Origin of the sequence: Pseudomonas sp. NFR16 (genome assembly GCF_900108875.1) — a bacterium.
In the GTDB taxonomy this organism is placed as follows: Bacteria; Pseudomonadota; Gammaproteobacteria; order Pseudomonadales; family Pseudomonadaceae; genus Aquipseudomonas.
Map to the genome: position 1 here is coordinate 56,621 of NZ_FNYJ01000001.1, position 112,729 is coordinate 169,349.

Here is a 112,729-nt window from a genome sequence, read left to right on the forward strand (position 1 = left end):
GTCGAGAAAATGACCGGCGTAGATCGAGATCACGCTGGAGAAGTTTTCCTCCGGCACGGTCCAGCGCAGCGCGTTCGGGCGCAGGGCCTGGAAGTAATTCATGCTCACGTGAATACGCACCGAACGCACTTTGCCGACGTAGCCTTGCTGCAGAAGATCCTGCAGATATCGGTTGTGGGGTGCATGGCGGCGCTGCAGGCCGACGATGGTGCGCACACCGGCCTGTTTCGCAAGGCAGGCCAGCTCTTGAGAGACAGCGGTGCTGGTCGTCAGTGGCCACTCGCAGTAGACGTTCTTGCCCGCCGCGATGGCGGCTCGAACGGCTTCTTCATGTTGAGGTGCTGTGGTCAACACCACCACAAGATCAACTTCAGGGTGATTGACCAGTTCTTCCAGCGATTCGGCCACGTGCGCAATGTTCAGCTGCGCGGCCGCAACTTGCGCACTCTCCAGACGCTGGCTGTAGACGGCGCTGATGTCGTACTGAGGCAATAGCGAGAGCACGCGAACATGCCCGTGCATGGCCCAGTTGCCAATGCCGACCAGGCCGACGCGGATGGGATTAGGGCTTTGCATGGCTGACTCCGATGATTCAGGGACTGGCATCGAAGTCTAGGGACAGAGGATGGGGTAAAAAACGGGCCGTAGATCCAGACATTCCGGACAAAATGGCGTCAATGGCTAAAGAGTGTGCTCCTCACAGGATCTGATACGGGCGACCCGGAGCGTGGGTCGATTAAAGCCTTTTCGTCCACTGTGTCTGGAGCGGTGGCCGGTTTATCCGGGTACGTCGATGACATACGTTGCGAACCCCCAAAACATCTCGGAGCCCAGGTCAGAATGTTTATCTCACGATCGCCTATTGACGAGTCGAGGGCCCGGTAATGGACCTGTTGTTTGCCATGAAAGTCTTTACTCGCGTCGTGGAGTCCAACAGCTTCACGCGCGCAGCAGACACGCTCCAGATTCCCAAGGCCTCAGCCACCGTCATCATTCAGCAGCTTGAAGCGCACCTGAAGATCAGGCTCTTGCAGCGCACCACCCGACGCCTGGGGCTCACACCCGACGGCGCGACGTACTACGAACGGTGTGTCCGTATTCTGGCCGACATCGAAGACGCGGAGCACACGTTGGTGGCGAACGCCGGCACGCCTCGCGGCACGTTGCGCGTCGACATGCCGACTTCGCTAGGCAAATTGTTGGTCTTGCCCGACCTGTATGAGTTTCACCAGCGGTATCCCGATATCGAGTTGCTGGCAGGCTTCGGCGACAGGCCGGTGGATCTTATTCAGGACAGCGTCGATTGCGTGATCCGTGTTGGAGAGCTTCCAACGTCCAACATGGTGGCGCGGCGAATCGGTCTGTATCGGCCCGTCACGGTTGCAAGCCCCGACTACCTGGCGCGACATGGCATGCCCACGACGGTGGGCGAACTCAAGGCGCACTTTGCCATCAATTATTTCTGGGGACGCCATGGTCGGTTGATGAATTTCAGTTTCACCGTCGACGGGCAAAGCGTCGAGACCCTGATGCATGGCAATCTTGCCGTCAACGACACGGAAGTATGGATGCAGTCCTGCCTGAAGGGGTTAGGGATCATCCAGGCCCCGAGGTTCATGGCAGCGCCTTATCTGGCGTCGGGAGAGCTGGTGGAAGTGCTGATCGCTCACGTTCCACCGCCCATGCCCATATCAGTTGTCTATCCGCAGAACAGACACCTTTCGCCGACCGTCAGGGTGTTCGTCGACTGGATAGCCCAGCTGTTCGAGCACCATCCTTTGCTGGCTGAATGAGGCTCAGCCCAACTCGATCACATCGCTGATCTGATAAACCGGAGCAGCATTAGTGAAGTTGGCGATATCGTTAGTCAATTCTTCTCCATGCAGCGCGATACCCGACCGAAACGTTTCGATCGATTCGCAGTACAGATGACCGATGCAGACGTACAAGGGCGAACTGTCCGGTTCGAACCCCGACAGCCCCTTGTCGATGCTGTAGGAGAGCAGACAGTTTTCCAGCCGCCGTTTTACCAGCGGCATATGCACGTCGCAGTAATACCGATGGTTGAAATGAACGTCGCGCCCGACGGGATACATCACACTGATCTTGATCACGTCGACATCCTGGCGTTAGCGGCTTTTGTAAATGGCAGCGAAGCGCTTGGCGAATGCCTCGATGGACGTGCCACCGAACGGCGCTTTCGTTTCGAAGAAGTGGTCGAACAACAGGCCCTTGTCCAGAGTCTCGAACATTTCAACGTAATCGTTGGCCGCACCCTTGGCAAAGCCGTAGCCGAGCAAGACCTGCCGGAAATCCTCCTTCTCGAACTTTTCCCATTTCAGATCCGGGATGCCGATCTCCTTGCCAATCAGCGAAGCGATCTCATCGGTGCCGGTGAGGTCGCTGACGACGTATTGATATACGTGACCCTTGAAGTTTTGGGTTGTCAGTGCAGCGGCAGCGATCCGGGCGATGTCTTGCGGGTCGACGACCGTAAATCGGCCTTGAGGGATCGCGAACATGTTGCCCATGTGACCGGCTTTCTTGATCAGATCGATGGACAACAGCAGGTTGGTATAGAAGTAGCCCGTGCGCAGGCTGAGCACGTTCACGTTGTCTCCCGCGCTATTGAGCACGTCCTCCGCCAGCCCCATGCCGCTGATGGGGCCGGCGTCGGAATGCCGGTCAGCACCGTAGCTGCTCAGGAACACCACATTCTCCACACCGGTTGCCTGGATGGCCGCCTTGAAGTTGTGCGCATATTCGATGCTTTCCTTCTTCTGGTCTTGCGAGTTCCACATCGGCGGCAGCATCAGGTAGACGCCATCGGCAGCTGCAAACGTTTCCTTCAAAAACGCCACGTCTTGCATATCGCCTATGGCGGCGTGAGCGCCCTGTCTGACCAGCGCTGCGACATTATCGGCGTTGCGGCTTATCACGCTCACCTGATGCCCGGCCGCCAGAAGGTATTCGGTCAAGGGTTTGGAGACATTGCCGGCACTGCCAGTTACGACGAATTTCATATCGAGTATCCCTGAGTGATGGAAAAATATTTGCCGAGCATTCATTCGAGATCCCGGCAAAGGTGCGGCGACAATACGAGGCAGATGAATCGGGATAAATCGAGGAGGGCGGCAAACAGAATTCATTCGGGCTGAACAATGCCTGCAAATGGACGCGGGCAGGGCGGCCAGCGAATAGCAGACAAAAACGCCGAAGTGACCGGACCCGACAGCCGTTTATTGCGAGTCGTGCGTGGATCATTCTGCTGACTATCACCTTCTGATCGAAGAGGCAGACATGAACGGTCTTTTTTCAGCGTTAACAGTGCGCGGTCTCACGTTGCCGAACCGCATCGTGGTGTCCCCGATGTGCCAATATGTTGCGGTCGATGGCCTTGCCAATTCATGGCATGTCGCCCATCTCACGCAGTTGGCGGTGTCCGGCGCGGGCATGTTGACCATCGAGTCCACAGCCGTTGAACCCGCAGGGCGGATCACGCCCGGCGACCTGGGACTTTGGAGTGATGACACGGAGGCAGCGCTCGGTAAGGTCATTCAAGCGATCCGGGACAACTCCCGAATCCCCGTCGCCTTGCAACTGGCCCACGCCGGTCGCAAGGCGTCCAGCTACGAACCTTGGCATGGCGGGCAGTTAATCCCGGTTTCAGAAGGCGGCTGGGAGACCGTTGCCCCTTCTGCGGTTGCGCAAAAAGAGGGTGAAGCTGCGCCTCAGGCGCTGAGCAAGGCCAGCATTGCCCGCATCCGCGATGCATTTGTCGCCGCGACGCTTCGTGCCGCTCGCCTGGAAGTGGACGCTCTGGAATTGCACGGGGGCCACGGCTACCTGATTCATCAGTTTCTGTCGCCAATCTCCAACCGGCGCAACGATGAATACGGTGGCTCGTTGGAGAACCGGATGCGATTTCTCCTGGAAGTCTTCGATGCTGTGCGTGACGCGTGGCCGGATGAGCGTCCGCTGGGGGTGAAGCTGTCAGCATCCGACTGGATCGAAGGTGGCCTTGACGTCACCGCGACGGTAGCTATCGCCCGTGCGTTGAAAGCCCACGGTGCAGATTGGGTGGTGTCATCGTCGGGCGGGATATCCCCACAGCAAAAAATAGCGCCTGCTCCCGGTTATCAGGTGCCGTTTGCTGCGCAAGTGAAGCAGCAAACCGGGCTCATCTCCACAGCCGTGGGCCTGATCACCGACCCACAACAGGCTGATCGGATCATCCGCTCGGGCGATGCGGATCTGGTCGCCGTTGCCCGCGCGATGCTCAATGACCCGCGTTGGCCATGGCGGGCAGCGGCCGAACTTGGCGCCAGGATCGATGTACCGCCGCAGTACTGGAGAGCCCTGCCGCAAGGGCACGCCGACATTTTCGAAAACCTGGTTTTTGGTGCGCGTTGAACGAGCGCAGACGTCTCACTTCAGGAGAGAGAAGGTGAATCACTCAACGAGCGACAATGACGAAACGCCAGTGGCGCTGATAACCGGCGCACTCGCCGGGATTGGTCGGGCCACGGCGATCGCTTTTGGGCGAGCGGGGTTCAGGGTGGTGATCTCAGGACGCCGCGAGCAAACCGGGCAAGCGCTGCTTGAGGAATTGCAGGCTCAAGGGGTGCAAGCTTTGTTTCAGCGAGCCGATGTGCGACATGAGCACGAGGTCGAACGCCTCGTCGACGTGACTATTGCCGAGTTTGGCCGCCTGGATGCTGCTGTGAACAATGCCGGGGTGGACGGTACGTTCGCCCCGATTCTGGAGGTGACGCCAGCCGGGTATGAGCAGGTCTTTGCGGCCAATGTCCTTGGAACGCTTCTCTCGATGAAGCACGAAATGCGCGTGATGAGAGCGCAGGGTTTTGGCAGCATCATCAATCTGTCGTCGAGCATGGGCGTCAAAGGCGCACCCAATGCGTCCCTCTACGCCGGCAGCAAACATGCGGTGGAGGGGATCACCAAGTCGGTCGCTCTGGAAGCAGCGGCGTTTGGTATTCGAGTCAACGCCGTGGCGCCCGGCCCGGTACAGACCGACATGTTCGACCGGATCACGGCTGATCCGGCAGCTCGAGAGCGCATGATCGAGGGCGTGCCCATGAAACGGATCGGCACACCTGAGGAAATCGCCCGGATGATTGTATTCATGGCCTCAGCCGCCGTGCCTTTCATGACGGGTGAAATCGTGCGAGTGAATGGCGGCAAGACGGCGTGACGGACGAGGCCAGTTGACGAGGTACGCAACCATTGGCGGATAGAGAGTGGGTCGTATTGGATAGCATCGAAAATGACGAGCGCAATCGGTGCGTCGACATCTTCGTCCGCGCCGATGGCTCTTATGGTTTCGAAGAGTTCCGGTTCGACCCCGAAGACGGTGGCTGGGTGAAAACCCGTTACTACGCCGATCAACGTTATGCTTCTGTGGAGGAGGTCAATCTGGCCGCAGGACAGCGGATCGCTTGGTTCAGGCCATAGAGCGGTGCTGAGTGCGAAGGCGGCGTGTGACTGTTTGCTATTGGCCGTTGACTGTCAGTAGGTGCCATGCGGGGGTAGGATGACGGCTATCCCATCGGTCCAGACCTTTTTCCCTTATGGCTCGATCCGTGCGGACAATCGCGAAGTGCCAAGATCCAGGTGATGGTAGCGGAGACGTCATCATCGATCTCCCGCCAGATGCCCTTGCAGCAATGAACGTCGATTTGAGTGATTGCTTGAGCATCGGATGGGTTGACGGGGCGATAGTGCTCAGACCGACTCGTGATGCGAATACCCAGTCCTGAGGCAGCTATCGACCCAGGCCGTGTGAAAACGCGCTAAACACCTCGAAAACTGAGAGTCGCGAGGAATGCCTATGGAATCCGCTGGCGGAAGCGCGAATTAGCTTAATCAGTGACATAGACGTTCGTAATGCCGTTTGGGCCGCGTCAGCGGCCCAAACGGCTTCTAACTGGCGGGCCAAGCGGCTGGGTTCACGCCCTGATCGCCTCAAGCAGTCCTGCGATGCCGAAGATGCTCATCATTCGTTTGAGGTTGTAGGCGAGTACATGAAGGCTCATCTCGGTGCTCACCCTCGGCAGGGTTTTGGTCAGGAAGTGGGTACTTCCCATCCAATACTTTAGCGTTCCGAAAGGATGTTCAACAGTCTGTCGACGAACCCTCATCATCGCTGGATCATGTTCTAGCCGAACCTGCATCGCGTCGAGTAAAGCCTCATGTTCCCAGCGCTTCACACGGCGCTCCTTACCCGTCGTACATTGCTTTTGCATTGAGCAGGACTGGCAGCCTGAGAAGTAGTAACAATGCAATAACATGCCGTCTTCCATCGACGAATGCCGCCTGGTTAGTAGCTGCCCGGCAGGGCATCGATACTCGTCCGACGCCGTAAGATAGATGAAGTCCTGCTTACCAAATCGGCCTTCGGGTTTGCTGCCTGATGTCAGAGGTTTTGGTACAAAGGTGGTGATGCCGGCTTGCTCGCAAGCAAGGACTTCCAGACCTTTGCAATAGCCTCGGTCGGCCACCACCGTTAGCGATTCAGCCTCGATTTCTTCACGCGCTTGGTTCGCCATATTGCTCAGTTGCCCACGATCATTACCAACGTTGGTCACCTCATGGGCAACGATCAGATGGTGTTTGTCGTCGACAGCGGTTTGTACGTTGTAGCCCACCGTTCCGGTGCCTCGGCCGCTCGTAGCCATTGAGCGTGCATCTGGGTCTGTGAGGGAGATCTGCTGGTCTGGACTTTCGTGGACCTGCGTCTCGATGTCCTTGAGTTTCTGCATCTGCTTTTTCAGTGTTTCTATCTTTTCTTTAAGCCGCTCTGCTTTGGCCTCGGCCACTTCGGGCGTCGCCCGATCCGCCGAATCCATCGCCGCCAGATATCGATCGATACTTTGCTCGATCTGCTGCATGCGTGCCTTCACTTTGCCTTGGGTGAAGTTGCGGTCGCGATTATTGACGGCTTTGAATTTGCTGCCATCGATGGCGATGATCGATTGAGAGAAGAGATTGAGGTTACGGCAAATCAGCACGAACTGGCGGCATACGCTGCGAATGGCTTTGCCGTTGTCCTTGCGAAAGTCGGCAATGGTTTTGAAATCCGGAGCCAAACGCCCCGTTAGCCACATCAACTCGACGTTGCGCTCGGCCTCACGCTCAAGCCGGCGACTGGACTGAATACGATTGAGGTAGCCGTAGATATAGATCTTCAACAATGTCGCTGGGTGATAGGCCGGACGACCAGTTGCGGCAGGATCGACGCCCTCAAAACCCAGTGCGCCCAAGTCGAGTTCATCGACGAAAACATCGACCACGCGCACTGGATTTTCTTCTGCTACATAATCGTCCAAGCACTCCGGCAGCAACGTCACCTGCGTCCGAGTTTCGCCCTCAATGAATCGTTTCATGATCGCCCCCGATACGATCTAGACGAACAAAAGCTTAGATCATCCTCGGCGTATTCCGGCTTTTGGCGCTAAAGCAAAGCTCGCTTTTCATCTGGATCTGAGGATATTGCTGGAGGGGATTGGTCAGATATTGGCCAGCTGGGGAACAATGGATTTACCCATGCAATTGACTGCCGCAAAGTATCTACGGCCGCTTGAATGGGACAACCTTGCGTGGCATTCGCAACAATACTCGTCACGGTATTGGCCATCAGGTTTGAAAAATAGCTTGGCCTCGTTGAGATCGGTTATTAAAAATCCTTCAGATTTCAAAATCTGTTCAAAACGATCACGTAGTGAAGAGAGGGCGGTGGGAAGGTGGGGATGACCGCGAAGCTCCTTCGGGTATGGGGTCGCACTCAGTAGATCCACCGTCGCGATCGATTCCCCGGTCGCTTTGAGTGCTTGCAACAGATGTGGGTGTACGTACGACAGACTGCTCGCAGCGTGGTGCGCAATACTTTGACAGACACTACTGAGGCGGCGACGGGAAGGCATTCATTCTTCCTGATTTGGTTTGCGAACTGCGTCGAGCTGCTGGATTTCTAGAGACCATATGGTGCCTCAAAACCTGGTCGAATGCCTCCATGGCCGAATCGTTCTAAAAATGTGTTTTCACACAGCCTGGACCCAAAGCGGACGCCCGGCCTTAAGGCCCGTGCTGCCAATTGGCAGTGTCTAACGCAATATCCGTTAATTGCTCCCCTGACTTTCTGGCCGTGCGACGTCCTTTTTTATGCGCGCAGCGCCGGGTGCTGGAAGACGTCCAGCGACTTTTCGTATCTCGTGAACGTCATGGTTGGGGGAGGCGATGCTCGGGTCTTACGTAACAGCGGGCTGTCGCACCTTACGACTTGATCCTGGTGTCTTGCCAGTGGTGCGCTTGAACGCTCGACTGAACGCGGCTTGAGAGGTGTAACCCAAGCGTTGTGCCACCTCTTCAATCGGCAGCCCTTCGAGTGTCAGCCACTGGCTCGCCAGCCGCATTCGCAGTCCAGTGACGTAGCGCAGCGGCGTCATGCCAATCGTCACCTGGAAGCGGTCCGCGAAGACCGAGCGTGAGGTATTGCAGTGCTCTGCCAACTGCGCGACGGTCCACTCGCGCCCCGGTTGTTGATGAACCGCCAGCAGGGCACGCGCCAGGCGTGGATCGCGCAAGGCGGCGACGAGGCCAGAGGCGTTTCCGCAGGCACACTCCACCCAGCCGCGAACGACCATGGCAGCCACCACGTCGGCCAAACGCGCGAGGATACCGGCGAAGCCGACACGTGCGGCGCTCACCTCGCGCTCCATGGTCGTCAGGATCGGTACCAACCCGGGGTAACGCTGGCCGCCGGCATCAATCAGCATCAGGCCCGGCATCAGCCTGCCAAGGCCATGGATACTGCCCAGTTCAAACTCCATGCAACCACTGAACCAAACGGTACTCGGCGTGGGGCTGGCATCGGTTCCGGTATCCACTGCACTGACGGTATCACCCAAGGGCGCGCCATCCAGACGATCAATGTCCTGCACAGGTGCCTGCGCATGGGAAAACAGCTGATGGGCAGCACCATGGGAGATGAACACGGCGTTGCCGGCAGAAAGCGCGTAGGTGCTGCCGTCCTCCAATTGCAGCACGGCATTACCTACTGCCATGAAGTGGAACCAGGCGTGCCCGGGCTTTTCCGTGAAACCCAGACCGAAGACAGGGCCCGTCTGGATACGCCGGTATTCGACACCGCGCAGGCGCATGCCGCGCAACAGCTCGTTGATGAGGTCCGAGGAAAGAGCAAACTGATTAGCAGTCATCGTTCAGGTGTTTCGGTCAAAAACTAGAGATGTTCGATCATAGATCATCCAGATTCCGGCGCCTAGACTTCGGTTCGTCATGAAAATTGGGAGATCCGTACGATGACCAACTGCATATGTAATGCAGTATCCAACCGCCATCCTGGTGTCGGCTCGGATGTAGAGCCTGCGACCCCCGCGTGGATGGCCGTCTTTTCGTTGGCAATGGGGGTGTTCGGGTTACTGACCGCTGAGTACCTTCCGGCCAGTTTGTTGACACTGATGGCTACTGAACTGGGAGTGTCCGAGGCGCTGGCTGGCCAGGCGGTCACGGTGACAGCAGTAGTCGCGCTGTTCGCCGGCTTGTTGGTGCCAGGCCTGACCCGTGGCATCGACCGACGTTGGGTGTTGCTGGGATTTTCCACGTTGATGGTCGCTTCCAACCTGTTGGTCGCCGTTTCTTCCAGCTTCGCGGTGCTGTTGTTGATGCGCATCTTGCTGGGTATCGCCCTTGGTGGGTTCTGGAGCATGGCGGCGGCGGTCGCGATGCGATTGGTGCCGAGTGCTCTACTGCCCCGGGCGCTATCCATCATTTTCAGCGGCATTGCCGTTGGGACGGTCGTTGCTGTGCCGCTGGGCAGCTATCTGGGCGGGCTGTATGGCTGGCGCAGCGCTTTCTATGCAGCGGCGGCAGTAGGCATGGTGACCCTGGCTTTTCAGTCTTTCACTCTGCCGAGCCTCGCGCCGCGTCGGCCGGCAAGACTGCGTACTGTTTTTGAAGTGTTGCAGCGCCCAGGCATACCCATGGGGATGTTCGGTTGCGTGCTGGTGCACAGCGGGCACTTCGCAATGTTCACCTATGTTCGGCCATTCCTTGAAGGAACCACCGGTATTGGCTCGCAAGGGCTGTCGCTGATGCTGCTGGGGTTCGGTGTGGCGAACTTCTTTGGCACGCTGTTGGCCGGGAAGCTGCTGGAGCGCTACCCGCTGGCCACTCTTGCTTTGATGCCCGCACTGGTCGGCGTTGCAGCGCTGGCGTTAGTGCTGTTGTCGGCCTCGCTGCCGGGGCAGGCGATACTCATGGCGATCTGGGGCCTGGCATTTGGTGGAGTGCCGGTCGCGTGGTCGAACTGGGTCGCCAGCTCGGTACCTGATCAGGCGGAGAGCGCCGGAGGCATGGTGGTGGCATCTGTGCAGTCCGCCATCGCAACAGGTGCCGCCGCTGGCGGTGCAGTGTTCAGCCTCGGTGGCAGCGCCGGCGTATTCGTAGCAGCGGCCGTGCTGATGCTGCTGGCCGCGTTGCTGATTGCGCTGCGGGTCCGCGTCCCTTCTGTCCAAGGCGATCGCCAGCCCAAGCCCCCGTTGCACCTGTGAATCGGTTTGCCAAACCGCCTTGATCTCGTTCCTTACCAGGAGTTACCTCATGAACAATACGACGTCTCACCAAGGACGCCTCAAATCGTTGCGCGCGGCAGGCATCGGCAATGCGCTTGAATGGTTCGACTGGACTTTGTACGCAACCTTTTCGGTGTACCTGGCCAGCCACCTGTTCGACAAGACCGATGCGCGCTCGGCGATGCTCGCGACCCTTGCTGTGTTTGCGGTTGGCTTTGTCGCACGCCCTGTCGGCGGATGGTTGTTTGGCCGACTGAGTGACCGGCTGGGGCGCCGGACCATCATGGTGCTTACCATGCTGCTGCTTGCGATCAGCAGCCTGGGCATTGCGCTTATCCCCGATTACCAGAGCATTGGCCTTTATGCCTCTGTCGCGTTGCTGTTTTTCCGCCTGATGCAGGGGCTCGCCCATGGTGGCGAAACAGGGGTTTCCTACACCTATGTCGCCGAGATAGCCCCAAGCAAGCACCGTGGCTTATGGTCGAGTTCGGTCTATGTGGGGGTGACGCTGGGAGTGATGGCGGCAACCGCCGTGGCGGTAGTGCTGACCTGGCTGCTGGGTGCGCAGGCCATGGGTGACTACGGCTGGAGGATTGGCTTCGCCATTGGTGGAGTGCTCGGTATCTACGCGCTGTTTTTACGCCGCGGAGCGCAGGAATCCCATGTGTTCGTAGAACAGCAGGGACAAGCGCGACCGCCGCGCAAGTTGTCCACGGGTGAGATGCTGCGCGTCGCACGTAACATCGTCATGCTTGCGGCGGCTGCCAATGTCACTTACTACGCCTGGGTCACGTTCGGCGCTTCCACGGCGATTGCCCAAGGCATGGACGCCACGGGTGCCTATGTAGCCAGCCTTCTCGCGCAGATCCTCTGTGTGTGCTGGTTGCCGGTCTGCGGGATGCTGTCGGATCGGGTAGGCCGCCGCCCCATGGTCATCTCCTGGGGGCTGGGCGTGATCGCACTGACCTATCCCATCTCGATAATGGTGACCACTGAGCCCTACACGCTGTTCCTGGCCCAAGTGCTGGGGCTCGGCGCCTGGTCGTTGATCGCTGCCATTTTCCCCGCGGTGCTATCCGAGCAGGTACCCACCCAGGCACGGGCCCAAGGCGTCGGTTTGGTCTCATCCGTGTCAGTGGCGATCTTTGGCGGTACTGCCCCCTATCTGCACAACTATCTTAGCGGCGCCGACCTTGCCTATCTATACGTCAGCTATGTCATTGGGTTGGGCGTAGTCACCGTCGTCGCAGGGTTTCTGATCGATGAAACTGCGGGCATTGATCTCGCGCACATCCAGGCGCCTGGCGATCGAGTCAGCGCCAATACCGTGACTGGTCGATCCGCTGAATCAGTTGAATAAAGGAGTATAAATCCATGAATTCCACAGACCTCAAAAACCCCGCAGCGCGAGGTGAACGACCGGGCGCCAACGTGACTGTCAGCCAGACTTCGGGGCCACGTCAGGCCGCACGCGAGACCTGGGTTGAAATCCCTTCAGAGTTGGGCCCGGCGGCCGCCTGGTGTTACTCGGATCGCCGCGCCTACAACCCGGGTGATTCGGTCCACCTGTATCTGTCGTCGAACTGCCCGCAAGTGAAGCTCAGGATCTATCGCGACGGAGCCATCGCCCGCACGCTGCATAACACCGACAGCCTTGATGCTCAATTCCACCTCATACCTGAACGTGCCTATGAGCAAGGCTGCCAATGGCCAATCTTCATGCAATGGTCAATCCCGGCTGATGCCGAGCAGGGGGGCTATATAGTGGAAGTACGGGACGGCGCTGGCAGCGTCCTCGGGCATCATCTGTTTATCGTCAAGGCGCTGCGCAAGCGTGCCGATGCCTTGGTGCTCGTCGCGGCCACATCGACGTGGGCCGCTTATAACGACTGGGGTGGTGCCAATCATTACTTTGGCCTTCATCCCGGAACGCCGCGCGGCCGCTCACCGTTGCTGTCGGCACAGCGCCCATGGGCGCGAGGGCAGGTGTGGCTGCCGAAGGATGCGCCACGTTGCGTCAACGCGAGCCGGCCCCGCCAGCCAGGCCCGGCGCGGTATGAGTTCATCGAATGGGCTGGGCTTAACGGCTACGCCAAGTACTACGCGCTGGCGGGGTGGGCTTCTTACGAGCGGCCCTTTGTGGTCTGGGCCGAACAGCAAGGTTATACGGTGCATATCCTGACCCAGGACGATTTGCATCACGACCCGCACGCACTTGAGGGCTACGCCTGCGCCGTCTTCGCCGGGCACGACGAGTACTGGACGTGGGAAATGCGCGACCATGTCGACGCCTTTGTCGAAGAGGGTGGCAAGATCGCGCGCTTCGCTGGCAATTTCATGTGGCAGATTCGCCTGGAAGATGAAGGTCGGCGGCAGGTGGCCTACAAGTACGATGCCGCTGCGCTCGATCCTGTGGCGGCTACCGAGCCTCATCGGCTCACCGGGGCCTGGGAAGATCCGCGAGTGAATTGCCCTGGGGCGTTGACGTTCGGGGTGAATGCGCTGCGCGGGATATACGGTAGCTTTGGGGGCATGGCACCTCGCAACCCGCGTGGGTACACAGTCTTCAGGCCTGAGCACTGGGCTTTTATGGGAACGGGTCTCGGCTACGCGGACATGTTCGGAGATGAGTCCAACATCTTTGGCTATGAAGTAGACGGCCTGGAGTATACGTTCGTCGACGGCCTCCCAGAACCGCTTGGCACAGACAGGGCACCCTGCGGATTGCAAATTCTCGCAATGGGCTGGGCGACCAATGCCGAACACGGCCGGTCCGAGGATGCCTATTCATTCATGCTCGGGGATGGCGACGCCCGGTTTCGTGCTTCTATCTTGGCGCCCGACCTCAGCGACGCCAGCATCGATCTGCATAGCCGTGGGGCCGGTATGGTGGTGCATTTCCACAAAGGTCGAGGTGAGGTCTTTACCGCCGCCACGTGCGAATGGGTTCATGGGCTCATGCAGGCAGACATTTACACTGTAATGATCACAAAAAATGTGCTGGATCGGTTCTTGCGCAATGCACAGGAGGTTCGCTGATCGCATAAAAAAGGGAGATACAGCTTTGGCATTTCGAAAGTGCGTAGATCTTCGAATTGCTCCGGTAGAGAACGCGGCAGGTTCTCACTGCACGATTTGCAGGCGCTTACTCGGCAACCCAGCAGATCCGTCAGCAGGCAAGTGCGGCGGGGATTGCTGGGGATGCATAGGCGCTATCGAGGTGGAAATGGGATGTGAAGAGTCGCTTGTCTACGAATGCAAAAAAAGAAGGGTCTGGGCTTCGGCTAGGCTGGATTGACCCATTACGCCTTGATCTGGAAGCTGCGTTACGACCGCTTCTGGCCGACAGCTGCCTCTCTCTTAAGCGCCTACTGATCCTGAACATAGTCATTTCTGCCTAGCGCCGGAATTGCGCACGTCCACGATTTCCCTGAGGCGTATTTCTTCCCGTATCTGGCCCACAAGATTGGCAATGGATCGGCTCGACGCTACCTCCACCCGAGATATCCCAGCAACCGTCAGCAGCAGCTTCCCGGAGCGTTGATCATAGATTTGGACAGTGATCGAACCATATGGATCCAGGCTGCAAGCACACCTATCCGGCAAAAATGCCGTTTCCAGTACGTGTTTGATTTCCAGGTCTGAGATCACGGCCTTCCTCTCCTTGTGATCAGTGGAGTGAAAGTGTAGGGCAAAATTTTAGGTCTCTGAGTTCCTTCCGCATGAAAAGGGAAATGTAAGGCACTCGTTCATCGAGCGGCTGTTTACGACCCAAAGCGGACGGCGGTGTAGGCAACCCGATAGTGCTTTCTGCTACGCTGGTCCGTGTGTCAAGCGTGTCCGTTGTCGTGTCTGCATGTCTCGGAAAAGGAAGTCATTGGGGCAGCATGAAAAAACTTATCATAGGTGCACTCTTGGTCTTGCTGCTCGGGGCGTGGTACGTCGGCACCGATGATCACCAAGTGTTGCAAGTTTCAAATCGGTCATGTCCCTGCGATCTTGAAACGTTCACCGATAAGGCATGGGATTCTGTTTGCATCGTGCCCCCCTACATTCCTTCTGACAAATACAGTGAACTAGCCGGAAATCGCCAGCCCGTAACATTGGATCAGGACAATGAGTGGGCGCTTGCTTACTACCTTGGCGATAAGCTTGTCGATCTGCATTATGCGAATGCCGCTCAAATACCATTGGAGAGCGAGTTATTGACCTGTCAGCCTCGAAGCAGCGTCAGATATGCATTTGCCGGGAAAGGTTTTTTGCTCATGGAGAAGGAGTGACTGTTCCGGCATGGAATTTCTTGAGGGAGTAGGGCTGGAGATCGCCATCTGGTATTGACCACCTTCGACTGCCGTCATGCGGAGAGTCTGCGCTGATGCCATTAATATCGACGGTGCTGACTGTCTGCTTCTGGCCAACTCGTGCCTGATGCGACCGGATCTGAACAGCCAGAAGCGCCCGGTTATGCTCGAGCGTTTTGGACCCATAGCATCCCTTCACGTCGAATGGAGAAGGTCAAAACCTGCAGCGTTACGATCTGCATCCAACACGCCGGTTATAACCGTTCGTCGAATGCGGCCCATTGCTATTAACTCAACAGTGTTATTGGCGTTACACCGGACCCGCGCTGGACCAACCGCAGATAAGGAGCACGCATGACCCAAGCTTTCAACACGAGCGATCTCACCAAGCACAAAGCGCCTGAAGATTTGCAGGTCCCGAGCGCCACTGGCCGAGCCAGCAAGAACCCGATCGAACTCATCGTGCAGGGCACCTCCGACAGTGATTCCATACACGGTGGGCTGGCCAACGAGCTATTGATGGGCGGGGCCGGTAACGACCAGATAGTCAGCGGGGGTGGCAATGACGTGATGGTCCCCGGTGCCGGATTCGATATCTTGTACGGAGGCACGGGCAACGACGTATTTCGCTTCGACCGCATCGGTGACAGCTATATCAAGGCCGGATCTGAATTCACCGATGGCATCAACTATTTTGACCCCGCTCACGATATCCTCGACGTGTCGGCTCTGGGCTTTAGCCATTTAGGCGACGGCTATGGCGATACCCTGCAAATACGTAGTGAGCCCCTGCGCGGCATTTACATTTTAGAAAACTATGAGCAAGACCATAATGGCCGGCATTTTGCCGTGCAGTTCCTGTCCAGCAGCGGCCTTATTACCGATGCCAACCTGCAACCGCTGGTTAGCGGGACCTCGCAACACGACCTGCTGGTGGGAACCGACGATGGCGAAACCATCAAGGCCGGCGCTGGCCGTGACACGGTCGAAGCGGGTGCGGGCAATGACCGGCTATTTGGAGGCACTGGCGGCGACACCCTGAGCGGCGGCCTGGGTGCCGACACCTTTGTGTATACCCAGCTCAGCGACAGCTATCGGAACGATGCCAGTGGCAGCTACGCCGGCCGCGACCTGATCACCGACTTCAATGGCGACGGCCATGACATGATCGACGTGTCCGCGTTGGGCTTCACCGGACTGGGTAATGGCTACAACGGTACGCTGAAGGTGGTCCTCAACCTGGCTGGCGATGCCACCGCGCTTAAATCACTGGAGCCCGATGCCAACGGTAACCGCTTCGAAATTCTGCTCAGTGGGAACCACGTCAGTGAACTCAATGCCAGCAGCGTGCTGTTCGCCCCGCCCAGTAATGCGACAACTGTGACCACCCCGCAGCCGATCACCCCGGTGAATCTGGCCGGCGACGGTAAGGCCAATATTCTGTACGGCTACTGGGGCAACGATACTCTGGCCGGCGGTGCCGGAAACGACATCCTTGAGGGTAACGCGGGCAACGACGTGCTGACCGGTGGGTTGGGTGCGGACAAGCTCACCGGCGGCACAGGCAACGACCGTTTTGTGTTCACGAGCAGCGGCGACAGCTATGCAGGCAGCAGCGACCTGATCACTGATTTCATCTGGGGGGAAGACAAACTCGACGTCGCCGCGCTCGGCGTGACGGGTTTGGGGGACGGTTATCACGGCACCTTGCGCATGACCTACGATGAAATCAACGACCGCACCTACCTGCGCAGTAGCGAGGCAGGTGCCGATGGGCACGCCTTTCAGGTCACGCTAGCCGGATACGATTACACACATTTGATCACCAATGCCGACTTGGTGGTCGCCGATACGGCAGAGGTAGGGCTCATTGGGCACGTCGCTGCTGATTACTTGAGCTAACAGATAAGAAATTTCTCCGGGTGATCCTGTGGATCCCGAAAGGAGTCATGCACTGCTTATCGCCGCTAGCCCTCGGTTGCTATCGTCCGCTTCTGGCCGATAGCTGACATGGTCAGAGGTTTGTGAGCTGCATGATGTGCGTCGCCTGCGCGTCTTCGGTTCGTGCGAAGCCGCAGCACAGGTAAAAAGCGCTTCCCTCCGCAGTGTCGGTGTAAAGCCGCACAGTTTCAAAACGCAAAGCGGCGTGGGCGAGCAAGGCGCTAACCAGTTTTTTGCCAATCTGTTGCCCCCGTGACGCAGGAGTCACATAAACACGCCGCAGCCTTCCTGTACGAGCGTGTGTGAATGGATCAACGGATAGGCCGCCAATGCCCACCAGTTCGCGATCTAGATACGCTGCCATGAGGCATTCGCCTGGCGCGTCGAAGCGATTGGCTCCCGAGTGCCATTCCTAGGTCAGTCGAGTGATGAGCCTAAAGCCTTCTGCCACGGCCCGTTCTCAAGGGCGGGAATCTGTGACGGCAGGCGCGTGACCTTTTGGATCTCCATTTGCGTTCAACCCTTCACTGATTGGGTACGAAACCCTTTTGAGTTGCAAAGGGATCTTGATGTGCGGAGTGTGGGTAAGTAAAGGGCAGCTATCGACCCAAAGCGGACGTTGAACACCAGAAGATGTCCCACGTCGCTCGACCTTGAGCAGGCTTGGCAAAAGAGAGATGAAAGCCTTAATGCTCGCATCTCTCTGTTCGCTGAATGCCTACTGCTTGTGCAAGTCGCCAGGTTTCCAGGCCTTGTCGAAGAAAGCCTTGGTCGGGCCATAAAGGCGCAGGATCACGAAAAATCCTTTGTCGGGCAACGTACGAATCCAGTTCTTGCCGGTGCCCGGTGAGTCTGGACCAAAGTGCACGTCAATCGAACCATCTGCATTGGCAACCGGCTTGTCCATGGTGTTCAACGATGGAAACGGCTGCCCGTTATCCAGGCCGGACGCGGTCACTGAGTCATAGGCTGTCACCGACCAGAACAAGGCCGCCGGAATACCCTTGGGCAAGTTGAGGGTGTAATGGTTGCTGCCGGAGAGGAAGTCCCCTTTGGCATCGACGAAGGTGGCCGGGTACTTGGCGCCTACGTTTTCCATGCTTACCGCCATGCCTGGGCTGGTCGAGTAGGCATTAGTGAAGAAGCCGGTGCGCGGGTCGATGAAATTGAAGGTGTCGGCTGTAAAGGTCGCGTTGCCGGGGAATACATTCAGCCATCTGCGATCCGGATACCATGTGCCGTCAGCCACGATGGTCTGCGGGGTATAAGAGATAGCATGGCCCATCTTGCTCGCTGTCCTGGCCGCTTTATCAAGCAAATCGCGTGTGGCTGCATCCGGTTTGAAGGGTCTGCCTTTGATAATACCCAGCGCCGCGAGCATGCCGCGCATTTCCATGTCCTGCGGGTCGACGTACTCGTGATCGATGAACCGTGACAGCATATCGAACGCGCTGCCGTCAGTGGGGTAGAGCATGTTGGCTGGGGTCTTCGAAGCGTTGGGGAATTCCATTGGCTTAGCCTCCGCCTGTTTACCCAGCGGATAGATCCGTGTCTGCTCCATGATCTTCACAGGCTGTTCGAGCTGTTTCGGATCCTTGAAGAAACCCCGCCAAAACACGAACACGCCGTAGGTGCGCGAACGAAACGTGAGATAGCCCGGGGGGACCTCGCCCTTGAAGTCCGGCGGCAGTACCAAATATTTGCCGCCCTTGCCCTTGTCCGGCCCTGGCAACCCGACGTCACCGCACCATTGCCGGCCTTCAATCTGGCCTTCCGAACAGATCGGCCGCTGGAAGAAATCATCGAGAATACCCTGCAAGCCCGGCGGCACTTCGATGACCATCGGGCCGTCCTGATTCAAGTCCAGATAACCCATGGCGTAAATCACGTCCGAGTTCGGCGTCGTGACGAGGGTCTTGGCGTTAAGGCGATCTTTCCAGATCGGCAGTACGTTGTACCCCGCACCAAAGGTCTTCTCCGAGCCCTCTTTCATGCCATACATATTCAGCGCGGGCAGGGCCCAGATGTACGACTGCACGGCGCGTTGAAACAGCAGTTCGTTCTTTAGCTGCGCCACGCCGTCCAGAGTCGGGTAACCACCGTCGAACGGGATGTCGGCCAACTGCTCGTAGTGATTGGCTGCCTGCGCGATGGCGCTGAGCGAGAGGCTAACGGTTAGTGCTGTCAGCACGAGGTTCAAAGCCTTCATGATCGACGTCCTTATTCAATCGGTTTGTATTTGGCCGAAACGCTGCCGACAGTCGTCGTGGATTGTTCGATCATGGGCGACTTCCATTTGCCTTCCAGTAACTCGGTTTTAGGCCAGTAGTAACGCATCGTGACCATGAATGGCCCGTCGGGTGCCGGTAGCCAGTTAGCCTCTTTTTCCTTGCCAGGAGACTCATGCTGGATATACAGAGTGAGCCCGCCATCAGCATCTTTCTTCAGCTCGGGCAGCATGGGTGAGTTGATCAGATAGCGATTGATGGGGTTATCCACGAGCAGCTGTTTCGGCAGGTCGTACATGGTGATCGACCAGAACGCCTGCACTGGGGGTTGCTGGCCCTTGGCAAATCTCAGAGTGTATTTATGTTTGCTGGCGTCCAGTGGTTGCCCGGAAGCGTCCTTGTCATAGATGGGATACATCGCTTCTTCACGTGAGTTCGCGCCAATACCCATTTGTGCACCCGTAGCGCGGGCGACGTAGTCGTTGTTCAGGAACGCTCGGGTGCCGAAGAGGGTGTCGGTTTTTCCCTTCAACGAGCTACGAAGCTGATCAATTTCTTTCTGGCCATTCTGCATGCCTGCCACTAGCGCCGCTTGTTGACCGGCCGTCAGTTTCGACGCGTCGAAGGGTTTGCCCGGTTCGATACCAATCTCGGTGAAACGCCTGCGCAGCGCGGTTTCACTGGGATGCACCGGTGCGAATTGCAGAAGGAATGCTAACTGGTTGAAGAACTCGGGAGAGGTTCGTTCTATGGCAGGCGATATCGGCTTGATCCAGTTCACCTCGGCCGGTGCCTCTGGTGACGGACTTTTCTGGAATGCAGAGAGGGTCTCAACCTTGTATTTTGCCTGGATGTTTTTAACGTTCTGCAAGTCGTCAGGATTGAACAGCTGTGTGCGGCCAACAACTGAAACCATGTCGGTTTCAGCCTGAATCACCTTGTCCACATTCTTGGGTTTTTCCCCCTTCCAGTTCGGCCCTGCGATCATATACGTGCCGCCCTGATTTCCCGTGCTCCGACTGCCGATGTAGGCAAAGTTGAAGCTGTAAAGGTCCATCAGCTGGAAAACGAAATAACGGTTTTTTTCCATGGGTGGAACGCTGATCACGACCGGTTCTGCCCGCAGGTCCAGTCCGCTGAACGAGTAGGGAGTATCGGAATTGGGCGTGACAAATGCTGTGTCAGCGGGAGTGAATACCCTCGACACATTGAGAATATTATTGAACGGGCCTTTGTATTGAGGATTGGTCTTGTCGATGGAAAACGCATACATGACTCGATACGTATCGACCATCGGCGTACCGAAAACATAGGCCTCTCTGGCGATGTCACGAGTATCTTTCTCGCTTAACGCCGCACTGGCTTGCAGCGGGACGGCGGTCAACAAAGTGGCGACTAGTGACGAGGCAAAAAAAGCATTTTTCAGCATTTATAAAGCTCCTTTCATCATTGGTGGCACGTGCATCGTTCGGTGTTAACCCCTAGCATTTCAGGTCTGAAGGATTGGGACTTCTAACGCTTACACGTGCCACCGAATGGTAAGTCCCCACCGATTTAGCATGGCCGTTGCTACCAGGCCCCCATTGGTTCGGGCTGGCCCAAAGTGGCCGCGTACACACCAATAGCTTTCAGTCATTCTTGGGGGAGTAATTCCATTGCGTGTGCGTTTTCGGCAGACCGCGTATGGCTGGCTTAGGTACCGCTTATGTCGGACAGCGTTGAGATCATCAGCAAACGCGGGCCTGAGGTTTTCCAACTTCATCGCGGTGCCACCACAACAATGTATTGCAGGCTGGTGCCCACATATTGCGGCTGGTACCAGGTGTTTCCACACTGCTGGTAGCTAACACCGTTGACCAGCACTGGCACGCAGCTAGCCGGCACGGATGCGACGGCCGTGCCGATAGCGATTGCTGTGGCCGTGGTCGCGCCAATGACCGCTGCTGTAGCCCATGGGTGATACCAGTCATCCGGGTGATAGTCGGGAGGAGGTGGAGGCGGCGGTGGGGGCGGCATCGGATGCGGTCCAGGCGGGCCTGGCGGATGGGGCCCTGGCTGAGGGCTTGGCGGATGTGGGCCCGGTCCTGGAGGGTGAGGTGCCGGGTGTGGATGAGGTTCAGGCATTGGGTGAGGAGGTGGCCCGCCGGAAAAATCGTGCGCCGGGTTACCCTCGAAGCGATGCGTCGTAGCGCCACCGAAATTATGAGTCGGGACGACGAACGTCCGTGCGCCGCCACCCGGTCTCGTATGCCAGGCCTGCGCATGGCCTGGGCAAAGCAGAGCGACAAGCACGACCCCCGCAGCGCACTGTTGAAAGCGACAGGCTGTTGGTTTCACGGCTGGACCTCCCGTTCGGTCGGCGCGAGTTCGCGCAACGGCACCGCCTGTACGCCGGCAGGCGGCACGAATTCATACGCGCTTGCGGGGGCTGCCTTGTCCTCCATCCAGTGGTAACGCACGCTGTGTCGGGGCATCGCTTCAAGGTCCTGGCGCACAATCACCAGTTGGCAAGGCAGCGGCCGAGGTCCCAGATGAACCCACAGCTGCCAATCGACGCCTGGCTGGCGGTACGCGTAGTGGGCACAGAGCTTGCCATCGATCTCCTGATCATTGATGTACAGGGCGCTGTCGATGCCGACTTCGTTGGCCGTCTCGGCGTTCCAGCGGAACAGGTCGGCCAGAGGCAGCACGATTCCGTACCGTTGGTTCATGTCAGCCAGCAGCCCGTCAATGTTCGAGGGCGCGCTGCCGCTGGCGTAGTAACGCTGACCCTGATCGAACAGTACGAAACGCCTGCCGTTGTAAAACAGGGTTTTGCGATAAGGGCCGTCCACCACGTTTACCCACAATTTATTCGGTAGTGTGGCGATCAGCTCAGTGTGGTAGCTGAACTGAACCACCTGGCCGTTATCCAGCACCTGATCGGTGTCACTGTCGGCAATCAGATGAAGGTTTTTCAGCCCGCGCAGGAACGTCCCCATCTCCTGCAAAACTTTCAACGCGCGAGGGTCCTTTTCCATGGGGGCTGGGGCTGGCTGATCGCCGGGCAGGGCGTGGACATATCCAGCTGCCAGCGTCAGCAGGCCGACTGCCACGTACATTTTGAATAGCGCTGATCGTCCGTCGAACATCGTCGTCGTTCCTGCCAAAGGATCATCTGTATGTGCTGCTGCCGGGTAGATACAGACTACCTACCCGTCAGGAACCTTTCGTAAGTCAGGCGCATGTCGCCAGCCCACCCGTCAAGCACGGGCTTGACGTCGTCGAGTGTCAATCGGGTCTGAGCGTTCTCCAAAGGCTTACCGCTACCTTTACGAACCACCTGGGCGAGCACATGGTTCGTGTCCGCATCCAGGAATGCGGCTTCGTTGCAATTTCGACGCTTTGATCGCGCCCCCCTGCCGCTGTATTTACGGCTGCGGCAACCAAAGCGATCGGAATCACCTCATAAGGCTTCAGGCGCTCGGTGCTGGTCGATACAGCAGTAATGGCGGTCTCATAACGTGACATCCCGTCAGATGGGGTTTAGCCCGGATGGCCTACCAGGCGTATTGGAGTCGTAGCGTCCATGTATTCACATCCGGAGAGCCTGTACGTTCAGACACCGTGTCCGAATAGGCGATAAGCCCGCCGAACTGGGGTGAAAGCATGAAGCCGACGCTTGCACCCAGCAGAGCGTTCTCCTGCTTGTTGTCCTGCCAGTCCCCATCAATCCGCGTTTCGCCACCCCGATTGTAAGTCGCGTCCAGAGAAGCCCAGAGCGCGCGGTTGAAGGTGTAACTGAAATGTCCCTCCACTCCGTACAACGGCTTCTGTTCGAGTTTCCGGTCGCCTTGATAGTCATTGTTGTCGCCGTAGAGCGAGACATAACTGTTGAATTCAAGCCATGTCGGCCCGATGGGCGTGCCGAAGGCGATTTCCGGTTTGAAGGCCCAACGGTTCGACCCGATGTTGATGATTCGGTCCTTGTCGTAATCACCGGTAGGCGCGGTGATCCAGAGCGCGCCCGTCAGGAAGGTTTCCGGTGTCCAGTTGGCGAACTCTTCCTTGGTCAATGCCGGGCCGCCGAACAGGTTGTGCACCAGCACGACTTGCGTGTCCGCCATTCCGCCATTGTGTTTCGTGCCATCGAAGAACCGAGCGTTATCGAAAGAAGCGGAGATATCCGCGTAGGGCTGCAAGATCTGGATAGCACTGTTGCGCCCGTCGATAGCGAAAGAGCGGGCATAACGAGCGATGTAGAGATTCGCGTTAAGCGAAAGCCCGTCAATCGGCAGCGAGGTGTCGATCGGTGTGTTCGTGTCGATACGGTTGTAATACCCGAAGACCATGTTTAGATCGGTCGGCAAGTTCTGCCAGTCCCTGGCGTTGTCAGCCAAGGTCAACATAGGCGTAAGTGCCAGTGTTGTGGCACCTAAAGTGGCCAGTCTGTGAAATGCGAGCATCGTGTGGTTCCTTATCGCGGCGGCCCAGTCATGTCAGCGATTCAAGTGAGTCCAAATCGGCGGCTCTCATTGCCCTTACGCCACTCTGGCGTTGCTAGGCTGACAGGCGCCTGGCGCATGGACCGGCTGATCTTCACTGATCGCCTCATTGGATGGGCTGACCGCCATCTCCTGTTCAGTTCACGGGTGTTATGTCATCCAGCTTCCAGCTCTTGTCGAAATACGCCTCGGTCGGCGCGTACAGACGGAAGTAGCTGAACCAGTGTTTCCCAGGCACCGTTTGAACCCAGTTTTTCTCGAAACCGTCAGGGGCTTTAGGTCCGAAATACAGATCAACCGAGCCGTCCGGATTCTTCTTCAGGTCCTGACGAGACGACAGGTCAGCTTTCCGTTGGGGGTTGTCGATCAGGCAGCGAGTGTCGATGTCGTAGACGGTCATCGACCAGAACTGCTTGGCTGGCGGGGTAGGCCCTACATGCAACCGATAGCTTTTGCCGCCATCGAGCCACTGTCCGTCCTTGTCCGTGTACGCACCCAGATAGGTCTGACCCAGACCAGGCGTTTTTGAAACCATGCCTTTGGTATTTGTCACGGCCTCATAAAACCATGCACTGCGTTCCCAAAGCTGATCGTAGAAAGCAACCCGCTGTGAGGGCTCGGCAATGTTCAACACCGTGTCCCATTGGCGATCAGGCCAGAACTGGGCGCCGGGAAATCGCTTGGCAAAGGTGTTGGCCTTGGCGATCAGCTCCCCCATCTGGACACCGTCTTCCAGCGCCTTTTTCTGAGCCGGTGTCGGCTGGAAGGGCTTGTCCTTCTCGATTCCCAGACTGGCCAGCATGGCCATGTAGAAGCGGTCTCTTTCGTTTACCGGCTCTTTCTGGATGATCTGATGCAGCCGCTCCCAGTACGCCATACCACGAGGTTGCGTGCCCGACCAGGCTTTGCCACCCGGAGAAAGCAGCTTGGTTTTACTTGGCTCCGTACGTTTGCTGTACGGGTACATCTTGAACTGCTCAACCAAAGCCTTGCCTTTGGCAGGGTCAGGATCGAGCACACGGAATCCCACCAGAACGTTCATGGTTTCCGACTTGGCAATGTAATACTTGCCTGCATCCGCAGGAGTCTGGGCACCGGGGGGCAATACCAGATACTTCCCTCCTTTGCCCTTGTCGGGGCCGGTCTCGCCCATGTCGATGATCGCGCGTTGCCAGAAATCGCCGACGCCTCCGGCGGTCGGCCCCGGCGGCAGTTCGATGACCAGCGGTCCCGTTTCGTTCAGATCCACGAATCCGAGAATGTAGGGGGTCGTCGCATTGGCGGTGATGACGCCCAATTTATCCTCGTAACTGTTGAGCACCATCAAGTCGCCACTTTTCGCGCCCAGTTTGTTTTGAAATTCCTCCTGCCATTGCGCGTAGGAAACCAGCGGCAATGCCCAGAGGTAGCTCTGGGTGGCTTGCTGGAAATCCAGCTCCGAGTAGAGTTTGGCAACGGACTCATGGGCCGGAAGTTCGCCCTCCATTGACACAGGCCCTATACGGGTTTCCAGCGTCTGAGCCTGCGCAGCGATGCTGCAACTGACGGCCAGGGTGAGAAGCGTGCGGCCAGCCAGGCGAGAAAAGTGATCCATAAACAGCTACCTATTTTCCAAAGGTGACATTGATACCCGCAAACAGGGTGAACTGCGGCAAACCATCACCTTTGCGTTCGACCGTCCACTGAGGTTCAACAAATGCGTTGAGGATATTGATCCCGGATTTCCATGCCTTACCCACCCCCAGTCCAATCGGGATGTAGTGCGTGTCGTTTTTCAGGTCGAACGTCCAGGTCCCAGTCGAGCGCAGGTACCAGCCCTTCGGAAGGTTATGGATGACGAAGGGCTGGAAGGTTGCGGTTTCCACGTGCTGACGATCACTGTCGCCTGCAAACGAACTCTGGTACTGAACCAGTCCGCCCAGTAAGCCGCTAGGTGAGGAATCAATTGCAACGGCTGCAAGACCAGCCTGCCATTTACCCGTACCAAGTTCATCCTGAGCGGCAGTGGGCGCCGTTATTTGCGGCCCGATGCCGAGCTGGACGCCCTCGGTCTTGAGCAAAAATATGTCGAACAGGTTGAGATCGCCGATGCCAGTACTGTAGCCGCCGTGCGGATCGGGACGTGTACTTATTGGAAGTGTTGCGCGGAGGATTTGAGGTACGCCAATAAAGTTGCTTGGGGCGAGGGGGAGTGTCCCGCGTAGCAAGGCGTCATTAGTATGCACATTTGTGTCATAAAGTTTCGGGGAGTAGTAGTCCTGAAGGTTGGCCCCCGGTGCCAGGTTCAACGGGTTATTACTTTTATTGGCGGTGTCAGCGTTGTCCGCATTAGCGCACACCGAGATCGGAGCAAGAGCTGTCAGGAGGACGGCTCTACCAAAGCGAAGCCTGCTCATGATGTTTGTCCTTAATTATCAACCCAGGCGTAGAGCCCGTTCGCAAACCCTCATGGGCCATTGGAAGTTAGCAGAGGTTGTCAAAACTGCCAGTGGACTAACACAACATTTGACAGGGCCCATGTTTTATTTGGTGCAGCGGCTGAGGGGGCATTCGGGGGCGTGTGACCCTGAACCCAACTGATAACCTGAAATATTTTGGTGGTTCTAATTAGCCATTACCTGAGCGTTCAGGTACCGCTGCGATGTGCTCCGAAAAGGTTCGTCCGAGGATGTCAAACAGTTCTTTCCTGTCTATGCTCCTCATTCTGTTCCTGCCTATACATCTTTATTGGCCTGAACAAGGACGTTGCCTGCATGAACTAAAGCTCTTTCAAGACAGGCCCACGTTGTTCGGAAAAACAGCAGCAACCTCCATCTCACGCTGTAGGTGAATCGCCAACATTCGGGCAAGCATTTCATGATTCCCACCCAATTGCGCCTGTCTGCCCTACTAAGTGGTCCTCACTAACCACATGTACATCCCGCTGCATCACACAGGAGTGTTTTAGATGAAGTTCAGCCATCCGTTACTGGCCTTGGCGATAGGCCTCAACAGTGGTCTTGCGTTGGCGCAGGTCGAGCCCAAAGATGCGAGTGAGCAAACCCGACAGGCCAACGCAGCTGTACTCAAGGAGTTGCCGTTTACCGATAAGCAGGACTTCGAAGATGCCAAAAAAGGCTTCATCGAAACCCTGGTGCCGATGACGATCAAGGATGCCAAAGGTGAGACGTCCTGGGATCTCACCAGCTATGACTTCATCAAGGGCGAAGCGCCCGATACGGTCAATCCCAGCTTGTGGCGCATCGCCGAGCTGAACCTGAACAATGGCCTGTTTAAAGTGACCGACAGGGTCTACCAGATTCGCGGTTTCGACCTGTCCAACATGACCATCGTCGAAACCGATAATGGCCTGATTGTCATCGACCCGCTGGTGACGACCGAGGTCGCCAAGGCCGGCCTCGATCTGTACTACAAGAATCGTCCGAAGAAACCCGTGGTGGCCGTGATCTACACCCACAGTCATGCGGATCACTACGGTGGCGTCAAAGGGGTCGTCAGCGAAGAGGACGTGAAGTCCGGCAAGGTCAAGGTCATTGCGCCTGAAGGCTTCCTCGAAGAGGCCGTGAGCGAAAACGTGCTGGCTGGCAATGCCATGAGTCGACGCACGCTCTACCAGTACGGCGCCCTGCTGCCACGTAGCGCTCGTGGCCAGCTCGATGCAGGTCTGGGCAAGACGACCTCGTTCGGTACCTTCACGCTGATACCGCCGACGGACACCATCACCAAGACTGGCGAGACGCGCAACATCGACGGCGTCGATCTGGAATTTCAGATGGCGCCAGGCACCGAAGCGCCTTCGGAAATGCTCATCTGGTTCCCGCAATTCAAGATGCTCAACACCGCTGAAGACGCCACTCACACGCTGCACAACCTCTACACCTTGCGCGGCGCACAGGTGCGTAACGCGGCGAATTGGTGGAAGACGTTGAACCAGGCCATCAACACCCATGGCGATCAGGTTGAGGTCGTCATCGCCCAACATCACTGGCCGATGTGGGGGCAGCAACGCATCGTCAATTTCATTGCCGATCAGCGCGACATGTTCAAGTACATCCACGACCAGTCGCTGAACCTGGCGAACAAAGGCTTCACCATGACCGAGATCGCCGAGCAACTGCAATTGCCGGACAGCACAGGCAAGCAGTGGCACAACCGCGGTTACTACGGCTCGGTCAATCACGATGCCAAGGCTATCTACCAGCGCTATCTGGGCTGGTACGATAGCAACCCCGCCAACCTGCACCCGCTGCCTCCGGCTGAGGCAGGCAAGAAATATGTCGAGTTCATGGGCGGCGCCGACGCGATCATCACCAAGGCCAAGGCCTCGATTGCACAAGGTGATTATCGTTGGGCCGCAGAGGTGCTCAAGCATGTCGTGTTCGCGGACCCGGGCAACCAGGAGGCGCGCAATCTGCAAGCCGATGCGTTCGAACAGCTGGGTTATCAGACCGAGAACCCGACCTGGCGTAACGAATATCTGATGGGCGCGTATGAACTGCGCAATGGCGTACCAAAGGTACCGGGCATCAGCACGTCCAGTGCCGACATGGTGGCGGCAATGAGCCCCGATCTGCTGCTCGATTATCTGGGCGTTCGCATCAACGGTCCCAAGGCAATAGGCAAACATCTGCTGCTGAACTGGAAGCAGCCGGACGGTGCGAACTACGCGGTCGAACTGCGCAACGGTGTGGTCATTTACAGCGCTGGAAAGGTTTTCGACAAACCTGACGCGACCTTGACAGTCGACAAGCTGGGTTTTGCCGGTCTGATGATGGGCGGACTTACGCTGGATAAGGAAGTCGACGCTGGCAAGGCCAAGGTCGAGGGCGATGCAGGCAAGGTCAACGAACTGCTGGCGTTACTCGATACGTTCCCGACCATGTTCGACATCGTCACTCCATGAGGGTTGCGCCCCGGCCCCTGACGCCGGGGCGCTGATCATCGATGAACAGCAGGCGCTGGCCGTGCTCGATCTATCCGATGCGGGGCGGAGGGCTCTGCTACATCGCGATACGTTGCGGATCAATGACCACTGTGTTGGAACGTCCTTCTTGGTTACCCGGAAAATGCCCACTTGAAATTGAATTCTTTCCTATGACCAGAGGCTTCCTGACAAAGATTTCGCTTAGCTGCGCAAATAAGGCACTTTTAACAGTCAGTAAGCAGGGAGTCTGGAAGGGCCGACTTTTAGAACACAATCGACCCAAAGTGGGCGTAACACCCGCTTGCAGCCATAAACACTGGGACGTTATTCAGCGTTCGGGTGAGATATCTAGCCGTAATGTGATCACATCAAGGTCGTCCCATGGTCTGCATTCGTGTCTTGGATAGAAAATTTGGGCGAATGCTGAAACGGCGCTGCCCACTCGATTTCCCGCTGTCGAACCGAGCAGGATTTGCAAGAAACAACGCTTCTTGAGATTTTCCAGCGGCTATTCCATTCGACTAGGTCTTCGACTGCTGTCACAAGTCACCACACTACAAATTCCTCTCTCATGGCAAAGATGGACGTTGCGCAAAGGAGTTTCATCGTTCGGAGGGATTTACGTTGGCCCACTTAGTGCCAGGAAATAGGATGAGAGAAATGTCTGCTTTTGGCCGAAAGCTGCCTGTCTTCATACTCGGCCAGTCATCTCGGCCTTTGGCGTGAGTCCTGTTTCACTGCGATTCTGCTGATGCGTGCGAGAGTGTGTGGCTACGACGGCATTAATCATTCCCCTTGGGCATGATTAGGGTTTCTTATTTATCGCTTTTTATCCCCTTCTGGAATGTCGAACATGGCCGCTCCAATAAGCATAAAAACAGGAGGCCCCATGACTTCTATCGCCACCACCCATACCACTGCTCAAGCGGCACGATCCAGATATCGATGGGTGGTCCTCTCGGTCATCGTGGTCGTGTACATGCTGGCTGCCGCGGATCGGGCCAATATCGGTATCGCTCTGCCGTACATCCAGAAAGAGTTCGGCGCGACCAACGCACAGGCTGGTCTTCTCGTCAGTGCGTTTTTTCTCTTCTACTCCCTGGGTCAGATTCCAGCTGGTTTCCTACTAAGTAGGGTCAGTGTGCGCGTGGTTGCACCGGTCTCGATCACGCTGACTTCTTTGGTCACCTTGCTCATCGGAACGGCTCACAACTTTGGTCTGCTGAAAATCTATCGATCCGCGCTCGGGGTTGCCGAAGCGGCACTCCCACTTGCGATGCTCAGTACGATCAATCGCTGGTTTCCCGCGCGTGAGAAAGGGCTTGCAACAGGCGCATTTCTGTCGGCTGCGAAAATGGGCGCAGTCATTGCACCGCCCATCGGTGCTGCACTGATCATGCTCGATGGCTGGCGCACGATGTTCTTCGCCTTCGCCATTCCCGGTCTGTTGCTCGCACTTATCTGGTGGTGGTTGGTGCCCAACGAACCCCGTGCCAGTCAACGCGTCAACGAGGCCGAGGCGAGTCACATCGAGGACCAAAGCAAGGCGGGGAGTGAATCTGGGCATACTCACAAGAGTTTCGGAGCGCTGGACACGTTCCTGCGATACAAGCGCGCCACACCATTGTCGAACTCGCGTTCGGTGTTCACCTCGTGGAACGTATGGGGATGCGGTCTGGGTTATCTGCTGATGACCGGTGTGGTCAACGTGCTGCTTGCTTGGTTGCCTAAATACCTGGGCGAGGTGAAGCATTTCGAACTGATGCAAATCGGCTTCGTCGCGTCATTGCCGTTCGCTGGCGGCGTACTGGGCAATATCGTAGGTGGCTGGCTGTCGGACACCGTCCTTGATCGTCGTAGAAAACCAACCATGATGATCAGTGCGGTAGCCACGTGTCTGATGATGGTCGCTCTGGTCTATGCACCGAATGACCTGCTCTCCGTCAGCCTGTTGCTGTTTGGCACCGGGTTTTTGCTGAACATCGGCTACTCGTCGTTCTCGGTCTACTCAATGGGCCTGACCACGCGGACCACCTATCCGGTCGCGGCTTCGCTGGTAAACAGTGCTGGCCAGGCAGGCGGAGCGATGGCCCCACTGATCACTGGCATGTTGTTGGACAGCTACAGCTGGACGGCCGTTTTCGTCTTCCTCGGAGTTTGCTCCCTGGCTGCGCTGGTTTTCATATTGTCCATCCATGAGCCCGCGGACCTGAGCGCACAGAACACGACGAACTGAAATCTCAGCCAATTGGCGTTACACCAGCCATTCTTTCCGACGGGGCAAACCAGGAGCACTGAACGCACCCAGTGCTCCTCTTCAGCTTTGGAGTTGGCGGGTGAAATCGCACAATTGCGTGGCTCGGGAAACGACCTCGGTCACGAAGGCTGACGGCCGATCATTTCGGTACATTGCCATGTAAGGAACGGTAGGCAGTTCAGGATTGGTTTTGATGATTACCAACTTCCCTTCATCGACCAGCGGGCGGAAGCACTCAAGGGGCAAGTAGGTCACACCTAACCCGGCGGCAGTCAGCCCAAGCATAGCGGTGAGACTGTCTGAGGAAAGCGTCTTGGGCAGCTCAATGCCCAATGCTCCCAGCCACTTGTTCACAAACAATCCGGATCCGGAACGTTTCCCCTGCACCAGTACCGGGTACTTGGCGAGTTCGGCCAACTCCATCACTCCTGAATATCCGATCAGGCCTGGCGCGGCCATCCAAGCATTTTCCACGATAGCCAATTGGACCGCCGTTACTTCCGGTGCTGTAAACGTGTCGGGAATGATGATGAGGTCGACCAGATCGTCCATGAGCTTTTCATGAAGGTTGCGGCTCATATCGACTTCCGGCTCAACCGTGAGCCCTGGAAAATCCTTCACGAGCCTTGCGATCAGGCGGGGCAGCCACGTGAGTGCAGTGAGCTCCGTCACGCCCAGCCTTAAGCGGCGGGTCATGACATGCGTGCCGTCTTTCAATGAAGTTATCCGCTCGGCCAGGCTGAGCATCTCACGTGCAATAACCAGCAACTCTTCGCCGGTTGCAGTGAGCCGCGCGCCGCGCTGTGTGCGGTCGAAAATCTGAAGGCCCGTGGTCGATTCCAGTTCCTGCACCCGTTTGGAGATGGCGGATTGGGTGGTATGAAGGTGCTCCGCAGCGCGCTCAAATGTACCGAGTCGCTCAATCCAGTGGAGCGCGGTAAGTTGACGAAGTGTGATCACTACCATTCCTTTAGTGCATGTGTGGTCATAGAATAATATCGCTTTTTCTATTCAGCAGGCGCTTTATCCTCGGAGGTATCAGACACCCGAGGAGTTCACATGAACGCTATCGCTCCATCGTCCGACATCTGCACCTTGGTGGCGGCCTACACCCGCACCTCCACTTCGATCATCAGTGATTGTCTGGATCGTTTACCTGGTGCGCGACTCAAGCCTTTTCATCGAATTGAGGGCACCATGGCGGGCGTCGCGCTGACGGTTAAAGTTCCTTGCGGAGATAACCGTGCGATCCATCAAGCACTGGAAATTCTGAGCCCCGGCCAAGTGTTGGTCGTCGACGGTGGTGGCGATATCAGCCGGGCGTTGATGGGTGACATCATGGCGGCCATCGCCGAAAAGCGCGGTGCGGCTGGTGTCGTAGTCGACGGTGCCATTCGGGACTTGGCGACGATAGGCAAGGGGACATTTCCGATGTTCGCCCGCGAGGGTTTCCATCGTGGCCCCTACAAGAACGGTCCCGGTGAAATCAACGTGCCGGTTAGCATCGGGGGCATGCTCGTATCGCCGGGCGATATCGTTGTCGGGGATCACGATGGCATCGTGGCGTTCCCGGCCTCGGAGGCTGAAAGTCTGCTGCAACGCTGCCTGGCAACCGAGAAAAAAGAGGCAGAAATGCTGGCGCAAATTGCCGCTGGTACTTACAAAGGCGCCTACGCGGCGCACTGAATCGGATAGTAGAATAATGAAAATCGGAATTATCGGAGCGGGCGAAGTCGGCCTCACTTACGCGCGTCCTTGGTCAAGCGCAGGCCACGATATCGTCCTGTGTGATTTGAAGCCGTCTCCCCGTGCCCAAGAGTTTGCAGCGCAATTGGGGCTGGATATCTCAACGTCCATCTCCGACGTCGTGTCCGAATGCGATGTCGTGGTGTCGTGCGTGTTCGGTACTGTTTCTCTCTCAGTCGCTCAGCAGGCGCTTGGCAGCATGCACAGGAGTGCTCTGTTCGTGGACATGACGACCGCCGATCCGGCCCAGATCAGAATCGCTGCGGCGCATGCTATGGAGTTGGGTATTGCCTATGTTGACGTCGCTATCCTCGGAGCAATTGCTCTGACCCACGAAAAAACCAACCTGCTCGGCGCAGGGGTGGGGCTGGACCAAGCCATCACATTGTTCGCTTCTGCCGGAGCACCACTCAAGCCTGTGGAAGATGGTGTCGCAGGAGACGCTGCGGCGCTGAAAATCCTGCGTAGCGTCTTTACCAAAGGCCTGGAAGCTCTGACGATTGAATGCTTCATGGCGGCTGAAAAACAGGGCGTAACTGGCAAGCTGCATGACGCGTTGAGCGACATCGATCAAGCGAGCCTGCCTGACTTCCTAGGTGCCTTGATTCGTACGCACGTAGTCCATGCTCCGCGTCGCTTGAAAGAGGTCGAAGAAGCCGAGCGTCAGTTGCGTGCTGCCGACATGCCGGTAGCAGTGCTTCCCGGTGTGAAAGGTCTGTTTCAGCGCACCGCCAGTCAGATCGAGTCGAGCCCGCCCGCGACGACGGCGCCAACTGTGCAGCAGGCATTGGACTGGCTCTTTGAGGCAAATGGTATCAGCAAATAATTGCAATCACCGATGCAATAAGGGATAGATTGAGGCTCACTTCATGTGGTGGTTTAGCCGGGCAGCTAAGCCATCATGTCGCCTGCTAATCAGAGTCCGCTTTTGACCCATTGCGGATACACTTGACCAAGGAGGCAGTCCCCTGACGCCGCCAAATCAAAGCTCAGATGCGGCTTTCACAGCGCGCACATAGGGTGCTGAGCTGAATATAAATGGGCCGACGTCGGCGATTATCCGGGGTTCTTCATATCCATTTTCGTAAGCAAATCCCTCCCATATGATCCCGCCACTGAAACTGCGAATTTGCACTGAGTAGGCTCCGCATCCTATGTCTCCGCACTCGGGGCAGATGTAAATGACCACCCGCCAGTGCTCTGCCTGTGGCTGGCAGCATCGAATCAGGTTGTCGGCAAATCGCAGACTCTGCTCTGGATAACCTGACACGAAACCACTCATGTAGTCAGAGTGCCCACCGTCAGCCGTCACCAGAATTTCCAGTAACGAACGCCCGTCGATTTGGATATCAGCAAAGCTACGCTCAACACTGGTACAGCCGTTCGATGAGCTTCCAGGGCGAATCGCATCCTGAAAAGTCATGATGTTGTGCGGCATACCTTGCTCCTTGCTTCAAGATAATCCCGATTACACACGTTAGCTTGAGTGCGGCAAGACCAAAGGGAACTCGCGGATGTCCGCTTCTTGCCGCTGGCCGCCATTGCACGTTGCCCCTTCAACCCAGCATTAACAAACAAGGTTTCAGGGCCCGCCAAAAGCCCCGAAGCCTTGAACACAGGTGAATTCGACGGACACATTGGTAAACGTAAGCCTCTATCGATGTCAGCCTACAGCCTCAAGCGCCTCGGTTTCCTGAGCAAGGGTGGTGACCCGTGCAAAGGTCTTGAGGATGGTCGTCGCATGCTGCTGCAACGTCGCCTCAGACAGCCCGTCGGCAGCCAGTGCCGCTGTGGCGTCCTTGACCAAGGCAAAACGGTAACCCCGATGGTAGCCATCTACGATGGTCGAAAGGCAGCACATCGTGGTGCCGTAACCGATCACTACGAATTCGTGATCGGCATGTTCTTTCGCGAACTGCACGAAGGCAGGAGACGAAAAAGACGAATAATTGCCTTTCACGGCGTGGGATTCACCGACTTGCGGTGTGAACCCGTCGATGAAGTCCGCGGCGTCCGAATCGCGATTAAACAGGTCGCCGTCTTGCAGATGCTGAACATGGATGATCGGCCAGCTGGCTTCGCGCGCAAACTGCAGCATTGAATAAGCGTTTTGCAGCGAGGGGCCTATGGACTCGATATGAAACTTGCGGCCTGCCGCGATATATTCGCGTTGAATATCTATTACGATCAATGCTTTCACGGGTTGATCCTCGTTGCTGGGTTTAGTTTTCTGATAAGCGCCGTGGCAAAAATCAAACGCTCTTGATAGGACGATAACTGCATGAATTCCTTCTCCGAATGCATGCCACCCCCGTAAGGGCCCAATCCGACCAATATCTGAATATTCGGACTGGCTCTATTATTGCCGTCGCTGCCATAGCCAACGGCGCGGGCCTTGAACGTCTGCCCGAGAGACTTCGCCACCTCACTGCCCAAGTTGACCAGTTCGCGGCTGCCGGTGGCTGGCAGCACAGGCATTTCAGCGAGCTTGACCCATTCGCTATGGGTACCTTGCTTCAACTTTCGATTGTAGATATCGACATGGCCGCTGATCTCGTCCAACGCGGTGACGGTATGGTCCCAGTCCTTCAGTTGCTGGAAGCGCACATCGATCGTCACGCTGGCCTTGTCGCAGACTACGTTGGGCTTAGTGCCGCCTTCGATGACCCCTGGGTTGATCAGCAGATGTTCATCCGGCCGAGCCAGTGCGGCAATTTTCTGCACCTTGATCGCAAGGTCGAGGCAGGCGTCGATGCCGTTTTCAGGTTCGAGCCCTGCATGCGAGGCCTTACCTGTGGTCGTTAATTTCACCCAGCGAATACCCGACTGACTGCTGACGTAGGCGCCATCCTCCAGGCCCGGCTCAAACACCAGCCCGTACGTCACTCCCTGCGACAGCTGTTGCAAGACCGGTTTGGAGCGGACAGAGCCGATTTCTTCATCGTCGTTCAGCACGACTCTTACATTGTCCAGATGCCCGGATTGTTTGAGTTGCGCCAGAGTGTCCAGTAGCACGATGACTCCGCCCTTCATATCGATCACTCCTGGGCCGATCAGGCGATCTTCCTGACGGCTCAAGTGTTGAAAGGAACTCGACGCCGGGAAAACCGTATCCAGGTGTCCGATCAGCAGGATGGTTGGTCGAGCAGTAGCGGTTTCGAAGCTAAGCGTTTCGTGGCCATCGGCCAGTGGGTGATGGCTGACTATCAGGCCCAGCGCTTCGAATTGTGGAATAAGCACGCTCCTGACCCGGGTCAGTCCATCGACATTGTTCGAGTCAGTGTTGATATCGACCACTTCCTCAAGCAATTGCAGGTACTGTGGGGAGATTGACTCGTGTGCCCGCGCGCTTTGCGCCAGGCCCGCGAAGATGGCCAGCCCTGCCAGAATCCAGGGCTTCATGCGACGGCCCCGGCCCAGATCAGTTGCTGGAGCAAGTTGCCGGGGCGGTGCTCCAATGGACCTGCGGTGTGGAAATTGTTTTCCGGTCGGTTGAGTAACATCGGTTGAAAGCCGATGTGGGCCGAGGGCTGTACCACCGGGGCGTCCTCTTCCATGACCATTTCGGTGTAGCCGTGGTCCGAGAACGCGAAGTGTGTACCCGCTTTGCGAAACCCATAACTGCTGTAAAACGACTCGAGCTGAACCTGAGCGTGCAGGTAAAAACGCGAGAAACCTTTTTGCCTGCAGATATGCAGCAAGAATGTCAAAAGGTGTCGGGCGTAGCCTCTGCCGCGGTATTCGATACGAATTGCCAGGCGCTCCAGTTTAGCGAAACCATTGAAATAACGAATCCTGGCGGTCAGCACCGGTTCTCCGGCGATCAGGCCCACCACTTGCGTGGCCGTATGATCGTTAAGGTCGAATTCTTCATCGAAGGGACACTTTTGTTCATGCATGTAGACGATGGCGCGTATCAACATGGCCTTGAGTCGTTCTTCTTCGCTTTCGACGATCTTGATGATCAAACCGGCCGGTGTAGATGATCTGACGTCAGGCTGCGCGTTGTGGATTGAACTGGGCATCGTGAGTTCTCAATGGCTCTGAAGGGAAGTGTTATCGCGAAGCGATTCGATCATGGTCTGGACGGTTTGGGTGGTCTGGCCCAAGGCGCCGTTACGAATAGCAGTAGCTGACACCTTGTCGCGCCTGACGACCGGATAGGGATAGAGCCAGCCCGACTCGTCGTAAATACCGCGCACCCACATACCGCCCAGATCACTGCCGTGTATGCCATGTATCGGCTTGCCCCATGCGAGGCTTTTGACGTGTTTGAGTACCGCGTAGAACCCGCCTTCACCGTAAGCCGCTGGAAGCGATAGCACTTCGACTTTTCCCTGCAGGCCGGCTTCGTCGATGGCTGCCCGCATCATCGCTTCGCGGGTTTCGTATTCGTAGAACCGCGCGCCGGTTGGGAAGTAGTTCTGATGGACGTCGGCGCGTCGGGTCTTTTCATAGACCCGCATGCCATGTTCGTAACGGGCGATTCGAATTTCTCCGCGCTCCAGCGCCTGGGCGTGGAGCTTGGGGACGATGGTGCTGTGCAGATACACCTTCTCCAGCCCTCTGGCCTCAATGGCATCGCGAATCAGTGCCAAATGGGTCCGATGGATGGGATTGAACGTGCCGAAGAACACGCCGACGCCACCGCGTCTGGGCAGTTTCCCTCGCAGATCGGAGAGCAGCCCGATCATGAACAGTACAACGCCAAACACCAGGCCGAAGGCCATGAACGCCGTCTTGATCCAAGGTAAGCCAAGGGTTGCAAGTGAGGTCACGATGATGTTGGTGGAAAGGGCGATCAGAACGTTACGGTTTCTGTCACCGATCTCCCGATTCGCCAACGCCAGAGCACCGTATTGCATACCCTGGGACGCGCAGGTTGTCAGCAGGGCGATACCCGGTATGCCGCCCAAATCGGACAGGTTGTCTGGCGGGAACACTCCGCCTTTCACCAGCGCTACGAATACACCAACGTTGAAGGCCAACTGAGGAACGAACCGGCCCAGACGCCCGAGGCTGACCAAAGCGGTGCGCAGATTGATGATCTCCTCCAGCTTATTACTCAACTTTGAGTAGTACGGAATGAACAGGCCGACAAAGGCACTGAGTAAGGCAAGCACCGGATTGGCAAAAGCGGCATGCGCCAGGCCGTAACTGCAATACATCAGTACGCCGATACTCAGTCCTAACTGGACTGAAGGGCTGGTCAAGTGGCTCGTTAGTTTCACGACTGGCGTCCCTTTCTTTCGTTAACCCGGATGCGGTTGTGGGTGAGCCGTACTAATGACTGCGCTCTGGCCGACTGGAACCTGCGGATTTGCTGAACGTTCAAGTTGTCACTCCTGTGCCTGACTCGCGGCGAGAGGGGGATAGTGATCCGCGGCCTCGAAGGGCTCAAACGACTATTTGGCAGGTATTGGATGCGGTCCGGGAATACGTGAAACGCGGCGAGGCATGCGAGGCGATTTTGAGGGGGGTAAGAAGAATGTAGCGGTGTGGAAGATATTCTCAGGATCGGTTGGCCCCTGAGTTTTGGAAGGTGCATAATAAATTTGTTTCAAGAAGTATCTGCATGGTGCTTCCCGTGCGACTCGACCCGCCCGGTGGGTGCAGTGCTTCGACCTGTGCAGTACGGATATTGGCATTGGCCCTGCGTCAGCCTCGGAACCACACGTCACGACGTTTGCCCAACCCATCCGCCAGGCGCAGTGCGCGCTGGTGTAATGAGATGATGATCAAAGGAAGATTATGATTCGCTACGCTTTCAACGCGGGCGTCCGGAACTTGGGAAAAGTGATCCGTGCCCTGCAGCAGTGCCATGAACAACTGAATGGGTGGACGACCCGGGTCGAAGAGCAGAGGCTGGCGAATGCGTAGGCCACTACCGCCCCTTGATCTATTGATCGGCTTCGAGGCAGCCGCTCGGCAGCTGAGTTTTTCAAAGGCAGGCGACGAAGTCTTCGTGACACAGTCCGCTATCAGTCGACAGGTAAAGAAACTCGAAGATTTCCTGGGCATCGCACTCTTCGAGCGTCGGCATCGTTCGCTGGAGTTGACACAAGCAGGTCGCGAGCTATTCGATGTCGTCAACGTCACGCTCGCACAGCTGACGCAGACCGTGGACGGCCTGCGCAAGGACCCCGCCCAGTTGAGCGTCAAGATTTCCACCACCACCTCTTTCGCGTCACTTTGGTTAGTGCCGCGTCTGGCGCATTTTCGAGATATGCACCCCGAAATCGCCATTCACCTCGAAGCAGATAACCGGATCATCGACCTCAAGCAGGGGGTTGCCGATCTCGCCATCCGTTACTGCGCACCCGACCAGATAGACCCGACGACTGATGTTCGGCTGGCGGTCGAGAAGGTTTTCCCGGTATGCAGCCCTTCGTTGTTACGCCGAGAGGGGCGGGCCCTGGAGTGCATTCAGGATTTGTCTCGACACACGCTGCTACATCTGAGCGATTCGCAGAACGCCTGGCCTTGGTTGCAGTGGGGGCACTGGTTGACGGCTTGCCATGCTGTCGCCCCCGTCCACCAGGTGGGGCTACGGTTCAGTCATTTCGATCAGATGATGAACGCCGCCACGATGGGGCATGGCGTTGCTCTGGGGAGCTCACCGTTGGTCAATCATCTGCTTGAAACAGGCTCGCTGGTAGCGCCTTTGGGAATCGGTGTCGAAAGTCCCCGTGCTTTCTATATCTGCCGCGGTCCTGGTCACAATGAAGCTGTGGAGGTCTTCATACAGTGGCTGTTGACAAGCATGACCAGCCCTCTGAGCGAGTCGCCGACTCCGGTCGAAGGCTTGCCCTATCGGATCGGGGCCAGCCTGCAGATCAGTTCTATGGCGATATAACGGAAGTTATCGGCTCAACCTAAACGGGGGCGCTCCGGTAACCCTGCGCTGCGAGACGCAATGCCAGACGCTCGCCGACCGTGGCGATTGAGGCCATCCGGGAAGGATTCATGTGGGCGCGAAGGTCGGTCTCCAGATGGACCCACCCATCTGTCGAGTAACTTGCACAAACATCGAAGGCTTCAGCAAGCTCTCGCTCATTGCCGATGCCCTTGAACACCCACTCTGGCATGACCACCCCCTCACCCGGATCGTGCGGAACGACAAGCACCTTGATCTGCGGCCAGCCGATCGTTTTCAGTAAAGCGTGTACTTCGGGGGCGTTAATGTCGGGAGGCACCCGGCCCTTGTCGAAGCGTGTCGGCGTATCGGTCACATATTCGACACATTCGAAGCCGGTTTCACGGTCGACAAACGCCAGCAGTTCGGCGTTTCGAGCGCCTGGAAACAAAGCTTGAGATGGACGATACGTGCCCTCACTGGACACCGCGCGGGCCACTCCGGTGGCATCACAAGCGCGCCTGGCTTTCTCGAGCGCCGCTTCGAAAGCCGTGCCCGGCCGTCGCACATCACCTGAAAACGTCCCTAGCGCATCCGTGTCGTAGCCGATCGGGAGCATTACCTGAAAACCCAATGCGGCCAGTGTCGGACCCAGGACCGCTTCTTTACCGTGCATTGTCGCGATCAGAACAGGGAGACCGGTTTCGCTACCGGCAACCTTTTGCACCAGAACGGCAGGGGATTGAGCAGGATCGAGAGCGCTTGATGCCGACGCGCTTGAAAAGGCAGATGTCATGGCTGAGTCCAGTGGGCTAGGGGTTCGCGGTAAGGAGCCTAGGCGCCGAGGATATTCCGGCGCAAATGACATTTGAGTCACGCTGGCATGCCTGGCTGGAATGCAACTTTCATATCGGCACTCGTAAACACTCGACGCAGCACGCTTTGGACCAAGGTCGCCGGTCATGAAAGGCTCCATACAACTCAAAGCAGCCACATCCAGCTACCGATGTTCAACAATCAACGGTTACGCACAAACTCTCTACGCAGTACGTTAACCGACTGGTCAACGGATGGCCCTTGTACGGCCGGTGGGCCAGGGCGCTCACCAAACTCACGTCATACAAAAAGGATCAACTCTGCACCGTCTGTTTGAGGCACGGCGTAGGGGCGTGAGGCAAAAGCCTGGAGCTAGCTGTTTCTCTCATCTCTTCAGAAAAGATCTTCGATCCACGGGTAGATCGAGATGAAATGAAAATGGATGGAGTATCCGGCGTCATGACCAAACCGACCGATGTACAGGCGTCGTGGGTACAGATGCATTTCGATGGCGAGTTGGATCTCTGCCTGCAATCCCCCAAGCTCGGCCAAAACATCCGTAAAGTTCAGGCTGATAGAGAATTGTGACGGTGCATCGGGTGGGCCCACTGGCGAGATAGCCGTTCGCACCGGCTGGTCCTGCAGATTACAAAGGCAGGCGCAGTTGAGTGTCGTGCGCGGGCCTTAAGGCACCAGCCTCACTGCACCTATGCCTGGGGCGGGCCCAGCGCATCGACGACCTCGTCTATGAAATGTCTGAGTTTTGCCGAAGGGCGACGGTCGGCTGCGTAGATCAGGTTCACGGGATACGTGGGGCCTTCGAAATCCTCGAATAGCACGACCAGTTCACCTCGCCGCACGTAAGGTGCCAATACGTCCTCGACGCAGAGCGTGATGCCGAAGTCCGACAATGCAGCGTTCACTTTCGCCATGGTGTTGTTGACTTTCAGGCGACTCGCAATGGGGATCGTGAACGTTTGCATGCCTTTGCTGAAACGCCAGAGCTTGTCCGTCATACGATCGGAAAACAGATAGCCCAGACAATCATGGTCCACCAGTTGCTCGGGATGAAACGGAGTGCCTTTGCGGGCGAGATACGCTGGGGAGGCGCAGGCAAACATCCTGAAGGGGCTCAGGCCGCGCTGAACTAGCGCCGCGCTTTCCCCCAGTTGAGTTTTCCCGAGCCGGAAAACGACTTCATATCCTTCCTCCACAATGTTCACGAACCTGTCTGTCAGCTCCAACTCGATTTCCGTTTCCGGGTAGCGGGTCAGGTATTGAGTGATGAACGGAATAAGCCGATAAGAGCCGTAGTTATAAGGCGCGCTGATCCTGATTTTTCCGCGTGGCGTTGAGTTCGCTGCCAATGCCAGGTCGTCGGCCGCTTCGACGTCACTCAGGATGGCTTTGCATCGAGAATAGTACTGCTCCCCCACGGCGGTCAGGCTTTGACGGCGAGTGGTTCGGGTAATCAGCTTAAGACCTAGCTGGGCTTCCAGATTGCCAACGTGTTTAGCGATCAGTTGCGGGGTGACGCCTAGCAGGGCAGCTGCTGCTGAAAAGGAATTCGATTCGGCGGCCGCCACGAACGCCGCCATGCTTTTAAGCTTGTCCATATCTACAACCTTTAGTTGTCAATGTAGCGCGATACCGAGCATTTATCTAAATAGTCATCTTGTCTAGCATGGCTTCGGTCAATCAGAGCCGCGTTTGCGCTTCGAGCCGTGGAGAGAAAAGGAAATGGTAAACATATCCAATGAAACAGCGGCCGTTACTGAGCGTCGGTTGTTGCGCGTGACCACTCAGGCGCGGGTCCGATTCTTTGCCGGCACCTACGCGTTTCTGGAATTCCCTCTTTCGTCATTTCCTGGTGCGGCGCATCCCGACGCACTGGCTCTCGTTCGGGATGACAAGGTGTGGAGTCAACTCGTCCCATGCGAAGACGCCGGGCAAGAGCTTTTTGGCGTATTCCGTTTCCACTTCCCTGAACATGCTGACAACAGCGGGTTCGTCGGCTGGTTGGCAATGCGGTTGAAGCAGCGTTTCGGAACCGGCGTCTTCGTCACCTGCGGCCAAAACCGGGATGAGGGTGGAATCTTTGATTATTGGGGTGTCCCGGCCAGCCTGGCTTCGGACGTCTTTGCAGATATCCAGGCGTTGGTTGATGGCCGGATGCTGGGGAAGATCCAGGACGGCTGATAAAAGATCTGGTGGCGCGGGCCAGATATCTGCTTCTGGGCGGAAGCTGACATGGCGGTCTAGATACGCTGCCATGAGACATTCGCCTGGCGTGTCGAAGCGATTGGGTCCCTGAATGCCATTTCGAGGTCGGCCGGGCAATGAACCTGAAGTCTTCTGCCATTGCCTCTTTCTCAAGGGCGGGAATTTGTGAAGGCAGGTGCGTGACCTTTTGGATCTCCATTCGTGGTCACTTTTGTGCCCTGATTTGAGGGGCTTCGGAATGTCCAGCAAGCGTGTAAATCCACCGGATCCATGGGGAGAGATAATGATCGGAAGTTTCAAGCCGCAAGAGGGCAGAATGGCCGTGGCGATATGCGTCATTCCCGGCTCAATAAGCTTTAGACGAGAGAAGCTGGGCGCAACGAGCATTCCTCGTGGGCATATTAACTATGCTGGTGAGCTCTCTACTGAACGGGGAGGAGGGTCGCGATCATGAGTCTTACACATCACGACCGAGATAACACTCATGACTCTTCAAGCCAAACTGGATGCGTTCAAGGCCGACTTCGTTGCTGGCAAACCTCCTTTCAACGCTCCAGCTCCCGTGCACGCTGTGATGCACCGGGCCACTGCCGAGCTGATCGCCAGCGGCCAGGCCGAACGCGCGCTCAAGGCCGGAGACTTGGCACCGGTATTCAGCCTGCCTGACGCGCAGGGCAACCTGGTTTCGTCAGTAGAACTGCTAGCGCGCGGACCGCTGGTGATCAGCTTCTACCGTGGCGTGTGGTGTCCGTATTGCAACATGGAGCTGCAAGCCTTGGAGCAGGCTTTGCCGGCCTTCAAAGAACACGGTGCTAGCCTGGTAGCGATCTCGCCGCAGAGCCAAGCCAATAGCCGCAAATCGCAACGTGAAAATGGTTTGGGATTTGCGATTCTCAGCGACAGCGGCAATGAAGTAGCGGCGGCTTTCGGGCTGCGTTTCAAGCTGCCGGATTACTTGGCTGAACTCTATCTGAAGCTGGGCAACAACCTGCCGGTCATCAATGGTGATCAGAGCTGGACGTTGCCGATGCCAGGTCGTTTCGTCATCGGTCAGGACGGCATCATTCTGTACGCCGAGGTCAATCCCGACTACACGCTGCGGCCAGAGCCCACTGAATTGCTGCCTGCACTCCACGGCTGATACCCAGTCCCTCAAGGCCGCTGCAACGCGGCCTCGTTTATTTACCGGGTCATCAAATCCGCAACGAAGTCAACGAATGCCCGCGCCTTGGCGCTGGCAAGGCGTCCGGTTGGAAATACCGCCCAAAGATCCAATGGCGGTAACTGCCAATCCTGCAACAGGGGTACCACGTCGCCCCTGGCCAGTTCATCGGCGAACATCCACTGGGATGTCAATGCCACGCCCAGCCCGCCTAATACCGCCGCACGCACGCCTTCGGCCGCACTGACGCGTACCCGCCCGCTGACTGTCACCGATTGCACCTTACTGCCCTGTTTGAAGGCCCAGTGCTCACCGCCGCCTGCCTGAGCGTAAATGACCGCCAGGTGCTGCGCCAGATCAGTAGGATTGCAAGGTTCGCCATGGGCTAGCACGTAAGCAGGCGTAGCCAGCACCAGGCGCTGGCATTCACCGATCTTGCGAGCAATAAGGTTGGAGTCGGCCAAATTCCCCATGCGCAAGGCTACATCGATGCCTTCTTCAACGAGATTGACGGTGCGGTCATCCAGAACGATATCGATGCTTAGCTCAGGATGTGCTTCCAGAAATTTTCCCAAGTGCGGCAGCACATGCAAGCGCGCAAAAGTTACTGCAGCACAGACCCGCAAGGTACCCTGAAGGCCACTGCCCGCACCGCGTGCGGCGAGCTCAGCTTCATGGGCTTCTTCGATGGCACGCTTTGCGCGCTCGTAGTAGGCCGTGCCGGCTTCGGTCGGTGTAAGTCCACGAGTGGAGCGCAGCAAGAGCCTTACCCCGAGGCGCTCTTCCAGTTGTGCGATGGTTTTCGATACTGCGGGCTGACCGAGATTTAAACGCCGGGCTGCTGCGGAAAACGATCCCGATTCAAGTACGCTGACAAAGGTTTCCATTGCCGCTAATCGATCCATTGTCGTGCCACCTGAAGCAATTAAAAATCCCATGACAAAAAGCGAGCGAAGCAGGGCTTCGCTCGCCATTGTGCGGTTTTATCTCAACAACGCATTTACAAAGCAACTCTACCTAGAAGGCTGCCTTGCCGATGGAGGCTCCGCCGTCGACGAACAGTGTTTGACCGGTAATGAAGCCGCTGCTTTCCGACAATAGAAAGGCAATGGCCGCTGCGATCTCTTCAGGCTGACCGAAGCGGCCTGCAGGAACTCCCGAGAGATAACGGGTTTCACCCTCGCTCCCAGGGGGATTATTCGCGCGGAATAGCTCCGTTTCGGTCGGCCCAGGGGCAACGGCATTGACGGTGATACCCGCTGTGGCCAATTCCAGTGCCCATGAGCGGGTAAAGCTAATGAGCGCCGCCTTGGCAGCAGCGTAGGCTGTGCGGTGAGTGATACCCAGCACGGTCAAGCTGGAGATGTTCACGATGCGGCCCCAGTGACGATCGCGCATACCGGGCAGCAATGCCTGTGTTGCCAGAAGCGCCGAATGCAGGTTCACGTGCATCACCGCGTCGAAGTCGTCCAGATCCACCTCGCCCAAAAGCTGCGGGCGTACTAGTCCAACATTGTTTACCAGCCCGTCGAAAGCGTATTGCCGGGTCAATGTAGTCAATGCTTGTTCTGTCGCCTTACGGTCACCCAGATCAACTGCTACCAATGTTCCCGGGAATTCGACACCTTCAACGTGCCTGGCGATGCCCACGATGTGATGACCTGTGTTTGCCAACGCTTGTGCGAGTGCAAGGCCGATGCCCTTGCTTGCGCCGGTAATCAAGAAAGTCCGCTTGTCCATGAGTGCTCCTGGAGCCAGCCCTTTGCGGGCTGGTTGGGTGATGGTCTGGGCGGGTTCAAGCCGGCTTGGTCCATTCATTGCCTTTCATGAATGGGTCCAGTTGAGTGTGCACCAGGTGATTGGTGTAGTTGCTCATCACTTTGGTAGCGACTCCCAGGACCACCTCCAGCACGTTGCGACGTGTGAACCCCGCAGCGAGTAAAGCCTCAACGCCGGCGTCATTGACGAAGCCGCGATCTCGCACAACCGCCGTGGTGAAGACATGCAACGCTTCCAGACGCGCATCCGGAAGCGCGCGGCCGGCGCGCAGCGCAGCAATGACCTCGGGTGCCATCTCGATCATCTTGGCCAAGGTCGTATGACCGGCCATGCAGTAGTGACAGTTGTTCTCGAAGTTTGAGGTGAGGTAGACCACTTGCTGCTCGTGCGGTGTCAGTGTGCTTTTGCCAAACAGATCCCAGAGCTGGCTGTAGCCGGCTAGCAGTTCGGGCGACTCCGCCATGTTGCCTTGCAGGTTGGGTACAAAGCTGAAGGCTTTCTGCACGGCTTCCAGAACGGGCCTGGAGGCGGCGGGAGCAGTTTCGACGGTGTAACGGGTGAAAGTGGTCATCGCATTTATCCTTGGTTGGGTGAGCAAGAGCGCCGGGTCTATCTTGCTGTTCTTGGCAGTTCTGCGGAACGCAGGAGCCAGGCATAGGATTCATGCGATACGGGAATAAAGCAGCGGCGGCGGTCCCAGTCTGGAGACTTCGCAAGTATCGACCTGACGCCACCGGACACGCCCTCTTGGTACCATCGGTGGGCCATTCCCATCCTTCCCGGGCGGGCACCAGTGTGCCACCAGACGACCTTTGATAGGGTCTTAAAACCTGCTGCCGCACCTCCAACGATTAGCGATCAGTCTTTCTGACGCCTCTTTGGCTGGGCACTGGGGAGGTCTGGTTTTTTACCAAGGCAGCTCGGCACCGTGGCGGTCGAGAAAGCGCAGGCCAGGGACGCCGGCATTGCGTGTCACAACGTCAACGACCAACGGAATGCTTTCGGACACATCCAGCAGGGCATTCTGCGAACCCATATCGGTGCGAACCCAACCTGGAGCGACGAGCAGCAACGCCCGAGTGTCTTCCACGTGACGAGCGTGAAAGCTTTTCATCAACATGTTCAGTGCGGCTTTACTGGAGCTATAGAGCTCCCAGAAACCGGTGCTGTCCGCGATGCTCCCCAGCTCCGAGGACATGACCGCAATGACTCCGTTAACGTTGACACGGTCATGAAACAGCTCAATGACCCGCATCGGGCTGAGGGCGTTCGTGAGCAACATATCCAAGTAGTCTTTTTCTGCAACCTGCACAGGCGTGAGTTCGTTGGCCTTGCAGATTCCGGCATTTACGAAAAGGGTGTCCAGTTCACGCCCTTCCAGGCTGCTGCGCAGGGACCTGACGGAGTTCAGGTCAACGACATCGACTTGCTCAATCTCCAGTGAAACGCCAAAGCGCCGCCGCAGGCTGTCCAGACCTTCAGAATGGCTACGGGTGGTTGCGATGATTTGCCAGCCACGCGTCAGGTACTCCTCGGCGAGCGCCAGACCGAGTCCGCGAGACGCACCGATCACCAAAGCGGTAGATTTATTGCTCATAGACTTGTCTCCTGTCTAAGGCCGTGACCCGAAGGGGATGGGTTGTGACGAGTGAGTTCAGACTATCAATCAAGGCTGGCCTGATCGACGGATCAGTTGTCAGATGAGAAATGACATCAAGTCACTAATAGTCAGTTCAAGAGTCAGATCCATGTCTACATTCGGAATCGTTCAGCGATTCCGAAAAGCAGTGACGATGCTGCGCGTAACTCGATGATCAGGTTCAGGCTTCGGTCCGGCGAGGACCGTCCACCCTATGGAACGAACCCTGGCCTATCTGAGGCGCCGCCGGTCTCGGCCTGTGTTATTGGGGGCCGAGCAGGAGACCGCGCCGGTGCGCCGTATAATCTTGATCGTTTCCTGGCATGAATGACCTGGGCAGGAGCGAGCTAGGCGGGGGTGCCGTTCACGGCCTTCATCAGCGCCATCGCCATGTCGTCAGTCTTGATGATGGCGTCGGGATGGTCTCGCTGTATTACGCTGATAGGCATGCTCGGTACGACTGCATCTTGTGGTTCCTGAACCAGACACATGCCACCGGCCGCTGCGACTGCATTGGCCCCCTGGGTGCCGTCGCAGTCTCCGCCTGAGAGAATGAGGCCAACCACTCGCGGGCCGAATACCTCGGCCGCGGTTGTGAACAGTCGGTCGGCGGCCGGCCGCGAGTATCGCACCTTGGGCCCATTATCCAAATGCACCAAGCCAGGAGCGATGATCTCTAAATGCTTGTCCGCCGGCGCCACATAAACCCGACCGTGCTCAATCTTTTCACCCTCACAAGCGTACGCCACCGGCAGAGCTGAGTAGCGGCCAAGTATGGCTGCCAGATAGCCGGGACTTGAGGGCCCCGAGTGAATCACGATCAGGATAGCCGCAGGGAAGTCAGGAGGGAGCGCACCCAGCAGGGTCCTCAACACATCGAGGGCGCCCTGAGATCCGCCGATGACCACAATATCTTTAACGTGTGCTGCGACCTGCATATTCATGGGTGTCTCCTTTCACCTGATTGATGGACATGGACAGAATGACAGCGGTTCAGTCTCATTAAGCTGGCAGTGACTTATCCGACCGTCTGCGTGCGCCACGGCTTAGCCACCAGGTGGCTATCGACTGTACGAGGTACACAGCCAGCGTCTGTTGCCGCCATAGGAGGAACGGTGATTTGCGTTGAAATAATGGAGAAGTGTCTTCAGGTCGGTGTCTACTGACCAAGAGGGCAGGGCGATCGAGGAGAAAAAAGCATGGTGGAGCGTGTCGTTGAGTATCTTAAAGAGCATTCGCTTTTGTTGGCCACCGCTGAATCCTGCACCGCCGGACGTATCGTGGCGTTACTGGCTGAAGTGCCTGGAAGCGGGTCGCTGGTTGAGTGTGGGTATGTCGTCTATTCCCCGGAAGCAAAACAGCGTCTGCTGGGAGTCAGCGCGGACACGATCGCGCAATTCAACCTGACGAGCCTGGAAGTGGCGCGGGAAATGGCGCTTGGGGCATTGGCCGACAGTCCTGCAAACGTTGCGGTCGCGACGACAGGTCTGTGTGGCAATGAAGACGTCGATGGCATCCCTGCGGGAACTGTGTGCTTCGCTTGGGCATTCGTGACTGGCCAGCGCGTCGCGGTGTTCACTCGGAAAGAGCGGTTTTTCGGCGACAGGGAAGGTCTCCAGCATCAGGCAGCACTTCACGCCCTGGAGTCGCTGCCGGATTTTCACAGGCGTGCGCTGAACGGCGAATCAGCGTGAGCAGTGCTGGTTTCGCCATGCAGGTAGGGTGAGTGCTGAGGGGGCGCGAAACGTATCTGTCCTTGGCGTGGAGATCGACTGCAGCGGCGCTCAAGGCGCCGCTCTTTCAGCCTTTGGACTTAGCCGGATCGGCGCTGCGAGGATAAGTGCGCTCTTCCTGGAGGGTCCCGTCTTCCTTGTGGATCTTAAGCGACGCGGTCTTACCCGCGAGGAACTCTGTCGCTAACTCGAGAAGCTCTGCCTTGGTGCCCGCGGTTTTGGACGCTCGCTCTGCCCCCTGTTTCTTCAACTCCCAACCTGTGACGCTTTTGGTGATGTGGTAGTTGTCCATCTGCTTTCTCCATGCTGGTTACTTAAGGCCCAAGCGTCTACGAATCCTTCGACGCCTGGCTGTTTTTGCCTGATAAAACCGATGTGTGCGGCTACTTTTCTTGAGCGTTTGGCGTATGCGCCGCATGGGATGTCGGATCTTTTATCTGTACGACGTTGCCATGCCGCCAGGCGTCGGCCTCGCGTGAGGGCTGTGGTGCAACAATGTCAGCGCGGGCGGCTCGATTAGCCTCACTGCTGATGTTGAATCGTTTGTCTCGTTCACTGACCATTCGCGGGTCGGCCTGTCCGTCGGCAGTGAAACCCATCATGAGTTGAGGCATCCCCAATGGAAGTGTTTTGTCCTGGTCGGTATGCCAGGTGTGCCAGGTCTTGCCGTAGGTGGTCACGAGCTTTTCCATCAGTGCATGTTCAGCGGGTTCAGGAATACCTGGCGCGATGAGCTGACCTGATTTCACTTCGTGCCTGTGGCTGTGCCACAGCGCTTTTTCACCCGCTGGCAGTTGCTCAAACAGTGCTGAACTGATGATGTATTCAACGCCCATCAGCTTAGCGTCCTTGGTGTTACCGTCGAAGATGGCGCACTGGATGACGTCCTCGTTCAGCACCGAACAGTAGTGATGCGCCTCCATCTGCGCCTGGCGGTTGCCGTTATAAAAGTGGAATCCGTCAAGGTAAGCATTCAGCTGATCGACAGGGGCACGAGTTTGTAGAATGTCTGCGCCTGTCTCAAGGGCCTTGGTCATCGGCGTTGTCGGCGTTCCCGGGGCGTCAACGGGGGAGGGTGAGCGCTGACCAGAGCAGGCCGTCAATGCTGTCAGGCCGATGGTCAGGCAAGTCAATTTGCTTACGAAAGATGATTGGGTCAAAGCGGTTATTTTCATCGCAGGTTCTCGTTCGATTAAATGCATTCATCCCCAGATGGCGGTCTCGCTGTTGATCTCAGCTACAGAAGTGGCGTTGTACTGGCGTTGGCGGTGTAGATCGTCCCGCATCTTGGAAAAATTCAGCTTTCTCGACCCAAGCTCCCTGAGGACGATTTCCGATATCTTGTATGTCCCGCAATCCCGGCACGTTACAAGCTTGCCCATCGGGCTCATGTCCTGTTGGGCATCGAGCCCACATAAGTAACATTTCATATGATTCTCCTGCTGAGGACTACATCTGCCGATGGTTGCGCTCCCCCCGGAAGGCGTCGCAAGTCATCCGCCGGGCTTAATCCCAACCTAATTTCCTGATCTCCTTTCGATAGGGGGTCTCAATCTGCTCGGGCACATTTTCCATATAAAATTTCGCATGCTCCAAAGTTGGCCCATCCAGGCTGATCAGGTAGGAAAGGACATCGTCAAGCGAGGGAATAAGTCCTTCCACCCCTTCGAAACGCGGCGGCAATGCGGTCCATATAACCGCATCCAGTTGGCGATCAGCCGCCCATTTACCCAGAACACCCACGGTCAAGCTGTTGATGGTGAAGACACCCACGCCATCCTTTCGATCAAAAGGGATTTTTTCGCGTCTGCGCAGGGCAGCGACGGCCTCGTCGAGTTGTTGGAAGACCAAGGGTGCCCATAGCACTTGGCATGGCGGCACATTCAGGCATATTGCAGTCGCCAATTCGCCGCCATCTCCCACGCGAGAGAATTCGATCGGCAACAGGGGACCGTCAGCTTGCCATTCGGATGCAAGTATTAGCTCTTCTGGATTCCAGATCAGAGAGCCCCAGCCAAGACAAGCGATTTTCATAGGTTTCCTTAGTGAATCTCAGCTCGCGGGGTGCGATCTGAAAATGCTGAGCTACGGGCCTTATCGAGCCGTGGTTTAGCTTCGCTTAGCGACAAAAAAACGTCCGAGTAACCGGAAGGCTCTCACGGTCGCCAGGCCAGATCCCGGCGACCCTCCAGGCGGTCTCGGGCCGCGAATGAAATCAAGCTCGAGAACGTTTGGTACCAGGTGTTGATCTGGCGATTTCAGATCGCAACTGCGCGATCAGATTCGCGATGTCCCGACTGGTCTGAAGACTGGCGATCGGGATACCACCAATGACGAGATTCGTGCCAGACGACTCGTCCAGCAGTTCAATGGTCAAATCTCCATTCACATCGCACGTACACCGACATGTGAGCGGTAGTAAGCCCGATTCAATGACATGCCGCAGTTCCAGCAATGACATGACCATGACGTTTCTCCTTGTCTATTTTGTTGTTAACGGTGGACAGACAGCTCGACGATTAAGTCAGTCAGAAATCCAGAGGCTGGATGAAAGGGCACAGCAGTTGGCACCGTTGATCAGCCTGATCCTTGCGCCGTCAATGGGGCGTGGAGATGAGGAAGCATTGCCGTTATTTAAGCTCCTGTCTCTGTCGGCACATCTGTGGGGCATTGCTATTGGTGGAGCGAATCTTCTACTCGACGAATTTTTCCACTGAACGTGCGGAAGCCGAATGTGTTGTAGAAAAGTGTCACCGGCATCAGCAGGGCGAAGCCGACCAGCATGAATAACTGGCTTTTTGTGCCTGACGCGGCTGCATGGAGGCTGAGGTGGGGCGGGACGATCAACGGAAAAATCGTGTTCGCCATCAGCGCGAACCCCAGGATGAACAGGCTGAGAGCGCAGATGAGCGGCAATATGTCGAAGCGTGTTCGAAAGCTGGTCCAGAAAGTTATGAATGCAATCATCCCCGCCACGGCGGTTGAATAAATCACAAACGGACGGGAAAGCCGCTGTGCATAGTCTGGGTTGAGCGTGGAAGTCCACGTAATCAGGACGGCCATCAGCACGAACGTTGCAACAGATAGACATCGTGCTTGCCATCGCGAAGTCTGCTGCAATGCAGAGTCGGTTCGCCAGTACAGCCAGCATGCTCCCAGCCATGCATAGCCGACCACCAGAACGCCGGAACAGTACAGCGTAAAAGGGCTGACCCATTCCCACCCCGTGCCGACGAATCGCCCGTCCTGGATGGGGATGCCTTGCACCAATGTGCCAAGGGCCGCGCCTTGGCAGGCCCCGGCTATCAGCGAGCCGCATGAGTGGAGCGCGTCGATGCACCGCTTGATGCAGGGACTATTTGTGTAATCCCGAAATTCCAGTGCCATGGCGCGAACGATCAACGCGAGAAGCATCGCAATAAATGGCACGTACAAAGCAGGCAGTAAAATCGCATACGCCAGCGGGAAGAGCGCCAGCAGTCCTCCACCCCCCAGAACCAACCACGTTTCGTTGGCGTCCCAGATCGGCAAGATGGAAATCGCCATGGTGCGACGTCGTTTGGCACAGGACGTCAGGCCCAACAATATTCCCACTCCCAGGTCTGTACCGTCGAGCACCACGTAGCTGAGCACCGAAAATGCAAGCGCCGCAGCCGAGAGCAAAACGATCAGCTCACCGTCCATCGAAGGTGCTCCTCATGATCTGCGGATTTCCTCTGACAGCGTCGGCTGTGGCCCTTGCTCTGCGGCGTTGGCAGGTTGGCGCAAGATGCGCAGCAACACCGACAGGCCGATACCGAAGACAATTAGATAAAAAAGCAGGATCGTCATGGTGGAAGCAAGGACGTGCTCGCTGGGGACTGAGGAGGTGCTGTCCGCCGTTCGCAGCAAGCCATAGACCGTGAAGGGTTGTCGCCCGACTTCGGTGACCACCCAGCCGCTGATCATGGCTATGAATCCGGCGGGCGCCATCACTAAGCAGCAGCGCTGCATCCAGCGCGTGTTATACAAGCGGTTTCGGCAGCGCAGCACAAAGCCCGTGATTCCGATCGCCAGCATGAGTAACCCCAGGCCGACCATCACGCGAAAGGCCCAGAACACGACCGTAACCGGGGGAATATCCTGAGGGGCAAATTCAGTCAGCGGTTTAATCGTGCTGCTGAGATCATGGCGCAGATAGATTGATGCAATGCGGGGAATCGCCAATTCGAAATGATTTCGCCGCTCGGCCATGTCAGGCAATGCGAACAAACGAAGCGGCTCACCGGTGCCTGGTGCAGGACGTGTCCATGCCCCCTCCATCGCGGCGACTTTCTGCGGCTGGAATTCAAGAGTGTTTTCGCCGTGAAGATCACCGGCGGCAATCTGCAAAGGCGCCAGGAACGCCACTGTCCACAGCGCCATCGAATACTGTACGCGGGCCCGCGGGTTGGCAGAGTCACGCAGCAGTTGCCACGCACTTGCCCCAGCGATCATTGACGCGGTGGCCAGGAAGGTCGCGAGCATCATATGGCAGAAACGATAAGGAAAAGATGGATTGAATATGATGGCCCACCAATCCTCTGCGACGAAGCGGCCGTCTGCGCCAATGCCAAAACCACGCGGCGTGTGCATCCACGAATTGGCCGACAAGATCCAGAACGCACTGATGATGGAGCCTACGGCCACCGCGCCCGTGGCAAAGAGGTGCAGGCCTGGCCCAACTTTCTTCATGCCAAAAAGCATGATTCCGAGAAATCCCGCCTCCAGAAAAAATGCGGCCATCACTTCGTAAAACATGAGGGGGCCAAGGATTTCGCCTGCCTGAGTGGACAGTCGCGACCAGTTAAGACCGAACTGATATTCAAGCATGAGACCTGATGCGGTACCGATCGCGACGTTAAGCGCGAATATCTTCAGCCAGTACTGGTAGATATCCAGATAGACCTGTTTTCGGCGCCAGAGCCACAAAGCTTCCAGAACCAGCAGAAAATTCGCCATGCCGATGCTGAACGCCGCCAGAACGATATGGAAACTGATGGTTATGGCGAACTGGGCTCGCGCCGCCATCAGTCCCCATTCGACATTTTCCATACCCATTCCTCAGCTCTGCCAGGCTCTACATGATTTGGTCTGTGTCGGGCACTGCGTGGTCAAGATCGTCGGCATCCGGCTGCGCGTGCAACACGATAACGGGCACTGATTTCGCGGCGGGAACCTTGCTGCGCTTGGCGTAATGCCAGAGAGGCACCAGCGGATTGGATTCAGGATAATAGGAGGCGGCACATCCTTCGGGGATGTCATAGGCGATGATCTGAAAGGGACCGACTTCACGCCGAACCTCGGGCTCGATGGCGGTACGCAGGCGGACCCAGGCACCCGGCGCAAACCCCAGACGCACGATGTCATTGCGATTCAGAAACACCACCTTGCGTGTCCCTTTTACCCCCCTGAAGCGGTCATCGTAGCCGTAAACCGTTGTGTTGAACTGGTCGTTGCTGCGCAGCGTCATTAACTGCAGGACGTTGCGGCCCGTCTCGCCCTTCGAGACATCGTCGTCTTCGTCGAGTGTTTCTGGGGTGATGAATCGGGCTTTTGCGCAAGGCGTAGCCCATTGACGATGGGTAGCCCCCAGGGGGCGATGAAAACCGCCGGGTTCCCACATGCGCGCTTCAAAATCATGGAAGATTTCCGGATAAACTTTACTGATTGCTTCACGAATGAGGGCGTAGTCGTGCCGCCAGCGCAGCCAAGGGACACCTACAGAGTCGCCAAGCGCAGCATTGGCCAGTTCCGCAATTATTGTCGTCTCTGAGCGCAGCTGATCACTGGCTGGCTCTGCATTGCCGCGCCAGGCCCTGATGCAACCGGTGCTGTCCTCTGTGGTGTATGCCTGCTCAACGCCCAATTGCCGGTCGATCTCGATCCTTCCCAGGCACGGCAGCAGCCAGGTGTGTTCGCCGGGTATCAGATGCGTACGATTCAGTTTGGTAGCGATCTGGACGTTGAGGCGAAGCCTTGCCCAGGCGGGCTCCATTCGAGTGGTATCAGGGACGGCGCGCAGAAAGTTGCCTCCGAGGCCAATGAAGCCCTTCACACTTCCATCAAGAATGCCCTCGCAGGTGTCGACGGTTGTGAGCCCCTTGCGTTCCGGGACCGTGAATCCGAACAATGCCTCCAGCTTGTCCGTGGGAACCTTGGCAGGGTCTTCGGTGATGCCCACCGTTCGCTGTCCCTGTACGTTAGAGTGACCTCGCACGGGACAAATGCCCGCTCCAGGCTTCCCGATGTTGCCACGCAGCAACAGCAGATTGACCAGCATTTGTACGTTGCCGACACCGTGTCGGTGCTGGGTCATCCCCATGCCGTAAACGATCATCACCTTCTCGCTGCGCGCGTAAATGGTAGCGGTGGCCTCCATTGCGCTGCGGGTCAGCCCGGAGCGCTGCTCCAAGTCATCCCATGAATAACGCTGGACCTGTTCGACAAAGTGGGGGAAGCCTTCAGTGTGCTGCGCGAGAAAATCGTGATCCAGCACAGCAGGCCCGCCGCATGCCTGTGCCCGCGCCTCCATTTCAAGGAGAGCCTTGGCGACGCCCATGATAGCGGCTGTGTCACCACCGATAGCCACTTGGTGATACTGGGTGCTGATGGCGGTCGATTTCGGACCGAGCATTTCGACAGGAGACTGGGGGTTCACAAAGCGCTCCAGCCCTCGCTCGCGAATCGGATTGAACGTAATGATAGGAACCTTGCGCTTACGCACTTCCTGGAGCGGATGAAGCATGCGCGGACTATTGCTGCCGACGTTCTGCCCGAAGAACAAGATGCAGTCGGTGTGCTCGAAATCTGCCAACGTCACCGTACCGACGGGCACTCCGATGCTTTCCTGCAAGCCTACAGAAGTGCTTTCGTGACACATGTTGGAACTGTCGGGGAGATTGTTCGTGCCATAGGCGCGGGCGAATAGCTGGTACATGAACGAGGTTTCGAGCGATGCGCGTCCCGACGCATAGAAAACCACTTCGTCCGGGCTCAGTGCCTTTAATTGGGCGCCAATTGCGGCGGCTGCCTCATCCCATGTCGTCTTCACGTAGCGATCAGACTGAGTGTCGTAACGCATGGGGTGAGTGAGTCGGCCATGTTGCTCAAGATCGAAGTCCGTCCAGCCGCGCAGTTCCGTCACCGAATGGCTTTGAAAAAACTCGGGGCCGGTACGTAAGGACGTGAGTTCCCACGCGGTGGCTTTGGCACCGTTTTCGCAAAACTCTAATGCGTGGGGATCACCAGGCTTGGCCCATGCGCAGCTGACGCAGGCGAAACCTTTGGGTTTATTCTGCTTTATCAAGGCCGCGCTACCTTTGATAAAGGCCTGCTCGCGCCAGAGGATGTTCATCACTGAATGGGCCGATCCCCAGCCGCCCGCCGCTGAGGTATAAGGCCGAAAATGTGGAGTACCGTGGATCAACCGCATGCGGACCTCGTCTCATCATATGTGTCTAGATGTTACGAGTGAGCGGTTCGTGTGAAGTTCGGCGATTCTGCCTGATGGTCCCTCTGGGAAAGTTACCGATGAAATGCGGAGCCATCGAATGCGGCACCAACAGCGCACATGCATTTTCCGAAATTACAGTTGCCTTGGCTATCAGCCAAAAGGCCGCCACTCAGCGGCCTGTGGCGATCTGTCAGCAGTCAGGGCCTGAATACCGCCCGTAGACACCCGTCTGTTTTGTTTTTGAACATGGCATAGCCTTCGGGGGAATCTTCCAGACTCATGGGATGGGTCAGCAGATACGACGGATCGAGTTCACCGTTTTGGATATGCTCGAACAACCGCTTGGCGTAACGCTGACCCGGCTGCTGGCCCGAGCGCAGTGTCAGCGCCTTGTTCACGATCGCGCCCATGGGAAACTTATCAAGAAGGCCGCCATAGACGCCCACCACCGAAACGGTACCGCCCTTGCGGCACGCGCGGATAGCCTGGCGTAGGACGGTTCCCCGCTCTGTGTGCAACTGCAGCATCTGTTTTGCCTTGTCGTAGGCGTAGTCGAGTTCGGTGCCGTGAGCTTCCATGCCTACACAATCAATACAGCGATCGGGGCCACGCCCGCCGGTCAACTCCTGCAAGGCTTCATGCACATCGGTACTTTCATAGTTGATGGTGATTGCTCCTGCGCGCTCTCGAGCCAGTGCCAGCCTGTACGGATCTCGATCAACAGCAATCACCCGTTCCGCACCTAACAGGTAGGCGCAGCGGATCGCCATCTGACCAACTCCGCCACATCCCCATACGGCTACCGTGTCACCCGGCTCGATATCGGCATTGTCAGCTGCAAAGTACCCTGTAGGTGCAGCATCAGAAACGAACACCGCTTGTTCGTCGCTCACCCCATCCGGCACAAGAAAGAGATTGACGTCTGCAAAGGGTACTCGCACATAGGTTGCGTGACTGCCTGAATATCCTCCAAACGCATGGCTGTAACCGATAATGCCGCAGCAAGGCTGGCCATAAGCGATATCTGTAATGCTCGGGTTGGGATTGGAATTGTCGCAACAGGAAAAGTCATTTCGTTTGCAATGCTCGCAGTGGCCACAACCGATGATGGACACCGTGATGACTTTGTCGCCCTTCTTGAAACCCGTCACACCCGCACCGACTTCGACGACCTCGCCCAGGAACTCATGGCCAATGATGTCGCCCGGTTTCATCGATGGTACGTAACCTCCCAGCAGGTGCAGATCCGAGCCGCACACTGAAGAGAGGGTCACGCGAATGATTGCATCCCGCGGATTGAGGATGGTGGGATCCGGAACATTGTCGACTTGAAGTTTGTTACGAGCTTGCCAAGTAAGTGCTCTCATTGAAGATTTCCTCCCTCCAACACAACGCCGGTCTTAACCGCGCCGGCCGGGTTTTCTTCAGAAGTTAAAGCGTTGGCAGCGACGGGGTGAACGTAGAAGTCAGGTGAGCGATCCGCTCTGAGGCAATTCGTACTGACCTCACCTGTCTCCAGCTGCTGTTTGACGCTGTGCAAAAGGTTCAGCAGCATCTTGTCGGTGAACTGCGCGAGAGACTTGGCCACTGCATAGCCAACTTTGCCGAACGGCGTTTTGCCAACGATGATGACTTTGACCTCCGTACCACGATTGCCTGGGGCTTCCATGAAGTGGGCAGTCACTTCGTGCTGCCAACGCGAGTCCGGAACCGTTGCCCAGCGCAGCGTGTCGCTTTGATCGTCCACGAGCTCCAGCGACCACTTGAGCGTTTGTCCCAGCGGCGCCGAAGCACTCCAGACAGAGGTCACCGCGCTGATGGACTCAACGTTGTCGACCCAAGGGATAAGTGGCGCCACGTTTTCAGGCCTTCTGATAAAGGCCATCACATCGGGCAAGGGCTTGTCGATGGTGACACTGCGAGAGATCGCATTGCTGTCTTTCCAGCCGTGCGAACCCTGAAACTCGTTCTCGAACGGTGTGTGCTTCAAAGCGCCTTTTACTGGGCATTTGCCGGTAGCGCCTCGCACAACGGCACAGGCACCTAGCCCTATCTGAAGTAATCCGCTGACCCCTCCGATTCGCAAACCTCGAACGAGCAATGCTCCTCCAGCGGCGATAGAGACGCTTCGTTCTGCAGCGCCAAGTTGAGGGCCACGATGCGCGTCGGACCTGCGAGTCGAGATAAGTGGCTCTTTAGCCATCTGTAATCCTCCTTCGTCCTCCCAAGGTCGGCCTTGGGGGTAGCTGCGAACATTGGCTACCGGCGATCGGCGGCCATGACTGTGCCTGACCGGCCTGACAGAAAGCGTGTTCAGGACAAGTAATAGAAGGGGCGGGGCTCAATGAGGTTCAGGGTTTCAAAGGGGAGGAAGATAAACGGTATGACGTGAGGAGCGCTAAGCAGCGTCTCCTGCGCACCATCAGTTTATCGGAGCCCATGGCAGTGGAAGAACCGCTACGCCTTACACGGGCGATTCATCAAGTAGCGGCCGTATGGTGGCAACCGGTGACTGAAGTCGAGGTTCACTGTCAACGCATGGAGATATAGCGCCAGCAAGGGCGTTTCGCGAAGGGCGCTCTGAAATAGTCCTCTATTTTCAACGAATTAAGGGGTGTCTATCCGTTCGTCGTTTCTTGCTAAGGTCAATTAAACCCCGTGGTCGTTCGACGTTCAGAATTTATGCTCGTCGTAAGCGAGCGTTCATTAATGATTGGAGAGCTATCATGGCTAACACCGGAAATAACAATCCAGGTAATTTCTCGAACGATCGTCAGAAGGCGTCTGAAGCTGGCAAAAAAGGCGGTCAAGCCTCTGGAGGCAGTTTCAGCAACGACCGAGAGAAAGCCTCGGAAGCTGGCAAAAAAGGCGGACAAAACAGTCACGGCGGTGGCCGTAGCTGATATCTGCCAAGCGATGGCGGAGCCTGGCTCCGCTATCGTCTTCTCTCGTGGGGCTTGGGCCCGCTTGCAGTCTGTTCGAGCCCCTTGCTTCGACTGTTTCTCAATACTTCTCAGGAACCTCTGCGCCGGTACTGAACGCGAGACCGATCAGGCGAATATAAGCGCAATTGCGATCAGGGAAGACGCTGCCCACTCGAAGCCGTCACTCGCTGATAAGGTGCCCGCCCTTTGTCCTGGAGATGAGATCGAATCCAGACCGTCAATCACAATTTCATCCGAAATCAACAAGCATTGACCCGCTGTTGCCACGCGTTTGCCATAACCGCCGGACCTCGCAAAGCCCGTTCCGCCGCCTGCTGATCCTTTCCACTTCAACACGAGAATTTTGAAATGAGCGATGAATTCGTAGCACTGGTCGTTGGTTCGAGCGGAATCATTGGCAGCGCTTTGGTCGAGACGCTGCACAGCGTGCCTGACTGGTCCGTGCGGGCTTTGCGTAAAACGGATCTGCCGGGAGTCGAAGCCATCGATTGTGACCTGAGCGATGCGCAGGCAACCCGTCTGGCGCTCAAGGCCGCTTCGGATACTACACATGTGTTCTATGCGGCGTTGCAAGCCGATCCGGATCTGGCGCGCGAGTCTGAAATCAACACCGTGATGCTCAGAAACGTCCTGGACGCATTGAAGGCGAATGGGGCTCCGTTACAGCGGGTGGTGCATTATCAAGGGGCCAAAGTGTATGGCGTGCATTTGGGCGCAGGCATTGCACCTTTCTATGAAGATGATCCGCGCCACGTGGCTGCCAATTTCTACTATGCTCAAGAGGATTTGCTCAGAGAAAGACAGGCCAGCGACGGCCTGGACTGGAGCATCCTCAGACCGGATGTAGTGGTCGGCGACATCGCCGGCAACCCGATGAACATCGCAATGGTCATTGGAGTTTTCGCCGCACTGAGCAAACAGGCAGGCGTACCGCTGCGTTTTCCTGGTTCCATGCGCACTTACAGAGAGGTCGTCGCTCAGGTCACCGACGCGCATTGGCTGGCCCGTGCCAGCCTGTGGGCTGCCGTCGCACCGACGGCGCGTAATGAGGCCTTCAATCTGGTGGGCGAGCCGTTTCGCTGGGAGCGCATCTGGACCAGGGTCGCCGACGCGCTGAACATGGATGTCGCCACGCCTCAGCCGTTCTCTCTCGCAAAGCACATGCCCGGTAAAACCGGGGACTGGGAGCGGCTGGCAGCCAAGCACCGGCTGAACCCATTGCCTTATGAAAAGCTCGTCGGGTGGCCGTTCGGAGATTTCGTCTTCAATACCGAATTCGACATGATTTCGGACATGAACAAGATCCGTCGTGCAGGCTTCACGGAAGTGGTGAACAACGAAGAGATCCTGGTTGGTGCGTTGAAGGGATTGGCAGAGAAAGGACTTCTGCCAAGGAGTTGACTAAACCTCAGTGGGCTGAATCCCGTTGCCCGGGTCGCGGCCGCGTCGAAGGCAATGGTCTGTGATGAATGCCTACGCACGACTCCAGCAAATGATCGTGCTTGCGCCGAGCGTGATCGCCTGCTCTACAGGCGAGTGTTGATGGGGTCGGCAGCGCAATTGATCCCTGGATCATGGCGATGTCCAGATGCTCTTCGGTCCGATCTTCACCGCCGGTCCGGTAGTCGCCCGGATCTTTGATCTTATGGTCGGACTGCCTAGCCAAATGCCTTGTAGTAAACGAAGTAGTAAACGAAGTAGTAAACGAATCCAATTCAATTTTGAACGGGAGAATACTATGAAAGCCATTGTGTACAACGGGCCACGCGACGTGAGCGTGCAAAATGTCCCCGACGCCAGGATCGAAAAGCCCACCGACGCAGTCGTGCGCATTACTACCACCAATATCTGCGGCTCTGACTTGCACATGTACGAGGGCCGTACCTCCATGGAAACTGGTCGAGTCTTCGGCCACGAGAACCTAGGGGAAGTCATCGAAGTCGGTGCCGGCGTAGACCGCATCAAAGTCGGCGATCGCGTTTGTCTGCCGTTCAACATCGGCTGCGGTTTCTGCGAAAACTGTGAAAAGGGTCTGACCGGATTTTGCCTCACGGCCAATCCCGGCACTGCCGGAGCGGCATATGGCTTTGCCGATATGGGGCCTTATCAAGGCGGTCAAGCGGAACTGTTACGAGTGCCCTATGCAGACTTCAACTGCCTCGTACTGCCGGAGGATGCGCAGGAAAAAGAAAACGACTACGTGATGCTGTCCGATATCTTCCCTACCGGATGGCACGCAACGGAGTTGGCTGGCCTGATGCCGGGCGAGAGCATCGCCATTTATGGTGCGGGCCCGGTGGGTCTGATGGCCGCCCATGCCGCCATGATCAAAGGCGCTTCGCAGGTGTTCGTCGTCGACAATCATCCGGACCGATTGCAACTCGCGGCACAAATGGGTGCCACGCCCATCAACGCGCTGGAAAAAGAAGCGGTGGACCAGATACTCAATCTGACTCACGGCAGAGGTACTGATCGAGGTTGTGAATGTGTGGGATACCAGTGCTGTGACAAACATGGTCATGAAGCTAACCATCTGACCATGAACAACTTGGTTGCCTCGACCAAAGCCACGGGTGGTATTGGCGTCGTCGGCGTGTTCGTACCTCAGGATCCAGGCGCGCAGAACGAACTTGCCAAAGAAGGGAAGATGGCCTTTGATTTCGGCGCCTTCTGGTTCAAGGGGCAGCAGATTCGCACCGGTCAGGCCAACGTGAAGGCCTATAACCGTCGGCTTGCGGAGCTGATTCACCATGACCGCGCGAAACCTTCGCAGATCATTTCCCACAGCCTCAAGCTGGCCGAGGGGCCTGATGCGTACAAGCATTTTGACGCGCGAGATGAGGGTTGGACCAAAGTGGTTCTGAAGCCGGCAGCGTGATGGCCAGTTTCATGGCTTGAGCCGACGATCAAGCGGCATTGTGGAGGCGTCAGATGATGCGTACTGCAATGCCGCTCACGTCCTCTTTACATCGGTATCTTCAACCGGCAGCTCTCCTCCATGCATTTCGGTGGACAGAGTAGGCTGTGCCGATCGACCTGCACCCGCACGAGTACCTCAACGCTCAGCAAGCACCCATCCAGACTGCAGAAGTGCAATGACGGACTCGTCTGCGGGGCTCCGCGCATTTCTGTTCAAGGAATTGTCGCGCGGGCGAATTACCATTTCAGTTAGCGAAACGATGCATTGCCACCCGCCTGGCTTCTTATCGAAAGCGCAAGCATGGATGATTCAGCCAACGCGGATTTGCTCGTCCAGAAGCAAGTTCGGCACATCCATCGACGGTGCGATTCAGGAGCTGCAGACATGTCAGTGCGCGCAAGAATATTCGTGGGTTTGATGCTTTCATGGGTATTTGGCCTGGGCCAGGTATTCGCCGACGCTTCAGTAAAGAGATCGCCTCAGATGGCTTACCGCGATGTTGTGGTGGACGGGGTGAAGATTGCCTACCGCGAAACAGGTGATCGCAACGCTCCTGCGGTGCTGCTGTTGCACGGCGTCCCCAGTTCCTCGCGGATGTACGACGCACTGATGCGGCGCTTGGGGGATCGATTCCACTTGATCGCGCCCGATTACCCAGGCTTTGGCAACAGTGACGCACCGCCACCGGGCCAGTTCAGCTACACCTTCGATCATTACGCGCAATTGATGGAGCACTTCACTGACACCGTAGGCATCAAGCAGTACGCGCTGTTCATGCAGGATTACGGCGCACCGGTGGGCATGCGTCTCGCCATGAGCAGACCTGACGCAGTGACTGCGATGATCTTCCAGAACGGCAACGTTTACACAGAAGGTCTGGGCAAGATGTGGGAGACCCGAAAAGCCTACTGGGAAAACCGTTCGGCCCACGAAGCCAAGCTTCAAGCCGCGCACCTATCGGTCGAACTGACGCGAGCGCGTCATATCGGAACCGACCCGGATGTGAGTGCCTACGATCCCGACCTCTGGCAGGACGAAGTGGCTTTTCTCAACCGTCCTGGTGAGGCCGCCATCCAGATGGAACTGATCTACGACTATCGCACCAACATCGCAGCGTATCCGGTCTGGCAGGCATGGTTGCGAAGCCACGCGCCTCGCACTTTAGTGCTTTGGGGCAAGTATGATCCGGCGTTCCTCGTCGAGGGCGCCTATGCCTTCAAACGCGATGTTCCCAGCGCGCAAATCGAAATTCTCGACGCCGGGCATTTTGCGATGGACACTCGGCTGGAAGAGGTCGTTGATCGTTCAGTCCGGTTTTTGACTCAACCGTGAGTGAGTCGGTATGACCGGCTGCAAAATTCCCGGATTTTGCTGAAGGTGGCCGGTCTGCGGTGTTGACTGATGCATCTGCTGTGCAGAGGATGAGCTGAGTCCGCGGTCGCCAACGCGTTCGTCGATCGAGCTTCTGCGCAATGGGCATGGAAGGCCCCGGTATGGGGCAGGAGCGAGGGTCGTCGCTCCCAGGCATCGCCTAGAGGCCGCGCCAGGTGACAGTGACCTCAGGTCGCGTGAGGTCGCACAGCGTTTATCAGTCGCTCGGTCACGATGTTTTCCACATCTCCCTCAGTGGCGCCTGCGTCAAATGCAGCACAGCAGGCCGACGTCTCCCCGGCGACCACGCGGTAAACGGCGATGACACTGCCCGGTCCGCATCCTGTGTGTCCACAGAGAGACCATTTGCCGCCGACTGACCCTTTCATGACGCCCAGACCGTAACCCGGGCTGATCCAAGGGCGTCCAGCAATCGGGCCACCCAGCGCTCGTACTGTTTGCATCTGCTCAAGCAACTCGCGGGAAATCAGATTTGCGTGGAAAAGTCGATCCAGGAACCGCGCTGCGTGCGACACGGAACCGATGAGCAATCCGTGGTAAACCCAGGCGGGATCGTAATCTGCGGGGATTCCGGGTACCGTCGTTTGCAGGTCTGCCTGCCTTCTCGCAAAGCGAACGTCGTACAGACCGAGAGGCGTCAATGCCCGCTGAGCCACGGCTTCCTCAAGGGGCAGGTCAGTCAGCTGTTCGATAAGCCTGCCAATCAGCAAATAGCCCACATTGGAATAACGCCAGCCCCTCCCGGGTTCGTATCGAAGGCGAAGGCCGTCAAGGCGTTGCATCATTTCATCTGCCGACCACGCGCGTTCTTTATTCGCAACGGCGGCGTGATACTCCGCAAGTTCGCCGTAATCGGCCAGACCCGCCTCATGCCGCAGCAACTGGCGCAACGTAAAACGCTGGCCGAGAACCGTCGTATCCAATTCAACAAACCCATCACGCACCAATGAAAGCGCTGTAACAGCCAGAACCGTCTTCGTGAAACTCCACCAGGGAACTAACGCTTCGGATGGTTCGGGTGTGGCCGGCTGGCCCTGCAGCACAAGAGAAGTGAGCATGGGTGTCCTTGTGGTGTTGAGTGGGGCGGCGGCTGGACGGGATATCTTGGATGCTTGCTGAATCGAGCTCAATGGGTGGGTGTCGATTTGTGCGGCTGAGGCTGGTCTATGGCTGACTATCTGACTGGAAACACCGAGCTTGAAAGATCGATAGGCGGTCGATGTGGTTGGGCTTTTTTTACCGATGGGTGGCTGACATGGGAAGTGATTCCTCGTTGCAGATCGAACGCGCCGCTTATGAGGAATTCGTCCTGCTTTGGAGCCAAGGGAGCTTCGAGCATCAGCGATTGGGGCAAGCATTTTACAACCACTTCAGCCTTCACAAACTCACCGACCAGGCCCGATTGCATGGCTTGTACGAGGCCGACGGTGAGAAAGCTTCGGGCTTGATCCTGGGGCTTTTCCACCTTCACTGAGTAGCAGTTTTCGACCGGAAGCTGCCTCTGAAAGGAGTTGAGTACGAGATGGCGCGATTGTGAGGATCCAATCTTTAGCTCTAAAGGGGGTGTTAGGCTCTTTTCATTGGCGATAGGCAATGAGGAGATGACGGATATTCTCTGAAGAAGCAGATCGTTGCCATCCAAACATAAGAATTATCTAATGACACTAGCTGGCTTGCAGCAACTGTCTGTATCTCAGAGCGAACTGGTTCTTCCCTATGTCCATGCGATTACGGCACTGCAAATGCTAGAGACAGCTGGTGCGCCCCTGTTGGGTTGGGAGGGTTGGCTGCTCTATCCGGACGGTACGCTGGGTCATGCCGACAAATATCAAGGCACCGTTGAGACCGTGAAGGCCTGAACACATTTCGTTTGCTGCTCGGCAGGTGTCCGCTTCTGGCCGATCTCTGCCAGTTCCCAACCAAGGCCTGCCGAAGTTCCACGGTATTCAAATCCCACGCGGTATCAGTTCGCTCAGGGAGAGTTAAAGCTAATCTCCATCGCGTGTCGGTCGCCATCCAGCAGATATGACTGATGCTTCTTGTATAAGACCGACAGCAGTTCACGGTTAGGACCAACAACGTCCATACCTCTGTCGTCATAGGGAAAAACCACGACCTTTTTCTGCAAGTTGAACAGATAAACGTCGCAGCCAGGGTTGGGTTGAATCTTGCGAAAATCCTTCGCTAGCGCGCACCACAGCAGCGTTTCAAGCAGCGATGCAGAAACCTCAAACGACAGGTAAAGCCAACACTCGGGCGATGTCTCGTGCAGCCACTCTTCTGGATCTATCTCCTCGCTCCAGATGGATCGCTGATTCGGGATTGAAACGCCGGCCGACGCCAAGGATTGGAGCGTCCTTCGATGCTCAAAATGGCCCGTGCCAGAGTGCTTTCGTAGACAAGCGACGATAGGATCATCAGCGAATATGTCCTTGCAGATCAGTGTCGCCCTGCGCAACGCCAAGAGAAACAGTTCAAGTGCATTTCCTGACTCTGAGAGTCGGAATCGCAGCCCTGCTGGATAGGAGTAAAACAGAGGTCTCTGGAAAACAGACGGGCCGAAATCTTGCAGGATCTGCTGATCAAGTTTCATTGGCGAGTCACCTTTGGAATTCAGGGAGCATCACGGATCGATGACGTGAACCGGAATCGTAACCTAAAGGAGGAGCTGTCTGCCGCCCGTCATGACTATCTCTTTAAGGCGGACAGCCGACGTATACGCACCGTTCACAACTATCGCGGGTGCGTATGAATAGAATTTTCACGCAACGAAATTGCTATAACGCGGCATATCGTCTTGCTCACGACCACGCTGCCGGAGCGCTGGAGGTTGATGGCTATCAGCAGACAGTCGAACTGTGCGGTGACGCGCCGGTGGTTGGATATTTTGCTGCATAATCCAGTGCAGGTCGGACATCCCTGTGCATGAGCAAGAGTCGTTCGCTGGGCGCTGCGGATTGCTTTGTAGCTGACGATGGTGCTGTGCGGGATCTATCGGGGCCGATATTTATGGATATGCTTTGCACGCTGGTGTAGTCCCCACGTCCGCTCCCGGCTGTAGTGGTCCGTCTCCAGAGATTGCTTTCGCCCCATAGCAGCCACACCCACCTACCGATGCTCAACAATCAACGCATCACGCGCGAATTCTTTACGCAGTAGGTTGACGGTTTCGTCAACGGATGGCCCCTGTATCGCCGGCGGGTCAGGGCGCTCACAAAACTCGCGCCAGACAAAAAGGGTCAACTCTGCACCGTCTGTTTGAGACACGGCGTTGGGGCGTGAGCCAAATGCTTGGAGCGACCTGTATCTCTGATCTTTCCAGAACAGATTTTCGATCCACAGATAGATTGGGATGAAGTGAAAATGGATGGAGTATCCCGCGTCATGACCGAAGCGGCCGATGTACAAGCATTTCGGATGCAGATGCGTTTCGATAGCGAGTTGGATTTTCGCCTGTAACCGCCCAAGCTCAGTCAATGCCTCAGCCGGAAGTTCCGCCAGTGAGTTGGTCATCTGCTTTGCGCTGAGCATCAGATAGCCAGGCAACGCGCTGTCGGTGCGGTGATTTACAACCCAATTCGCTGACTGGTGAATGATGAAGTGCGGCGATATTTCCATGTGACGGCCTTGATCAGTGATTGACACAGGGTATCATTCGCCTTCTGAGTGGGGTCGGCTTCTGGCCGATTTCTGCCTGTCATGAGTGGCATAAATCGGCCAATAGCATTTCTTCAGGCCTACCCCTACACATCCGAGGAAGCTTCTTAAATCAAAGCAAGGATCGTCTCAACCCGGATGAATAGCTGTCCACCCCTTGCCTATATTTGACGACTGTTTATCACCGGCCATGCACACGTTTACTTCGATCCGTTTCAGTTTTGCCAGGATTTGAGGGGACAGCGGTTGGGCATACAGTTGCGAGAGTTGGCCACTGCGAGCGGTGGATTCCTCGTAGTGTCGGTTGGCATCGGCTTCGCAGCCATCGATATCTGTCCTGAAGGTGGCTTGTTGGATGGCCGCATCTACTGCAGGTTTCTCGTACCTAGTGCCTTCGTAAGTTTGGCGGCTGTAGTCGATCATAGCCATAGGAGCATGGGGCGTTGAGGCACATCCGCCAAGCGTGACGGAAAAGAGAGCGGCTATCAGGTGGTGCTTGCGCATGATTCTTCCTTGGTTTTTTGGCCGGGGGCCATCAAGCGTTTGTAATCAGAGGAAGGTATCGGCATCGAGAACCAGCGCTTTAACATTGTGGATGGACGCCCATTTTTCCTGCCCACGTTTCCTGGAGTCGCGACACCAGCTGCGACGCTTGCAACTGACAGCTGCCGACCCAGAGTAGCCGCTCACTCTTGATTGGACGGCGTTCAACAAGCCGAACAGCCTGAATCTACCTCTAACCTCTCTGAACTACCCAAGCCGCCGGGATGAGGATGCTATGAACCCAGATGGTTCAGCTATTCGCGCCGGTGGCCGTACATCCGATCTGGCTCAGCCCTAGGGCAGCTGGATCTTGGGGGAAGGCTTCCTACCCAAATCGGGTATATCGCTTGAGGGTTACGGAATCGGTAGTCCGAGGCGGTGTGCCTCAAGGCTCACACTCATTGGTTTGTCTTTCAGCGCTGGCTTATGCCCAAGCAGGGCTATGGCCTGCTCAAGGCTGTCGTCCGAAGGTACGAGCAGCGCTTGAAGGCTATCAGGGTTAATCACTCCCCAGTTCGACAAATCATGGCAACCGCTACCGGCGCATACGGCCTGATAAATGATTCGGCTAGCATGATCCGCATCGGCGTCGCATTGACCGCCCACGAAATCCACATTGCTATACCGCAAGATTGTTGAGCGTGGGCCTCGTTCAACTCGGAGGATAACGTCTGCGCCTTCTGTAGAGCGCAATGGCATGGTCGTGTCCACCGCGATGGTGACAGTTGCGCCACCGCACTGAAATTGTTCTTGTGCAAATGCGGGTAATGAAAGGATGGTCATGAAAATTGAGAGGGCTGCAATCCGTAGCATGGAGAGAACTCAGTTTGATTGATGAGTTAATCCTATCAGCGCGTTGAGAGCTAATGAACTGGAGGGGTCTTTGTTTTCAGCGACAAGACAGTGACCGTTCCTGGCCTTTAGCGGCTTGCTCCAAAGCGCGGCCGTATCCCCGGTCTGTCTTCGTGGATCGAGCGCGCTCCTGGCCCACCGCAATCAAAACCACCGATAACAACCACCCCAGCCGCTCACCCACGCTTCAAACCTGCGCCTCAAGCTCGTGTGCAGTGTGTCAACGCAACCCCTTCGCCTCGAACAGCTCGACCAGCCATTCCACGAAGACCCTGACGCGGGCGCTGAGGTGTCGGTTGGGGGAGTAGACGATGTAGATCGGGTTCGGCTCCAGCGACCAGTCTTCGAGCAGTGGAATCAGTGCGCCAGACTTGAAATGCGGTTCGGCCATGAACATCAGCGTCTGCAACACTCCCATACCCGCGAGCGCGGCAGCGAGCAGGGCGTTGGAGTCGTTCACCGAGACAAAGTAATGGGCGTCCACCGAGATGCGCTCCTCGCCTCTGACGAACTCCACCGGCAGGCGTCGTTGGGTGCCGGCGAAAAAGTAGCGAACCATCTGGTGGTTCGTTTCAAGGTCGGTCGGGTGCAGCGGTGTGTCGTGGCGGGCCAGATAGGCCGGCGTCGCGCAGGTGACGAACTTGAGGCTACCCAGACGTCTGGCGATCAGCGATGGATCGCTCAAGGTGCCGCCGCGAATGACGCAGTCGACCCGATCACCGAGCAGGTCGACGGGCCTGTCGCTCACGCCGATGTCCAACTGCAATTCCGGGTAGCGCTTCTGGAATTCCGGCAACGCCGGCAACACCAGCATGGTCGCCATGGTCGAGCCCATGTCTACCCGTAACCGCCCGTGGGGGCGAGCCTGGGTGCTCACCAGGTCCGACTCCGCCTCCAGCCACTGATCCACCACCCGCACCATGCGCTCGTAATATGCGGTGCCATCATTGGTCAGCGAAATGCGCCGCGTGGTGCGGTTGAGCAGCTTGACGCGCAAGTGGGCTTCCAGCGACTGGATGTGTTTGGTGACGGTGTTGCGTGGCAGGCTCAACGTTTGCGCTGCCTTGACGAAGCTGCCTGCCTCGACCACCTGAATAAACGCTTTGACAGCCGTGAAATAGTCCACGTGGTGATTCGCCTTTCGAGATAGGGTCAGCAGGCATTAGCCCGTTTAAAGGAACAGTGGTGTCCTTTTTAGCTAATTTATCCCGCGCTGGCTATCTCATACATTGGCTCCACCGAAACGAAGCCCGCCATTCCGGCAGGCTCCAAGTGGAGATCAGACAGATGACTCAGCAACTGCAAGGCAAGGTGGCACTGGTCACCGGCGGCTCTCGCGGCATCGGCGCCGCCATCGCAAAACGTCTCGCCGCAGAAGGCGCTCATGTCGCATTCAGCTACGCGAAATCCGCCGAGCAGGCGCAGCACGTGGTCGCCGACATAGAACGTCATGGCGTGCAGGCGCTGGCCGTTCAGGCTGATCAGGGTAACCCGGCGCAAGTGACTGGGCTGGTCAGCCAGGTCCATCAGCATTTCGGTCGCCTGGATATCCTGGTCAACAGCGCTGGCGTCTTTGTCACCGGCCCCGTTGGCGATCCCGACGCCGACATCGCAGCGTTCGATCGTCAGCAAGCCATCAACATCGGTGGCGTCGTGACTGCTGTGCGCGCCGCAGTCGGCCTGATGAGCGACGGCGGGCGGATCATTTCGCTGGGTACCACCGGCGCCGATCGCGTGCCTTTCCCCGGCGCAGCCGATTATGTCGCCACCAAAGCGGCGGTGGCGGCCTACACCCGTGGCTGGGCCCGGGACCTGGGGCCCAGGAACATCACCGTGAACGTCGTCCAGCCGGGCGCGATCAACACCGAGATGAACCCTGAAACCGCCGACCATGCACCGTTCCTTGCCAGCCTGGCCGCATTGGGTCGCTACGGTCAGCCAGAGGACATCGCCGCTGCCGTGGCCTTTCTCGCGGGGCCCGAGGCGTCCTATATCACCGGCGCGACCCTCAACGTCGATGGCGGCCAGAGCGCCTGATCGGCTCCTGAACCCATGATCCGGTCAGCAGTGCCGCCATTCATCGCGCGCGGCACCGCTCGATCTCAGGCCTGGGTTTTCACTGACAACATTTCCATCGCCGAGGCGGCCATGACTCAACGTATCCGGATTTACCAGCAAGGCGCACCCGCAGTCCTTCATTACGAAACCTTCGAGCTGGAGCAGCCCTCCCGTGAGCAGGTGCTCATCCGTCACGAAGCCATCGGCGTCAATTTCGTCGACACGATGTTCAGGGATGGCACGTTCAAGGTGCCGCTTCCGTTCAACATGGGCGTGGAGGCGGCAGGCGTTGTCGAGGCCGTCGGGCGCGACGTGCAGCATCTGAAGGTCGGAGATCGCGTGGGTTATTTCTTCGCGTTCGGTGCTTACGCAGATCGCCGGGTGATCGACGCCAGCGCGTTGATCAAGCTTCCCGACGACATCGCCAGTGAACAGGCTGCCGGGCTTCTGTCTAAGGGGCTTACGGCGTGGGCGCTGGTCAAGCACGCGCACAGGGTCAAGGCCGGCGAAAGCGTGGTCGTGCACGGCGCCTCCGGTGGGGTCGGCAGTTTGCTGGCACGTTGGGCGAAATCGCTGGGCGCCAGGGTCATCGCGACAGTGGGGTCCGCCAGCAAGGCAGACATTGTCGAGCGCTGGGGACTCGATGCGGTGTTACGTTCGGATGAACCGGATCTGGCTGGACAGATCAACGCCGCCAACCGCGGGCTTGGCGTGGATGTGGTGTACGACCTGATCGGTCGGCAGACGCTGGATGCTTCGATCAACGCGCTGCGCGACGGTGGCGATCTCATCCACGTCGGTAACGCGTCGGGCGGCGTCACTGCGGACCCCGCGCGGCTGGCCGCACGTAACATCCGATACCTCCAGCCCTCAACGCCGCAATACGTCAACGCGCAAAACCAGGGCACGGCCGCATCAGAATTGTTCGAGCGGTTTCGGGAGGGCGCACTGGGGCCTCTGGAGCTCACTCGCTATCGACTGGAGGAGGCGGCATTGACTCATCACGCCATCGCGGCGCGCAAGCATACTGGCTCGATTGTGTTGATCCCTTAAGGCTGACCCGCGCGCCGCTCATCCGCCCCTCTGTGCAAATCCTCCGGCGCTGCTACAACCTGTTTACTCACGTTTACGGCCCAACCAACAGGAAACACCATGACTTCTGCAACTGATAAGACGACTAACGAGCCTGACTACGACGCGCTCCTACGCGCCAACCTGACGCGGGTGTTCAACGAGCGGGATCGTGCCCTGCGCGAGGCTGCCATCGCTGAACTCTTTTGCGCCGAGCCGACACTGTATGAACCGGCCGGGATCGTCAAAGGTCAGACCGCGATTTCGGACGTCGCCGGCGCGCTGCTGGAACAGTTCGGCGCTGATTTCTCGTTCGCAGCCACTGGCATCGCGGTGGGGCATCACGGCCTGGGTTACCTGAAATGGCAGGCGGGCCCAGCCAACGGTCCGGTCGTTGTCAGCGGTGTCGATGTGGCAGAAATCAACGATGGCAAGATCACCCGGCTCTGGGTGCTGCTGGATGCACCGCAGAGCTGAGGACGGTGGTGACGATGCGCATCAAGGCCGCCCCCGCAGGTCACCACGGCCGTCGAACGGTGGGCAGCGAGATGAAGAACGAGGCGCCGCCCGCGTTGTTTTGCGCCCATATCTTGCCGTCATGAGAATCGATGATCGACCGGCAGATCGACAGGCCCATGCCCATCCCGCTTTCCCGGGTGGTGAAGAAGGGCGTGAACAGCGATGGCAGCATGTCGGGCGCGATTCCCGGCCCGCAATCCGCCACTTCGACGATCACCTCGTAGGGCGTGACGAATGTCCGGACGTGCAGCATTCGCCGCTTCTGTTCGATGCCGCTCATGGCCTGCCGGGCATTGACCAGCAGATTGATCAACACCTGCTGGAGTTGAATGCGGTCTGCCGACACCCATGAGTCCTCCGCCGTCAGGTCCAGATGGGAACGAATATGGTTGTGGGCCATTTCGTACTGCAACAGCGCGAGGGATTCCCTGACAATCTCGTTGATCGGTTCGGGGCGCCGGATCGGGTCGGATTTACGCGCCAGCGCCCTGACCCGACTGATGACTTCGCTGGCCCGGTGTGCGTTGTCGTTGATCCGCTGCAGACCCCGGATGGCCTCGGCAATGTCGGGTTGCGGCCGATCCAGCCAACGGCGACAGCCATCGGCGCTGCTGATGACGGCGGTCAGCGGCTGATTGACTTCATGAGCGATGGACGCCGTCAATTCACCCAGCGTGGTCACCCGGCACATGTGGGTCAACTGCGCCTGCGTCCGGTACAGCATCTCTTCAGCCTGCATCCGCTCGGTGACGTCCATGACCGCGCCAAGGTATTCGACGCGATCGTCCTGCACGAACAGTGCGGTGGCCACCATGTGGATGTGCTTGATGCGGCCGTCCGGCATGAGCAGGCGATGGCGTATCTCGATTTGCGGCTCGCGCTGCGCTGCCAGGTTGAAAACGTGATGAATCAGGCCGTGATCTTCCACCGGCGTGCGCGCCAGGATCATTGACTTCGATACCGGAATATTGATCGGGTACTCGAAAATCCGCGCGCTTTCTTCTGACCATGCCATGAGTTCGGTCACACCGCTGAACGTGACGCTGCCGGTCTGGCTCAGGCACTGGGCGCCGGTCAGATAGATCTGGTGCTGGCGCAGATGATCGGACGCCTGCTTGGCCCGCGCGGCGAGAAACCCGATGGCCGACAATGCCGTCAGACACCGCACGAAACTGGTGAAGGAATCCCAGTCCTGATAACCGTGGTCGACGAAGAACATCACCACAATCGTCGCCATGCACAGCAGCGATACGCCGATGACGGTGCGGATCGTGAAAACGTTGGCGGCCATCAACAGCAGCGTCACGTAGATTACCGTTGCGGCAATGTCGCGATGGTGAGGGGAGGTGTTGATCACCGCGATGCCCGCAGTCACCACCAGGCCGATGGCCCAGATCAGCCAGGTTTCGTAGCGACTCTTGCTGACGTGGATAAGAGGACCCGAATTCGCATGGCCAGTGAGCGCGGTGATGGCGCGAGACGCGGGGTTGAAACCTCTGGAGGTGCGTTGCCTGAACGATTCATTTCCACGCATGGCGCTGGGCTGTTCCTTTCAGTTGAGGGTGTCGAGAAGCACTCAAATGCTTGGTGCGCCAACGACGCGGGCTGCGCACCGATGGATTACCCGGGCTTGCGATCGGTGATTGCACCTGCGTCTAGGAGGGCTGAGTGTCGAGACGCAGTTTCAGGGCTTCGGCCATGCGCACCAGTTCCGCGAAGGTTTTGGCGTTCATTTTTCGCATGACATTGGCGCGATGAATCTTCACCGTGATCTCGCTCAGGCACACTTCGCTGGCGATCTGTTTATTCATCAGCCCAGAGGCGGCCAGCGCCATGACCTGCCGTTCGCGCGCGCTCAATGTCCGGAAGTGATTGATCAGCTCGGTGTGGCCTTTGCTGGTTTCGCGCTGTTCGGCATCCTTGCGCAAGGCCAGCCCGACGGCGTCCAGCAGGTCCTGCTCGCGGAACGGTTTGGCCAGAAAATCCACCGCGCCGGCCTTCATGGCTTTGACCGTCATCGCGATGTCGCCGTAACCGGTCATGAATACGATTGGCAACGTCTCTCGGGACTTCACCAGTTCGTTCTGGAAGTCCAGGCCGCTGATGCCTTGCAGCCTGACGTCCAGCACCAGACAGCTGGTGACGTCAGGTCTATTGAACGTGAGGAATTCCGTTACCGAAGCAAACAGCTCGACTCGCCAACCGATGGAGCGCAGCAAGCTGCTCAGGGACTCACGCAAGAACGGGTCGTCATCGACGATGTAGACGCAGGCCGTCTCGCTGGTCATGGTGCTAGTCATCTGACTGGTCATCTGAAAGGTGCCCTTGGGTCCGGTGCCGCAGTTGGAAATGCCTTGCCGTTGACGTGCGTGCAGGTGCAAAACCCGATCAAGTCTAAGAGAGCCGATGCGCCAGGCAAACGACATAAACCCCGGAATTCATGCCAATTCCCGGCAGCCCGATCAGTCGTCAGCGTTGCGCCGACGATCCATACCTGTTGACGGCTGAAGCTTGTCCTGTGCACGCCGCTTGCTCGGCCTGCAGTCGAGATGGGCCAGGATTGATGACGCTCGGCCAGGGCTGGGTTTTGTTCACCTGACACCTCAAAAAACATGCCTTGGTATGAGTGCCCGCAAGGGCTGGACGACCTACCGTGTTCGTTGTCCAGACATTCGATGAGGTCGCCATGAAGATAAAACTGATCCCGCTAGCCGTTTGCCTGGGGGTATCGCTCACCGCCCATGCCGCCGATTTCGCGCTTACCAGTCGCGACATCGCCGACAACCGCTCGCTCACCCGTCGTGAAGTGTTTAACGGGTTCGGCTGCGAGGGTGGCAACATATCGCCCGAGTTGTCATGGCGTCATGCGCCCGAAGGTACGAAAAGTTTCGCCGTGACGGTCTACGACCCGGACGCCCCGACCGGGAGCGGTTGGTGGCACTGGACGGTGTTCAATCTGACGGCTTCAACCCACCGCCTGCCAAGCGGGGCCGGTGCCCATTTGCCCGTCGGGGCAGTTCAGGGGCGCACCGATTATGGTCAGCCGGGATTTGGCGGCGTGTGTCCGCCAGTGGGTGACAAACCTCATCACTATCAATTCACGGTCTGGGCCTTGAAGGTGGAAAAACTCCCGCTGGATGAACAGGCCAGTGGCGCGCTGGTGGGCTACATGCTCAACGCGAACGTGCTCGGCAAGGCGACGATCACGCCCACTTACGCGCGCCACTGACACCCGCTCAAGCGGCAAGACGACCGGGGCGCTCCGCTGCTTCGCGGACCCGGTCGCGGGTGCGTTGTCCGGATGGCGCGTGATCGCGCAGTCGTCCTTTCGCTCGTCACCCACGCCGTTTCATCCATCTGGCAGTCATCGCTGCAGGGGTGACGCGGCGATTGGGGCGACACCCTCGCACTCACTACACAAGCCCGCCAATCCAATGAATACTGATGTGCGCATTTGTCCGCGCCTACGTTTTGTTTCCAGGAGACATCCCTCATGACCAGTTCTGCGCTCTCGGCGCCGTTCAGTCGTCCTCGCACGGTGTTGTTCGTGGCCTATCCGCAGGTCGGGCTGCTGGACCTGACGGGCGCGCAAACGGTCTTCTGGGTGGCGAGCAGGGCGGTGAAGGCGCTCGGTTTGCCGGGTTATCACTGCCCGACGGGCAGCATCGCGGGCGGTATCACGCCCACGGCCGAGGGCGTCGCGGTCGACACCCGGACACTGTCCTCGCTGGTCGATGAGCCGGTGGACACGATCATCGTGCCGGGCTCGCCGGAAATCCTCATCGCGATGGAAAACAACCCCGACGTGATTGACTGGATCGCGCAGCACGCGCCCCAGGTGCGGCGCACCGCGTCGGTGTGCAGCGGGGCGTTTCTGCTGGCCCAGGCCGGGCTGTTGAACAGCAAGCGGGCTGCGACGCACTGGGCGATGTGCGACATGCTCAAGGCGCGCTTTCCCGCCGTCGAAGTCGATCAGGACGCCATTTTCATCCAGCAGGGCATGATCTGGACCTCGGCCGGCGTCACTGCCGGTATCGACCTGGCACTGGCGCTGGTCGAAGAGGACTGCGGGCGCGACATCGCCATGAAAGTCGCCCGTGAGCTGGTGGTGTTCATGAAGCGTCCGGGCGGCCAGTCGCAGTTCAGCGAGATGCTGCAGTCGCAGATGAACGATGGCGACACCTTCGCTGGGTTTCATGTCTGGCTGACCGAAAACCTGCGCCGCGAAGATCTGGACGTCGAGACGCTGGCGCGCCAGGCCAACATGAGCGCGCGCAATTTCAGTCGTGTCTACAAGCAGAAAACCGGCCGCAGCCCGGCCAAGGCGCTGGAGGTTTTTCGCCTCGAAGCCGCACGACGGCTGCTGGAAGATTCGGACCGCAGCATCTCCCAGATTGCCTGTGCCTGCGGGTTCGGCGACGAGGAGCGGATGCGCGTGACGTTCCAGCGTCATCTGGCGATTTCGCCTCGGGACTACCGCGTGCGTTTCTCTCGCTGAAGGCTCTGCAACGGGCTTCCTGGCGCAGGATCGGCGTCTGCCATTGTGCTGGCAGAATTTCAGGGTTTTATGTCGTTTACCCGTTTCTTCCACGCTCCTAGCATGCGTACAAACAGCCTGGAGCACAAAACGATGAAACAACAAATTCTGGTCATTGGCGCTGGATTCGGTGGGGTATGGAGCGCGTTGAGCGCTGCGCGGCAGTTGGACCTCAATGATCGTCAGGACGTGCAGATCAGCGTCTTGGCCCCTCAGGCCGAATTGCACATCCGACCGCGTTTTTATGAAGCGGATGTGCACGAGATGAAAGCCGAATTGCACGCGTTGTTCGATTCCACGGGAGTCAAATTCGTGCAGGGCACCGCAGACAGGATCGACCCGGTCGGCAAAACGGTCGAATACGTCGAAGCAGGCGGCACTCGCCAGTCGTTGGCTTATGACCGGCTGGTGCTGGCGACCGGCAGCCACGTGTTGCGTCCAAACCTTGAGGGCGTCGCGGAACACGCCTTTGACGTCGATACCCTCCAGGCAGCAGCCCGGCTGGAGGCGCACTTGCACGCGCTGGCCGGGCAGCCGGATTCCATCGCCCGCAACACCGTGGTGGTGTGTGGCGGCGGGTTCACGGGGATCGAAACCGCGACGGAAATGCCGCATCGACTGCGTGCAGTGTTGGGCGAGGAGGCGAACGTTCGGGTCATTGTCGTCGAGCGCGGTGCGAAAATCGGTGCGGCGTTTGGCGAAGGGATCAGCCCGTCCATCGCTCAGGCCAGCGAGGCGATGAGCATCGAGTGGTGCCTGGGCGCGACCGTCGCCGCCGTCGATGCCGGGGGCGTGACACTCGATGACGGTCGCCGCATCGAATCGCACACCGTGATCTGGACCGTAGGTTTCCGTGCAAGCCCGCTGACCGCGCAGATTCCGGGGGAGCGTGATCCGTTGGGACGCCTGTATGTGGACCACAACCTGAAAGTGGTCGGACAGCCGGACATCTATGCAGCAGGGGATACCGCGTACGCCGCGACCGACGATCTGGGCCACTTTGCCGCGATGTCCTGCCAGCATGCGATCTCGCTGGGGCGGCACGCAGGCAACAACGTCGCTGCCGAGCTGATTGGCGCGCCGACCCGACCCTACAGCCAGCCCAAATACGTCACCTGCCTGGACCTGGGCGAGTGGGGCGCGGTGTACACCGAGGGCTGGGATCGTCAGGTCAAGCTGATCAAGGATGAAGCCAAAGCCCTCAAGCGTCAGATCAACTCGGTGTGGATCTATCCACCGGCGGCTGACCGGACGTCAGCGCTGGCGGCGGCAGATCCCTCGATCCCCGTGGCTTGACCGCACACATCGTGTACTGGCCTGTCCCGGTTCTTCCGGGACGGGCTTTGTTCGTGGAAGGCCGGGAGACGCCATGTTGGACATTCCGCAACTCTGCACGCTGATTGCCGGGTTCGCATTACTCGCGCTTGACCTGTTGGTGTGGCATCTGACGCCCGCCATTCGCATACTGCGCCGAACCCTGGTGCGCATTACGCTCTTGCTGCTGTTTTCCTGGTTGATCATTGCCGCAGGCGTCAGCCCGCTGCAGCCCTCGCCGTGGCCTGACGATGTGGCGCTGAACATGCTGAGCACGGTGCTCGCCGTCTTGTGGTGGTTTTTCGCGGCGCGCACGCTCACCGTTGTGCTCAGCGTGATGTTCTTCAATCGCGGCGAACATGCCGCGCGCCTGTTTCAGGACATTCTGGGCGCGGGGATTTTTCTGGTCGCGATCGTCGCCGCCGCGGGTTACGTGATGCAATTGCCGGTCAAGGGACTGCTGGCGACGTCCGGGGGGATGGCGATCGTTGCGGGTCTGGCGCTGCGCAGCACCCTGAGCGATCTGTTCTCCGGCATCGTGCTCAACACCACCAAGCCCTATCAGGTCGACGATTACGTGCAGATCGACAGCATCGAAGGAAAGGTCGTCGACATCGACTGGCGCGCGACCCACCTCATCACCTCCCACGGCAGCATGGCGGTGATTCCGAACTCGATTGTGGCGAACGCCAAGGTCCTCAATTTCAGTCGTCCAGTTGACATCCATGGCGTCAGCATCACCCTGCAGGTCTCGGCACACGTGCGTCCCGGTCGGGTGATCGAGGCGCTGGAGCGAGCTTGCCAGGGCACGCGTCAGTTGCTCGCATCGCACCCTGCCAAAGCATCGGTGAAAAGCTCAGGCGCCGAATTCATCGAGTACGAAGCGCGAGGTTTCATCGCCTCGTTGAGCCAGCGCACCGAGGTCTGCAATCACCTGTTCGACCTGGCTCATCGGCATCTGCAAGCGGCGGGCATACAACTTGGCAGTTCCGCCGGCGGGCCAGGCGCGCAGGGTTCGGAAACGCAGCGCTGGGATCGGCAGCGGTGGCTGCTGGAAGACGTGAAAATCTTCCGCTCCTTGAGCACCATTCAGCGTGACCAACTGGCTCAGGACATGCGCGTCATCGAGTGCCCTGCCGGTCATGTGGTGCTTGAGCTGGCCGAGGTTTCCGACTTCCTGATGGTGATCAGCACTGGCGTTGTCTCAGCGTCCATACATGACGGCGAGCGGCTGATCGAGGCGGCGCGCATGGGCCCCGGCGAGGTGCTGGGCGAGGAGGGGGTGCTGGCAGAAGGGCGCTCACGGGCGCAGTTTCGTTGCCTGACTGGCTGCGTGCTGTTGCGCATCGACAAAGCCACGTTGCGCGGGTATCTGGAGCAGGGCGACGAATTCAAAGCGGCGTTGAACAAGCTGCAGGTTTTTCGACAGGGCGTGCGGCAGTCGCTGTTGTTGCAAAAGCCGGTCGAGATCAAAAAGGGCGGTTTTCTGCGTTGGCTCAAGAGCGCCTGAAGGCGCAACGGCATTGATTGCAACATTCCGACCGGCGCATTTCCAAGCCCCGATCCGCATCTAGACTCACGGCCAGAGCCGGTCCTATGCGGGCGGCACAGCAGCCGGTCCCATTGGGTGCACGCGATGTTTTGCACAATCGAGGCTCCAATCGGTCCCCTGAGTGCACGCAATGTTTCAGTAGGACCGGCTTCAGGCGGGAAGAGGCCGGTGAGTGCGCTGGGATTCTGCGGTGTAACGCCCGACATCTTCCCGGCTAAAGCCGGTCCTACGGGGCGGCACTGCAGCCGGTCCCATTGAGTGCACGCGATGTGTTTGCAAAATCGGGGCTCCAATCGGTCCCCCTGAGTGCACGCGTTGTTTTAGTAGGACCGGCTTCAGCCGGGAAGAGGCCGGTGAGTACGCTGGGATTCTGCGGTGTAACGCCCGACGTCTTCCCGGCTAAAGCCGGTCCTACGGGTTGAACTCCAGCCAGGTGAAGCCTGCGTGTCCATTTCATCGACCTTTACAAGCAGCCCGAAAAGATGGCCGAGACATTTCCAATCGATCAATTGATTCAGGCGCGACGCTCGAAGCGGGGCTATCTCGACAAGCCCGTGCCGCTCGACATCGTCAGGGAGATTCTTGACGTCGCGCGCTTCGCGCCAAGCTCGAGTAACAGCCAGCCATGGCACTGCATCGTGCTGACCGGTCGCACCCTGGGCCGCGTGGCCGACAACGCGGTGCAGCTATATCGCTCGGCGCCGGAAAGCCTTGCCCCCGAATACCTGTTTTTTCCCGCTGAGCTTCACGAGCCTTATGCGCAACGGATCAACTCATTCCTTACCAACTGGGTGACGCCCAAGGCTGCCCGCGCACGGAAAAGGCCGTTCGGATGCTCAACCTGGAGCGTCAGTACCGGTTTTTCGATGCGCCGGTCGGGATCATCTTCACCATGGACCGCAAGCTCGAACGGGCGAACTTCATCTGCTACGGCTGTTTTCTGCAAAACATCATGCTGGCGGCCAAGGCGCGAGGACTGGACACCTGCCCCCAGCAGATCTGGGCGCTGCAACATTCAATGCTGCGCCAGACGCTGGATATTCCGGCCGACCACATGGTCATCGCAGGGATGTCGTTGGGGTGGGCTGACCCTGATCTGTCGGAAAACCGACTAGAGACGCCACGAAGCGCATTGAGTGAATTGGTGACGTTCTACGACTGATTTTGCGCTCACCTCAAAGTGTCATGCGCAGCCCTGATTGAGGATGAAAAATATATACCCAAGTGTGGTTCCGGGCCTTGCTGGCCGCGGCGCAGACTTTCTCCACGAGCGATTAGGCGCTCCCGTGGCGACCCCTGTCGCCGCCCTTGAAAGTCCGCAAAACGCTAAAGGAGAACCACCATGGCAACTTACCTCAATCATCCCGCGCCATACGCATCGGCATCCCTGCAAGGCAGCGTTGCCCGGCCACCGGCACCGGACGAGGGGCGCATCGGTCAGGCGGGTTTCGAAGAGCTCGTGCCCTCCCGTTACGCGCTGCGGATCGGCGAGATCGACGTGATGGTGGTGAGCGACGGCGTGCTGCCGCTGCCCACCCAGACCATGTCCACCAACGTCGACCCGGCGGAGCGCGCCGCCTGGTTCAAAGAGATGTTCCTGAGGCCGGACGCCTTCGACTGGGCACTGAACGTTTTGATCGTGCGCAGCGGTGAAAAGGTCATCCTCGTCGATGCGGGGCTGGGCGGGCAATTCCCCGGATTCCCCCGCGCCGGACAATTCCCCAAACGTCTGAAGGCCGCTGGCATCGAGTTGTCCTCGGTGACGGACGTGATCATCACCCACATGCACATGGACCACATTGGCGGCCTGCTCGTCGAAGACGTGAAACGCCAGTTGCGTCCGGACGTACGCATTCACGTGGCGGCAGCCGAGGTTGCGTTCTGGGAGGCGCCGGACTTCACGCACACGTCCATGCCGGAGCCGGTGCCGGAGGTTTTACGATCCACCGCCAGGCAATTCATCAGCCAATACGGCCACCATGTGCGCACGTTCGAAGACGCGTACGAAGTGGCACCAGGCGTGGTTGCCAAGGTCACCGGCGGCCACACGCCGGGGCATTGCGTGGTCTACGTGGACTCCTGCGGACAACGACTGACCTTCGCGGGTGACGCTGTGTTTCCCGTCGCGTTCGAGCACCCTGACTGGCAAAACGGCTTCGAACACGATCCAGAGGAGTCGGTGCGCGTGCGTGTTCGTCTGCTGCGAGAGGCGGCGGCCAGTGGCGAACTGTTCGTTGCGACCCATCTTCCATTTCCCTCGGTTGGCCGGATAGCCCACGACGGCGACGCCTTCCGTTGGGTCGCTGGCTTCTGGGACTACTGATCACTCAGTCGGTCTCGTTTCAGCTTCCGGTACTCGGTCGATAACGTGAGACGCCCGCACTGAAACTCAGTCTGTGAAGCGCCTGATTCAGGTATCGCTTGCTGACGTCGATGTCGGGCGGGGAAAGCGAACGTTGGATACCGCTATCGGAATGACGCAGGCCAGTGCGAGCAGCGAGCCCAGTGTGAAAGCGCTGTCTATGCCAAGGCGGTCGACCAACTCGCCCCCGGCAAACGATCCCGCCGCCAAAGCCACGTGGTAAACCGTCACCATCAGCGCCGACCCGATTTCGAAACGTTCCGGGGCGACGCGAAAGGTCCAGATCTGGATACAGGTCTGGATCGACGCGAAGGCTGTGCCCCATAACACTGTCGCCGCTACGCTCGCCAAGGGTTCGGCGCAGGTGATCGATGCGGCGGCAATCGAGCCTGCCATGACGATTGCCGAAATCATGTAGCTCGCGCTCAGGCGCCGCTGCGCCGCCACGCCCGCTGCAAATGTGCCGATGCCACCTGCTACGCCGCAAGCGGCCAGCGTCCAGCCCAGCTGGGACAGTTGCAGACCGACCTGTTGAGTCAGGAAAGGCGCGAGAAAGGTGTATGCAGCGAAGTGACCCGCTGAACCGAGCGCGCACGCCAGGTATCCCAGCGAAGCCTGGGGTATGAGCAGAAAGCGACCCAGGTCGCGCAGTGAAAGAATTTGCCGCATCGGCAGTGCAGGCAATAACAGGCTTTGTGCCAAGGCGACTGCGCCCGCAATACACGCGATCGTAATGAATGCGCAGCGCCAGCCCGTCGCGTCCCCAAGCATCGTTCCCGCCGGCACACCCATCACCGTGCCGACAGAAATCCCCATCAGGATGATCGTCACCGCTCGGTCTCCGGACCGTTGTGTCACAAGGCGCCGACCCACGGCGGCAGCGAATGTCCAGAAGCCCGCAACGCTTGCGCCCAGCAGCATGCGGCCCGCCAACAGCGTGAGAACGTTCGGCGCGAAGGCAACGACTGTATCGGCTATAGCGACCATCAAGCTGAGGGCCACGAGTAAAAGCCGGCGGTCAACGGCACGGGCAAGCAGTGAGGCGAATGGCGCAACCAGGGCGGCGATCATCCCGGGTGCCGTGATCATCCAGCCGGCGTGCCCGCGACTGATGTCCAGTTCGGCGGCAATGGGGTCCAGCAATCCGACTGGCATAAGTTCAGACGTCACGAGCATGAATGTGCCAGCCGTCAGTGACATCACTGAAAGCCAGTCGCTGCGCTGGACTGCTGTTTCCTTGACCTGCATGTGCATCCTCGGCGGCTTGGTAGACGGGGGCGGGTGATGTGGTCACAAAGGAATCGGGGCGAGCGGACTCCATGCCCCGATGATGGCGTCGCTCAGGCCATGGGGACCGGGTTGTCGACGAAAGATTGATTGAGCGCGTGAACCATCGCGTGCTCCTGGGAGCCGGGATTGTCCCGAGCCGCCTGTATCGACGCCACCACCACTTCCGGAATGTCCGTGGCGAGTCCTGCCATGGTTTGTTCGATATAAGCGTCCAGCGGCATGGCTCTCGGGTCGTCGCTCTTGTGGATCAGGTCGGTGTTCACCCACGGTGGCGCGATTTCCTGAACGCTCACGGAGGTGTCGCGCAACGCGAACCGTTGAGAAAGCGCGTAGGAGTGCAGAGCCGCTTTCGTCGCCGAATAGACCGCGTTGCTGGCCAGCGGTACATAAGCCACCACGGACGTGTTGTGAATGATGACCGAGCGGGGTTGTGATTTGAGCTGATCGATCAATGCGCTGGTCAATCGGATCGGCCCAAGCAGATTGGTGGCGATGATCGCGTCAGTGGTCTGATCGTCGATGCGCCCGGCTGCATCATCGAACGGCATGATCCCGGCGTTATTGATGACCACGTTGAGTGACGGATAACGCTCGATCAGAGTCTTCGAGACTTGCGCAATGCTGGCGGGATTGCTGATGTCCAGTTCGATTGCATCCATGCCAGGATTGGCGCGAGTGACTTCATCGAGTAACGCCTTGCGGCGGCCGGCGATAATGACTTTGTTGCCCAACTTGTGAAAAGCCTCTGCCAGACCACGGCCGATGCCTGAAGTACCGCCTGTGATGAGAACAGTGTTGTCGGTCAGTTTCATGAAGTTATGCCTTATGAATTGAGCGGACGAGCAAGTGCGCACTGTGGCACTCGCTCGTCAGCGAGGTCAGTCGAGATGGACAGTCTTGTCAGTGTAAGTTGCGTTGTTCAGCGTCTACGGCAATGACGGAAGTTCAATCGAGAAACAGTGGAAGTTTCGGCAGCTTTTGGTTGTCTTTCGGCTCATGCTGAATCACCAGGGTGGCATGGGTGCTGGCAATAATGTCGTCAAGCTTCTTGCCCGAGCTTATCGTTTGATCGTGATTGTAATTCCACGTCGGTACTTGATGGCGTTCATGGTTCTCAGTGAAGTGCCACTGATCGCCCGAGAGGACATACGGGCCGGCGTTCTTCAAGTTCAGCAACAGCGCCATGCTTCCAGGCGTATGGCCGGGCGTCTGTATGGTCTTGAGTGTACCGTCACCAAACAGGTCGACATCGCCATCGATGACCCTGACCCGCTCGCGTTTTTTACCCGAAATATGCGAACTGAACAGGTCCTCCATGATGTAGTGCTTTGAGGCCACCTTGGTGTCGGCCATTGCCTCAAGCTCTGCGCGCTGAATGATCAACGTAGCGTTGGGAAAATCGTTGACCTGGCCTGCGTGGTCGAAGTGAGCATGGGACACCGCGACGTATTTGATGTCGTCCGGGCGAAGGCCCAGATCGCCGATTTGATCGACAATGGTTCGGTCCAGTTTGGTGGTGAACGAACCTTCGGTGAGCGGGCCGGCCAGATATTTCTTAGGCAATCCGGTGTCCCACAACACCCAGTCTTCACCGTGCTTGATCAGATAGCAGGACATGACGATGTCATAAGACTGCCCTTTATAAAGACCGGTATCAGACATCAGTGATTTGTCGCCGAGGGTCATATGCCCGCAGTCGAGTCGGTACATCTTGAGTTCAGGCGCAGCGGCATAAGTTTGTCCCATGGCGATCAGGTACAACGCGCCGGCAGCTGCTAATGACAGAAAACGCTTCATGAGTAATATCCTGCTCGTTACGAAACATTGAAAAGAGAGAGTCGTTAAAGACACCGTGTCGGCGACACCGCCGTCATCAGCGTTTACCCGAGAAGTTCAGCATGTTCAAAGAGTGCGCGGTTACTGCGCGGCATACGGCGCGTAATCGATATACCCCTTTGCCGTTCCGACATAGAACGTTTCCCGGTCGGGTATTGTCAGCGGCCAACCATTTTTGAGTCGCGCGACAAGATCGGGGTTGCCGATATAAGGTTGCCCGAAGGCGGCGAAATCGATCAGTTCCGCATCGACAAGGTCTTGGGCCCGCTCCAGTGTCATGTCACCTGCAAGAATGAGTGCGGTGTCGCCCAATGCCGCCTTGCAACGCGTGAGCAAGTTGCGCAGCGACTGTTCCTGTTCGGCGCCTTCGCCGCCATTCAGGAAAAAATGAGACTGATCCATGACGTGAACATAGGCCAGGCCGCGCTCGCTCAAGCCGGCACACAATGCTGCGTACGTGTCATCGATCTGCGGATAGACCGGCATGTCGTAGAGCTGGCCGTAGGGAGAGATGCGATAACCCACCTTGTCTGCGCCGATGCGTGCACTGACCGCATCGACCACTTCAAACGCGAAGCGCAGGCGATCCTCCAGGTTCTGCGCTGAATAACGGTCGGTGCGATCGTTGACCAGAGGATTCATGAACTGCTCGAACAGATAGCCGTTTGCGCCGTGGATTTCGACTCCGTCAAACCCTGCCGTCATCGCATTTTCGGCGGCCTGTGCGAACTGCTCGACAATGGCCGCGACCTCTTCGGTCGCCAATGCTCGGGGCGTTGAAGTCTCGACGAATCCGGTTTTCCCGTCCTCGGTATAGGCATAGACCGTGGCGCCTTTGGCCGGCTTGTCGGTCGAGCTGACCGGCGCCTTGTTGCCTACTTGAAGGGATGTGTGGGATATCCGTCCAACGTGCCATATCTGAGCAAACATCTTGCCGCCAACGCTGTGCACGGAATCGGTGACAAGCTTCCACCCGTCAATTTGCTCTGGGCTATAGATTCCCGGGTTGTGGAGATAGCCGTGGCCTTCCCTGGAAACCGGCGTGCCTTCAGAAATGATGAGGCCCGCTGTAGCGCGCTGCGTGTAGTACAAAGCCAACTGTTCATTTGCAACCTCGTTGCGCGCTCTCGAACGCGTCAGTGGCGCCATGACGATACGGTTATCAAGCGACAAACCCTTGAGGTCGGCTTTTGCGAAGAGATTAACCATTGCCTGTTTCCTGTATGGGTGACACGGCTGATTGGTCAGGCTGTCGACCACACCAGCCGGGGGCTGGCAGTCGACTGGCTGACGAGTGAATGAAGTCTAGGGTTATGCTGGATACGCTACAATTCGTCCGTCCGGCAAAAGACTAATGCTGGAAAAGCATGTCAGCTGAAATCTTTCTGGTCATCTTGCGAGCGATAATGGTTCGTGGGGTCAAATCTCTGCTGCATTTTTGGGGTGGTCATGCAACTGAAGGCTCAGCGGTACCTGGCAATGGTCGCGACCACAGGCAGTTTCTCGGCAACGGCGCGGCACTTTCGCGTGCCGGCTTCATCGGTCTCACGGTTCATTGCCGCGCTGGAAGTGGAGGCAGGGCAGCAGCTGCTTTACAGGAACACCCGTGGCGTCAAACTGACCGAAGCGGGCGAGCGTTACTATCTGCAAATCCGCACGGTGCTGGAGCTGCTCGATGCTGCGGACGAAGAGCTGGCAGGCAACGTTGGAAAAATCCGTGGGATTGTCCGGGTCAACGCTCCTGCCACTTTCGGTCGATTGCATTTTGGCAAGCTGGTGACTGAACTGCGGTCTCTCTATCCGGACCTGATCATTGAGCTGACGGTCACGGATGAACTGATCGATCCGGTGAAGGAGGGCGCGGACATCGTCTTCCGGATCGGGCATCTGGAGGATTCTGGTCTCATTGGAAGGCGCATCTGTGAGCAGCGTCATGTCTTGTGCGCAAGCCCGAAATACCTGAGCCAGCATGATGAACCCCAGACGCCTGATCAGCTCAGAAACCATTCGTGTCTGGTCCACATCACAAACGGGGGCTCGGAGCGATGGTACTTTCGTGGTCCCGAAGGCGGACTGCCCACTGCGGTGGATGTGACGGGGCCTATTCGAAGCAACAACAGTGAACTGCTGTTGCATGCCGCTCTGGCGGGGGAGGGGATCGTTCTGGTGCCTTCCTGGCTGTTGAAAAGCGACGCCTTCAAGGCGCGACAATTAAAACGTCTGCTGCCTGGTTTCGAGGGGGCGGTGAACGCTGTGCCGAGTCAGATGCATCTGATTTCACCCGAGAACAGGCTGCGCTCACACAAAGTGCGTGCGGTGTGGGAATTCCTGATCGAGGCCATCGGGTCGCCGCCTTATTGGGACTCAACCTCGTAAAGCCCCAGGCTGCCCCGGTTGTGCCTGCCCGCAGCTAAGGCGCCGTCACGTTGCTGAACGTTCGTCGTGGGATGAAGGCCAATCCACCGACGCTGTGATTCTTCGGGCCAAACCGTCGCTGTTTCTCCCGGTCACGCGTTACCGCGCCGGTTTGCCGAACAAACGCAGCCGGCTGACGCCACCGTCCGGGAAGACGTTGAGCCGCACGTGGGTGACGGGGCCCAGCTTTGCCACCTCATCTGCGTAGACATGCTCGCGATCCATCTCGGTTTTCTGCGGTGTCAGGAGTTCTCGCCAGAACAGGCTTTGTGTTTCGATCTGGCTGTCTGTGCCGCCTTTGACGCAAGCGGCCTGAATCGAGACCCGATCCGGGTAGTTGCCTTTGTAGTGCAGCGTGTCGATGACCACTCGCTCGATTTCCCCGGGAACGCCGAGTGCGACGATCACCCAGTCGTTGCCAGGTGTGCGTCGGCGCGCGGTTTCCCAGCCTTCGGCCATGACCGCAGCACGGCCCGGATTGAGGATGTTGCCCATTTGTCCGTAGTGCTCGTCGGAGCAGGCAATGGCGCGACCGCCGTTGAGCGCTGCGCACAGGTCGACGGTGTCCGTGGCGCTCACCGCCGACCAGTCTTTGTGCGGCACGCCATACACCCGCAACCGCGCGACGCCGCCGTCGGGAAAGATATTCAGGCGCAGGTGGCTATAAGGCCGGGAATCGTCGATGGCATGGAGGTGGTGACTGTTGCCATTCAACTCGACGGCGCCGAGCACCTCGGCCCACACGGTCGTTTCATCCGGATCGCCGACAGCCAGGAAGCAGGCGTCCAGTGAGGCCGAAGGCGGAAAGTTGCCAGTGAAGAACGACGTGTCGATGTCCACGCCCTTCAGAGTGCCGGCCACGCCCAGGCGGATGATCGCGTGATCGTAGCCCTCGTGGCGTTTGCGCCGCGACTCCCAGCCGTCCATCCATTTGCCATTGTCATCGAACACATCGGCTTTGAAGACGGCAGGTGTGTGCTGGAACAGCCGGTTCACGTCAGCGAACCAGTCGTCGGTGACCGACAGCGCGACGGTGCCCAGTCGGGCGTCCGCCAGGTTGAGGTATTTCTCGAATGCGTGTTTGACGGTGTTCATGAATCACCCTGTTTCAGAAAGTAAGACGCCGGTCAGCGCTGCGCGGCCTTGACGTGATCCGGGACCCACGGGCCCTTGACGGCGACGGCGGCGAACGCCTCGTCGATGACCTGCAATTGCGCATCCTTTGGCGTGTTGTCGCCCTGGCCCTGAATGTTGACGATGTCCTGCGGGCAGGCCGAAAAGGCCACGAAGCAATCCATCTCGGCGCGCAGGGTGATGTAGTCACCAGGGCGGGTGACCGTCGGCAAGGTGGCCAGCGTAATGTTGTCCGGCTGCACTCGGATGTTCATGAAGATGTTGAACGAGGCAAGGTTGCGGCGCGGAGGCGTGACGCCCAGTTCCAGCATGCCTTCGAACAGGTTGTCGCTGCAGTTGCGATGATAGTGGGTGCACCCGAGCAACTCGTAGCGACGGCGATCGCAGGCTGCCATGAAGGTGTCGTGCACACCGGGCGAAGTGTCCTCGACCACGGTCAGGATCGGATGACGTGCGTTGGTGACGAAGCTGTCGCCGACCACCGGGTTCAAGTGCTGCGTCCATACGCGCGTGGCTTCCATGCACATGAATTCTTCGAGGTCGTAGGCGTTCCACGCCCAGCAGTCGACCACCTGGGTGCCATGGGTATTGATGACGCGCACCGATTGCCCGGCTTTCAGGCGCACGGCCTTGCCGTGGCCGGCGGGAATGGTAAGGGACGCGAGAGGGACAGACATGGACAGACTCCTGTTCAGAATGGGTCAGGCCGCACGATGGCGGATGAGGCGGCGCTCGAGGGCGCCGGCCGCGGTGTCGAGCAACAGGGTGATCAGCCAGTAGGCAATGGCGACCACCAGATAGATTTCGAGCGGGGCGTAACTGGTGGAAATGGCCTGCTTGGCGGCATACATGAACTCTTCCATGCCGACCACCGACAGCAGCGCGGTGTCCTTGACCAAACCGATGAGCAGACCCACCGAGGGTGGCAATGCCACCGGCAACGCTTGCCTGAGCAGCACGTGGCGCAGGGTTTCCAGGGGACTCAGGCCCAGCGCCGCGCTGGCTTCGTACTGCCCGCGAGCGATGCCGCCGAATGCTGCGCGCAGGACCTCACCCATGTACGGGCCGTAATACAGCGTCAGCGCGGTCACGCCGACCGCGGGAGAGCTCAGCGTGACGCCGTATTCGGGCAGGATGAAAAACAACAGATAGATCAGCACCAGAATCGGCAAACCGAGCACGAAGTCAATGTAGGCGCGCACCGTCGCGCGCAGCCACGGACTGCCTTTTTGCAGTGCCCACGCCAGCAAGGCGCCCAGGGCAAGCGCCGTGCAGGCCGACATCAGGCTCAGGTGCAGGGTGATCAACAGCCCGGCGCCGAGGTCCGGAGCGTTGTCGAGAATCGCCGACCAATCCATCAATGGCTCCTTGCGCGGTTGAAGCGCCTTTCAAGGCGGCGCGCCACTTTCAGCGTCGGCCAGCAGATCAGCAGGTAACCGGCCACCACCAGCGCCAGTACCGGGGTAGCCTGGTAGGTGCGGGCGATCACCAGTTGCCCGGCGTACGTCAGCTCAGTGACCGCGACCACCGAGGCCAGCGGTGTGGTCTTGACCACCAGGGTGAATTCGTTGACCAGTGCCGGCAGGCTGCTGCGCAACGCCTGCGGCGCCGACACGTACCACCACACCTGAAAATCCGACAGCCCGAGCGCGTGGGAGGCTTCGGTCTGGCCGTGGGGCAGGGTGCGGTAATTGGCACGCAGAATCTCGGCGACATAGGCCGCGCTGTTCAGACCGATTGCCAGCACTGCCGCAAGCAGCGGTTTGCCTCCCAGACCGATCAGTGGCAGCGAGAAAAACACGATGAACAGCTGCACGATGGAGGGCACGCCGCGCATCAGGCTGACGTACAAATGCCCGATGCCGCGCCACAGTGGCAGAGACCGCCCGCGCAACCACCAGATGACGTGACCCATGACAAAACTGGTGACGGCTGCCAGCACTGTGAGTTCGAGTGTCACCCACAGGCCTCGGACCAGATCCGGCAGGGCATTGAGCATTTGTGCGCTTGAGATCATCGATTAAACCGCAAAGTCGCTGAGGTCTTCGGCCACCAACAGTTCAACCGCGCCGGGGATGTCGTTGCCCGCGATGCCGGTGCAGCACGTGGACACCACGAAGAGCGTGTCCAGCACCACGCGGCAGGTGACTGAGTCACCGGTTTTGACCGTATTGGGCTGCGGCGACAGCGTGCCTTGCTGATCCAGTTGCACGTGCATGAACAGGTTGATCGGGTCCGGAAGTTTGGGCTGCTCACGGCCCAGACGGCGAAGCTCACCTTGCAGCGCTTCGACGCAGCCCGTTTGCCCGGCATAACCGTTGGCGGCGAGGAACGACGTCGTCGAGGCTGGCAGCAGCAGGTCGTGGCGGCCGACGCTGTCCTTGCCCAGCACCATCACCGGGCGACGACGGTTATTGACCATGCGCATGCCCGCGCCCAGCACGTAGGAATTGCTGAACACGCGCGTGTGGTGCACCGACAGATGCACGTCCGGCTCGGTTTCGCTGAAGCCGAACAGGCTCGCGACGGCGCCGTCGTTCAGCGCCGTGATGCGCAGCAGTTGCCCGCGCTTGACCAGGATCGAACCGGCAGTGCCCGCTGCGACGCTGACCGTTTGCAGGGGCAACGGAGCGCGGGTTTCGGTGGCGTCTTTCATTAACAGCATGGGGTACTCCTTGAAAGTCTGTCAGGCGAATGGCGGCTGATCATCGGAGATGACGATATCGATGGGCGTCACCAGCAGGCCGTTGCCGGGGATGATGTCCTGCGGGCATGACGACACCGCGCACACCAGATCCTTCAAGGCGCGGAACACGACGCGATCGCCTGCCTTGCTGATCGGGTCAGTGACTTGCATCCGGCAGTCGGCCGTCACCGGGCCGTTCTGAAACAGGTTGAAGGGCTCGGGCACGTTGACCGCTGACACGCCGTACTCACGCAGGCCGTCGTGCATGTTGTCCAGGCAGTTGCGGTGCCCGTCCACGCCGAAATCAACGCTGAAACGCGTGCAATCGCAGGCCGGGACGTTGGCGTCGTGCACGCCGACTGTGTCGTGCAGCACGTGAAGCAACGCCTCGTCGGCATTGGAGTACAGGCAGTCGCCGACGCTGAAAAACAGCGAATCCAGACGCCGGCGGGTGTGTGTGGGCGACAGGTATTCGTTGGCCTGACCGTTGACGATGGCGACGAAGTCGGCTGCCTGCTGGCCGTCACGATCGATCACGGTAATGAACTGGCCGCGGCGTACTTCGAAAGTCCGGCCATGCCCGGCAGGGACATGAACGTGGGTGGTTGGCGAAGACATGGACGTTCTCACTTGGCAGGGATGAAATCGTGGGAGGGCAGGTCGAAGGTCACGCCCAGGTATTGCTGCTGCAATTTCTGCAGTTCGCCCGAGCTCTGCATCGCAATGATCTGATCGCTGATGACCTTGTTCAGGCGTGTGTCGTCCTTGCGGGTCGCCCAGCTGATCCACTGACTGGTGCCCAGTTCGCCGACCTGACGCAGGTTGTCCGGGTGCTGCTTGAGCAGGCTGCCGAGAACGGTGATGTCGTCGAGGATGAAGTCGGCGCGTCGAGTCATCAGTGCCGAAAGGGTCTGGTCGACGCTGTCTACGCCGACGATCTTGATGGGCGCCAGGCCCTTGGATTTCAGCTCGACGTTGAACTGCTTGACCAGTTGCTCCGGCGCGGAGGTGGTCTTCACGGCGGCGCTCAGGCCAGCGAGGCTTTCCACTTTCAGGCCGGTCGGATCGATGCGCTTGTCGTCTGCGCGGGTCATTACAGCGTTCACGCTTTTGCCGAACGGGGCCACGAACAGCACTTTGCCGGCGCGCTCGGCGGTGACGTTGAGCGATGAGCCTTCGGCGTCCACCGAACCTGAAATCAGGGCCGGGATGATCCCGCTGAACGCCATCTTCTGGTACTCGACCTTGACGCCGAGGGTCTTGGCGACCTGCGCCATGATGGCCGGGGTATAGCCGGTGATCGCGCCGCTGTCGTCGGTGTATTCGTAGGGGGCGAAAGTCGGATCGATGGCCACGACCAGCGTGCCGCGTGCCTTCACGTCATCCAGTGTGTCGGCCAGTGACGTGGAGGCGTGCAGGCCGACGCCCAGCGTCATTGCGGCCAGAACGAGTGGAAATCCGGAGAACGTTTTTTTCATGATGGCGCCCTTGGGTGATGGGTAGACCCAAGGGGTATCGCAGATTCTGTGCCAGCATCGGCGTGGCGGCCCGAATAAAATCGCCGGCCCAGTAGAAACAGGGGTTTCAGGGAAATAATTCAAGAAACATATGTTTCTCAGGCTGAAACAGTTCTGGCGAGCTCGCGTGTGGCCTGCTCCGGGTTGGTGCGACGTTGCGCTATTATCGGGCCATTACCCGAAAAGAGGCTTATTCCAGCTCTTCCAGTTTCTGGTGGAGCACTTCGGCCTGGGCGAGATGGGTGGATTTCTCGCCTGCCAGCTCCTTGCCGACCAGCGAGCAGATCAGATTGGTGATGCCAGCGACACTGGCGTTGCTGTCGAACATCAGGCTGCCTTCGGTGTGGCAGCGGATGACCCAACGCGCAAGCTTCGCCGGCCTGCCGGTGAGCACGTCGGAGATGTACAGAATCTGCACGCCCAATCCCGCCATCACCGCCATGGCGCCTTCCAGCTGCGGCACGCGTCGGCGCAGTCCGATGCAGATCGCCACGTCGCGCTCGTCCAGTCCTGCCAGGTATTCGGCGAGGCTGTCGCCAGGAGCGGGCAACAAGAGAATGTCGCCACGCACCTGAATCAGATTGCTGCGAAACATCACGGCGATGGTCTGGCTATGACGAAAACCGATGAGGACCACCCGCCGCGCCTTGGCAATGGCCTGGGTCATGTGGGCAAGATCGGTGGGGGAGAGCGATTCGTAGGTTTTCGCCAGGTTGGCGATTTCCTGATCCAGATGATGCTGCACCAGCGCCTGAGGATCGTGGTCGGCGTCGTTCAGGTGCTGCAGATAGAGAGGGGAGCCGCCGCTGCTGGCTTTGCGCGCTTCACGTCGCGCCGCATCGTAGGAGTCATAGCCCAGCGCCCGGAAAAACCGGGTCGTCGTCGCTTTCGATACGCCGGCGCTGATCGCAAGTTCGGTCGCGGTCTGCATGGCGAGCTGGCCAGGGGACGCCAGAATGACATCTGACAGTTTCTGCTCCACCGCCGACATCTGCTCATAGCGGCTGCGGATGCGGCTTTCCAGTGAGGCCGACGGCTCGGGTGATCTGGAGATGACCTTCGATGACATTTGGGCGCTCCCCGGCGGGACAAAAGCGGCAGTGTATATAAAACACCTTTCGAAAAGGTACGGTGTTTGTGAAGGTCTTCGCGACGACTGCGCGGTCAACGGGTTCACGCAGACTGCAGCACAACCTCGTCTGCCGGACTCAGCCGCGTTATGGCATTTTCGCCTTGCTCGGCACGCTGAATCACCTCGCCAATGAAATGCCGCAGCCAGAGGTGATGGGCGTCGGTGTGTCGCGCGTTGTCCCAGACCATGAAGCAGCGATACGAGGGCACGGGGAGGGGGACCGGGCTGACCTTGAGCCCGATCATCGTGGCGTAGGCAGTGGCGGCGAAGGTCGGCAGGGTGGCGATGGCGCCGCTGGACGCGAGGGTCGACAGCGCGCCCGAGAAGTGGCTGAACGAAGCAATGACTTTGCGTGCGTAGCCGGCGCTTTCGAAGATATCGTCGATGAAGCCCCGACGTCCGTCATACGAGATCCGCACGTGGTCGGCGTTGAAATAGTCGTCGATGCTCAGGCTGTCGGCGGCGTCCGGCCGTGGCCGGAACAGGCAGGAATAAGACGAGGAAAACAGCACCTGCGATGAGAAGCGCGTATTGAAGTCCTTCGGTTCGCAGCAGATCACCAGGTCCATGTCGGCATCCTGGAGTGAGGTTTTCCAGAGCGTGCTGTTGGTCTGGTGAAACGCGAAACTGACGCCCAGGCCGTCTTGCGCCGCTGCGCTGACCAGCAAGGGCGCCAGGTAGCTTTCGATGTCATCGGACAAACCGATATTGAACACGTGGTGCGACTGCGCGGGACAGAATTCCAGCTCACCGGCGAGCAGTCCCGAGATCGACGTCAACGCTTCGGTGATCCTCGGCGCCAATAACATCGCCTTGCGCGTGGGCTGCATGCCTGATGCGGTGCGCAGGAACAGTTCGTCGTCGAAATGCTCGCGCAGACGCTTGAGCGCCGAGCTGACCGCACCCTGCGTGACATGCAGCATGGTCGAGGCCCGCGTTGCACTGCGCTCGGTCATCAGGCAGTGAAACGTGAGCAGCAGGTTCATGTCGATGCGAGCGATATTACGTACGTTAATCCGGCTCATCTTTTCTAATCGTTTGTCAGGCGGGCTTCATCGTTTCTAGTCTGATTTCCATCAACTGCACAGCGATGGGGAACGAGCATTGGACACGACACAAGAATCATCAGGGCGGAGCAAGATTCATTCCAGCGCCGAAGTGGACATGCGCAAACGCGCGGTTGCCGTGGGGATCGGCAACTTCATGGAGTGGTTTGATTTCGCCATTTACGGCTACTTCGCCGCGATCATCGGTACGCTGTTCTTTCCGTCCAGTGCCCCGGGCGTGTCACTGCTGTCATCGCTGGCGGTGTTCGCGGTGGGGTTCATTTCCCGACCGTTTGGGGCGCTGATCCTGGGGCCGATCGGCGATCGCCTGGGACGTCGCGCGGTGCTGATCATTACTGTGTTCGGCATGGGCATCTGCACCACGCTGATCGGGCTGCTGCCCACCTATGACGCCATCGGGATCCTGGCACCTGCGCTGCTGATTGCGCTGCGCTTCGTGCAGGGCATGATGGTCGGCGGAGAATGGTCGAGCGCCGGCATCTACATCGTCGAAAGCGCGCCCGCCCACCGCCGCGCCACGGCGGCAAGCGTGATCACCGGAACCGCAGGGTGCGCGTTCCTGTTCGGTACGTTCACTGCGGCGGTGCTGTCGAACGTGCTGAACGATGCACAACTGAGCGCCTGGGGCTGGCGCCTGCCGTTTGTCGCATCGATCGTGATGACCGCTCTGGCGGTGTACATCCGCCGCAAGCTGGGCGATACGCCGGTCTACGAAAAGATGGTTCGCGAGCGCGGCACCAACAGGGTGCAGGCGCCTGGCGCGGCGGTGAAGCGTCAGGCGTTCATCACCACGTTTGCGTTCTCCGCTCTGTTTGGGGTGTCGCTGTACTTTTTCATCACGTACGCCAACAACCACCTGGTGACCACGGTCGGCCTGCCTAAGAGCACGGCGCTGTGGTTGTGCAGCGTGTCGTTGGTCCTGTATTGCGTGGCGCATCCGCTGATCGGTCGGCTGAGCGATGCGTGGGGTCGCCGCCGTTTGTTGCTGGGCGCAGCCGCCGGGCTGACGGTGCTGGCGTATCCGATCTTTTTGTTGCTCAACACCGGCAACCTGGTGGCAATCGTCTTCGGGCTGACATTGCTGGGCGTGCTGGTGGCCGTCACCGCCGTGATGGACGTGGTGCTGCTGGTGGAGGTTTTTCCAGCGTCCATCCGCTCCACCGGCGCGGCATTGGGGCACAACTTGGCGCTGGCCATCCTGGCCGGCCCTGGTCCGTTCATCGCCGCGGCGCTGGTTCGCGAGTTCGGCAACCCGGACCTGCCGGCGGGTTATCTGGCGGCGGTCTCGCTGATCTGCCTGCTGGTGCTGTGGCGCACCCTTCCCGAAACCAAAGACAAAGACATCACCCAATACTAGGAGCGATACCATGCGAGTGGCAGTTATCCAGGCAGCCTCGATTCCCGATGACGCGGCAGCCAGCGTCGACAAAGCTTGCGACATCCTGCGCCGTGTGGCCGGGCAGGGTGCCCGGCTGGCGGTCTTCCCCGAGGCATTCATCGGTGGTTATCCCAAGGGAACAGGCTTTGGCAGCGTGGTGGGTAACCGCAGCCTGGCCGGGCGTCAGCAGTATCACGACTACGTCCAGGGCGCGGTGACCCTCGACGGTCAGGAGTTGCGCACGCTGGCCGCCGGCGTCGACGAGACCGGCGTGATCTGCGTGGTCGGCATCATCGAGCGCTTTGGCCGGACGTTGTATTGCACGGCCGTCACCCTGGTTCCCGGTCAGGGCATCGCGGGCTACCACCGCAAGCTGATGCCGACCGGGCAGGAGCGCATCATCTGGGGGTTCGGCGATGGTTCGACGATCGACGCCGTGCCCACAGAGTTGGGTGTGCTGGGCAGCGTCATCTGCTGGGAAAACTACATGCCCGCCTTGCGCCAGGCGATGTACGCCCAAGGCGTGCAGCTTTACTGCGCGCCGACCGCCGACGACCGACCGTCATGGCCCAGCTCGATGGTCCACATTGCCCTCGAAGGCCGCGTGTTCGTCTTGTCGGCGTGCCAGGCGATCAAGCTCGACGCCTACTCCGAGGCGCACCAGGCGGCCTTCAGCCTCGACTTCAAGGCCGACGACTACATCATGCGCGGCGGCAGCATGATCGTCAGCCCGCTGGGTGAAGTGCTGGCCGGCCCCAGCTACGATTGCGAGACCGAACTGTATGCAGACCTGGACATGAGCCAACTGAGCAAGGGCAACCAGGACTTCGATGTCTGCGGTCACTACGCGCGGCCGGATGTCTTCGAGCTGAAAGTGAACGTGCAACCGATGAAGGCGGTGACATTCAGCTGAGCAGGGTCCACGGCGGCGCCGGCAGACGATGCCGGGCCGCCTGTGCGCCGCCGGCGGCCTCGGCCCTCACAGGCCTTTCAAGGCGTCGGCATCATCGGCGGTGTGTAAGCCAGTGTCATGGAGAACGCCCAGAGCATCAGCAGCACCAGCGGGGTATGCACCAGCAATTGAGTGAAGGTGAAGCCCACCACGTCCCGCGCCTTGATGCCCAGAACACCCAGCAACGGCAGCATCCAGAACGGGTTGATCAGGTTGGGCAGCGCCTCGGCCGCGTTATAGACCTGCACCGCCCAGCCCAGATTGACATGCAACTCATTGGCCGCTTGCATCACATACGGCGCCTCGATGATCCACTTGCCACCGCCGGAAGGAATCAGGAAACCGAGTACCGCCGAGTAGATGCCCATGACCACCGCGAAACTGTCGCTGTCGGCAATGGCCACGAACAGCGAAGCGATGTGGTGCGACAAGGTCACGCCATCGACGCCTTGTGCCTTGGTCATCATGAACGCAATGGCCCCGTATAACGGGAATTGAATGAGCACCCCCGCGACCGAAGGCACTGACTTGGCGATGGCATTGAGAAAGCGCTTGGGGCGCCAGTTCAGCAGCATGCCCAGCATCAGGAACAGGAAGTTGTAGGTGTTCAGCGATGAGATCGCGAAAATCGGATCCTTGGTCGAGAACTCGTTGAACAGCCATATCGCTCCCAGTGCCACCAGCAATAAGGTGAGCACCGGACTGTACTCCAGCCATTCGCCGGGCCGCCGAGGACCTTCGGCGGCTTCATCGGTCACGCTGAGGTCGACGCCCATGTCCTGAGCCGTGCGTGCGCGGTTGCCGGTCGGCGTGGAGAACCAGGCCACCAGCAATGACACCACGATCAACACCGCCGCCATGGTCATCGACTGCCAGAGGAAGATGGTTTGCGAGAACGGGATGACGCCGGTGATATCCAGCAGAGACTTGGGCAGGCTGGCGGGGTTGGCCTGCAGTTGCGCCGCCGCCGAACTCAGCCCCAGCGCCCACGTGGCGCCCATGCCCAGATACGCCGCGGCACTGGCAGCGCGATAGTCCATGGCCAGGTCTGTGCGGCGGGCGATCGCGCGAACCAGCAGTCCGCTGAAAATCAGGCTGATTGCCCAGTTGAACAGTGACAGCCCCATGCTGATGAAGGCGACGAAGGTCACCGCCGCACGCGCCGATTTTGGCAGCGCAGCCAGTTTCTCGATCAATGCCGAGGCGGGCGGGGAGACCGCCACGACATAGCCGGAAATCGCCACCAGCGCCATCTGCATCGTGAACGGGATCAGGCTCCAGTAGCCGTCTCCGAATGCGCCCGCGACGGACTTCACCGAAGCACCGGTGGCGAGCGAGCCCAGCGCGACCAGCACCACGGCAATGGCTGCGAATATGTAAGAGTCGGGAAACCAGCGCTCCGACCAGTTCGATACACCAACTGCAATTCTTTCAAAAAAACCGAGGCTTTCTCTGGCCTCACCGGGGTGCAATACAGACGCTTTCATAATGTCTTCCTGAAGGTTCGGGGCGGAAGGCAGCAAGGGAAAATGACGCGCAGATTTCTGATTATTGTGAGCGTTGAACGTAAACCAGTTGAGCAGCCGCCAGGTCCTCCAGGGCCGTGCCGACTGCTTTGAAAACCGTAATGTGCTGATCGTCGATGCGGCCCGGGCTGCGTTCCTTGCACAGGCTCGCCAGATCAGCGCGGATGTCTTCCTTGCGCAGCACGCCGCTTTGCAGCGGGCTGAGCAGATCACCCGCTTTCATGGGCGCTTCATCGGTATCGATGAACACCTCGGTGCCATCGAAACAGCCGTCATCGCTCTCGCGCATCTGGGGGGTGAAGCCACCGATCAGGTCCAGATGAGTGCCGGGCTTCAACCATCGGCGCTCGATGAGCGGCGCTGTCGACAACGTCGCGCAGGTCACGATGTCGGCCTGCTCGCAGGCAGCTGCCAGGTCATCGACCGCCCGGGCCTGGAAACCATCCTGCTGCAGTTGATCGACCAGCCGCGCGGCCTGCGCCGGGTTGATGTCCCACACCGCCACCTGCTGGATCGGGCGAACCGTGCGATAGGCATAAGGCAACAAACTTGCCACCCGGCCTGCGCCCACGACCAGCAGTGAAGAACAATCGCTTCTGCTCAGGTAGGTGGCCGCCAGGGCCGAGGCTGCCGCGGTGCGTCTGGAGGTGATTTCGTTGCCATCGATCAACGCCAGTGGCGCGCCGGTCGTTGCGCTGTGCAACATGTACGTGGAATGCAACCCGGGCAAGCCTGCGGCGGCGTTCTGCGCAAAAATGGTCACGGTCTTGATGCCCAGAAAGCCCTGGTTGTTCCAGGCAGGCATCAACAGCATGCAACCGGGCGCCGATGACTCAGGGTGAATGGCGTGGTTATGGCGCAGCGGCACGTGCACCTCCTCGCGGAAGGCCTCTTGCAGGGCGGGAATGAGGCGGTCGAACGGCAGCAATGCGCGTGTTTTTTCAGCATCAATGATCAGCATGGTTCACCTGGGATTTCACACATATCAAGCATCCAGCGTCAGGGCGCTGGACGGGATGGCCTGGCAGGCCAGGCACGTCGATGGGGTGTCCGGTTCCTGTCCGTGCAGGTGCATGACCTGGCCGTGCTGCACGGTGACAGCGCAACTTTCGCACTGGCCCACGCGGCAGCCGCTGGGCAGGCGCACGCCCAGCTTCTCCGCGAAGGTGAGCAGCGAACCTTCATCGGATGACCAGCGCGCGATGATGCCTGACCGGCTGAACGTCACCTCGTGGGACTGGCCGGGCGTGATGACCGGCTTGACCGGCGATTTGAAGGCTTCCTGCTGGATGTCGAAGCGCGGCACCCCGCGTTCGAGCAAGGCAGCACCGACTTCAGCCATCATAGCGTCCGACCCGCACAGGTAGATCAAGGGGCGCTGACGCAGCAACGCCTTGGGTATGTGGTCGGCGCTGACCCGCGCAGCCACGTCGTAGTCTTCGCCCTGGCGGTCTGACGCGGAGGGAAGGCTGTAGAAATTGACGATTTTCACGTTGGGCAGCGTCTGCGCCAACGCCCTGAGCCGCTGTTTGAAGGCGTGGTATTCGCCGTTGCGATTGCCGTAAAGCAGCAGAATATTCGGCGTCTGCGGCTGGTCTTGCAACGATTCCAGCAGGTTCAGGAACGGGGTGATGCCGATGCCTGAGGCGACCAGCACCAACGGTCGGCGACTGTGCATCGGCAGGATGAAATGCCCCGATGGCGGGTGAGCCATGAGTCGGTCGCCGACCTTCAGTTGATCGTGGATGAAACCTGAGCCCAACCCGAGCATGGCCATGCCCTGGCTGTCGGTCGCCACTGCCCGGCGCACTGAAACCTGATAAGCACGGCGCCCTTGCAGGTGAGCACGGCCGGTCAACGAGTAGGAACGCAAGGAGGGCTCATCGGGGGTGTTCAGCTCGAGGGTGATGTGCTGGCCGGGTTCAAAATCCGGCACCGTGCCGCCGTCGCTGGCTTCGAAGCTGACGGTGGTGACGTCCGCGGCCTCCGGTGTGAGCGCTGTGACGGTGAACGGGCGCAACCCCTCCCAACGGCTAGCAGCATCATTGAGCGTGTCCCGTTGCACGGTGCAACGGTATGCGCGCAGAGGCGAAGAACCGCTGATGGGATCAAAGGCGGCGTCGCTGACCAGGCTGTTGAAGTTGCTGCTGTGGGTGCTCAGTACCGGCAGCTCGTTCTGCCCCAGGGCTTCACACCGTTGCCACCAGCCGTACTCGCCGACCACAACCGAGGGGTGCAAGCCGTCGACGATGCTCGCGCAGAATTTCGCCTGGCCGCTGTCTGTCGTCACCACCAGGGTGTCGCCGTTGTCGACGTGTTCTTGCCTGGCCAGCTCGGCGGATATTTCCAGCACCGGGTAAAGCGCTTTGCGCCGCAATGACGCCAGACTGCGGTGCTGGCTGTGGCAGAAGTAGCCGTTCTTGGCCGAGGTCAAGACCAGCGGAAAGGCGCGATGCATGGCTTCCTTGCGTGGATCGTTGGCGGACGCGCGGGGCAGGGGACTGTAGCCATGACGCAGCAGTTTTTCGGAGTACAACTCGACCAGCCCGGTCGGCGTGTTGAACGCCCGGTGCCGTGGCTTAGCAGCGTATTTGCGCTGCACATCGGGGGTCTCGATGGACACGCCGCGAGGGTCGCGGCGCAGTTGCTCGACGGTCAGGCCCAGCGGCTCAAGCATGTGGTTCCAGCCTGCTTCCAGTGAGCCGCCGAAGAAATCCCCGGCCATGCCCAGGCGGGTTGCGAGGTCGAACACGATGTCGCTGTCCGAGCGCGAATCGCCGCGGGGCGACACCATGCGCTGGCGCAGTTGAACCCGCCGATCGGCCTCGGCGGAAATCTCGAAACCGATGCGCAGGCCTTCGCGCTCCCACGGCGTGTTCACCGGCAGAAAGATGTCGGCATAGCGCGCGCTGGGCGATTCGAACAGGTCGCAGTGCACATAGAAATCGAGCTTCTGCAGCGCCTGCGCGCCCAAGTGAACATCGGGCTGGGAGAGCAGGAGGTTAGTGCCGAACGCCACCAGTGTGCGTATGGCGTAGGGCTTTTCGTGGACGATGGCCTGGTACACGTCCCGCGCCGTGACCCAGCCCTGAGAAGGCGGCCCCAGCGGTCGCTCGCCGAGACCCAACGCCTTGGCGCGTTGCTCGGGAGCCAGCAAATCGAACGACATCACCGGGTTGTAGGGCGGCTTCTGATAGATCCGGTTGCCGCCGTCGCGGTCGAAGCTGCCGGTCAGGGCGTACAGGCACGCGATGGCCCGATCGGTCTGCGATGCATTGTCCTGCTGACCCACGCCAGACCAGGCATGGAACGCGACGCGCGACGACGATCCGATCAAGGCCGCGGCCTGCTCAAGTTGCGTCACAGGCACGTGGGTCAGGGCCTCCACCCGCTGCGGCGTGTACAGCGCGCACTCACGGGCGTACAACTCGAACACCGGGGAGCATTCCAGCGGCGTGTCCGCGTCCCGCACATTCAGGCTGTACGTTCCGCGCACTGCGGCCTGCTCAAGCGAAGTCGCGGTCATGGCCGAGGAAGCTTTAGGGGCATTGTGGACGGTGTCCCACACCACGTAGTCCTGGTCACCGGTGATACCGATGTCCGCACAACGCAGGAAGTGGCCGTTATCGGCACGCACCAGCAGCGGCGCGTTGCTCCATTGACGAACGAAGGCCTGATCGAACGTGTCATTGGCGATCAGCAGGTTTGCCAGGCCCATCGCCAACGCCAGATCAGTCCCCGGGCAGACCCTAAGCCAACTGTCCGCCTGGCCGGCCAATGCAGTCTTGCGCGGGTCCACGACGATCATCCGCGCCCCGGCAGCCACACCCGCGCCGATGGCTTCGGCCTGGGCCAACCAGGTATTGGTGGGGTTGTGGCCCCAGAGCAGGATTACTTCTGCGCGGCGGTAATCGGCCGTGGGCATGCCGCAGCCGAAGGTGAACGCGTGAGCATGGTCTTTGTGCCAGTTGCAGATCTCGGTGGCATAGCAGGTGTTCGGGCTGCCGTACAACCGGATGAAGCGCTCGATCCAGTCGATGCTGTCGCTCAAGGGCGTGCCGCTGGGGGTGGTCACGGCAAAGGCGACAGACTCGGCGCCCCGTTCGCGCCGTGCCTGCTCGAGGCGCTCGGCGACTTCGCTCAATGCCTGTTCCCAGGAAATCACTTCCCAGCCAGGATCCGGGTGGTTCTTCGGCTGGGTGCGGCGCATGGGAAACAGCTGCCGATCGGCGCTGTGCAACAACTCGGGCGCCGCTTTGCCCTTGAGACACATTGCCTTGCCCGTGGGGTGCTCGACGTCAGGGCGAACTTCGATCAGCCGGTCGTTCTCGACGGTGTTGATCGTTCCGCAGCGAGAGCGGCAAAGGGTGCAATAGCCCGCCTTGTCTTGCCGTTGAGTCACGTTCATTGCCGACCTGCTCTTGGAAAATCTCTGGGGGAGATGGTATTACTCCGGCTGATCACATTGAAAATTCAATGAATGTGTATTGCGATATTGAGAAAATCGATGCTCCCGACGTTGAAACAACTGCAGCACTTCATTGCGATTGCCGACACCGGGCAAGTGTCCAGGGCTGCCCAGCGCTGTCACGTCACCCAGTCGTCGATGACCGCCTCTCTGAAAACGCTGGAAACCACCGTGGGCGCGACGTTGTTCACGCGCCACGCGGCGGGCGTCCGACTGACCGAGGCAGGGGATCGTTTTCTGCGGCACGCCCAGCAAGTCGAAGTCGTCATGCGCGAAGCGATGGACTCCGTTGCGCTACGGCCCTCGCAAGCCACCGGCCCGATCAGGATCGGCGTGACCGAGACGATCTCGGCGTACGTGCTGTCGGCTGTCATGAAGGCGCTTGAAAAGAAGTTTCCCGGGCTGGTGCCGACCTTCATGGAGCTTGAGCGCAGCGAGGTCGAGGCGGGCGTTCGCCAGGGCACGCTGGAAATGGCCCTGTTGCTGGCCTCGAACCTGCCGGCCAATGAGTCCCTGCAATGCCAGCCGTTGATCCGTTCTCCCCGGCAACTCTGGGCCCCGCCTGAGCACCCACTGATGGTGGCCGATCGGGTCGGCCTGGCAGACGTGGCCACGTATCGTTACATCCTGCTGGACATGGATGAACACGTGTCCACTGTCGATAAATACTGGCGCGAATACCACCTGAGGCCGGATGTCGGGTTTCGCAGTTCTTCGATCGAGGCGGTGCGCAGTCTGGTGGCGTCGGGGCAGGGCGTGACGATTCTGTCTGATCTGGTTTACCGTCCCTGGTCACTGGACGGTCATCGCATCGTGCGGCGTCAGTTGGCCGATCCCGTGCCGTCGATGGACGTAGGACTGGTCTGGGACTCGGCGCGGCCCCACAGCCGGAATTTCTTCGAAGTGAAGGACTACTTGTCCAGCTCCTTCAGGGACATGCTGAGAATGTCGGCCTGACAAGTGCGTTGATATGAGAATCATTAGCAACTATGATCCGGCCTTCTTTCGGGAGGCGGGTAGTGAGCGAGGATCGTCTGGGGCTTCTCTATGCAGAGCACAATAGCTGGCTGAAAGGCTGGATTTATCGTCGTCTGGGTTGCACCAGTCAGGCGGCAGACCTGGCGCAGGACACCTTTCTTCGCATCCTCAGTTCGCAACGTAAAACTGGCGAAAGGCTGAACCTGGACAGTCCGCGGGCCTATCTGGCGACGGTGGGCCAGCGGCTGATCTGCGATTACTTCCGCCGGCATTCGCTGGAGCGGGCGTACCTGGACATGCTCGCCACCCTGCCAGAAACCTTTTCACTCTCGCCAGAAGAACAGTGGGAATTGCGCGAAACCCTGTTCCAGCTCGATGCATTGCTCGATCGCTTGAAGCCTGTGGTACGGACAGTGTTCCTGCTCGCGCAGCTGGATGGCTTGACCTACCTGCAGATCGCCCGTCAGTTGGGCATCGGCGAGCGCTCGGTGAAACGTCATATGGCGACTGCGTTCGAGGCCTGCATCCTCTGGGAAATCGAGCAGTGATGTCGGCGCCTGCATCGATCAGTCGTGACGTTGCGCGTCAGGCCGCCCAGTGGTTGGTGCTGATGCATGACCAACCGCTGAGCGCTGCGCAGCATCAGGCCTGGACGCGCTGGCGCGCCGCCGACCCCGAACATGAACGCGCCTGGCAGCGCGCGCAGCACGTGCAACAACAGCTCAAAGGCCTTCCTCCTTCGATGGCCAAAGGCACACTCAACCGAGAGCGGCGTCAGGCGTTGAAGACCTTGCTGGTGCTGGGCGTGATGTCGCCCGCCGCCTTTCTGGGGTATCGATTTGGCGCCGGTCAGGGCTGGATGGCCGACTACCGGACCGCCACGGGCGAACGCCAGCAGATCACCCTGGCTGACGGCAGCGTGGTAAACCTGAACACCGACAGTGCAATCGACGTTCGATTCGATGCCGGTCAGCGCCTGATCCGTCTGGTGCGTGGAGAGATTTTCATCAGCACCGGCCTGGACGCGGCGCGACGGCCCTTGCGAGTGGCCAGCGAACAGGGCGTGCTGGAGCCGTTGGGGACGCGTTTCAGCGTGCGCCAGCTTGAAGGCGTTACGCAATTGGCGGTGTTGCAAGGCTGGGTGCGGGCGACCCCGAGCCACGCCGCGCCTCAGGTTATCGAAAGCGGCGAACAACTGCAGTTCAGCGCCGCGGCGTTCGGTCCTGTGCGTCCGGCCAGCGAAGTGGCTACGCGCTGGACCGAAGGCCAACTGGTGGCCGAAAACCTGCGGCTGGGCGAGTTCCTCGCCGAGCTGGGGCGTTATCGCCCTGGCCGGTTGCACTGTGACGACAGCGCATCGGCGCTGCGTATCAGCGGTGGCTTCCAGCTCGATAACAGCGACGCCATTCTCGCGGCCTTGCCAGACACCTTGCCCGTGACCGTGAGTTATCGAACCCGTTATTGGGTGACGGTCAGCAGAGCATGATTTTTTTTGGCCCGTTTTTTCAAGGCGCTCGTCCTTGGTAGTGAATCTGTAATCACCCAAGGACATTCGCTCCATGAAACATCCCAGCATCCCGCGCGCGACCACGTGCAACACCCTTGCAGTGTCATTACTGACTTTTGCGCTGGCCACTCAGCCGTTGCATGCCCTGGCAGACGAAGCGATCCGGCATTACAGCGTCCAGCCCGCGACGCTGGCCCAGGCGATCACCCGCTTCAGCGCGCAGGCAAAAATCACCGTGCAATTCGCCCCGGAACTGGCGCAGGGCTTGAATTCGCAGGGACTGGAGGGTGACTACGACACACAGAAAGGGCTCGCGGTGCTGCTCGCAGGTTCCGGCCTTGCGGCGGTGCAGCTGGGGGACGGCGTTTACGGATTGGTCAGAGTGCCCACTCAGGACAGCGGTGTGGTCACGCTGTCGGACGTCGATATCAACGGCAGCCGTCCCGATGCCGATGGCTCGGAGGCTGCGGGTTATGTGAGCGAACACGTCAACAACGTGGGGGCGCTGGGTGGCATGAAGCTGCAGGACACGCCTTATTCCATGAGCGTGACTTCTCAGGCGCTGCTCAAGAACCTGCAGGCGACCTCGACCGACGATGTGTTCAAACACAACCCTTTTGCCCAGTTGTATTCGCCCAAGAGTGCCGGCTACGCCAGTGCTATCACCATTCGCGGTTTTGGCGGCTCGTCCAGCCTCAACATAGCCAACGACGGGCTGCGTTTCAGCACGCTGGCCGATGGCGGCAACTTCATCGAAGACACTGAACAGCTGGAAGTGGTGACGGGCCTGACCGGGTTTCTGTACGGCCCGGCTTCCCCCGGCGGCTTGGCGAACTATGTGCTCAAACGCCCAACTTACCAGCGCTACAACAGCGTCACGCTGGGCAATGCAGGGGGCGAAAGCTACTATTTGCACGGCGACTTCGGCGGCCCGATCGACACGCAAGGCAAATTCGCCTACCGGCTCAACGTGTTGACGCAGGATGGCGAGACTGCAATCGACTTGCAAAAGCGCCGTCGGCAGATGATCAGCCTGGCACTGGACTGGAACATCAGTGACGATCTGCAGGTGCAGTTCGACGCGTCCCATAAGGAAAACCGCACCCGGGGCCTGACCAGCTATTGGTACTTCGCCGATGAGGCCTATCGTCCACGCGCCTCTTCACTGGATGCCGACAAGCTCTACAGCCAGAAGTGGGCGTTCTCCGACAACGAGACCGACAAGGCCGGCGTGCGGGCCAACTGGCGCCTGAACGACACGTTCAGTCTGCGTGGGGCATTCGCGGCTCAGCAATACACTCAGGAGTACACCTACACCGGCCCGCAGGTCGATGCGCCCGGTCAGTACACCCAACCGCTGTACGCGTTCGCGCCCCTTCAGACTCAGGAATATTCAGGCTATCTGTTCCTGGACTCGCAGTTCGTGACCGGCCCGCTGGACCACAAGGTGACGCTGGGCTATCAGGGCAATACGGCGCGTACGTTGATGTACGAGGACCACATCCCGGATCTGCAATACAGCTCGGTGATCGGTAGCGCCGTGCCGCTGGACGACCAGCCGCAAGTGAGCAAGCCGGATTATTCGGTCGGTCACGGCGCTCGACACATCTCCAGTACCAGCGACACGCAGAACGTGTTGATCGGCGACATCATCACCTTCAACGAGCAGTGGTCGACGATCCTCGGGGCGACCCACACCCGCATCACCAGTTACAACAATGACTTCGTCTATTCCGCGACGCCGCGCAAGACCCGTTATGACAAAAGCCTGACCTCTCCCAGCGTGTCGCTGATCTACAAACCGGTCCCCTGGCTGACGACCTACGTCACCTACATCGAAGGTCTGCAGAGCAGCGGGGTGGCACCGGCCAGGGCCGTCAATGCCGGAACCGCGCTGGCTCCGCAGATCAGCGAGCAGTACGAGATCGGGGCCAAGGCCAGCATCGGCGAAACGCTGGTGACCCTGGCGCTGTTCAGTATCGACAAGCCCAACACCTACACCAACAGTGCCCGGGTCTTCGTTCAGGATGGCCGCCAGGAAAACAATGGCATGGAGTTCAGCGTGACGGGCAAGGTGACCCCGCAGCTGACACTCGTCAGCGGCTTCACGCTGCTCGATCCGGAAGTGAAGAAGGGCGCAACGCCGGCCAACGATGGCAACTCGCCGATCAACGTGGCCAAACAACTGGCCAAGGTCTATGCCGAATACGACGTGGCCTCCGCGCCAGGCTTTGCCGTGACCGGCGGTGCGTTCTATACCGGCAAGCAATACGCCGACGAAGCCAATGACTACACGTTGCCGGCCTTTACCACCTTCGATGCAGGTGCCCGCTACCGCCTGCCGCTGGGCGATGAGGCCCTGACCCTGCGGTTGAATGTGAGTAACCTGACGGACAAGAAATACTGGCTCAACACCAGTTACCTGGGTGATCCCCGAACCGTGGCGTTCTCTGCACAATTCGAGTTCTGATGACCCGTCGTGCAGACGACGCACGCCTGAAAATGGTCAGGAAGGGAAGGGGGAAGGCGCCGCAAGCCAGGCGGTTGGCCCCTTCCAGCCTCGACAGCCGGGCGGGCGTGCCCACGTCGACGTGCTGCTGCAGCACCCTCTGCTGCCCGGGCGGACGATGCCCACGGCATCGACCGCCCCGAGGGCGAATCACATCAGGCGGGCAGAACCACTGAAGAGCGCGGGTCCTGGGCCAGGGCGCGCAACGCCGCTGCCACTTCCTCCAGTGCTTCACCTTGAAGGTCCAGCAAGGGGTGGCGGACCGAGCCGCCTTTGAATCCACGCAGGTTCATGATCGCTTTGGTGGTTTGCGGCTGACCGTGCTTGCGTGCCAGTTCGCGCAACGGGAACCAGAGGCGATGCAATTCGATCGCCCGCTTGGCGTCGCCGTTCTGGATCGCTCGGAACGTGGCCAGAATGAGCTCCGGCAGTGCGCCGCTGTTGGTGGAACTGATGCCGTCGAAGCCCGCCATCATCGGACCGCTGAATACCAGGTCGGACGCGCAGAACAGGCGTACTTTGCCGCCCAGTTTGTTGGCGATGCGATCGATCACGGTCGGCGTCAGATCACCCTGTTTCAGACCGACGACGCCTTCGATGGCGGCCAGTTGTTCGATTACCGAGACCGAAAGCGTGATGCCGATGCCTGGCGCGTTGTAGATGAGGATGCCGGTTTTCGACAACGGCGCCATTTCCTTGAAGAACGCGACGATCTGAGCGTCAGTGATTTCCGAGACGAACGGCGGCGTGACCATCGGCAGACCACCCAGATCGCCGGCCAGTTGCGTCAGTTCCCGCACCACGCGGCTGTCTGAACCGGCCGTGCAGAGCATGACCGGCACTCGGTCACCGACGATGTCCATGACCTTGCGGAACATGTCGGCACGCTCGGTGGTGCTCATGACCGGGAATTCGCCGTACGTCCCGCCAATCAGCAAGCCGTCATAACCCAGCGCGATGACCCGTTCGATGTTCTCGGCCATCGCGGCGTAGTCGAATTCGCCGGTGGCCGTGAACGGCGTGACGGTGATGTTGAAGATGCCGTGGAGGCGTTCGCGACACTCTTGAAGGCTTTGCATGCTTGAGTTCCTGAGGGGATGTTCGTAGAAGGCGGGCTGATATTGTATTATTTGTAATCATATGTACAATAAAATTTCTTCGGGCAAAGCGCTCCGCATGGCTGATGCTCATGAGCTAACGGATGGGCGTCCTTGGTAAGATGTGCGCACTTTTATCGTCTCGGGGTTCACTTTCCATGGCTTCGTCAAAGGGTCAGAACAGCCGCCGGCTGGCTAACCAGATTCTTGATTTTGTGCGCAAGGCGCGCTTCGAGCCTGGCCATCACCTGCGCGAACAACAGATTGCCGATCTGCTGGGCGTGTCCCGCACGCCTACCCGAAACGCCCTGAATCTGCTGGTCGCCGAGGGCATCGTGGAGACCCGGCGCAATCAGGGGTTCTTCCTGCTCAAAGCCTTCGACGCCCTGCAGCGCGTCGAGCTGGCCGTGGGCTCCAGCGTGGAGGACTCGCTGTTCGAACGTCTGGTCAATGACCGGCTCAGCGGGGCGATCCCCAATTCTCTGACGCAGACAGAAATCGCCCGCCGCTACGACGTGGATCGCGTCACGCTGATGAAAACCCTGACGCGCATGGCCGAAGACGGCCTGCTGATTCGCAACAAGGGGCATGGCTGGAGCTTCCTGCCGACGCTGGACGACGCTGCATTGCGCAGCGGTTATCAGTTCCGCCTGATGGTTGAGCCGGCGAACTTTCTGCAGCCGGAATTCCGGCCCAATGCCGCCGCGCTGGAACGCTCGCGCCTTCAGCACCTTTACCTGGCCAGTCATTCGGACTCCTCGGCGGTGAGCAATGCCCAGCTGTTTGAAACCGATGCGCAGTTTCACGAGATGTTCGCCGAATTCGGCGGCAACACTTTTGTGATTCAGGCGATTCAGCAGCAGAACCGCCTGCGCAAGCTGCTCGAATTCGCCGGCTACGCCAACCGTCGCCGGGTGCGCGACTGGTGCGCCGAACACTTGGCGATCATCGATGCCGTTGCCACCGGGCGCTACGCCGACGCCAGCGAGCTGATGCGCAAACATTTGACTCATGCCGACAGCGCCGCGCTGCCGGGCAAGAAACCGGCGGGCAAAACGCCGGCCAAGACGCCGGCCAAACCCCGCGCCCCGCGCAAGACAGTCGATCTTTCTGTTCCCGGTTAGCGCCGTCTGGCGCCGGCCTTCACGTAAAACGAGGTTTTCATGGATTTAGGTTTGCGAGGTAAACGTGCACTGGTGTTGGGTGCAAGTCGTGGTCTGGGCCTGGCCATCGGCCAATGTCTGGCCGCTGAAGGCGCCATCGTGACGCTGTGCGGCCGCAACCGCGACGCGCTCGTTCAATCGGCGGGCGCACTGGTCGAAGGCGGCGCCGAAGCCGATTTTCTGCAATTGGACCTCGCCGATCCGGCGCAACGCCGGTCCGCCCTCGACAGCCTGCTGGCTGATGGTCGCGGCTACGACATCCTGATCAACAACGGCGGCGGGCCAGCACCTGGCGCGGTCGCTGGCGTGGACACCGCGCAATGGCACGCGGCGTTCGACAGCATGGTCACCGCGCTGTTCGAAATCACCGCCCGCGTGTTGCCAGGCATGCGCGAGCGTGGCTGGGGCCGCGTCATCAATCTGGTGTCCTCTGGCGTGGTTCAGCCCATCCCCAACCTGGGTGTCTCCAACGCCTTGCGCGCCAGCATCATCGGTTGGGCGAAAACCCTGGCAGCCGAGGTTGCCGCCGATGGCGTCACCGTCAACTCGGTCATTCCGGGACGCATTGCCACTGACCGTGTCGGCGAACTGGACGAGGCAGCGGCCAAGCGCAGCGGATCGACCGCAGACGCCATCGCCAAGGCTTCACGTGCCACCATTCCCATGGGCCGCTATGGGGAACCTGCAGAATTTGCCGATGCCGTGGCGTTTCTCGCCAGCGGCCGCGCTGGCTATATCACCGGCACTTCGCTGCGTGTCGACGGCGGCCTGATCCGCAGCACCTGACGTCCCTCACCTGATTTTTCCCTGCACCGTGGTGCAACCGGTTTTTCTGTGTCACCAGTTGATTTATATGTGTCAACTGGTGCAATTAATGAGAATGCAGACATGATCAACCCACTTTTGGCTCATCGTATGGGCCGCGTGCGCCCATCACCCACCGCAGAAATATCCGACAAGGTTCGCGCGCTGACTGCCGCTGGCCACTCAGTGATCAACCTGGGCGAAGGTGAACTCGATTTTCCTACCCCGTCGCACATCGCCGAGGCGGGCATTCAGGCGATCAAAGCGGGGGAGACCAAATACACTGCTGTGCCCGGCACGGCGCGCCTCAAACAGGCGATCATCGACAAGTTCGCCCGGGAGAATGGCCTTACCTACGCGCCCGGCGAAGTCATTGCCGGCGCCGGTGCCAAGCAACTGATCTTCAACGCCCTGATGGCTACGCTGAACCCGGGCGATGAGGTGATCGTTCCTGCGCCGTATTGGGTGTCTTATCCGGACATGGTTTCGCTGGCCGAGGGCCAATGCAAGATCGTCCAGTGCCATGAGGCCGATGGCTGGAAGCTGCAGCCGCAGGCGCTCGAAGCGGCGATCACGCCCCGCACTCGCTGGGTGCTGCTCAATTCACCGAACAACCCGACAGGCGCGGTTTACAGCGAGGCGGAAATCCGCAGCCTGACCGACGTCCTGTTGCGCCACGAGCACGTGCTGGTGTTGGCCGACGACATTTACGAACACACGCGCTTCGGTCAGCCGTTCTTCACCCCGGCCCAGGTCGAACCGCTGCTGGTGCCGCGCACCCTGACGGTCAACGGGCTGTCCAAGGCGTTCTCGATGACCGGCTGGCGCATCGGCTACGCGGGCGGACCGAAGTGGCTGATCGACGCGCTGCAAGTGTTGCAATCGCAAAGCACCTCCAACGCCAGTTCGATTTCTCAGGCGGCGGCAGTGGCTGCGCTGGACGGCGGCACCGGTTTCATCGATGAGTGGATCAGCCGTCTGGCGGCGCGCCGTGATCGGGTGCTGGCCAGCGTGGGCCGAATCGATGGGCTGGCGTGTGCGATGCCAGAAGGCGCGTTCTATCTGTTCGTGAACTGCCAGGGCATGTACGGCAGGACGACGCCGGACGGCAAGCTGATCACCGATGATTTTGCGTTCGCCAGTTATCTGCTGGACGCTGCCAAGGTCGGGACGGTGCATGGCTCGGCCTTTGGTGCACCGGGTTATCTGCGCATCGCCTACGCGGTGAATGACGATGTGCTGGCCGACGCCTGCCAGCGGCTGGAGCAGGTCTGCGCGCAACTCAAGTAACGAAAAAATCCCACGGTGGCATTGGCGTGCCGCCGTGGGATGCGTTTGGTTCAGCGTGGCGTTCAGATCTGCAACAACGGACGCT

General features: G+C 58.7%; 104 protein-coding genes and 3 pseudogenes (2 of these 107 cut by a window edge). 44 read left to right on the forward strand and 63 right to left on the reverse strand.

The features are described from left to right. A protein-coding gene (locus BMZ10_RS00270; RefSeq protein ID WP_093458072.1) for a Gfo/Idh/MocA family protein crosses the window boundary here: on the reverse strand, positions 1 to 576 show its 5' portion. 531 nt of this gene lie to the left of the window's left edge; only the first 576 of its 1,107 coding nucleotides appear in the window; it begins with the start codon at positions 574 to 576; its stop codon lies beyond the left edge, outside the window. 308 nt (positions 577 to 884) lie between these two features. Between BMZ10_RS00270 and BMZ10_RS00275 the strand changes: the two genes are divergently transcribed. Then, positions 885 to 1,793, forward strand: coding sequence for a LysR family transcriptional regulator (locus BMZ10_RS00275; RefSeq protein WP_093458073.1), 909 nt, complete (start codon positions 885 to 887; stop codon positions 1,791 to 1,793). Positions 1,794 to 1,796: 3 nt separating this feature from the next. Here the strand turns inward: BMZ10_RS00275 and BMZ10_RS00280 are convergent, their stop codons facing one another. Further along, positions 1,797 to 2,114: an EthD family reductase gene (locus BMZ10_RS00280; protein ID WP_093458074.1), complete on the reverse strand. Its 318-nt coding sequence runs from the start codon at positions 2,112 to 2,114 to the stop codon at positions 1,797 to 1,799. A 15-nt stretch (positions 2,115 to 2,129) separates the two neighbouring features. Continuing rightward, a complete protein-coding gene (locus BMZ10_RS00285) occupies positions 2,130 to 3,023 on the reverse strand; it encodes an NmrA family NAD(P)-binding protein (RefSeq protein ID WP_177182016.1) in 894 nt (297 codons plus the stop codon). Between the two features lie 277 nt (positions 3,024 to 3,300). On the opposite strand from BMZ10_RS00285, the gene BMZ10_RS00290 reads away from it, so the two are divergent. From BMZ10_RS00290 to BMZ10_RS00300, 3 genes are read left to right on the forward strand one after another with little or no spacing between them, the layout of a single operon-like run. After that, complete coding sequence (locus BMZ10_RS00290; protein ID WP_093459848.1) at positions 3,301 to 4,413, forward strand: NADH:flavin oxidoreductase/NADH oxidase; 1,113 nt, start codon at positions 3,301 to 3,303, stop codon at positions 4,411 to 4,413. Positions 4,414 to 4,447: 34 nt separating this feature from the next. Then, positions 4,448 to 5,215, forward strand: a complete 768-nt coding sequence (locus BMZ10_RS00295) for an SDR family NAD(P)-dependent oxidoreductase (protein WP_256214267.1) — start codon at positions 4,448 to 4,450, stop codon at positions 5,213 to 5,215. Between the two features lie 56 nt (positions 5,216 to 5,271). Further along, complete coding sequence (locus tag BMZ10_RS00300) at positions 5,272 to 5,475, forward strand: hypothetical protein (RefSeq protein ID WP_218147155.1); 204 nt, start codon at positions 5,272 to 5,274, stop codon at positions 5,473 to 5,475. Positions 5,476 to 5,969: 494 nt separating this feature from the next. Here the strand turns inward: BMZ10_RS00300 and BMZ10_RS00310 are convergent, their stop codons facing one another. The 3 genes from BMZ10_RS00310 to BMZ10_RS00315 form a co-directional block, all read right to left on the reverse strand. Continuing rightward, complete coding sequence (locus BMZ10_RS00310) at positions 5,970 to 7,406, reverse strand: IS1182 family transposase (RefSeq protein ID WP_093458079.1); 1,437 nt, start codon at positions 7,404 to 7,406, stop codon at positions 5,970 to 5,972. Positions 7,407 to 7,529: 123 nt separating this feature from the next. Beyond that, on the reverse strand, positions 7,530 to 7,943 hold the full coding sequence (locus BMZ10_RS27340; RefSeq protein WP_143070233.1) for a hypothetical protein: 414 nt from the start codon (positions 7,941 to 7,943) through the stop codon (positions 7,530 to 7,532). 324 nt (positions 7,944 to 8,267) lie between these two features. Beyond that, the gene (locus BMZ10_RS00315) at positions 8,268 to 9,236 is read right to left on the reverse strand and encodes an AraC family transcriptional regulator (RefSeq protein WP_093458080.1); all 969 of its coding nucleotides are present in this window, start codon (positions 9,234 to 9,236) and stop codon (positions 8,268 to 8,270) included. 102 nt (positions 9,237 to 9,338) lie between these two features. Here BMZ10_RS00315 and BMZ10_RS00320 point away from each other — a divergent pair, with 102 nt between their 5' ends. From BMZ10_RS00320 to BMZ10_RS00330, 3 genes are read left to right on the forward strand one after another with little or no spacing between them, the layout of a single operon-like run. Further along, a complete protein-coding gene (locus BMZ10_RS00320) occupies positions 9,339 to 10,589 on the forward strand; it encodes an MFS transporter (protein WP_093458081.1) in 1,251 nt (416 codons plus the stop codon). Positions 10,590 to 10,638: 49 nt separating this feature from the next. Further along, positions 10,639 to 11,970 carry an MFS transporter gene (locus BMZ10_RS00325; RefSeq protein ID WP_093458082.1) on the forward strand — a complete coding sequence of 444 codons (1,332 nt, stop codon included), beginning with the start codon at positions 10,639 to 10,641 and terminating at the stop codon, positions 11,968 to 11,970. A gap of 14 nt (positions 11,971 to 11,984) precedes the next feature. Continuing rightward, entirely contained in the window at positions 11,985 to 13,649 is a 1,665-nt protein-coding gene (locus BMZ10_RS00330) for a N,N-dimethylformamidase beta subunit family domain-containing protein (protein ID WP_093458083.1), read from the forward strand. A gap of 348 nt (positions 13,650 to 13,997) precedes the next feature. Here BMZ10_RS00330 and BMZ10_RS00335 read toward each other — a convergent pair whose 3' ends face one another. Further along, positions 13,998 to 14,261 (reverse strand): DUF1652 domain-containing protein, encoded by a 264-nt coding sequence (locus tag BMZ10_RS00335; RefSeq protein WP_093458084.1) that lies wholly within the window; start codon positions 14,259 to 14,261, stop codon positions 13,998 to 14,000. 236 nt (positions 14,262 to 14,497) lie between these two features. Here BMZ10_RS00335 and BMZ10_RS00340 point away from each other — a divergent pair, with 236 nt between their 5' ends. Further along, complete coding sequence (locus tag BMZ10_RS00340; protein WP_093458085.1) at positions 14,498 to 14,890, forward strand: hypothetical protein; 393 nt, start codon at positions 14,498 to 14,500, stop codon at positions 14,888 to 14,890. Between the two features lie 375 nt (positions 14,891 to 15,265). Beyond that, entirely contained in the window at positions 15,266 to 16,813 is a 1,548-nt protein-coding gene (locus BMZ10_RS28090) for a M10 family metallopeptidase C-terminal domain-containing protein (protein ID WP_093458086.1), read from the forward strand. A 112-nt stretch (positions 16,814 to 16,925) separates the two neighbouring features. Here the strand turns inward: BMZ10_RS28090 and BMZ10_RS00350 are convergent. The 8 genes and pseudogenes from BMZ10_RS00350 to BMZ10_RS00390 all read right to left on the reverse strand — a co-directional run bounded on the left by BMZ10_RS00350 (position 16,926) and on the right by BMZ10_RS00390 (position 25,960). Continuing rightward, positions 16,926 to 17,362: pseudogene (locus tag BMZ10_RS00350) on the reverse strand (GNAT family N-acetyltransferase). A 208-nt stretch (positions 17,363 to 17,570) separates the two neighbouring features. Next, the gene (locus BMZ10_RS00355) at positions 17,571 to 19,061 is read right to left on the reverse strand and encodes a DUF1254 domain-containing protein (protein ID WP_093458087.1); all 1,491 of its coding nucleotides are present in this window, start codon (positions 19,059 to 19,061) and stop codon (positions 17,571 to 17,573) included. A gap of 11 nt (positions 19,062 to 19,072) precedes the next feature. Continuing rightward, positions 19,073 to 20,509 (reverse strand): DUF1254 domain-containing protein, encoded by a 1,437-nt coding sequence (locus BMZ10_RS00360; protein WP_093458088.1) that lies wholly within the window; start codon positions 20,507 to 20,509, stop codon positions 19,073 to 19,075. 904 nt (positions 20,510 to 21,413) lie between these two features. After that, positions 21,414 to 22,211, reverse strand: a complete 798-nt coding sequence (locus BMZ10_RS00370) for a DUF2092 domain-containing protein (RefSeq protein WP_093458090.1) — start codon at positions 22,209 to 22,211, stop codon at positions 21,414 to 21,416. A gap of 56 nt (positions 22,212 to 22,267) precedes the next feature. Next, positions 22,268 to 22,602, reverse strand: a pseudogene (locus BMZ10_RS00375) (DUF3313 domain-containing protein); the annotation flags it as partial. A gap of 17 nt (positions 22,603 to 22,619) precedes the next feature. Beyond that, positions 22,620 to 23,468 (reverse strand): transporter, encoded by an 849-nt coding sequence (locus tag BMZ10_RS00380; RefSeq protein ID WP_256214410.1) that lies wholly within the window; start codon positions 23,466 to 23,468, stop codon positions 22,620 to 22,622. A 232-nt stretch (positions 23,469 to 23,700) separates the two neighbouring features. Further along, positions 23,701 to 25,158, reverse strand: coding sequence for a DUF1254 domain-containing protein (locus BMZ10_RS00385; protein ID WP_093458092.1), 1,458 nt, complete (start codon positions 25,156 to 25,158; stop codon positions 23,701 to 23,703). Positions 25,159 to 25,168: 10 nt separating this feature from the next. Further along, a complete protein-coding gene (locus BMZ10_RS00390) occupies positions 25,169 to 25,960 on the reverse strand; it encodes a hypothetical protein (protein ID WP_093458093.1) in 792 nt (263 codons plus the stop codon). Between the two features lie 551 nt (positions 25,961 to 26,511). Here BMZ10_RS00390 and BMZ10_RS00395 point away from each other — a divergent pair. After that, positions 26,512 to 28,467 carry an alkyl/aryl-sulfatase gene (locus BMZ10_RS00395; protein ID WP_093458094.1) on the forward strand — a complete coding sequence of 652 codons (1,956 nt, stop codon included), beginning with the start codon at positions 26,512 to 26,514 and terminating at the stop codon, positions 28,465 to 28,467. Between the two features lie 910 nt (positions 28,468 to 29,377). Next, positions 29,378 to 30,724 (forward strand): MFS transporter, encoded by a 1,347-nt coding sequence (locus BMZ10_RS00400; protein ID WP_093458095.1) that lies wholly within the window; start codon positions 29,378 to 29,380, stop codon positions 30,722 to 30,724. Positions 30,725 to 30,805: 81 nt separating this feature from the next. Here the strand turns inward: BMZ10_RS00400 and BMZ10_RS00405 are convergent, their stop codons facing one another. Continuing rightward, positions 30,806 to 31,705 carry a LysR family transcriptional regulator gene (locus BMZ10_RS00405; protein WP_093458096.1) on the reverse strand — a complete coding sequence of 300 codons (900 nt, stop codon included), beginning with the start codon at positions 31,703 to 31,705 and terminating at the stop codon, positions 30,806 to 30,808. Positions 31,706 to 31,804: 99 nt separating this feature from the next. Here BMZ10_RS00405 and BMZ10_RS00410 point away from each other — a divergent pair, with 99 nt between their 5' ends. After that, positions 31,805 to 32,431: an RraA family protein gene (locus BMZ10_RS00410; RefSeq protein WP_093458097.1), complete on the forward strand. Its 627-nt coding sequence runs from the start codon at positions 31,805 to 31,807 to the stop codon at positions 32,429 to 32,431. Beyond that, entirely contained in the window at positions 32,391 to 33,317 is a 927-nt protein-coding gene (locus BMZ10_RS00415) for an NAD(P)-binding domain-containing protein (protein ID WP_371265912.1), read from the forward strand. The genes BMZ10_RS00410 and BMZ10_RS00415 overlap by 41 nt, the downstream gene beginning before the upstream one ends. Before the next feature lie 156 nt (positions 33,318 to 33,473). Here the strand turns inward: BMZ10_RS00415 and BMZ10_RS00420 are convergent, their stop codons facing one another. The 5 genes from BMZ10_RS00420 to BMZ10_RS00440 all read right to left on the reverse strand — a co-directional run bounded on the left by BMZ10_RS00420 (position 33,474) and on the right by BMZ10_RS00440 (position 37,704). Further along, positions 33,474 to 33,929, reverse strand: a complete 456-nt coding sequence (locus BMZ10_RS00420) for a hypothetical protein (RefSeq protein WP_093458099.1) — start codon at positions 33,927 to 33,929, stop codon at positions 33,474 to 33,476. A gap of 225 nt (positions 33,930 to 34,154) precedes the next feature. Next, positions 34,155 to 34,691, reverse strand: coding sequence for a cysteine hydrolase family protein (locus BMZ10_RS00425; RefSeq protein WP_093458100.1), 537 nt, complete (start codon positions 34,689 to 34,691; stop codon positions 34,155 to 34,157). Next, the gene (locus tag BMZ10_RS00430) at positions 34,688 to 35,893 is read right to left on the reverse strand and encodes a M20/M25/M40 family metallo-hydrolase (RefSeq protein ID WP_093458101.1); all 1,206 of its coding nucleotides are present in this window, start codon (positions 35,891 to 35,893) and stop codon (positions 34,688 to 34,690) included. The genes BMZ10_RS00425 and BMZ10_RS00430 overlap by 4 nt, the downstream gene beginning before the upstream one ends. Beyond that, on the reverse strand, positions 35,890 to 36,459 hold the full coding sequence (locus BMZ10_RS00435) for a GNAT family N-acetyltransferase (RefSeq protein WP_218147156.1): 570 nt from the start codon (positions 36,457 to 36,459) through the stop codon (positions 35,890 to 35,892). The genes BMZ10_RS00430 and BMZ10_RS00435 overlap by 4 nt, the downstream gene beginning before the upstream one ends. Positions 36,460 to 36,525: 66 nt before the next feature. Then, positions 36,526 to 37,704: a nucleotidyl transferase family protein gene (locus BMZ10_RS00440; protein ID WP_218147157.1), complete on the reverse strand. Its 1,179-nt coding sequence runs from the start codon at positions 37,702 to 37,704 to the stop codon at positions 36,526 to 36,528. 659 nt (positions 37,705 to 38,363) lie between these two features. Between BMZ10_RS00440 and BMZ10_RS00445 the strand changes: the two genes are divergently transcribed. Continuing rightward, positions 38,364 to 39,347, forward strand: coding sequence for a LysR substrate-binding domain-containing protein (locus tag BMZ10_RS00445; protein WP_093458104.1), 984 nt, complete (start codon positions 38,364 to 38,366; stop codon positions 39,345 to 39,347). A 19-nt stretch (positions 39,348 to 39,366) separates the two neighbouring features. On the opposite strand, the gene BMZ10_RS00450 is transcribed toward BMZ10_RS00445, so the two are convergent. Next, the gene (locus BMZ10_RS00450; protein ID WP_093458105.1) at positions 39,367 to 40,143 is read right to left on the reverse strand and encodes a DUF6671 family protein; all 777 of its coding nucleotides are present in this window, start codon (positions 40,141 to 40,143) and stop codon (positions 39,367 to 39,369) included. A gap of 479 nt (positions 40,144 to 40,622) precedes the next feature. Here BMZ10_RS00450 and BMZ10_RS27895 point away from each other — a divergent pair, with 479 nt between their 5' ends. Next, positions 40,623 to 40,751 (forward strand): hypothetical protein, encoded by a 129-nt coding sequence (locus BMZ10_RS27895; RefSeq protein WP_256214269.1) that lies wholly within the window; start codon positions 40,623 to 40,625, stop codon positions 40,749 to 40,751. Between the two features lie 119 nt (positions 40,752 to 40,870). Here BMZ10_RS27895 and BMZ10_RS00455 read toward each other — a convergent pair whose 3' ends face one another. After that, a complete protein-coding gene (locus tag BMZ10_RS00455) occupies positions 40,871 to 41,779 on the reverse strand; it encodes a LysR family transcriptional regulator (RefSeq protein WP_093458106.1) in 909 nt (302 codons plus the stop codon). Between the two features lie 94 nt (positions 41,780 to 41,873). Here BMZ10_RS00455 and BMZ10_RS00460 point away from each other — a divergent pair, with 94 nt between their 5' ends. Both BMZ10_RS00460 and BMZ10_RS00465 read left to right on the forward strand, forming a co-directional pair. Then, complete coding sequence (locus tag BMZ10_RS00460) at positions 41,874 to 42,362, forward strand: DUF6196 family protein (protein ID WP_256214412.1); 489 nt, start codon at positions 41,874 to 41,876, stop codon at positions 42,360 to 42,362. Positions 42,363 to 42,870: 508 nt separating this feature from the next. After that, positions 42,871 to 43,527 carry a peroxiredoxin-like family protein gene (locus tag BMZ10_RS00465; RefSeq protein ID WP_093458108.1) on the forward strand — a complete coding sequence of 219 codons (657 nt, stop codon included), beginning with the start codon at positions 42,871 to 42,873 and terminating at the stop codon, positions 43,525 to 43,527. Between the two features lie 41 nt (positions 43,528 to 43,568). Here the strand turns inward: BMZ10_RS00465 and BMZ10_RS00470 are convergent, their stop codons facing one another. The 5 genes from BMZ10_RS00470 to BMZ10_RS00490 all read right to left on the reverse strand — a co-directional run bounded on the left by BMZ10_RS00470 (position 43,569) and on the right by BMZ10_RS00490 (position 47,910). Then, complete coding sequence (locus BMZ10_RS00470) at positions 43,569 to 44,453, reverse strand: LysR family transcriptional regulator (RefSeq protein ID WP_093458109.1); 885 nt, start codon at positions 44,451 to 44,453, stop codon at positions 43,569 to 43,571. A 112-nt stretch (positions 44,454 to 44,565) separates the two neighbouring features. Continuing rightward, positions 44,566 to 45,288, reverse strand: coding sequence for an SDR family oxidoreductase (locus BMZ10_RS00475; RefSeq protein ID WP_093458110.1), 723 nt, complete (start codon positions 45,286 to 45,288; stop codon positions 44,566 to 44,568). Positions 45,289 to 45,343: 55 nt separating this feature from the next. Further along, entirely contained in the window at positions 45,344 to 45,898 is a 555-nt protein-coding gene (locus tag BMZ10_RS00480; protein ID WP_093458111.1) for a carboxymuconolactone decarboxylase family protein, read from the reverse strand. A gap of 336 nt (positions 45,899 to 46,234) precedes the next feature. Next, a complete protein-coding gene (locus tag BMZ10_RS00485) occupies positions 46,235 to 46,924 on the reverse strand; it encodes an SDR family NAD(P)-dependent oxidoreductase (RefSeq protein WP_093458112.1) in 690 nt (229 codons plus the stop codon). A gap of 389 nt (positions 46,925 to 47,313) precedes the next feature. Then, positions 47,314 to 47,910 (reverse strand): chemotaxis protein CheB, encoded by a 597-nt coding sequence (locus tag BMZ10_RS00490; RefSeq protein ID WP_093458113.1) that lies wholly within the window; start codon positions 47,908 to 47,910, stop codon positions 47,314 to 47,316. A 255-nt stretch (positions 47,911 to 48,165) separates the two neighbouring features. Here BMZ10_RS00490 and BMZ10_RS00495 point away from each other — a divergent pair, with 255 nt between their 5' ends. Next, positions 48,166 to 48,660 carry a CinA family protein gene (locus tag BMZ10_RS00495; protein WP_093458114.1) on the forward strand — a complete coding sequence of 165 codons (495 nt, stop codon included), beginning with the start codon at positions 48,166 to 48,168 and terminating at the stop codon, positions 48,658 to 48,660. Between the two features lie 106 nt (positions 48,661 to 48,766). Here the strand turns inward: BMZ10_RS00495 and BMZ10_RS00500 are convergent, their stop codons facing one another. From BMZ10_RS00500 to BMZ10_RS00520, 4 genes are all read right to left on the reverse strand, one after another. Continuing rightward, positions 48,767 to 48,991, reverse strand: coding sequence for a DUF2188 domain-containing protein (locus BMZ10_RS00500; RefSeq protein WP_093458115.1), 225 nt, complete (start codon positions 48,989 to 48,991; stop codon positions 48,767 to 48,769). A gap of 91 nt (positions 48,992 to 49,082) precedes the next feature. Next, positions 49,083 to 49,874 (reverse strand): OBAP family protein, encoded by a 792-nt coding sequence (locus tag BMZ10_RS00505; protein ID WP_093458116.1) that lies wholly within the window; start codon positions 49,872 to 49,874, stop codon positions 49,083 to 49,085. Between the two features lie 331 nt (positions 49,875 to 50,205). After that, positions 50,206 to 50,733, reverse strand: coding sequence for a hypothetical protein (locus BMZ10_RS00515; protein ID WP_093458118.1), 528 nt, complete (start codon positions 50,731 to 50,733; stop codon positions 50,206 to 50,208). A 181-nt stretch (positions 50,734 to 50,914) separates the two neighbouring features. Beyond that, positions 50,915 to 51,166, reverse strand: coding sequence for a DUF1652 domain-containing protein (locus BMZ10_RS00520; RefSeq protein WP_093458119.1), 252 nt, complete (start codon positions 51,164 to 51,166; stop codon positions 50,915 to 50,917). Between BMZ10_RS00520 and BMZ10_RS27345 the strand changes: the two genes are divergently transcribed. Continuing rightward, positions 51,165 to 51,416, forward strand: coding sequence for a hypothetical protein (locus BMZ10_RS27345; RefSeq protein ID WP_143070235.1), 252 nt, complete (start codon positions 51,165 to 51,167; stop codon positions 51,414 to 51,416). The two genes, BMZ10_RS00520 and BMZ10_RS27345, sit on opposite strands and share 2 nt — an antisense overlap. Here BMZ10_RS27345 and BMZ10_RS00525 read toward each other — a convergent pair. The 5 genes from BMZ10_RS00525 to BMZ10_RS00545 form a co-directional block, all read right to left on the reverse strand. Then, on the reverse strand, positions 51,373 to 52,383 hold the full coding sequence (locus BMZ10_RS00525) for a cytochrome d ubiquinol oxidase subunit II (RefSeq protein WP_093458120.1): 1,011 nt from the start codon (positions 52,381 to 52,383) through the stop codon (positions 51,373 to 51,375). The two genes, BMZ10_RS27345 and BMZ10_RS00525, sit on opposite strands and share 44 nt — an antisense overlap. A gap of 12 nt (positions 52,384 to 52,395) precedes the next feature. Beyond that, a complete protein-coding gene (locus BMZ10_RS00530; protein ID WP_093458121.1) occupies positions 52,396 to 53,772 on the reverse strand; it encodes a cytochrome ubiquinol oxidase subunit I in 1,377 nt (458 codons plus the stop codon). A 25-nt stretch (positions 53,773 to 53,797) separates the two neighbouring features. Continuing rightward, the gene (locus BMZ10_RS00535) at positions 53,798 to 56,152 is read right to left on the reverse strand and encodes an FdhF/YdeP family oxidoreductase (RefSeq protein WP_093458122.1); all 2,355 of its coding nucleotides are present in this window, start codon (positions 56,150 to 56,152) and stop codon (positions 53,798 to 53,800) included. Positions 56,153 to 56,370: 218 nt separating this feature from the next. Next, entirely contained in the window at positions 56,371 to 57,540 is a 1,170-nt protein-coding gene (locus tag BMZ10_RS00540) for a zinc-dependent alcohol dehydrogenase (protein WP_093458123.1), read from the reverse strand. Then, entirely contained in the window at positions 57,537 to 58,376 is an 840-nt protein-coding gene (locus BMZ10_RS00545) for a YgaP-like transmembrane domain (RefSeq protein WP_143070236.1), read from the reverse strand. The genes BMZ10_RS00540 and BMZ10_RS00545 overlap by 4 nt, the downstream gene beginning before the upstream one ends. Before the next feature lie 523 nt (positions 58,377 to 58,899). Here BMZ10_RS00545 and BMZ10_RS00555 point away from each other — a divergent pair. The 4 genes from BMZ10_RS00555 (at position 58,900) to BMZ10_RS00570 (ending at position 63,370) form a co-directional block, all read left to right on the forward strand. Next, positions 58,900 to 59,076, forward strand: coding sequence for a con-10 family general stress protein (locus BMZ10_RS00555; protein WP_093458126.1), 177 nt, complete (start codon positions 58,900 to 58,902; stop codon positions 59,074 to 59,076). Positions 59,077 to 59,466: 390 nt separating this feature from the next. Next, positions 59,467 to 60,519 carry an SDR family oxidoreductase gene (locus tag BMZ10_RS00560; protein WP_093458127.1) on the forward strand — a complete coding sequence of 351 codons (1,053 nt, stop codon included), beginning with the start codon at positions 59,467 to 59,469 and terminating at the stop codon, positions 60,517 to 60,519. A 337-nt stretch (positions 60,520 to 60,856) separates the two neighbouring features. After that, positions 60,857 to 61,996: a glutathione-independent formaldehyde dehydrogenase gene (locus BMZ10_RS00565; RefSeq protein WP_093458128.1), complete on the forward strand. Its 1,140-nt coding sequence runs from the start codon at positions 60,857 to 60,859 to the stop codon at positions 61,994 to 61,996. Positions 61,997 to 62,521: 525 nt separating this feature from the next. Further along, positions 62,522 to 63,370 (forward strand): alpha/beta fold hydrolase, encoded by an 849-nt coding sequence (locus tag BMZ10_RS00570; protein WP_093458129.1) that lies wholly within the window; start codon positions 62,522 to 62,524, stop codon positions 63,368 to 63,370. 227 nt (positions 63,371 to 63,597) lie between these two features. Here the strand turns inward: BMZ10_RS00570 and BMZ10_RS00575 are convergent, their stop codons facing one another. Further along, entirely contained in the window at positions 63,598 to 64,488 is an 891-nt protein-coding gene (locus BMZ10_RS00575) for a serine hydrolase domain-containing protein (RefSeq protein WP_093458130.1), read from the reverse strand. 197 nt (positions 64,489 to 64,685) lie between these two features. On the opposite strand from BMZ10_RS00575, the gene BMZ10_RS00580 reads away from it, so the two are divergent. Continuing rightward, complete coding sequence (locus tag BMZ10_RS00580; RefSeq protein WP_093459851.1) at positions 64,686 to 64,904, forward strand: hypothetical protein; 219 nt, start codon at positions 64,686 to 64,688, stop codon at positions 64,902 to 64,904. A 498-nt stretch (positions 64,905 to 65,402) separates the two neighbouring features. Here BMZ10_RS00580 and BMZ10_RS00590 read toward each other — a convergent pair whose 3' ends face one another. The 5 genes from BMZ10_RS00590 to BMZ10_RS00610 form a co-directional block, all read right to left on the reverse strand. Then, a complete protein-coding gene (locus BMZ10_RS00590; protein WP_093458132.1) occupies positions 65,403 to 66,023 on the reverse strand; it encodes a DUF3885 domain-containing protein in 621 nt (206 codons plus the stop codon). A gap of 515 nt (positions 66,024 to 66,538) precedes the next feature. Next, a complete protein-coding gene (locus BMZ10_RS00595; RefSeq protein ID WP_093458133.1) occupies positions 66,539 to 67,048 on the reverse strand; it encodes an HIT family protein in 510 nt (169 codons plus the stop codon). 168 nt (positions 67,049 to 67,216) lie between these two features. After that, on the reverse strand, positions 67,217 to 67,591 hold the full coding sequence (locus tag BMZ10_RS00600; protein WP_093458134.1) for a hypothetical protein: 375 nt from the start codon (positions 67,589 to 67,591) through the stop codon (positions 67,217 to 67,219). 393 nt (positions 67,592 to 67,984) lie between these two features. Then, positions 67,985 to 68,443, reverse strand: a complete 459-nt coding sequence (locus BMZ10_RS00605; RefSeq protein WP_093458135.1) for a hypothetical protein — start codon at positions 68,441 to 68,443, stop codon at positions 67,985 to 67,987. A gap of 259 nt (positions 68,444 to 68,702) precedes the next feature. Continuing rightward, the gene (locus tag BMZ10_RS00610; protein ID WP_093458136.1) at positions 68,703 to 69,608 is read right to left on the reverse strand and encodes a LysR family transcriptional regulator; all 906 of its coding nucleotides are present in this window, start codon (positions 69,606 to 69,608) and stop codon (positions 68,703 to 68,705) included. Positions 69,609 to 69,769: 161 nt separating this feature from the next. On the opposite strand from BMZ10_RS00610, the gene BMZ10_RS00615 reads away from it, so the two are divergent. The 3 genes from BMZ10_RS00615 to BMZ10_RS00625 all read left to right on the forward strand — a co-directional run bounded on the left by BMZ10_RS00615 (position 69,770) and on the right by BMZ10_RS00625 (position 72,088). Next, positions 69,770 to 70,519: an SDR family NAD(P)-dependent oxidoreductase gene (locus tag BMZ10_RS00615; RefSeq protein ID WP_093458137.1), complete on the forward strand. Its 750-nt coding sequence runs from the start codon at positions 69,770 to 69,772 to the stop codon at positions 70,517 to 70,519. Positions 70,520 to 70,630: 111 nt separating this feature from the next. Then, positions 70,631 to 71,593, forward strand: a complete 963-nt coding sequence (locus tag BMZ10_RS00620) for a quinone oxidoreductase family protein (protein ID WP_093459854.1) — start codon at positions 70,631 to 70,633, stop codon at positions 71,591 to 71,593. Between the two features lie 99 nt (positions 71,594 to 71,692). Then, positions 71,693 to 72,088, forward strand: a complete 396-nt coding sequence (locus BMZ10_RS00625) for a nuclear transport factor 2 family protein (protein WP_093458138.1) — start codon at positions 71,693 to 71,695, stop codon at positions 72,086 to 72,088. Between the two features lie 40 nt (positions 72,089 to 72,128). Here BMZ10_RS00625 and BMZ10_RS00630 read toward each other — a convergent pair whose 3' ends face one another. Further along, entirely contained in the window at positions 72,129 to 73,664 is a 1,536-nt protein-coding gene (locus tag BMZ10_RS00630) for a sensor histidine kinase (RefSeq protein WP_093458139.1), read from the reverse strand. A gap of 121 nt (positions 73,665 to 73,785) precedes the next feature. Further along, positions 73,786 to 74,430: a response regulator transcription factor gene (locus tag BMZ10_RS00635; protein ID WP_093459856.1), complete on the reverse strand. Its 645-nt coding sequence runs from the start codon at positions 74,428 to 74,430 to the stop codon at positions 73,786 to 73,788. A gap of 386 nt (positions 74,431 to 74,816) precedes the next feature. On the opposite strand from BMZ10_RS00635, the gene BMZ10_RS00640 reads away from it, so the two are divergent. From BMZ10_RS00640 to BMZ10_RS00665, 7 genes and pseudogenes are all read left to right on the forward strand, one after another. Continuing rightward, positions 74,817 to 75,359: a kinase inhibitor gene (locus BMZ10_RS00640; RefSeq protein ID WP_093458140.1), complete on the forward strand. Its 543-nt coding sequence runs from the start codon at positions 74,817 to 74,819 to the stop codon at positions 75,357 to 75,359. Positions 75,360 to 75,623: 264 nt separating this feature from the next. Next, complete coding sequence (locus BMZ10_RS00645; protein ID WP_093458141.1) at positions 75,624 to 76,628, forward strand: GlxA family transcriptional regulator; 1,005 nt, start codon at positions 75,624 to 75,626, stop codon at positions 76,626 to 76,628. Positions 76,629 to 76,760: 132 nt separating this feature from the next. Continuing rightward, positions 76,761 to 77,963, forward strand: coding sequence for an NAD(P)/FAD-dependent oxidoreductase (locus BMZ10_RS00650; RefSeq protein ID WP_093458142.1), 1,203 nt, complete (start codon positions 76,761 to 76,763; stop codon positions 77,961 to 77,963). Between the two features lie 73 nt (positions 77,964 to 78,036). Continuing rightward, positions 78,037 to 79,491, forward strand: coding sequence for a mechanosensitive ion channel family protein (locus BMZ10_RS00655; protein WP_093458143.1), 1,455 nt, complete (start codon positions 78,037 to 78,039; stop codon positions 79,489 to 79,491). A gap of 524 nt (positions 79,492 to 80,015) precedes the next feature. Further along, positions 80,016 to 80,183: pseudogene (locus BMZ10_RS28120) on the forward strand (nitroreductase family protein); the annotation flags it as partial. A gap of 182 nt (positions 80,184 to 80,365) precedes the next feature. After that, complete coding sequence (locus BMZ10_RS27905; RefSeq protein ID WP_256214274.1) at positions 80,366 to 80,695, forward strand: nitroreductase; 330 nt, start codon at positions 80,366 to 80,368, stop codon at positions 80,693 to 80,695. 180 nt (positions 80,696 to 80,875) lie between these two features. Beyond that, the gene (locus tag BMZ10_RS00665; protein ID WP_093458144.1) at positions 80,876 to 81,856 is read left to right on the forward strand and encodes an MBL fold metallo-hydrolase; all 981 of its coding nucleotides are present in this window, start codon (positions 80,876 to 80,878) and stop codon (positions 81,854 to 81,856) included. Between the two features lie 87 nt (positions 81,857 to 81,943). On the opposite strand, the gene BMZ10_RS00670 is transcribed toward BMZ10_RS00665, so the two are convergent. From BMZ10_RS00670 to BMZ10_RS00685, 4 genes are all read right to left on the reverse strand, one after another. Beyond that, positions 81,944 to 83,143, reverse strand: a complete 1,200-nt coding sequence (locus BMZ10_RS00670) for an MFS transporter (RefSeq protein WP_177182017.1) — start codon at positions 83,141 to 83,143, stop codon at positions 81,944 to 81,946. Between the two features lie 92 nt (positions 83,144 to 83,235). Beyond that, the gene (locus tag BMZ10_RS00675) at positions 83,236 to 83,997 is read right to left on the reverse strand and encodes an SDR family oxidoreductase (RefSeq protein WP_093458146.1); all 762 of its coding nucleotides are present in this window, start codon (positions 83,995 to 83,997) and stop codon (positions 83,236 to 83,238) included. Positions 83,998 to 84,130: 133 nt separating this feature from the next. After that, entirely contained in the window at positions 84,131 to 84,982 is an 852-nt protein-coding gene (locus tag BMZ10_RS00680) for an N-acyl homoserine lactonase family protein (protein ID WP_093458147.1), read from the reverse strand. A 120-nt stretch (positions 84,983 to 85,102) separates the two neighbouring features. Next, a complete protein-coding gene (locus tag BMZ10_RS00685) occupies positions 85,103 to 86,230 on the reverse strand; it encodes an alkene reductase (protein ID WP_093458148.1) in 1,128 nt (375 codons plus the stop codon). A gap of 240 nt (positions 86,231 to 86,470) precedes the next feature. Here BMZ10_RS00685 and BMZ10_RS00690 point away from each other — a divergent pair, with 240 nt between their 5' ends. Next, positions 86,471 to 87,397 carry a LysR family transcriptional regulator gene (locus tag BMZ10_RS00690; protein ID WP_093458149.1) on the forward strand — a complete coding sequence of 309 codons (927 nt, stop codon included), beginning with the start codon at positions 86,471 to 86,473 and terminating at the stop codon, positions 87,395 to 87,397. Between the two features lie 138 nt (positions 87,398 to 87,535). Here BMZ10_RS00690 and alc read toward each other — a convergent pair whose 3' ends face one another. The 9 genes from alc to BMZ10_RS00735 form a co-directional block, all read right to left on the reverse strand. Next, positions 87,536 to 88,531 (reverse strand): allantoicase, encoded by a 996-nt coding sequence (alc, locus tag BMZ10_RS00695; protein WP_093458150.1) that lies wholly within the window; start codon positions 88,529 to 88,531, stop codon positions 87,536 to 87,538. 32 nt (positions 88,532 to 88,563) lie between these two features. Further along, complete coding sequence (locus BMZ10_RS00700; protein WP_093458151.1) at positions 88,564 to 89,247, reverse strand: DUF1989 domain-containing protein; 684 nt, start codon at positions 89,245 to 89,247, stop codon at positions 88,564 to 88,566. 24 nt (positions 89,248 to 89,271) lie between these two features. Beyond that, on the reverse strand, positions 89,272 to 89,928 hold the full coding sequence (locus BMZ10_RS00705; protein WP_093458152.1) for an amino acid ABC transporter permease: 657 nt from the start codon (positions 89,926 to 89,928) through the stop codon (positions 89,272 to 89,274). Continuing rightward, the gene (locus tag BMZ10_RS00710) at positions 89,928 to 90,587 is read right to left on the reverse strand and encodes an amino acid ABC transporter permease (RefSeq protein ID WP_093458153.1); all 660 of its coding nucleotides are present in this window, start codon (positions 90,585 to 90,587) and stop codon (positions 89,928 to 89,930) included. The genes BMZ10_RS00705 and BMZ10_RS00710 overlap by 1 nt, the downstream gene beginning before the upstream one ends. A gap of 3 nt (positions 90,588 to 90,590) precedes the next feature. Beyond that, on the reverse strand, positions 90,591 to 91,235 hold the full coding sequence (locus BMZ10_RS00715) for an urea carboxylase-associated family protein (RefSeq protein WP_093458154.1): 645 nt from the start codon (positions 91,233 to 91,235) through the stop codon (positions 90,591 to 90,593). Positions 91,236 to 91,256: 21 nt separating this feature from the next. After that, positions 91,257 to 91,874 carry a DUF1989 domain-containing protein gene (locus BMZ10_RS00720; RefSeq protein WP_093458155.1) on the reverse strand — a complete coding sequence of 206 codons (618 nt, stop codon included), beginning with the start codon at positions 91,872 to 91,874 and terminating at the stop codon, positions 91,257 to 91,259. A gap of 8 nt (positions 91,875 to 91,882) precedes the next feature. Continuing rightward, entirely contained in the window at positions 91,883 to 92,734 is an 852-nt protein-coding gene (locus BMZ10_RS00725) for a transporter substrate-binding domain-containing protein (protein ID WP_093458156.1), read from the reverse strand. Positions 92,735 to 92,963: 229 nt separating this feature from the next. Further along, positions 92,964 to 93,842, reverse strand: a complete 879-nt coding sequence (locus BMZ10_RS00730) for a MurR/RpiR family transcriptional regulator (protein ID WP_093458157.1) — start codon at positions 93,840 to 93,842, stop codon at positions 92,964 to 92,966. 104 nt (positions 93,843 to 93,946) lie between these two features. Next, a complete protein-coding gene (locus tag BMZ10_RS00735; protein WP_093458158.1) occupies positions 93,947 to 94,930 on the reverse strand; it encodes a LysR substrate-binding domain-containing protein in 984 nt (327 codons plus the stop codon). 79 nt (positions 94,931 to 95,009) lie between these two features. Between BMZ10_RS00735 and BMZ10_RS00740 the strand changes: the two genes are divergently transcribed. Continuing rightward, positions 95,010 to 96,329, forward strand: a complete 1,320-nt coding sequence (locus tag BMZ10_RS00740; RefSeq protein ID WP_256214276.1) for an MFS transporter — start codon at positions 95,010 to 95,012, stop codon at positions 96,327 to 96,329. A 10-nt stretch (positions 96,330 to 96,339) separates the two neighbouring features. Then, positions 96,340 to 97,263, forward strand: a complete 924-nt coding sequence (locus tag BMZ10_RS00745; RefSeq protein ID WP_093458160.1) for a carbon-nitrogen hydrolase family protein — start codon at positions 96,340 to 96,342, stop codon at positions 97,261 to 97,263. Positions 97,264 to 97,340: 77 nt separating this feature from the next. Here BMZ10_RS00745 and BMZ10_RS00750 read toward each other — a convergent pair whose 3' ends face one another. The 3 genes from BMZ10_RS00750 to BMZ10_RS00760 all read right to left on the reverse strand — a co-directional run bounded on the left by BMZ10_RS00750 (position 97,341) and on the right by BMZ10_RS00760 (position 103,236). Continuing rightward, the gene (locus BMZ10_RS00750; protein WP_093458161.1) at positions 97,341 to 98,789 is read right to left on the reverse strand and encodes a short-chain fatty acid transporter; all 1,449 of its coding nucleotides are present in this window, start codon (positions 98,787 to 98,789) and stop codon (positions 97,341 to 97,343) included. A 61-nt stretch (positions 98,790 to 98,850) separates the two neighbouring features. Continuing rightward, positions 98,851 to 99,789: a bifunctional Delta(1)-pyrroline-2-carboxylate/Delta(1)-piperideine-2-carboxylate reductase gene (locus tag BMZ10_RS00755; RefSeq protein ID WP_093458162.1), complete on the reverse strand. Its 939-nt coding sequence runs from the start codon at positions 99,787 to 99,789 to the stop codon at positions 98,851 to 98,853. Between the two features lie 24 nt (positions 99,790 to 99,813). Then, positions 99,814 to 103,236 (reverse strand): molybdopterin-dependent oxidoreductase, encoded by a 3,423-nt coding sequence (locus BMZ10_RS00760; protein WP_093458163.1) that lies wholly within the window; start codon positions 103,234 to 103,236, stop codon positions 99,814 to 99,816. Positions 103,237 to 103,335: 99 nt separating this feature from the next. On the opposite strand from BMZ10_RS00760, the gene BMZ10_RS00765 reads away from it, so the two are divergent. From BMZ10_RS00765 to BMZ10_RS00780, 4 genes are all read left to right on the forward strand, one after another. Next, entirely contained in the window at positions 103,336 to 104,253 is a 918-nt protein-coding gene (locus tag BMZ10_RS00765; protein WP_093458164.1) for a LysR family transcriptional regulator, read from the forward strand. A gap of 32 nt (positions 104,254 to 104,285) precedes the next feature. Next, on the forward strand, positions 104,286 to 104,822 hold the full coding sequence (locus BMZ10_RS00770) for a sigma-70 family RNA polymerase sigma factor (RefSeq protein ID WP_093458165.1): 537 nt from the start codon (positions 104,286 to 104,288) through the stop codon (positions 104,820 to 104,822). After that, a complete protein-coding gene (locus BMZ10_RS00775; RefSeq protein ID WP_093458166.1) occupies positions 104,822 to 105,760 on the forward strand; it encodes a FecR domain-containing protein in 939 nt (312 codons plus the stop codon). Before BMZ10_RS00770 ends, BMZ10_RS00775 begins: the two co-directional genes overlap by 1 nt. A gap of 73 nt (positions 105,761 to 105,833) precedes the next feature. After that, positions 105,834 to 108,251 carry a TonB-dependent receptor gene (locus BMZ10_RS00780; protein ID WP_093458167.1) on the forward strand — a complete coding sequence of 806 codons (2,418 nt, stop codon included), beginning with the start codon at positions 105,834 to 105,836 and terminating at the stop codon, positions 108,249 to 108,251. Positions 108,252 to 108,445: 194 nt separating this feature from the next. Here the strand turns inward: BMZ10_RS00780 and BMZ10_RS00785 are convergent, their stop codons facing one another. Continuing rightward, positions 108,446 to 109,369: a dihydrodipicolinate synthase family protein gene (locus tag BMZ10_RS00785; RefSeq protein ID WP_093458168.1), complete on the reverse strand. Its 924-nt coding sequence runs from the start codon at positions 109,367 to 109,369 to the stop codon at positions 108,446 to 108,448. 176 nt (positions 109,370 to 109,545) lie between these two features. Here BMZ10_RS00785 and BMZ10_RS00790 point away from each other — a divergent pair, with 176 nt between their 5' ends. The 3 genes from BMZ10_RS00790 to BMZ10_RS00800 all read left to right on the forward strand — a co-directional run bounded on the left by BMZ10_RS00790 (position 109,546) and on the right by BMZ10_RS00800 (position 112,644). Next, positions 109,546 to 110,511, forward strand: a complete 966-nt coding sequence (locus BMZ10_RS00790) for a GntR family transcriptional regulator (protein ID WP_093458169.1) — start codon at positions 109,546 to 109,548, stop codon at positions 110,509 to 110,511. Positions 110,512 to 110,550: 39 nt separating this feature from the next. Next, positions 110,551 to 111,336: an SDR family oxidoreductase gene (locus tag BMZ10_RS00795; protein WP_093458170.1), complete on the forward strand. Its 786-nt coding sequence runs from the start codon at positions 110,551 to 110,553 to the stop codon at positions 111,334 to 111,336. Positions 111,337 to 111,438: 102 nt separating this feature from the next. After that, positions 111,439 to 112,644 carry a pyridoxal phosphate-dependent aminotransferase gene (locus BMZ10_RS00800; RefSeq protein ID WP_093458171.1) on the forward strand — a complete coding sequence of 402 codons (1,206 nt, stop codon included), beginning with the start codon at positions 111,439 to 111,441 and terminating at the stop codon, positions 112,642 to 112,644. A 62-nt stretch (positions 112,645 to 112,706) separates the two neighbouring features. Here the strand turns inward: BMZ10_RS00800 and BMZ10_RS00805 are convergent, their stop codons facing one another. After that, positions 112,707 to 112,729 carry the end of a M24 family metallopeptidase gene (locus tag BMZ10_RS00805; protein WP_093458172.1) on the reverse strand. Its footprint extends 1,153 nt past the window's final position, so only the last 23 of its 1,176 coding nucleotides appear in the window; the start codon falls outside the window, past its right edge; it ends in the stop codon at positions 112,707 to 112,709.

Excerpts from the sequence above, each read along its gene's own strand:
- BMZ10_RS00275 (WP_093458073.1), top strand. The coding sequence starts at position 885 with ATGGACCTGTTGTTTGCCATGAAAGTCTTTACTCGCGTCGTGGAGTCC.
- BMZ10_RS00285 (WP_177182016.1), bottom strand. The coding sequence starts at position 3,023 with ATGAAATTCGTCGTAACTGGCAGTGCCGGCAATGTCTCCAAACCCTTG.
- BMZ10_RS00290 (WP_093459848.1), top strand. The coding sequence starts at position 3,301 with ATGAACGGTCTTTTTTCAGCGTTAACAGTGCGCGGTCTCACGTTGCCG.
- BMZ10_RS00310 (WP_093458079.1), bottom strand. The coding sequence starts at position 7,406 with ATGAAACGATTCATTGAGGGCGAAACTCGGACGCAGGTGACGTTGCTG.
- BMZ10_RS27340 (WP_143070233.1), bottom strand. The coding sequence starts at position 7,943 with ATGCCTTCCCGTCGCCGCCTCAGTAGTGTCTGTCAAAGTATTGCGCAC.
- BMZ10_RS00315 (WP_093458080.1), bottom strand. The coding sequence starts at position 9,236 with ATGACTGCTAATCAGTTTGCTCTTTCCTCGGACCTCATCAACGAGCTG.
- BMZ10_RS00320 (WP_093458081.1), top strand. The coding sequence starts at position 9,339 with ATGACCAACTGCATATGTAATGCAGTATCCAACCGCCATCCTGGTGTC.
- BMZ10_RS00325 (WP_093458082.1), top strand. The coding sequence starts at position 10,639 with ATGAACAATACGACGTCTCACCAAGGACGCCTCAAATCGTTGCGCGCG.
- BMZ10_RS00330 (WP_093458083.1), top strand. The coding sequence starts at position 11,985 with ATGAATTCCACAGACCTCAAAAACCCCGCAGCGCGAGGTGAACGACCG.
- BMZ10_RS00340 (WP_093458085.1), top strand. The coding sequence starts at position 14,498 with ATGAAAAAACTTATCATAGGTGCACTCTTGGTCTTGCTGCTCGGGGCG.
- BMZ10_RS28090 (WP_093458086.1), top strand. The coding sequence starts at position 15,266 with ATGACCCAAGCTTTCAACACGAGCGATCTCACCAAGCACAAAGCGCCT.
- BMZ10_RS00355 (WP_093458087.1), bottom strand. The coding sequence starts at position 19,061 with ATGAAGGCTTTGAACCTCGTGCTGACAGCACTAACCGTTAGCCTCTCG.
- BMZ10_RS00360 (WP_093458088.1), bottom strand. The coding sequence starts at position 20,509 with ATGCTGAAAAATGCTTTTTTTGCCTCGTCACTAGTCGCCACTTTGTTG.
- BMZ10_RS00370 (WP_093458090.1), bottom strand. The coding sequence starts at position 22,211 with ATGTTCGACGGACGATCAGCGCTATTCAAAATGTACGTGGCAGTCGGC.
- BMZ10_RS00380 (WP_256214410.1), bottom strand. The coding sequence starts at position 23,468 with ATGTTGACCTTGGCTGACAACGCCAGGGACTGGCAGAACTTGCCGACC.
- BMZ10_RS00385 (WP_093458092.1), bottom strand. The coding sequence starts at position 25,158 with ATGGATCACTTTTCTCGCCTGGCTGGCCGCACGCTTCTCACCCTGGCC.
- BMZ10_RS00390 (WP_093458093.1), bottom strand. The coding sequence starts at position 25,960 with ATGAGCAGGCTTCGCTTTGGTAGAGCCGTCCTCCTGACAGCTCTTGCT.
- BMZ10_RS00395 (WP_093458094.1), top strand. The coding sequence starts at position 26,512 with ATGAAGTTCAGCCATCCGTTACTGGCCTTGGCGATAGGCCTCAACAGT.
- BMZ10_RS00400 (WP_093458095.1), top strand. The coding sequence starts at position 29,378 with ATGACTTCTATCGCCACCACCCATACCACTGCTCAAGCGGCACGATCC.
- BMZ10_RS00410 (WP_093458097.1), top strand. The coding sequence starts at position 31,805 with ATGAACGCTATCGCTCCATCGTCCGACATCTGCACCTTGGTGGCGGCC.
- BMZ10_RS00420 (WP_093458099.1), bottom strand. The coding sequence starts at position 33,929 with ATGCCGCACAACATCATGACTTTTCAGGATGCGATTCGCCCTGGAAGC.
- BMZ10_RS00430 (WP_093458101.1), bottom strand. The coding sequence starts at position 35,893 with ATGAAGCCCTGGATTCTGGCAGGGCTGGCCATCTTCGCGGGCCTGGCG.
- BMZ10_RS00445 (WP_093458104.1), top strand. The coding sequence starts at position 38,364 with ATGCGTAGGCCACTACCGCCCCTTGATCTATTGATCGGCTTCGAGGCA.
- BMZ10_RS00450 (WP_093458105.1), bottom strand. The coding sequence starts at position 40,143 with ATGACATCTGCCTTTTCAAGCGCGTCGGCATCAAGCGCTCTCGATCCT.
- BMZ10_RS27895 (WP_256214269.1), top strand. The coding sequence starts at position 40,623 with ATGACCAAACCGACCGATGTACAGGCGTCGTGGGTACAGATGCATTTC.
- BMZ10_RS00455 (WP_093458106.1), bottom strand. The coding sequence starts at position 41,779 with ATGGACAAGCTTAAAAGCATGGCGGCGTTCGTGGCGGCCGCCGAATCG.
- BMZ10_RS00465 (WP_093458108.1), top strand. The coding sequence starts at position 42,871 with ATGACTCTTCAAGCCAAACTGGATGCGTTCAAGGCCGACTTCGTTGCT.
- BMZ10_RS00470 (WP_093458109.1), bottom strand. The coding sequence starts at position 44,453 with ATGGATCGATTAGCGGCAATGGAAACCTTTGTCAGCGTACTTGAATCG.
- BMZ10_RS00475 (WP_093458110.1), bottom strand. The coding sequence starts at position 45,288 with ATGGACAAGCGGACTTTCTTGATTACCGGCGCAAGCAAGGGCATCGGC.
- BMZ10_RS00480 (WP_093458111.1), bottom strand. The coding sequence starts at position 45,898 with ATGACCACTTTCACCCGTTACACCGTCGAAACTGCTCCCGCCGCCTCC.
- BMZ10_RS00485 (WP_093458112.1), bottom strand. The coding sequence starts at position 46,924 with ATGAGCAATAAATCTACCGCTTTGGTGATCGGTGCGTCTCGCGGACTC.
- BMZ10_RS00490 (WP_093458113.1), bottom strand. The coding sequence starts at position 47,910 with ATGAATATGCAGGTCGCAGCACACGTTAAAGATATTGTGGTCATCGGC.
- BMZ10_RS00495 (WP_093458114.1), top strand. The coding sequence starts at position 48,166 with ATGGTGGAGCGTGTCGTTGAGTATCTTAAAGAGCATTCGCTTTTGTTG.
- BMZ10_RS00500 (WP_093458115.1), bottom strand. The coding sequence starts at position 48,991 with ATGGACAACTACCACATCACCAAAAGCGTCACAGGTTGGGAGTTGAAG.
- BMZ10_RS00505 (WP_093458116.1), bottom strand. The coding sequence starts at position 49,874 with ATGAAAATAACCGCTTTGACCCAATCATCTTTCGTAAGCAAATTGACT.
- BMZ10_RS00515 (WP_093458118.1), bottom strand. The coding sequence starts at position 50,733 with ATGAAAATCGCTTGTCTTGGCTGGGGCTCTCTGATCTGGAATCCAGAA.
- BMZ10_RS27345 (WP_143070235.1), top strand. The coding sequence starts at position 51,165 with ATGACGTTTCTCCTTGTCTATTTTGTTGTTAACGGTGGACAGACAGCT.
- BMZ10_RS00520 (WP_093458119.1), bottom strand. The coding sequence starts at position 51,166 with ATGGTCATGTCATTGCTGGAACTGCGGCATGTCATTGAATCGGGCTTA.
- BMZ10_RS00525 (WP_093458120.1), bottom strand. The coding sequence starts at position 52,383 with ATGGACGGTGAGCTGATCGTTTTGCTCTCGGCTGCGGCGCTTGCATTT.
- BMZ10_RS00530 (WP_093458121.1), bottom strand. The coding sequence starts at position 53,772 with ATGGAAAATGTCGAATGGGGACTGATGGCGGCGCGAGCCCAGTTCGCC.
- BMZ10_RS00535 (WP_093458122.1), bottom strand. The coding sequence starts at position 56,152 with ATGCGGTTGATCCACGGTACTCCACATTTTCGGCCTTATACCTCAGCG.
- BMZ10_RS00540 (WP_093458123.1), bottom strand. The coding sequence starts at position 57,540 with ATGAGAGCACTTACTTGGCAAGCTCGTAACAAACTTCAAGTCGACAAT.
- BMZ10_RS00545 (WP_143070236.1), bottom strand. The coding sequence starts at position 58,376 with ATGGCTAAAGAGCCACTTATCTCGACTCGCAGGTCCGACGCGCATCGT.
- BMZ10_RS00555 (WP_093458126.1), top strand. The coding sequence starts at position 58,900 with ATGGCTAACACCGGAAATAACAATCCAGGTAATTTCTCGAACGATCGT.
- BMZ10_RS00560 (WP_093458127.1), top strand. The coding sequence starts at position 59,467 with ATGAGCGATGAATTCGTAGCACTGGTCGTTGGTTCGAGCGGAATCATT.
- BMZ10_RS00565 (WP_093458128.1), top strand. The coding sequence starts at position 60,857 with ATGAAAGCCATTGTGTACAACGGGCCACGCGACGTGAGCGTGCAAAAT.
- BMZ10_RS00570 (WP_093458129.1), top strand. The coding sequence starts at position 62,522 with ATGGCTTACCGCGATGTTGTGGTGGACGGGGTGAAGATTGCCTACCGC.
- BMZ10_RS00575 (WP_093458130.1), bottom strand. The coding sequence starts at position 64,488 with ATGCTCACTTCTCTTGTGCTGCAGGGCCAGCCGGCCACACCCGAACCA.
- BMZ10_RS00580 (WP_093459851.1), top strand. The coding sequence starts at position 64,686 with ATGGGAAGTGATTCCTCGTTGCAGATCGAACGCGCCGCTTATGAGGAA.
- BMZ10_RS00590 (WP_093458132.1), bottom strand. The coding sequence starts at position 66,023 with ATGAAACTTGATCAGCAGATCCTGCAAGATTTCGGCCCGTCTGTTTTC.
- BMZ10_RS00595 (WP_093458133.1), bottom strand. The coding sequence starts at position 67,048 with ATGGAAATATCGCCGCACTTCATCATTCACCAGTCAGCGAATTGGGTT.
- BMZ10_RS00600 (WP_093458134.1), bottom strand. The coding sequence starts at position 67,591 with ATGCGCAAGCACCACCTGATAGCCGCTCTCTTTTCCGTCACGCTTGGC.
- BMZ10_RS00605 (WP_093458135.1), bottom strand. The coding sequence starts at position 68,443 with ATGCTACGGATTGCAGCCCTCTCAATTTTCATGACCATCCTTTCATTA.
- BMZ10_RS00615 (WP_093458137.1), top strand. The coding sequence starts at position 69,770 with ATGACTCAGCAACTGCAAGGCAAGGTGGCACTGGTCACCGGCGGCTCT.
- BMZ10_RS00620 (WP_093459854.1), top strand. The coding sequence starts at position 70,631 with ATGACTCAACGTATCCGGATTTACCAGCAAGGCGCACCCGCAGTCCTT.
- BMZ10_RS00625 (WP_093458138.1), top strand. The coding sequence starts at position 71,693 with ATGACTTCTGCAACTGATAAGACGACTAACGAGCCTGACTACGACGCG.
- BMZ10_RS00630 (WP_093458139.1), bottom strand. The coding sequence starts at position 73,664 with ATGCGTGGAAATGAATCGTTCAGGCAACGCACCTCCAGAGGTTTCAAC.
- BMZ10_RS00635 (WP_093459856.1), bottom strand. The coding sequence starts at position 74,430 with ATGACTAGCACCATGACCAGCGAGACGGCCTGCGTCTACATCGTCGAT.
- BMZ10_RS00640 (WP_093458140.1), top strand. The coding sequence starts at position 74,817 with ATGAAGATAAAACTGATCCCGCTAGCCGTTTGCCTGGGGGTATCGCTC.
- BMZ10_RS00645 (WP_093458141.1), top strand. The coding sequence starts at position 75,624 with ATGACCAGTTCTGCGCTCTCGGCGCCGTTCAGTCGTCCTCGCACGGTG.
- BMZ10_RS00650 (WP_093458142.1), top strand. The coding sequence starts at position 76,761 with ATGAAACAACAAATTCTGGTCATTGGCGCTGGATTCGGTGGGGTATGG.
- BMZ10_RS00655 (WP_093458143.1), top strand. The coding sequence starts at position 78,037 with ATGTTGGACATTCCGCAACTCTGCACGCTGATTGCCGGGTTCGCATTA.
- BMZ10_RS27905 (WP_256214274.1), top strand. The coding sequence starts at position 80,366 with ATGCTCAACCTGGAGCGTCAGTACCGGTTTTTCGATGCGCCGGTCGGG.
- BMZ10_RS00665 (WP_093458144.1), top strand. The coding sequence starts at position 80,876 with ATGGCAACTTACCTCAATCATCCCGCGCCATACGCATCGGCATCCCTG.
- BMZ10_RS00670 (WP_177182017.1), bottom strand. The coding sequence starts at position 83,143 with ATGCAGGTCAAGGAAACAGCAGTCCAGCGCAGCGACTGGCTTTCAGTG.
- BMZ10_RS00675 (WP_093458146.1), bottom strand. The coding sequence starts at position 83,997 with ATGAAACTGACCGACAACACTGTTCTCATCACAGGCGGTACTTCAGGC.
- BMZ10_RS00680 (WP_093458147.1), bottom strand. The coding sequence starts at position 84,982 with ATGAAGCGTTTTCTGTCATTAGCAGCTGCCGGCGCGTTGTACCTGATC.
- BMZ10_RS00685 (WP_093458148.1), bottom strand. The coding sequence starts at position 86,230 with ATGGTTAATCTCTTCGCAAAAGCCGACCTCAAGGGTTTGTCGCTTGAT.
- BMZ10_RS00690 (WP_093458149.1), top strand. The coding sequence starts at position 86,471 with ATGCAACTGAAGGCTCAGCGGTACCTGGCAATGGTCGCGACCACAGGC.
- alc (WP_093458150.1), bottom strand. The coding sequence starts at position 88,531 with ATGAACACCGTCAAACACGCATTCGAGAAATACCTCAACCTGGCGGAC.
- BMZ10_RS00700 (WP_093458151.1), bottom strand. The coding sequence starts at position 89,247 with ATGTCTGTCCCTCTCGCGTCCCTTACCATTCCCGCCGGCCACGGCAAG.
- BMZ10_RS00705 (WP_093458152.1), bottom strand. The coding sequence starts at position 89,928 with ATGGATTGGTCGGCGATTCTCGACAACGCTCCGGACCTCGGCGCCGGG.
- BMZ10_RS00710 (WP_093458153.1), bottom strand. The coding sequence starts at position 90,587 with ATGATCTCAAGCGCACAAATGCTCAATGCCCTGCCGGATCTGGTCCGA.
- BMZ10_RS00715 (WP_093458154.1), bottom strand. The coding sequence starts at position 91,235 with ATGCTGTTAATGAAAGACGCCACCGAAACCCGCGCTCCGTTGCCCCTG.
- BMZ10_RS00720 (WP_093458155.1), bottom strand. The coding sequence starts at position 91,874 with ATGTCTTCGCCAACCACCCACGTTCATGTCCCTGCCGGGCATGGCCGG.
- BMZ10_RS00725 (WP_093458156.1), bottom strand. The coding sequence starts at position 92,734 with ATGAAAAAAACGTTCTCCGGATTTCCACTCGTTCTGGCCGCAATGACG.
- BMZ10_RS00730 (WP_093458157.1), bottom strand. The coding sequence starts at position 93,842 with ATGTCATCGAAGGTCATCTCCAGATCACCCGAGCCGTCGGCCTCACTG.
- BMZ10_RS00735 (WP_093458158.1), bottom strand. The coding sequence starts at position 94,930 with ATGAGCCGGATTAACGTACGTAATATCGCTCGCATCGACATGAACCTG.
- BMZ10_RS00745 (WP_093458160.1), top strand. The coding sequence starts at position 96,340 with ATGCGAGTGGCAGTTATCCAGGCAGCCTCGATTCCCGATGACGCGGCA.
- BMZ10_RS00750 (WP_093458161.1), bottom strand. The coding sequence starts at position 98,789 with ATGAAAGCGTCTGTATTGCACCCCGGTGAGGCCAGAGAAAGCCTCGGT.
- BMZ10_RS00755 (WP_093458162.1), bottom strand. The coding sequence starts at position 99,789 with ATGCTGATCATTGATGCTGAAAAAACACGCGCATTGCTGCCGTTCGAC.
- BMZ10_RS00760 (WP_093458163.1), bottom strand. The coding sequence starts at position 103,236 with ATGAACGTGACTCAACGGCAAGACAAGGCGGGCTATTGCACCCTTTGC.
- BMZ10_RS00765 (WP_093458164.1), top strand. The coding sequence starts at position 103,336 with ATGCTCCCGACGTTGAAACAACTGCAGCACTTCATTGCGATTGCCGAC.
- BMZ10_RS00770 (WP_093458165.1), top strand. The coding sequence starts at position 104,286 with ATGATCCGGCCTTCTTTCGGGAGGCGGGTAGTGAGCGAGGATCGTCTG.
- BMZ10_RS00775 (WP_093458166.1), top strand. The coding sequence starts at position 104,822 with ATGTCGGCGCCTGCATCGATCAGTCGTGACGTTGCGCGTCAGGCCGCC.
- BMZ10_RS00780 (WP_093458167.1), top strand. The coding sequence starts at position 105,834 with ATGAAACATCCCAGCATCCCGCGCGCGACCACGTGCAACACCCTTGCA.
- BMZ10_RS00785 (WP_093458168.1), bottom strand. The coding sequence starts at position 109,369 with ATGCAAAGCCTTCAAGAGTGTCGCGAACGCCTCCACGGCATCTTCAAC.
- BMZ10_RS00790 (WP_093458169.1), top strand. The coding sequence starts at position 109,546 with ATGGCTTCGTCAAAGGGTCAGAACAGCCGCCGGCTGGCTAACCAGATT.
- BMZ10_RS00795 (WP_093458170.1), top strand. The coding sequence starts at position 110,551 with ATGGATTTAGGTTTGCGAGGTAAACGTGCACTGGTGTTGGGTGCAAGT.
- BMZ10_RS00800 (WP_093458171.1), top strand. The coding sequence starts at position 111,439 with ATGATCAACCCACTTTTGGCTCATCGTATGGGCCGCGTGCGCCCATCA.